This window comes from Paenibacillus sp. YYML68, from assembly GCF_027923405.1.
Taxonomy (GTDB): Bacteria; Bacillota; Bacilli; order Paenibacillales; family NBRC-103111; genus Paenibacillus_G.
Window position 1 is genome coordinate 2,553,604 of the sequence record NZ_BQYI01000001.1, and the last position, 115,343, is coordinate 2,668,946.

The 115,343-nt window shown below is 55.9% G+C and carries 106 protein-coding genes and 1 pseudogene (2 of these 107 only partly in view); 81 read left to right on the forward strand and 26 right to left on the reverse strand.

Translation table 11 applies throughout. From position 1 onward, the window contains the following. The 8 genes from PAE68_RS11725 to PAE68_RS11760 form a co-directional block, all read left to right on the forward strand. Window positions 1–147 carry the end of a type IV pilus twitching motility protein PilT gene (locus PAE68_RS11725; protein WP_281891035.1) on the forward strand. The gene continues 885 nt to the left of window position 1, outside the view, so 147 of the gene's 1,032 nt are visible here — the last part of the coding sequence; its start codon lies off the left edge, out of view; it ends in the stop codon at window positions 145–147. 38 nt (window positions 148–185) lie between these two features. Further along, window positions 186–1,400, forward strand: coding sequence for a type II secretion system F family protein (locus tag PAE68_RS11730; RefSeq protein ID WP_281887208.1), 1,215 nt, complete (start codon window positions 186–188; stop codon window positions 1,398–1,400). A gap of 160 nt (window positions 1,401–1,560) precedes the next feature. After that, complete coding sequence (locus tag PAE68_RS11735; RefSeq protein ID WP_281887210.1) at window positions 1,561–1,911, forward strand: competence type IV pilus major pilin ComGC; 351 nt, start codon at window positions 1,561–1,563, stop codon at window positions 1,909–1,911. Between the two features lie 99 nt (window positions 1,912–2,010). Beyond that, window positions 2,011–2,835: a prepilin peptidase gene (locus tag PAE68_RS11740; protein WP_281887212.1), complete on the forward strand. Its 825-nt coding sequence runs from the start codon at window positions 2,011–2,013 to the stop codon at window positions 2,833–2,835. Between the two features lie 177 nt (window positions 2,836–3,012). Further along, on the forward strand, window positions 3,013–4,221 hold the full coding sequence (gene pilM, locus PAE68_RS11745; RefSeq protein WP_281887215.1) for a type IV pilus biogenesis protein PilM: 1,209 nt from the start codon (window positions 3,013–3,015) through the stop codon (window positions 4,219–4,221). After that, complete coding sequence (locus PAE68_RS11750) at window positions 4,218–5,246, forward strand: hypothetical protein (protein WP_281887218.1); 1,029 nt, start codon at window positions 4,218–4,220, stop codon at window positions 5,244–5,246. The genes pilM and PAE68_RS11750 overlap by 4 nt, the downstream gene beginning before the upstream one ends. A gap of 64 nt (window positions 5,247–5,310) precedes the next feature. Beyond that, window positions 5,311–6,141 (forward strand): hypothetical protein, encoded by an 831-nt coding sequence (locus PAE68_RS11755; protein ID WP_281887220.1) that lies wholly within the window; start codon window positions 5,311–5,313, stop codon window positions 6,139–6,141. Window positions 6,142–6,157: 16 nt separating this feature from the next. Beyond that, window positions 6,158–6,826: a stalk domain-containing protein gene (locus PAE68_RS11760; protein ID WP_281887223.1), complete on the forward strand. Its 669-nt coding sequence runs from the start codon at window positions 6,158–6,160 to the stop codon at window positions 6,824–6,826. Between the two features lie 89 nt (window positions 6,827–6,915). On the opposite strand, the gene PAE68_RS11765 is transcribed toward PAE68_RS11760, so the two are convergent. Both PAE68_RS11765 and PAE68_RS11770 read right to left on the reverse strand, forming a co-directional pair. Beyond that, complete coding sequence (locus PAE68_RS11765) at window positions 6,916–7,401, reverse strand: type IV pilus modification PilV family protein (protein WP_281887226.1); 486 nt, start codon at window positions 7,399–7,401, stop codon at window positions 6,916–6,918. Further along, a complete protein-coding gene (locus tag PAE68_RS11770; RefSeq protein ID WP_397379460.1) occupies window positions 7,398–7,925 on the reverse strand; it encodes a type IV pilus modification PilV family protein in 528 nt (175 codons plus the stop codon). The genes PAE68_RS11765 and PAE68_RS11770 overlap by 4 nt, the downstream gene beginning before the upstream one ends. Window positions 7,926–8,017: 92 nt before the next feature. On the opposite strand from PAE68_RS11770, the gene PAE68_RS11775 reads away from it, so the two are divergent. Further along, window positions 8,018–9,844 carry a hypothetical protein gene (locus tag PAE68_RS11775; RefSeq protein WP_281887231.1) on the forward strand — a complete coding sequence of 609 codons (1,827 nt, stop codon included), beginning with the start codon at window positions 8,018–8,020 and terminating at the stop codon, window positions 9,842–9,844. Between the two features lie 46 nt (window positions 9,845–9,890). Here PAE68_RS11775 and PAE68_RS11780 read toward each other — a convergent pair whose 3' ends face one another. After that, complete coding sequence (locus PAE68_RS11780) at window positions 9,891–10,100, reverse strand: hypothetical protein (protein WP_281887233.1); 210 nt, start codon at window positions 10,098–10,100, stop codon at window positions 9,891–9,893. Window positions 10,101–10,350: 250 nt separating this feature from the next. Further along, window positions 10,351–11,367, reverse strand: coding sequence for a hypothetical protein (locus PAE68_RS11785; protein WP_281887236.1), 1,017 nt, complete (start codon window positions 11,365–11,367; stop codon window positions 10,351–10,353). A gap of 262 nt (window positions 11,368–11,629) precedes the next feature. On the opposite strand from PAE68_RS11785, the gene PAE68_RS11790 reads away from it, so the two are divergent. Continuing rightward, window positions 11,630–11,836, forward strand: coding sequence for a hypothetical protein (locus PAE68_RS11790; protein WP_281887238.1), 207 nt, complete (start codon window positions 11,630–11,632; stop codon window positions 11,834–11,836). 116 nt (window positions 11,837–11,952) lie between these two features. Here PAE68_RS11790 and PAE68_RS11795 read toward each other — a convergent pair whose 3' ends face one another. From PAE68_RS11795 to PAE68_RS11815, 5 genes are read right to left on the reverse strand one after another with little or no spacing between them, the layout of a single operon-like run. After that, a complete protein-coding gene (locus PAE68_RS11795) occupies window positions 11,953–13,554 on the reverse strand; it encodes a phytoene desaturase family protein (RefSeq protein WP_281887240.1) in 1,602 nt (533 codons plus the stop codon). Beyond that, on the reverse strand, window positions 13,551–14,774 hold the full coding sequence (locus PAE68_RS11800; RefSeq protein WP_281887242.1) for a glycosyltransferase family 2 protein: 1,224 nt from the start codon (window positions 14,772–14,774) through the stop codon (window positions 13,551–13,553). The genes PAE68_RS11795 and PAE68_RS11800 overlap by 4 nt, the downstream gene beginning before the upstream one ends. Window positions 14,775–14,820: 46 nt before the next feature. Next, window positions 14,821–15,546, reverse strand: coding sequence for a lysophospholipid acyltransferase family protein (locus PAE68_RS11805; protein WP_281887244.1), 726 nt, complete (start codon window positions 15,544–15,546; stop codon window positions 14,821–14,823). Beyond that, the gene (locus PAE68_RS11810; protein WP_281887246.1) at window positions 15,543–16,415 is read right to left on the reverse strand and encodes a carotenoid biosynthesis protein; all 873 of its coding nucleotides are present in this window, start codon (window positions 16,413–16,415) and stop codon (window positions 15,543–15,545) included. The genes PAE68_RS11805 and PAE68_RS11810 overlap by 4 nt, the downstream gene beginning before the upstream one ends. Beyond that, window positions 16,409–17,323, reverse strand: coding sequence for a phytoene/squalene synthase family protein (locus tag PAE68_RS11815; RefSeq protein WP_281887249.1), 915 nt, complete (start codon window positions 17,321–17,323; stop codon window positions 16,409–16,411). Before PAE68_RS11815 ends, PAE68_RS11810 begins: the two co-directional genes overlap by 7 nt. Window positions 17,324–17,512: 189 nt before the next feature. On the opposite strand from PAE68_RS11815, the gene PAE68_RS11820 reads away from it, so the two are divergent. The 4 genes from PAE68_RS11820 (at window position 17,513) to PAE68_RS11835 (ending at window position 25,070) form a co-directional block, all read left to right on the forward strand. Beyond that, a complete protein-coding gene (locus PAE68_RS11820) occupies window positions 17,513–19,150 on the forward strand; it encodes a phytoene desaturase family protein (RefSeq protein ID WP_281887251.1) in 1,638 nt (545 codons plus the stop codon). Window positions 19,151–19,226: 76 nt separating this feature from the next. Beyond that, on the forward strand, window positions 19,227–20,687 hold the full coding sequence (locus PAE68_RS11825; RefSeq protein WP_281891037.1) for a phytoene desaturase family protein: 1,461 nt from the start codon (window positions 19,227–19,229) through the stop codon (window positions 20,685–20,687). Window positions 20,688–21,005: 318 nt separating this feature from the next. After that, the gene (locus tag PAE68_RS11830) at window positions 21,006–22,208 is read left to right on the forward strand and encodes an S-layer homology domain-containing protein (RefSeq protein WP_281887253.1); all 1,203 of its coding nucleotides are present in this window, start codon (window positions 21,006–21,008) and stop codon (window positions 22,206–22,208) included. A gap of 15 nt (window positions 22,209–22,223) precedes the next feature. Then, the gene (locus tag PAE68_RS11835) at window positions 22,224–25,070 is read left to right on the forward strand and encodes a hypothetical protein (RefSeq protein WP_281887255.1); all 2,847 of its coding nucleotides are present in this window, start codon (window positions 22,224–22,226) and stop codon (window positions 25,068–25,070) included. A gap of 143 nt (window positions 25,071–25,213) precedes the next feature. Here PAE68_RS11835 and PAE68_RS11840 read toward each other — a convergent pair. Beyond that, window positions 25,214–26,565: pseudogene (locus tag PAE68_RS11840) on the reverse strand (IS1380 family transposase). 1,556 nt (window positions 26,566–28,121) lie between these two features. Here PAE68_RS11840 and PAE68_RS11845 point away from each other — a divergent pair. The 24 genes from PAE68_RS11845 (at window position 28,122) to PAE68_RS11960 (ending at window position 55,164) form a co-directional block, all read left to right on the forward strand. Continuing rightward, window positions 28,122–30,440, forward strand: a complete 2,319-nt coding sequence (locus PAE68_RS11845; protein WP_281887257.1) for a glycoside hydrolase family 78 protein — start codon at window positions 28,122–28,124, stop codon at window positions 30,438–30,440. A 149-nt stretch (window positions 30,441–30,589) separates the two neighbouring features. Further along, window positions 30,590–32,878, forward strand: a complete 2,289-nt coding sequence (locus PAE68_RS11850; protein ID WP_281891039.1) for a DEAD/DEAH box helicase — start codon at window positions 30,590–30,592, stop codon at window positions 32,876–32,878. Continuing rightward, window positions 32,875–34,377: a ribonuclease H-like domain-containing protein gene (locus PAE68_RS11855; protein WP_281887259.1), complete on the forward strand. Its 1,503-nt coding sequence runs from the start codon at window positions 32,875–32,877 to the stop codon at window positions 34,375–34,377. The genes PAE68_RS11850 and PAE68_RS11855 overlap by 4 nt, the downstream gene beginning before the upstream one ends. An 86-nt stretch (window positions 34,378–34,463) precedes the next feature. After that, a complete protein-coding gene (locus tag PAE68_RS11860; RefSeq protein ID WP_281887261.1) occupies window positions 34,464–35,273 on the forward strand; it encodes an Fpg/Nei family DNA glycosylase in 810 nt (269 codons plus the stop codon). A 22-nt stretch (window positions 35,274–35,295) separates the two neighbouring features. Next, window positions 35,296–36,144 (forward strand): deoxyribonuclease IV, encoded by an 849-nt coding sequence (locus tag PAE68_RS11865; RefSeq protein ID WP_281887263.1) that lies wholly within the window; start codon window positions 35,296–35,298, stop codon window positions 36,142–36,144. After that, entirely contained in the window at window positions 36,141–36,479 is a 339-nt protein-coding gene (locus PAE68_RS11870; protein WP_281887265.1) for a cyclic-phosphate processing receiver domain-containing protein, read from the forward strand. Before PAE68_RS11865 ends, PAE68_RS11870 begins: the two co-directional genes overlap by 4 nt. A 93-nt stretch (window positions 36,480–36,572) precedes the next feature. Beyond that, a complete protein-coding gene (locus PAE68_RS11875; protein ID WP_281891041.1) occupies window positions 36,573–37,340 on the forward strand; it encodes an ABC transporter ATP-binding protein in 768 nt (255 codons plus the stop codon). After that, window positions 37,337–38,371 carry an SAM-dependent methyltransferase gene (locus PAE68_RS11880; protein ID WP_281887267.1) on the forward strand — a complete coding sequence of 345 codons (1,035 nt, stop codon included), beginning with the start codon at window positions 37,337–37,339 and terminating at the stop codon, window positions 38,369–38,371. The genes PAE68_RS11875 and PAE68_RS11880 overlap by 4 nt, the downstream gene beginning before the upstream one ends. A gap of 24 nt (window positions 38,372–38,395) precedes the next feature. Continuing rightward, a complete protein-coding gene (locus tag PAE68_RS11885) occupies window positions 38,396–39,025 on the forward strand; it encodes a class I SAM-dependent methyltransferase (RefSeq protein ID WP_281887269.1) in 630 nt (209 codons plus the stop codon). 60 nt (window positions 39,026–39,085) lie between these two features. Next, the gene (locus PAE68_RS11890; RefSeq protein ID WP_281887272.1) at window positions 39,086–39,556 is read left to right on the forward strand and encodes a DinB family protein; all 471 of its coding nucleotides are present in this window, start codon (window positions 39,086–39,088) and stop codon (window positions 39,554–39,556) included. Between the two features lies 1 nt (window position 39,557). After that, a complete protein-coding gene (locus PAE68_RS11895; protein ID WP_281887273.1) occupies window positions 39,558–40,952 on the forward strand; it encodes an NlpC/P60 family protein in 1,395 nt (464 codons plus the stop codon). A 158-nt stretch (window positions 40,953–41,110) separates the two neighbouring features. Next, window positions 41,111–42,256, forward strand: a complete 1,146-nt coding sequence (locus tag PAE68_RS11900) for a P-loop NTPase family protein (protein ID WP_281887275.1) — start codon at window positions 41,111–41,113, stop codon at window positions 42,254–42,256. Further along, window positions 42,256–43,485 carry a TadA family conjugal transfer-associated ATPase gene (locus PAE68_RS11905; RefSeq protein ID WP_281887277.1) on the forward strand — a complete coding sequence of 410 codons (1,230 nt, stop codon included), beginning with the start codon at window positions 42,256–42,258 and terminating at the stop codon, window positions 43,483–43,485. Before PAE68_RS11900 ends, PAE68_RS11905 begins: the two co-directional genes overlap by 1 nt. A gap of 120 nt (window positions 43,486–43,605) precedes the next feature. Beyond that, a complete protein-coding gene (locus PAE68_RS11910) occupies window positions 43,606–44,412 on the forward strand; it encodes a type II secretion system F family protein (protein ID WP_281887279.1) in 807 nt (268 codons plus the stop codon). 6 nt (window positions 44,413–44,418) lie between these two features. Further along, window positions 44,419–45,327 (forward strand): type II secretion system F family protein, encoded by a 909-nt coding sequence (locus PAE68_RS11915; RefSeq protein ID WP_281887281.1) that lies wholly within the window; start codon window positions 44,419–44,421, stop codon window positions 45,325–45,327. A gap of 48 nt (window positions 45,328–45,375) precedes the next feature. Next, a complete protein-coding gene (locus PAE68_RS11920; protein ID WP_281887283.1) occupies window positions 45,376–45,612 on the forward strand; it encodes a Flp1 family type IVb pilin in 237 nt (78 codons plus the stop codon). 28 nt (window positions 45,613–45,640) lie between these two features. Beyond that, window positions 45,641–46,735 carry a hypothetical protein gene (locus PAE68_RS11925; RefSeq protein WP_281887285.1) on the forward strand — a complete coding sequence of 365 codons (1,095 nt, stop codon included), beginning with the start codon at window positions 45,641–45,643 and terminating at the stop codon, window positions 46,733–46,735. A 40-nt stretch (window positions 46,736–46,775) separates the two neighbouring features. Then, complete coding sequence (locus PAE68_RS11930; protein WP_281887287.1) at window positions 46,776–49,079, forward strand: hypothetical protein; 2,304 nt, start codon at window positions 46,776–46,778, stop codon at window positions 49,077–49,079. Window positions 49,080–49,109: 30 nt separating this feature from the next. Beyond that, complete coding sequence (locus PAE68_RS11935; RefSeq protein WP_281887289.1) at window positions 49,110–49,766, forward strand: pilus assembly protein; 657 nt, start codon at window positions 49,110–49,112, stop codon at window positions 49,764–49,766. 10 nt (window positions 49,767–49,776) lie between these two features. Next, the gene (locus tag PAE68_RS11940) at window positions 49,777–50,403 is read left to right on the forward strand and encodes an A24 family peptidase (protein ID WP_281887291.1); all 627 of its coding nucleotides are present in this window, start codon (window positions 49,777–49,779) and stop codon (window positions 50,401–50,403) included. Window positions 50,404–50,433: 30 nt separating this feature from the next. Further along, window positions 50,434–52,221 (forward strand): DUF6382 domain-containing protein, encoded by a 1,788-nt coding sequence (locus tag PAE68_RS11945; protein WP_281887293.1) that lies wholly within the window; start codon window positions 50,434–50,436, stop codon window positions 52,219–52,221. Between the two features lie 7 nt (window positions 52,222–52,228). Further along, a complete protein-coding gene (locus PAE68_RS11950) occupies window positions 52,229–53,119 on the forward strand; it encodes a PP2C family protein-serine/threonine phosphatase (protein WP_281887295.1) in 891 nt (296 codons plus the stop codon). Window positions 53,120–53,231: 112 nt separating this feature from the next. Continuing rightward, window positions 53,232–54,794, forward strand: a complete 1,563-nt coding sequence (locus tag PAE68_RS11955) for an ABC-F family ATP-binding cassette domain-containing protein (RefSeq protein ID WP_281887297.1) — start codon at window positions 53,232–53,234, stop codon at window positions 54,792–54,794. Between the two features lie 79 nt (window positions 54,795–54,873). After that, on the forward strand, window positions 54,874–55,164 hold the full coding sequence (locus PAE68_RS11960) for a Dabb family protein (RefSeq protein WP_281887299.1): 291 nt from the start codon (window positions 54,874–54,876) through the stop codon (window positions 55,162–55,164). 100 nt (window positions 55,165–55,264) lie between these two features. Here PAE68_RS11960 and PAE68_RS11965 read toward each other — a convergent pair whose 3' ends face one another. Both PAE68_RS11965 and PAE68_RS11970 read right to left on the reverse strand, forming a co-directional pair. After that, window positions 55,265–55,696 carry a DUF2269 family protein gene (locus tag PAE68_RS11965; protein ID WP_281887301.1) on the reverse strand — a complete coding sequence of 144 codons (432 nt, stop codon included), beginning with the start codon at window positions 55,694–55,696 and terminating at the stop codon, window positions 55,265–55,267. Window positions 55,697–55,919: 223 nt separating this feature from the next. Further along, window positions 55,920–56,252, reverse strand: coding sequence for an ASCH domain-containing protein (locus PAE68_RS11970; RefSeq protein ID WP_281887303.1), 333 nt, complete (start codon window positions 56,250–56,252; stop codon window positions 55,920–55,922). A gap of 94 nt (window positions 56,253–56,346) precedes the next feature. Here PAE68_RS11970 and PAE68_RS11975 point away from each other — a divergent pair, with 94 nt between their 5' ends. The 3 genes from PAE68_RS11975 to abc-f all read left to right on the forward strand — a co-directional run bounded on the left by PAE68_RS11975 (window position 56,347) and on the right by abc-f (window position 61,134). Continuing rightward, window positions 56,347–57,402, forward strand: coding sequence for a M42 family metallopeptidase (locus PAE68_RS11975; protein WP_281887305.1), 1,056 nt, complete (start codon window positions 56,347–56,349; stop codon window positions 57,400–57,402). 48 nt (window positions 57,403–57,450) lie between these two features. Beyond that, on the forward strand, window positions 57,451–59,385 hold the full coding sequence (locus PAE68_RS11980) for an ABC-F family ATP-binding cassette domain-containing protein (RefSeq protein ID WP_281887308.1): 1,935 nt from the start codon (window positions 57,451–57,453) through the stop codon (window positions 59,383–59,385). A gap of 129 nt (window positions 59,386–59,514) precedes the next feature. Then, window positions 59,515–61,134, forward strand: a complete 1,620-nt coding sequence (gene abc-f / locus PAE68_RS11985) for a ribosomal protection-like ABC-F family protein (RefSeq protein ID WP_281887310.1) — start codon at window positions 59,515–59,517, stop codon at window positions 61,132–61,134. Between the two features lie 104 nt (window positions 61,135–61,238). Here the strand turns inward: abc-f and PAE68_RS11990 are convergent, their stop codons facing one another. Beyond that, complete coding sequence (locus PAE68_RS11990; protein ID WP_281891043.1) at window positions 61,239–61,433, reverse strand: hypothetical protein; 195 nt, start codon at window positions 61,431–61,433, stop codon at window positions 61,239–61,241. Between the two features lie 169 nt (window positions 61,434–61,602). On the opposite strand from PAE68_RS11990, the gene PAE68_RS11995 reads away from it, so the two are divergent. The 8 genes from PAE68_RS11995 (at window position 61,603) to PAE68_RS12030 (ending at window position 67,600) form a co-directional block, all read left to right on the forward strand. Continuing rightward, window positions 61,603–61,980 carry a thioredoxin family protein gene (locus PAE68_RS11995; protein ID WP_281887312.1) on the forward strand — a complete coding sequence of 126 codons (378 nt, stop codon included), beginning with the start codon at window positions 61,603–61,605 and terminating at the stop codon, window positions 61,978–61,980. 13 nt (window positions 61,981–61,993) lie between these two features. Then, window positions 61,994–62,380, forward strand: coding sequence for a kinase-associated lipoprotein KapB (gene kapB, locus PAE68_RS12000; RefSeq protein ID WP_281887314.1), 387 nt, complete (start codon window positions 61,994–61,996; stop codon window positions 62,378–62,380). 18 nt (window positions 62,381–62,398) lie between these two features. Next, window positions 62,399–63,781 (forward strand): sensor histidine kinase, encoded by a 1,383-nt coding sequence (locus tag PAE68_RS12005; protein WP_281887317.1) that lies wholly within the window; start codon window positions 62,399–62,401, stop codon window positions 63,779–63,781. Between the two features lie 17 nt (window positions 63,782–63,798). Beyond that, window positions 63,799–64,464, forward strand: a complete 666-nt coding sequence (locus PAE68_RS12010; protein WP_397378657.1) for a response regulator — start codon at window positions 63,799–63,801, stop codon at window positions 64,462–64,464. A gap of 15 nt (window positions 64,465–64,479) precedes the next feature. Beyond that, window positions 64,480–65,556 (forward strand): Gfo/Idh/MocA family protein, encoded by a 1,077-nt coding sequence (locus tag PAE68_RS12015; RefSeq protein ID WP_281887319.1) that lies wholly within the window; start codon window positions 64,480–64,482, stop codon window positions 65,554–65,556. Between the two features lie 4 nt (window positions 65,557–65,560). Further along, window positions 65,561–66,208, forward strand: coding sequence for a trimeric intracellular cation channel family protein (locus PAE68_RS12020; protein ID WP_281887321.1), 648 nt, complete (start codon window positions 65,561–65,563; stop codon window positions 66,206–66,208). A 68-nt stretch (window positions 66,209–66,276) separates the two neighbouring features. Then, on the forward strand, window positions 66,277–66,777 hold the full coding sequence (locus tag PAE68_RS12025; protein ID WP_281887323.1) for a hypothetical protein: 501 nt from the start codon (window positions 66,277–66,279) through the stop codon (window positions 66,775–66,777). Between the two features lie 82 nt (window positions 66,778–66,859). Further along, window positions 66,860–67,600, forward strand: a complete 741-nt coding sequence (locus PAE68_RS12030; RefSeq protein ID WP_281887325.1) for a YhcN/YlaJ family sporulation lipoprotein — start codon at window positions 66,860–66,862, stop codon at window positions 67,598–67,600. A 105-nt stretch (window positions 67,601–67,705) separates the two neighbouring features. Here PAE68_RS12030 and PAE68_RS12035 read toward each other — a convergent pair whose 3' ends face one another. Beyond that, window positions 67,706–68,407, reverse strand: a complete 702-nt coding sequence (locus PAE68_RS12035) for a response regulator transcription factor (protein WP_281887328.1) — start codon at window positions 68,405–68,407, stop codon at window positions 67,706–67,708. Window positions 68,408–68,685: 278 nt separating this feature from the next. On the opposite strand from PAE68_RS12035, the gene PAE68_RS12040 reads away from it, so the two are divergent. Beyond that, window positions 68,686–68,871, forward strand: a complete 186-nt coding sequence (locus PAE68_RS12040; RefSeq protein ID WP_281887330.1) for an aspartyl-phosphate phosphatase Spo0E family protein — start codon at window positions 68,686–68,688, stop codon at window positions 68,869–68,871. 78 nt (window positions 68,872–68,949) lie between these two features. On the opposite strand, the gene PAE68_RS12045 is transcribed toward PAE68_RS12040, so the two are convergent. After that, window positions 68,950–69,267 carry a winged helix-turn-helix transcriptional regulator gene (locus PAE68_RS12045; protein WP_281887331.1) on the reverse strand — a complete coding sequence of 106 codons (318 nt, stop codon included), beginning with the start codon at window positions 69,265–69,267 and terminating at the stop codon, window positions 68,950–68,952. A 249-nt stretch (window positions 69,268–69,516) separates the two neighbouring features. Here PAE68_RS12045 and purT point away from each other — a divergent pair, with 249 nt between their 5' ends. The 6 genes from purT to PAE68_RS12075 all read left to right on the forward strand — a co-directional run bounded on the left by purT (window position 69,517) and on the right by PAE68_RS12075 (window position 73,870). Further along, entirely contained in the window at window positions 69,517–70,704 is a 1,188-nt protein-coding gene (purT, locus tag PAE68_RS12050; RefSeq protein ID WP_281887334.1) for a formate-dependent phosphoribosylglycinamide formyltransferase, read from the forward strand. Between the two features lie 115 nt (window positions 70,705–70,819). Beyond that, complete coding sequence (locus PAE68_RS12055) at window positions 70,820–71,599, forward strand: TIGR00266 family protein (RefSeq protein ID WP_281887336.1); 780 nt, start codon at window positions 70,820–70,822, stop codon at window positions 71,597–71,599. A gap of 77 nt (window positions 71,600–71,676) precedes the next feature. Further along, a complete protein-coding gene (locus PAE68_RS12060) occupies window positions 71,677–71,952 on the forward strand; it encodes a hypothetical protein (protein WP_281887339.1) in 276 nt (91 codons plus the stop codon). 178 nt (window positions 71,953–72,130) lie between these two features. Beyond that, window positions 72,131–72,640, forward strand: a complete 510-nt coding sequence (locus tag PAE68_RS12065; RefSeq protein WP_281887341.1) for a metallophosphoesterase family protein — start codon at window positions 72,131–72,133, stop codon at window positions 72,638–72,640. Between the two features lie 32 nt (window positions 72,641–72,672). After that, window positions 72,673–73,014: a bacillithiol system redox-active protein YtxJ gene (ytxJ, locus tag PAE68_RS12070; protein WP_281887343.1), complete on the forward strand. Its 342-nt coding sequence runs from the start codon at window positions 72,673–72,675 to the stop codon at window positions 73,012–73,014. A gap of 34 nt (window positions 73,015–73,048) precedes the next feature. Continuing rightward, window positions 73,049–73,870: an alpha/beta hydrolase gene (locus tag PAE68_RS12075; protein WP_281887346.1), complete on the forward strand. Its 822-nt coding sequence runs from the start codon at window positions 73,049–73,051 to the stop codon at window positions 73,868–73,870. Between the two features lie 96 nt (window positions 73,871–73,966). On the opposite strand, the gene PAE68_RS12080 is transcribed toward PAE68_RS12075, so the two are convergent. Further along, window positions 73,967–77,650, reverse strand: coding sequence for an ATP-binding protein (locus PAE68_RS12080; protein ID WP_397379465.1), 3,684 nt, complete (start codon window positions 77,648–77,650; stop codon window positions 73,967–73,969). Between the two features lie 458 nt (window positions 77,651–78,108). Here PAE68_RS12080 and PAE68_RS12085 point away from each other — a divergent pair, with 458 nt between their 5' ends. Both PAE68_RS12085 and PAE68_RS12090 read left to right on the forward strand, forming a co-directional pair. Next, complete coding sequence (locus PAE68_RS12085) at window positions 78,109–79,035, forward strand: TIGR01777 family oxidoreductase (protein WP_281887350.1); 927 nt, start codon at window positions 78,109–78,111, stop codon at window positions 79,033–79,035. Next, entirely contained in the window at window positions 79,032–79,334 is a 303-nt protein-coding gene (locus PAE68_RS12090) for a hypothetical protein (protein WP_281887352.1), read from the forward strand. Before PAE68_RS12085 ends, PAE68_RS12090 begins: the two co-directional genes overlap by 4 nt. Window positions 79,335–79,400: 66 nt before the next feature. On the opposite strand, the gene PAE68_RS12095 is transcribed toward PAE68_RS12090, so the two are convergent. Then, window positions 79,401–81,560, reverse strand: coding sequence for a DNA topoisomerase III (locus tag PAE68_RS12095; protein ID WP_281887353.1), 2,160 nt, complete (start codon window positions 81,558–81,560; stop codon window positions 79,401–79,403). Between the two features lie 198 nt (window positions 81,561–81,758). Here PAE68_RS12095 and PAE68_RS12100 point away from each other — a divergent pair, with 198 nt between their 5' ends. Beyond that, window positions 81,759–82,739, forward strand: coding sequence for a helix-turn-helix transcriptional regulator (locus PAE68_RS12100; protein WP_281887354.1), 981 nt, complete (start codon window positions 81,759–81,761; stop codon window positions 82,737–82,739). Window positions 82,740–82,744: 5 nt separating this feature from the next. On the opposite strand, the gene PAE68_RS12105 is transcribed toward PAE68_RS12100, so the two are convergent. Further along, window positions 82,745–83,236, reverse strand: coding sequence for a GyrI-like domain-containing protein (locus PAE68_RS12105; RefSeq protein ID WP_281887355.1), 492 nt, complete (start codon window positions 83,234–83,236; stop codon window positions 82,745–82,747). A gap of 192 nt (window positions 83,237–83,428) precedes the next feature. On the opposite strand from PAE68_RS12105, the gene PAE68_RS12110 reads away from it, so the two are divergent. From PAE68_RS12110 to PAE68_RS12150, 9 genes are all read left to right on the forward strand, one after another. Further along, a complete protein-coding gene (locus PAE68_RS12110; protein WP_281887356.1) occupies window positions 83,429–84,136 on the forward strand; it encodes a class I SAM-dependent methyltransferase in 708 nt (235 codons plus the stop codon). Next, window positions 84,126–84,989 (forward strand): carbon-nitrogen hydrolase family protein, encoded by an 864-nt coding sequence (locus PAE68_RS12115; protein ID WP_281887357.1) that lies wholly within the window; start codon window positions 84,126–84,128, stop codon window positions 84,987–84,989. Before PAE68_RS12110 ends, PAE68_RS12115 begins: the two co-directional genes overlap by 11 nt. 82 nt (window positions 84,990–85,071) lie before the next feature. Continuing rightward, window positions 85,072–85,746, forward strand: coding sequence for a GNAT family N-acetyltransferase (locus PAE68_RS12120; protein ID WP_281887358.1), 675 nt, complete (start codon window positions 85,072–85,074; stop codon window positions 85,744–85,746). Between the two features lie 95 nt (window positions 85,747–85,841). Next, window positions 85,842–86,612 (forward strand): superoxide dismutase family protein, encoded by a 771-nt coding sequence (locus PAE68_RS12125; RefSeq protein ID WP_281887359.1) that lies wholly within the window; start codon window positions 85,842–85,844, stop codon window positions 86,610–86,612. A 150-nt stretch (window positions 86,613–86,762) separates the two neighbouring features. After that, window positions 86,763–87,860 (forward strand): DUF3900 domain-containing protein, encoded by a 1,098-nt coding sequence (locus PAE68_RS12130; RefSeq protein ID WP_281887360.1) that lies wholly within the window; start codon window positions 86,763–86,765, stop codon window positions 87,858–87,860. 180 nt (window positions 87,861–88,040) lie between these two features. Further along, entirely contained in the window at window positions 88,041–89,549 is a 1,509-nt protein-coding gene (locus tag PAE68_RS12135) for a spore germination protein (protein ID WP_281887361.1), read from the forward strand. Continuing rightward, on the forward strand, window positions 89,546–90,709 hold the full coding sequence (locus tag PAE68_RS12140) for a Ger(x)C family spore germination protein (RefSeq protein ID WP_281887362.1): 1,164 nt from the start codon (window positions 89,546–89,548) through the stop codon (window positions 90,707–90,709). The genes PAE68_RS12135 and PAE68_RS12140 overlap by 4 nt, the downstream gene beginning before the upstream one ends. A gap of 1 nt (window position 90,710) precedes the next feature. Continuing rightward, a complete protein-coding gene (locus PAE68_RS12145; protein ID WP_281887363.1) occupies window positions 90,711–90,950 on the forward strand; it encodes a hypothetical protein in 240 nt (79 codons plus the stop codon). 63 nt (window positions 90,951–91,013) lie between these two features. Continuing rightward, window positions 91,014–92,126, forward strand: a complete 1,113-nt coding sequence (locus PAE68_RS12150; RefSeq protein WP_281887364.1) for a GerAB/ArcD/ProY family transporter — start codon at window positions 91,014–91,016, stop codon at window positions 92,124–92,126. Window positions 92,127–92,229: 103 nt separating this feature from the next. Here PAE68_RS12150 and PAE68_RS12155 read toward each other — a convergent pair whose 3' ends face one another. Continuing rightward, entirely contained in the window at window positions 92,230–93,990 is a 1,761-nt protein-coding gene (locus tag PAE68_RS12155; protein WP_281887365.1) for a vWA domain-containing protein, read from the reverse strand. Window positions 93,991–94,006: 16 nt separating this feature from the next. Beyond that, complete coding sequence (locus PAE68_RS12160) at window positions 94,007–95,308, reverse strand: AAA family ATPase (protein ID WP_281887366.1); 1,302 nt, start codon at window positions 95,306–95,308, stop codon at window positions 94,007–94,009. A gap of 201 nt (window positions 95,309–95,509) precedes the next feature. Here PAE68_RS12160 and PAE68_RS12165 point away from each other — a divergent pair, with 201 nt between their 5' ends. The 3 genes from PAE68_RS12165 to PAE68_RS12175 all read left to right on the forward strand — a co-directional run bounded on the left by PAE68_RS12165 (window position 95,510) and on the right by PAE68_RS12175 (window position 99,209). Then, complete coding sequence (locus PAE68_RS12165) at window positions 95,510–97,195, forward strand: putative bifunctional diguanylate cyclase/phosphodiesterase (RefSeq protein ID WP_281887367.1); 1,686 nt, start codon at window positions 95,510–95,512, stop codon at window positions 97,193–97,195. 153 nt (window positions 97,196–97,348) lie between these two features. Then, window positions 97,349–98,206, forward strand: coding sequence for an ATP-dependent sacrificial sulfur transferase LarE (gene larE, locus PAE68_RS12170; RefSeq protein ID WP_281887368.1), 858 nt, complete (start codon window positions 97,349–97,351; stop codon window positions 98,204–98,206). Between the two features lie 13 nt (window positions 98,207–98,219). Continuing rightward, window positions 98,220–99,209 (forward strand): 2-hydroxyacid dehydrogenase, encoded by a 990-nt coding sequence (locus PAE68_RS12175; RefSeq protein WP_281887369.1) that lies wholly within the window; start codon window positions 98,220–98,222, stop codon window positions 99,207–99,209. Window positions 99,210–99,330: 121 nt separating this feature from the next. Here the strand turns inward: PAE68_RS12175 and PAE68_RS12180 are convergent, their stop codons facing one another. The 6 genes from PAE68_RS12180 to PAE68_RS12205 form a co-directional block, all read right to left on the reverse strand. Next, window positions 99,331–99,465 carry a hypothetical protein gene (locus PAE68_RS12180; RefSeq protein WP_281887370.1) on the reverse strand — a complete coding sequence of 45 codons (135 nt, stop codon included), beginning with the start codon at window positions 99,463–99,465 and terminating at the stop codon, window positions 99,331–99,333. A gap of 85 nt (window positions 99,466–99,550) precedes the next feature. Beyond that, window positions 99,551–101,698, reverse strand: a complete 2,148-nt coding sequence (locus tag PAE68_RS12185) for a HelD family protein (RefSeq protein WP_281887371.1) — start codon at window positions 101,696–101,698, stop codon at window positions 99,551–99,553. A 200-nt stretch (window positions 101,699–101,898) separates the two neighbouring features. Next, window positions 101,899–102,045 (reverse strand): DUF4023 domain-containing protein, encoded by a 147-nt coding sequence (locus PAE68_RS12190; RefSeq protein ID WP_281887372.1) that lies wholly within the window; start codon window positions 102,043–102,045, stop codon window positions 101,899–101,901. A gap of 67 nt (window positions 102,046–102,112) precedes the next feature. Beyond that, window positions 102,113–102,463 (reverse strand): hypothetical protein, encoded by a 351-nt coding sequence (locus PAE68_RS12195; RefSeq protein WP_281887373.1) that lies wholly within the window; start codon window positions 102,461–102,463, stop codon window positions 102,113–102,115. 205 nt (window positions 102,464–102,668) lie between these two features. After that, a complete protein-coding gene (locus PAE68_RS12200; protein ID WP_397378669.1) occupies window positions 102,669–103,637 on the reverse strand; it encodes a metal ABC transporter solute-binding protein, Zn/Mn family in 969 nt (322 codons plus the stop codon). Between the two features lie 194 nt (window positions 103,638–103,831). Next, window positions 103,832–104,569, reverse strand: coding sequence for a ZIP family metal transporter (locus tag PAE68_RS12205; protein ID WP_281887374.1), 738 nt, complete (start codon window positions 104,567–104,569; stop codon window positions 103,832–103,834). Window positions 104,570–104,821: 252 nt separating this feature from the next. On the opposite strand from PAE68_RS12205, the gene nikA reads away from it, so the two are divergent. The 10 genes from nikA to PAE68_RS12255 form a co-directional block, all read left to right on the forward strand. Then, window positions 104,822–106,411, forward strand: a complete 1,590-nt coding sequence (gene nikA, locus PAE68_RS12210) for a nickel ABC transporter substrate-binding protein (protein WP_281887375.1) — start codon at window positions 104,822–104,824, stop codon at window positions 106,409–106,411. Window positions 106,412–106,415: 4 nt separating this feature from the next. Further along, entirely contained in the window at window positions 106,416–107,357 is a 942-nt protein-coding gene (gene nikB, locus PAE68_RS12215; protein ID WP_397379468.1) for a nickel ABC transporter permease, read from the forward strand. Next, window positions 107,354–108,238, forward strand: a complete 885-nt coding sequence (gene nikC / locus PAE68_RS12220; RefSeq protein WP_281887377.1) for a nickel transporter permease — start codon at window positions 107,354–107,356, stop codon at window positions 108,236–108,238. Before nikB ends, nikC begins: the two co-directional genes overlap by 4 nt. A 26-nt stretch (window positions 108,239–108,264) precedes the next feature. Beyond that, complete coding sequence (locus PAE68_RS12225; RefSeq protein WP_281887378.1) at window positions 108,265–109,230, forward strand: ABC transporter ATP-binding protein; 966 nt, start codon at window positions 108,265–108,267, stop codon at window positions 109,228–109,230. Then, complete coding sequence (locus PAE68_RS12230) at window positions 109,227–110,033, forward strand: ABC transporter ATP-binding protein (protein WP_281887379.1); 807 nt, start codon at window positions 109,227–109,229, stop codon at window positions 110,031–110,033. Before PAE68_RS12225 ends, PAE68_RS12230 begins: the two co-directional genes overlap by 4 nt. Before the next feature lie 259 nt (window positions 110,034–110,292). Then, window positions 110,293–111,057 (forward strand): ABC transporter ATP-binding protein, encoded by a 765-nt coding sequence (locus tag PAE68_RS12235; RefSeq protein ID WP_281887380.1) that lies wholly within the window; start codon window positions 110,293–110,295, stop codon window positions 111,055–111,057. Further along, window positions 111,044–111,820: an ABC transporter permease gene (locus PAE68_RS12240; RefSeq protein ID WP_281887381.1), complete on the forward strand. Its 777-nt coding sequence runs from the start codon at window positions 111,044–111,046 to the stop codon at window positions 111,818–111,820. The genes PAE68_RS12235 and PAE68_RS12240 overlap by 14 nt, the downstream gene beginning before the upstream one ends. After that, window positions 111,820–112,872 carry an ABC transporter substrate-binding protein gene (locus tag PAE68_RS12245; RefSeq protein WP_281887382.1) on the forward strand — a complete coding sequence of 351 codons (1,053 nt, stop codon included), beginning with the start codon at window positions 111,820–111,822 and terminating at the stop codon, window positions 112,870–112,872. Before PAE68_RS12240 ends, PAE68_RS12245 begins: the two co-directional genes overlap by 1 nt. 149 nt (window positions 112,873–113,021) lie before the next feature. Beyond that, a complete protein-coding gene (locus PAE68_RS12250; RefSeq protein WP_281887383.1) occupies window positions 113,022–114,203 on the forward strand; it encodes a LuxE/PaaK family acyltransferase in 1,182 nt (393 codons plus the stop codon). A gap of 27 nt (window positions 114,204–114,230) precedes the next feature. Continuing rightward, a protein-coding gene (locus tag PAE68_RS12255) for an acyl-CoA reductase (protein WP_281887384.1) crosses the window boundary here: on the forward strand, window positions 114,231–115,343 show its 5' portion. It continues 351 nt past the right edge of the window; the window shows 1,113 of its 1,464 coding nt (coding positions 1–1,113); its start codon is at window positions 114,231–114,233; its stop codon lies off the right edge, out of view.

Sequence of the window (115,343 nt, forward strand, 5' to 3'; positions counted from 1 at the left end):
AAGGTGCACCAGATTCGATCGACGATGCAGACCGGCAAGGCGCAAGGGATGCAGACGATGGAGATGGCGCTTCGCGAGCTGCTGCAGAACCGTGTCATAACGGTCGATAGCGCGAAGGAAGCGATGTTCGGATTTGCTGACCTGTAGACTACACATCCCGATCAAGACGGAGCTGAGCAACGATCATGCCTAAGTTCGTATACACCGCTGTTGACGATTATGGCCGCTACTACAAAGGCTCCATAGATGCCCAGTCGTTTCAATCCGCGATGGATGAGCTGAGAGGCAAGGGGCTGTGGATACTCGATCTACTGGATCAGAGCACGAGCATTCTGCACAAGGAGCTGAAGTTCGGCGCGCCGCAGGTGAAGAGCGAGCACTTCACCGTATTCTGCCGGCAGCTGGCGACGCTGTACAAGTCTGGCATCAGCATGGTGGAAGCGGTCCGGGTGCTAAGTGAGCAGTCGGAGAGCAAGGAGTTCCGCAAAATATTAAGCGACATCTCCGACGAGATGTCGCGGGGGATGCAGTTCTCCGATGCGGCGGCCAGCTACCCGAGCGTCTTCTCTGGCATCTTCATTAATATGGTGCGTGCTGGTGAAGCGAGCGGTAATCTCGACGAGATGCTGACGCGTCTTGCGATCTTCTACGAGAAAGAGTATTACACCAAGCAAAAGGTGAAATCGGCGATGGTATACCCGGCCATAATGGCGGTCGTAACGATCATCGTCGTGATCATATTAATGACCTTCGTCGTGCCGAGGCTCGTGAGCAACTTTGAGGTGATGGGTCTTGAGCTTCCGCTGCCGACCCTCATCGTCATCGCGATCAGCGACTGGATGAAGCAGTTCTGGTATATCGTGCTTATCTCGTTATGCATCCCGCCGATTGCGCTGAAGGTGATCAAGAGCAATCCGAAGGGTGTCTATGCGCTCGATTACATCAAGCTGAAGCTTCCGGTGTTCGGCAAGCTGTGGCACAAGCAGGCGCTCTCGCGCTTCAGCCGCACGTTCTGCTCGCTGTTCGCTGCGGCGATCCCGATGCTGCAGATGATGACGATCGTATCGACCGTCGTCGGCAACGAGGTCGTCGCCAAGCTCATTCGCGACTCCCGCGAAGGCTTGCGCTCCGGTAACTCGATCGCCGAGCCATTCCGCAATTCGTGGCTGTTCCCGCCGATGGTCGTACAGATGCTGCAGGTCGGGGAACGAACAGGGGCGCTCGATACGATGCTGGAGAAGGTGGCTGACTTCTACGAGGCGGATGTCGATGCGATGGCAGACCGACTGAAGTCGCTGCTGGAGCCGATCATGATCCTGATTCTCGCCGTTATCGTCGGAGGGATCGTGCTCGCCGTCATGCTGCCGTCGTTCAAGCTGATGGAGAACATGGGAGGATAAGAGGGTTAAGGCGTAAGGCAAGAACTCCTGAGCTTCTAGCGACCCCATCCTCATGCTGCAAGCGACCGACGCTCCAACGATTCGAAGGTCAACGTTGTCTGTCCCTACGGTCCAAGTCTTCTAATCAGGAAGAACCTTAAATGTGAGAGGGGAAATTTCTATGACGAAATTCATGAACACACGCTTCAGACTGACAAAAAATCAAAAGGGTATGACGTTGATCGAGCTTATGGCGGTAGTCGTTATTCTCGGTATTCTGGCAGCAGTTGCCGGAGCAGCGGTGACAGGAAGCTTCTCGAAGTCTAAGTCGGGTACTGATGCAGCTTCGGTCAGAATTATTACTGATGCAGCTCAGCGTTATGTCATGGAAACAAATGCGACAGAAGCTCCTACTTTGGCGACATTAGTTTCGGATGGTTACCTTTCTTCCACGCCAACGGTGCAGTCGGATTCTACGAAGGCGTTCGTCATTTCGATTAACAATGGTGTCGTATCTGTAGCTATTGAGTAAACTTGATCATCACGATCAAGTAGGAATCAACAAAGGTAACCCCTCATCGGGTTACCTTTGTTACCCTTTATCTCACGCTTACGTAAAGGAGTTAGCCTGATGAGTCTGTTGCACGAGACGGTTAAGCTGTACGCATATGTCTTCCATACCTATCCGTATGCGCTTCCAGTCGTCTGCGGTCTGTTCGGCCTGCTCATCGGCAGCTTCCTGAACGTGCTAGCTCTGCGTCTTCCGACCGGCGACTCGTTCATCTACCCGCCCTCGCACTGCGTTTATTGCAAGCATCGTCTAGGAGCGCTCGATCTTGTGCCTGTGTTGAGCTATGTGGTGCTTGGCGGCAAGTGCAGATATTGCCGGACGCCGATCTCCTGGATCTACCCGTTCGGTGAGCTCATGACGGCTGTACTGTTCGCTCTGATGGCCTGGCAGCTGGGGCCAACGCCTGAGCTCCTCGTCGGTCTGTTCCTCGCGGCGGTGCTGTCGGCGATTACGGTAACGGATCTGAAGTATATGCTCATCCCTGATAAAATCATCGCCTTCGCGCTATTGCTCGGCCTCATTCTTCGTGCGTTCATCCATACGCAGCCGTTCTGGTATTATGTCGTATCGGCCTTCGCAGGAGGTGCGCTGCTGTATGCCATTGCTTGGGCTTCCGAGCGCTGGCTGCGCAAGGAAGGCATGGGAGGAGGCGACATCAAGCTGTTCGTCTTCATCGGTCTTATGTTAGGCTTCAAGCTCACCCTGCTCACGTTGTTCGCCGCATCCTTGTTCGGCTTGATTGGCGGTCTCGTCCTGCTGAGGCTCAGTAAGCAGAATCAAGAAGCCCACATTCCGTTCGGACCGTTCATTGCGCTGGGAGCGGTATTCAGCTACTTATGGGGCGAAGCTAGTATTGCGCTGTATATTCAATTCATTCTTAACTAAGGCCTCACCGCCTATCGATGAGATGAGCATTGCAATTGGCAATAGTTAAGCTACTACTTCACGTTCCTAATATGGTAGACTAGTAGTAGTTTCGCTAAAACTCGACATGATCGCATACGTTACTGTTACGGTCGGATGATGCGATTCAGGATTTGAAGAGGAAGGAGGATGTCGTTCATGCTCAACCTGTTAACAAGTGTTACTGGAATGCTCTCACCCGTCACATCCTCCTTAGGTCTTGAGATCACTGACAGTGCCATCAAGCTGACTGAGCTTCGTCTCAGTCGGACGAGGAAGCCGCTGATTGCGGCGTATCATGTAGAGAAGCTGCCAGAACGTGCGGTGGATGATGGTCGGATCGTCGATGCGTCAGCAGTCGTCAGAGCGCTCCAGACGTTAAGCGCCCGGCTGAACAAGCGGCCTCAATATGTACATATGGTGCTGCCCAGCCAGCTTATTATGGTGCGCTTCTTGAAGTTCCCGGACATTCCTCCTAAGGACCTGGCCAAATTAGTCGACTTCGAGCTGAAGCACCACATTCACTTGCCCTTCGACAAGCCGATCTATGATTTCGTGAAGCTGAATGGCGAACCCGAGCAGGAAGGCATCCGCGCCAAGCTGCGAGTTATGCGGAGCAGGCCGCTGAAGAACAAGCTGCCAGAGGTAGCCGAAGAAGACGTATTCGCGCAGGTCGCGGCTGGCAAAGAGAGCGGGGCAGCGGAGCCTCGCGGGGTTGATGCGCTGTTCAAGGAGGAGCAGCTACAGCCCGAGGAGGAGAAGCTGCAATGTGACGTGATGCTCGTGGCGGCGCCTTCCGAGCTAGTGGATTCGTATATGAGCGTCGCCCAGCAGGCAGGCTTGAAGGTGTCGAGTCTCGAGATTAAGGCGTTCTCGCTGTACCGTGTTATCGAGGAGACCCAATTTACCGATAAGCTCGGGACACTGCTTGTGCTTGATGTGAACGAGAGGATGGCGGATGTCAGCATTTTCTACAACGGGATGTTAAAAATTACGCGGACGATTCCTGTCTCGTTCGTTCAGAAGAACACGCAGGCTACGACAGAGATCGATCAGCTGTTCTCCACCTTCTCGAATCCGGATGCCGAGTTCCGCAATTCGTGCAACGATCTCGGACATGAGCTGGAGCGGTTAATGAACTTCTACAAGTATACGCTCAATAATCGCAGTCAGGAATTTACTCGGCTCGTGCTGGCAGGCGATGTCAGCCGTCTCAACGATATTGCGCACATGCTGCAGGAGCGTCTTCAGCTTCAGATTGAGCGGTTCTATTCCGATCAGCTGCAAGTCAAGAACATGTTCTTCCCTGAGCTGTTCCCTACCTATGCGGTGCCAATCGGACTCGCGCTGCGGGGGAAGTCGCTATGATGAGAAATATTAATCTTGTACCTAAGATTCCGACGATTAAACGACTGTTCGTCCCGCTGCTCGTGCTTGCGGGCTCGGTCACTGCACTGCTGGCCGCGCTCCTGCTGACGCTTCATATGTACGTTCAGAGCGGGTTGACTGATAAAGCGGCCCAGATCGATCAGCTGACGGCTAACGTTCGGGTGATGATGCAGCAGCGAACGATCGACTCGGTGACACTGGAGTATAACAAGCTGCAGAAGGAGGTTCAGCAGCTGAGTCATGATCGCTTCAACTGGATGCCCGTGATCGATCTTCTGACCTCGGAGCTTCCAGAGACGGCAAGGCTGTTATCGGTGAAAAATAAGGCGTCCGAGGAGAGCGATGCCTCTCTCGCGCAGCCGCCTGCGAATACGAAGGCAGCAGCGGGCGAGCAGCAGGTGGAGACAGTGGAGCTATTAGGCGACTTCGCAAGTCTGGAGCAGACGATGGAATACGTCGTCCGACTACAGCAGTCGGGACTCGTGAAGCGAGTCGATATCTCGACCGTTGCGAGATCAGTCGTTAATGCAGCCGGACAGCTGGTGCCTGTCGATTCCTTCAACCAATCCGGCAGCGTCGGGGGGGCTACCTCATCTAGCGGTATGGACGCCTATATTCAGTCGATGTCCAGCGCGCTGAAGCCTGCCGAGACACCGGGGGATGCGCTGCTGAACGAGCTGCGCTGGATGGTTACCAGTGAGATGGCGAAGCAGCAGCACGATGTAGAGCTTCCAGACCACCCGGTTCCGTCTGGAGCAGGCAGCACGGAGCTGCAGCGACGCATGCTGATGTCCGGGCAGTCGGCGATTACACTTGACGATATTCGCAAGGCTCAGGAGCAGCTGAATCAATTCAAGAGTCAGGCTCCTGTGATTGGTCAGACCGGACAGTCTTCGACCGGTCAGACAGGGGCGGGAGGCGCTGCACAATCTGGAGCGGTCAGTGCAAAGCCGGTATATAAATATGCGGTCACACTAATCTTGTCTGTGAGCAGTCAGAACTGACGCCATGAGCTGGCGCAGCATAGCAGAGGGCGTCAAGATCGCTTAAGCATAGGGGTATGAGCGGATGGACATGACGAGAAAGTATTTAACATATTTGAAGTCACCTTACGCAATCGTCGCTTCAACGGTAGCAGGCGGATTGCTGCTCAATTCGTATTTGGCTGCATTTCTGCTATCACCTGTATTAACGGAGCAGGCGCAGCTGAATAGTCAGCTCGATTCGCTGAACCAGCAGCAGACGATGCTACAGGCACGGCCAATTCCGGCCAAGGTGACGGATGAAGAGAAGCTGACCTTGCTCGAGCAGGTGCCCACTACTGAGGAATGGGTACGGTTCTACCTGCAGCTGCGGGATATAGAGCGAAGCTCGGGCGCCGTGATGGAGCAGATTCGATCGGGGACAGACGGCTCCGATACGAGCTCCTTGAGTGCCTTGAATGAAGCCCTGAAGTCATCTCCCGGCTCTGCGCAGAGCGGCAACCCGTCTGCAGGAGCAGGGAATGGTGCGAATGCTCCGATGGGCAGCGGCATTGCCCTGGAAGCACACAAGGTTACATTGTCGCTCGTAGGTACCTATAAGCAGAGTGTGGACTTCGTCAATGGGCTCTATCAGCTCAATCGGCTCGTTGCGTTGAACAACTGGACGCTATCCTCCGGTATATCCGAGCAAGGGGGAAGTACAACGAGTGTTGCGTCTACTCAGTCGATGCCGAATACGAAGGCAACGAGGGAGAAGGTACGTCTCACGCTGGACCTGACGGTCTACTCGGCTGGTGCTTACAAGGATAAGCTGAAGGAGCTGCCACCGCTGCAGCCGGTTCCGGTCGATAAGAGAATGGACCCGACATGGTCGGAGGAGCATTATCGAGCACTGCTCGAGACGCTGAAGCCTTAAGTAGGGAGGGAATGCCATGCGTTCGATGAGGAAACGAAAGCGCAAGCTAACCGGCATGCGGCGGGCTGCCATACTAACCGTAATATTGCTCTCATGCTCGACCGCTGCAGTATGGGCCGCAGGCGGCTTGCAGACGATTCAAGTCATGTTCGAGCGGGTACATATTGCGGTCAACGGTCAGCAGGCGAGCTTATCCAAGGATTCCATCCTGTATAACGGCTCGATCTTCGTGCCGCTTCGCAGTCTGGGTGAGATGCTGGGCGCTGAGGTGAGCTGGGACAATCTGAAGCGTACGATCAATCTGGACTTTATCGGCGCTCAGTCCGATGAGCTGAAGCAATCGTCCGAGCTTGGGATGTATCAATATGTAGCGATTACGAACACGTACATTCTACAGGACCTGATTCAAGCGATGAAGAAGACGGATACAGCCGCTATGGGCGAAATTCGTGATCGGTATGCGGTGCTTGAGCAGACGGTGCGAGATGTCGGTGATGAGGAGCTCGCCAAGAGCTTCGCGAAGATGTCGGCAGCAGTTGAGCTGCTGCGCGGCGGCTGGGCGAGCAAAAGCTTCGAGGACTACAGCATCGCCTGGACGATATTCAATACGAATGCGGAGAAGGTGAATGCGGTGCTGAAGGCGAAGCTGGACGCAGCGGCAGCGAGTACAAGTACGGGCGGATAATGTGGCAGAACGCGAAAGAGAGGCTAAGTGAGACTTAGCCTCTGTTTGCAATTATAGGGGAATTCGTTCAATCGTGCTGCCTGCTGAAACTAAGGTGTGAGCCAGGTCGGCACACGGATCGTCGTGTCGTAGTCAAGGCTCTGGCTGCGCGGCAGCTCGAAGCGGAGCTGCAGTGTCAGACTCTTGACGGGTCGTTCGGTGCCAAGATTCACGGAGGCGGCCGTGACATTCGAGATGATATAAGGGGAACCGCCTGCGCTACTCTCAATCTGCAGCTGGCGCGAAGCTGCGACATAGCGGTAACGAATCGTCTCTGTGCCTGAGGTTAAGGACAAAATAACGCCGGAGTTCGGAGACTCCTGTGCGATGATGAGGGCGTTGGAACGGATACGGTTAATCATATGATCGCTAACGTAGCGCGCCTTCTCTTGAGCCGCTTGCCGGCTCGTAATTGTGTTGAAGCTTTCGCTGCTCTGGTAGATGAGGGTGCCGATCAAGCCGAGCAGCATGGAACTGATGGTAATCGCTGCCAGTAATTCGATGATCGAGACGCCCTTTTCATTCATTTTGCTCATGGCCGCGCCTCATTTCGTTCGATATAGCTTTGCAGCGTATACGATTCACCTGTCGAAGTCAGACCGTCAACCTGCACCTGAATATGGGAGAAGTAATCGCGTACGTTGAACTGGAACGTGTTTGCCGGCTTGAGCTTGTCCTGAACCTGAAAGGATTGGCTAGCTGGAATGACGAGGTCGGTAATTGTAATACGATACTGACGGTCGGCTGCAGATGGATAGTAAATGACGGCCGGTGCAGTCGCCGCGTTGTTGTCTCGCAGGGAGGCAAGCAGCACCTGCTGACCGAAAATATTCGCGTTGCCAGTTGTCGGCAGCACGGGCTTCAGCTCCTCGATGACCGTACGTGCGACGGTCAGAGCAGCGTTCCGGTTCTCCTCGCGGTGGGAGAACTCGACATTTTTACTGAACAGCATTGTGAATGACAGCACCGCAATGGACAAGATGACAACGGCGGCCATCACTTCAATTAACGTTAAGCCGTTCTGGTTCGTTCGCTTGATCCGCTTGTAAAGCTTTAGCACCTTGTTCAATGTCGACACACCCTTTAACGATTAGGCCGTTAGTAGTATACTTCTACTATAGAATAAAATAGCCGCAGAGGGAATGGTTATTTATGAAAATGATTCGTGATCAAAAGGGCTCAGCCTTAATGCTTGTATTGTTCGTTGTGCTGGTCATCGGGTTGATGGCGACGCCGCTGCTGCTCAGCACGAACCAAGGGCTGCAGCAGTCAGTACGCAGCGAGAAGAGTGAGCATGCCAATTATGCGGCTGAATCCGGTGCGATGATTATGCGCAGAGCGCTAATCGAATCGATCGGCGTACGGGATATTGCAATGGATCAGCAGCAGATCAATCAGGTGATCCAGTCGACGAACGGTCTCAATGTGACGGTGAATGGGACGCGGCCGCAATTGAACCCGCTTGCGAATGTCACACCGGGTAAGAATCAGATTCTGTTCTCTCAGACGACGACCGCGGCGGCAGGCGAAGGGCAGCTTCGCAGAGAGAAGCAGGTGACGCTTAGCTTCCAGGTGGTCACCGCGGCAGGCAGAGCTTACGGTCCGGCGGACGGTGGAACAGGTACAGGTACTGGCATATTCGGCAAGGACGCCGTTGCGCAGAACGTCGGCAGTCAGCTTGTTTATTACGAGAAGTCCAATGGCGATGAGATTGAATATTACGCCAAGAAGGATGAGATCCCGAAGCCGGATTATACGAAGGCGTACACTATATTCTATAACAGTGTAATGAGCAAGCAGCCGAATCCATTAACAGCGCCTCTGCCGCTGGACGTATCGAAGAATGGGGTGCTCATCGAGGTGAAGGATCCTGTGACCAACGTGACCACCTCGTATGCGAGAAGTCTATTCACCTACGATAAATCGAAAGTCAAGATCATCGGCGATCTTATCGTGGATGGCAAGCTAGAGTTCGACAAGTGGATCGATGACGTAGAGATTACGGGCAATCTGATCGTCAATGGCGATATTGTGTTCAAGGAATCGATTAATAAGTTCAAGGTGGGCAAAAGCATGATCGCCTCCGGCAGCATCACGATGTCTAAAAGCGTGGCATCCTGGACGATCGGCGAGCAAATGAGCAGTGAGAAAGGAATCGCGTTCAATGATGCGCTCGATACAGCTAGTATTGGCGGTTCGATACGTGCAGGTGAAGGCGATATCAGCTTCAAATATATCAAAAGCTTGACGTTGGAGAACGGAAATATATCATCCTCGAAAGGCAATATCAAGTTTGAAGGCGATGTGACTAGTCTCAACTTGAAGAACGGCTCGATTATCGCGGAAGACAGCATTAAGTTCGAGAATATTACATCAGCCTCCATCAAGGGCAGCATCAGTGCGATGCAGACGGTAACGTTCGCCAAGCAGGTCGGCAATCTGACGCTAACGGGTTCCGGCTCGATCATCGGGAAGAAGCTGGACATTCCGGGGTATATTACGAAGATTGATATGAGCGGTAGTATGTCTAGTAATACGGAGATTAAATTCGACGGTATTGGCAATCTGAAGGTCGGTGGTTCGATGTATGCTGATGATAAGATCAGCTTCGGTGAATATATAACGAATGTTCAGGTTGGCGGTAATGTGATCTCAGACAAGATCGATTTCAATAAGACGATCGGAACCTTGAACGTTGGCGACGGTCTCTACGCGCAGGAGAAGATAGACTTCCCCTACTTGCATTCGTTGACGGTGAAGAGCTTCGTCGGCTCTAATGATAAAATTACGTTCGATGGCAACTTCGGAACGAATCCGAAGCTGGGTGGGATCACGACAGCAGATCACGTGTTCTTCAAAGGCTACTACGCGCCGGAGCAGAGCTTCGTTGAGATCGACTACTGGCCACCGGGTACGGTAGGCAGTGAGACCGGCGGAACGGGTCCTTCGATCACGATAACGGGCTGGACCGCCAAGTAGTTGAGAGGTCTGGCGGTCAGCTCGCAGCTTGTCGTAGACACGGGACCTACTCAGGAAGCTGAATCTCAACTAGTGGCGACAGCTGCTCGGCGAAGTATAAGGCTACGACCATGAGACTGGTGCCGAGCAGGCCGCCCATGACGAGGTAGAAGCCCATGCTTGTGATCCATGGCATCCTCTGCTGCGCCCACGGCGCATAAGACAGCAGGACGAGCAGCATCGAGCTGCCGAACAGAATCAGTACGAGGGGCAGCATGTACGATATCGGAAGCCAGGTAACGGCTTGAAGCAGTTCAGCGATAGCAAGTCACCTCTTCGCATATTCGATCTATAGGATAGCTTCCGTTGCGACGAGGGGCATGTCACATCAGCTGCGCTCTAGCCTCTATTGTACCTTGAATATGGGAGTACGGGAACGGGGTAATCGAAATAATGAGGGGAGCAACAAGCTCGCTTCCCTCTCATGCGATCGTCACCATCCGCTACAACCATTCGCATCTAGTTAATCAATGTTCATTTTTTATTAAATCCTCATATACTTGACTTAAACATCGGACGTCCTCGTCTATGACTGAATCCCAGCCTTCAACAATTTTAGCTAGAATCGTGTAGTTGTTCGTAATTCGTAGCTTGATCATAAGATTTCGAGTAGTCAACATTCTTTTTTCCAAGCTTTCCATTTCCATGGTGCTTGTCTCGCTAATCTCAATTCCTTGTTGCTGGAAATATCTCAATCGTTCTACCCATAACTTTTTATGCTCCCATAATAAATGTATAGGTCTAACATCTACTTTCTTCGTGCGATCCAGCATCTTCTCCAAATATTGCTTGACTATATTATAGCACTCCAGCCCAACAACTAGAGGCTCACATGAAGCAGCACTTCGACTAGGGTATATCGTCCCGTCTGATGCCATATATGATTCAAGAGATCTTCTGATATATGGAAGGTCTAATTCATCCTTAACATGGGGAACATACTTGAATAGCTTGATCATCGTCTTGTAGACTGGGGAATCATCGTTATATTCAAAAGCCAGTTCAACATCTGAGAATGAAATGGTTTTCGCACTATAATGACCGTCTGCGTACCCGAGAATATGAAATATGCGTTCCGTTTCATTGAAGCCATATACTAAAAATGCAGCCCAATAGTGGTACTTCTGATAAGACGGCTCAAAAGGACAATAGAAATGATTGAGAAAAACGTTCGGATAGTAGCCTTGTTGAACGGACTCAATTAAGAACGGAACAATACCTCGATTAAAGTGTTTAACATATGTACTGCTCATTCGGAGATAATCCAAATGAGGGCAGTTGAAATAAATATGTTTATTGTGTAGAAAATTAAAGCCGACATCACCCTTAACCGGATATTGGATCTCGCATTCCAATTGTACGAAGTTCGAATATAGCCAAGTCGAATACGCATTGCTTTGTGAGATGACGGTTAATGGTGAAGCGTGATGTTCGTAGGACATGATAGGTGCTGCCCCAATAGGTAAAAGGTGTTCGTGGTTCACAAGCTTCCTCTCCTTTGTGGTCTGGTTTGCCTAAGCCTCAGTGCTTGTCCGTCACCTCCACTCCAAAATACGTATACATGCGATTCGTACTACGATGGTATGAATGGTTGCACTTGCAAGTAAAATGATTACATTATTGTTGGTTGTCTGTCAAGACTGCACAACATAGTTGAGAAATCTGTGTATGTTTCCATGGGGAACAGGAGACAATAGATGCAGTAAAAAAACAGAACAAAATTAAGCTGTGGGGGGGAGTTGCGGCATGGACTTTACGAGCCAAGATATTGCCGTTATCGAACAAGCCTTGCAATTCGCGATTAAGTCCCAACATGATGCGAATAAAGTGCAGTCGTATCAGGAAGTGTTGACGAAGCTGAGAACGAATGCAAGCGAAGCGATGAAGTCGGCGGCTTATTCGTTGCAGGATGGCTTCCGATTCGATTACGATGACTCGTCGGATTTGCAATAAGAGCAACTCGTTTTCTTCATGTTCAAAAAGACCTGGTTCAAGCACGCTCGTCAGGAAGCGTTGCTGGAATCAGGTCTTTTTTTTCGCTTGCGGGCGTGTGGGAGGGAGTGTTCAGGCTACAAGGAGCCTGCTCGGTGACGCCTTGCGATCAGCTCCGCGGCCCGCAAGCCGCTGATCGTCACCATCGGCGTACCGCCTCCCGGATGTACGGTGCCTCCGGCGTAATACAAGCCGCTTAGCTGCCGATCCTTCAGGCTAGGGCGCATGAACGCGGACCGCGCATCATGTGAGGCGGCGCCGTACAGCGCCCCGGCGTAGGAGCCGCTTAACCGCTCGAGATATTCTGGACCGTAGCTCGCTTCGGCTTCGATGCGAGAGGACAGGTCGGGCGAGCCCCATAGCGTGGACAGTCGGGCAACCAGCTTGTCACGATACGCAGCATGCCGATCCAGAATCGACTTGCCATAGACCGGGTCTGCGGCGAGCAGCGACGAGGCGGAGCGTTCGCCGCGGAGCACAGCAGGCTGAGCCGCGGGGACGTTCACGAGTGCGTAGATGTTGCGGTATGCGCCATTGCCTGCTCGCTCCGGTTCGGTAACAGCCGAGCAGCAGATGTAGATGGCTGGATCAGTAGGCCATTCGTGGTGCTCGAATATATCGGTAAATTCTGATCCGTAGGAGTCAGGGTAATACAGAGTGTGGTGGTCAAGACCCGGGATGTCACCCTTCACTGAGAGCAGTGACAGGAAGCCAGAGCTCGATAGAGCGGCTGGCCTTGGCGCTGGCTTGCTTGCCGACCTCGTGAGCTTGCGCAGTACATGGGCATCGTTCGAGTCGGTCTTGTCGAGGCTGTCAGCTAGTAGCGTCTGCGTCGTGTAATAATCACAGTTCGAGACGACGATGTCGGCTTCCCAGAGCTCGCCTTGCGCGACTACGCCTCGAATGCGCTTGCCATCATGTACGATACGCTCCACCGCTGCACCCGTAACGACCCGAACACCGAGCTCACCAGCCAGCCGCTCCAGCGCCTCGATCAGCTTGCTATTGCCGCCGCGAATGTAGTAGACGCCTCGCACGAGTTCGAGGTACGCGATCATCGACAGCGTAGCCGGAGCACGGAACGGAGACGAGCCGACATAGGTCGCGTATCGATTCATCATCGCCAGCAGTCGCGGGTCGCGGAAGTAGCGTCGATGGAAGGCATCCATCCGAGTAAGCGGATGAACGCGCAGCATGGACAGCCCGAGAGAAGGCGAGTGGAATTCCGACAGCTCGGCGAACGATCGGGTGAAGAACTCGCGCTCTGAGATCTTGTACATCTTCTCGACCTCGCCTAAGAATCGCTTGAAGCCGAGCTGATCGTCACGGGAGAACGACGCGAGCTGCTCCTCCATACGATCCGGGTCGGCGCTTAGGTTGATCGTCGTGCCGTCTGCGAATACGTTGCGGCTATTCACAGGCAGCTGGATGAATTCAAGACCGGAGGACGTTCCCGCCTTGCGGAACACCTCCTCGAATATCCACGGCATCGTAATTGTCGATGGTCCGAAGTCGAACGTGCTCGAGCCGAGCTGGACGGCATGCAGCTTACCGCCAAGCGTATGATGCTGCTCCAGGATCGTAACGCGGAAGCCATACACGGCGAGCATGCAAGCTGTTGTCAGTCCGCCGATGCCGCCGCCTATGACAAGGATGTGTTTGTTCGATTGTTCGCTCATAGCTTAATGTTTCTTCCTTTCCACATGTAGCCTTGGCCGCTTACGGAGCCGTACCAGGAGCGGATAGCGAGCATCGCGAGCAGCAAGAAGCTGACAGGCGCGAGCAGCCACCAGCCGCCTCGGACGCCGAAGCGTCGATCTGTCATGAAGCGCTGTGCAGCTGCGAGCAGCCAGGCTAGCAGGGCGAGCGCGACTGCAGCCGCACCGCTGCCGTACGCCGCAGGAGCGGCGAGCGCGTAAGCGAGCAGCAGCGGCGGACTCATGTAGCAGAGCGCGTAGAAGCTCAGCAGTATGATCAGGAGCACGGTCGAGCGTCCGAGACCGGCGTAGATGTTCTTGGCGAAGCCGCTCCAGACGTCGGCGGGCTTCGTATACATTTCGCAGGCCACATGGTTCGTAATGTCGACCAGCAGCGGCCTATGGCGAGCCGCCTTCACGGCCTTGGCCATCTCCATATCCTCGATGATCGAGTCACGGAAGCGGGCATGACCACCGATCGCAGCATACGCCTCGCGGTGATACAGCATGAACGCTCCGTGCGCGGCCATGAAGCGCGGATCGGACGATCTGCGGACGAGCGCCAGCGGAAGGTGCAGGGCAATGACGAAGAACAGCATCGGCAGCACGAGCATGCCCATCGCATGGCTAGCGATGACGCGAGGGAAGCCGGTCACGAGTCCCGCTTGAGTCCGCATTCCTTCTTGGACCAGGCTGCGCAGCATGTCCGGCTGATGGACGGTGTCCGCATCGGTGAACAGCAGCCATTCGCCGCGCGCCTCCTGCGAGAGCTGGTGGCAGGCGAAGCACTTGCCGACCCAGTCGTCTGGTAAGGGTGACCCGTGAAGGAGCCGTAGCCGCGGGTACCGCATGCGCAAGCACTCCAGCAGCTCTAGGGTACGGTCATCAGATCGGTCATCGAGGCAGATGACCTCGTAGTGCGGATATTGCTGCTGCAGTAAGCTCTCGAGGCAGCGCTCGATGTTGGTCTCCTCGTTGCGGGCTGGAACGAGCACGGAGACGAACGGCAGACTGCTGTCTAGTTCTGCGGCGTCTCTATGCGGACGCGGCCAGAAGCGTAGGTTCACGAGCACCCATAGCGTGAGCACCCCGAGCACGAGCACCTGCATGAGCTGGAGGGCGAGGAGGAGTGTGGCGAATTCATCTCCGTTCTCTCCAGACGGACTCGATAGCGATGGCAGCTCCTTCATTACTAGCAGCATGAGCGGTTACTTCCTTTCATTCATACATGATTGGTACGGTGTGAGCTTATTGTGACCTTGAACGGTTGAAGATGCGGGTGAACTGCTCGGATATGGAGCTGGCGCCGCCAGCAAGCCTCGTGAATCCCGTCAGTTGTCCGTCGATGATAGACCGCTTAAGCTGGTCGAGCTGGCAGGTGACCGCTGCCTCGATTGCAGCCGTCCGTTCGTTACGGGTGAGCGGCAGAGCATCGAGCTTCAGCGGCGCACCGAATTCGACGAATACGTGCGGCCGCTGATCGAGCAGGAAGTCGTAGGATATCGTGATTGGAACGAGCTGCACGGCGGGAAGCCGATCGAGCAGGAAGCCGACGCCAGGGAGGAAGCCGAGCGGCCGTACGTCCTGATGACGAATGTCTCCTTGGGGGAACAGCCATAGCGCGGCCTTCGGGCGTCGTAGCAGCTCCTCACAATAAGCGAGGGAAGTACGGACACCAGAGGCCGAGCTACGATCAATCGAGAATGCGCCGAGCTTGCGGAAAAAACGAAACTGACGCAGCCCCTGCTCCGACATCATGACGTAGGCATCTTGATGAATGAGACATCGATTCGCTTGAAAGGCGATTAATCCATCCCACCAGCTGCTGTGGTTGGCCACATACAGCGTCGGAAGCTCGGTGTGCACCTCTGGATGCAGCCTCACGCTCACTTCACTGAAGGAACGGCGCAGCAGCAGCCTGTTGTATGTGGAGAAGAGCGCTTCGAAGGAAGCGCTCTTGTTCGCCTGAATCATGCGAACGCCTCCTTATCCCAGCGCCGCCATATGAATAAGATGCCGAGCAGACCGATATTAATGGCAACGGCCCACCATAGTCCACTTTGCGCTGCGAGTGTTAAGAAGAGCGACTCCAGCGTCAGCAGCAGCATGAGCGGGACGAATGGTCCGGATTGGCTTGGCTGCTCTCGATGATCCACATACTCATCATGCAAGTAGTTAACGATATTAATGATCAGCAGGGCGGTGAGCCACCAGCAGATGAAGTTGCTGAGCGGAATGTCGTAGAACGTCACATTCCACGGGGCGAGCTGATCGCCGCTCCAGCTCCAGTACCGCTGCTGCGCCGCCACTGGATCGAGCAGCAGATCGATTGCTGTCACCATACTGGCTGTCCAGAGTGCTGGCAGCCAGAAGCTGCGCCGCTTTTGCCTCGCGCGCTGACGCTTCATGGTAGACAGCTCTGGTGACATTTTCTCCGATAATCGCAGACCTCGACGGGCCTCCTTCGATTGCGGGACAGGCGCGAACGCCTTCGCTATGATGAGCAGCATGCACCAGGCGAACGGAATTGCGAGCGGCACCCCGAAGACGAGCGGGGCGAACGATGCTCCGTACTCATACGGACCGAACCAGTGGCCGGTATGGACGCCGATCCATTCGGCCGCATACGAGACGCTCGCACAGATGACGAACAGAAGGAGTGCCTGACGCGCTCCATATTTGCGGGTATACCAGACGAGCGCCGTTGCGCCGCCGATGATCAGATAGAAGCCATTCGCCCATGCCAGCCACTTCGGCAGCAGCCCTCCGCTTACGAGCACATATCCGCAAGCAAACCAGATTGCGTACAGCACCGACAGTCGGAACAGCCATTGATTTACCATGGGACCTCATTCCCGCACTTGCTGTTGATCATGCTAGCCATTGCCGGCTTGCGCCACGTATTCGCCTGCGTGAGCAGCGACAATAGAATGCTGACCTTCTTCAGGTTCGACACTCGTATGCGCTTCGAGAACACATCTCCGCCGCTCTCTTTGCTTTCCACTAATATTTGTCTATAAATGAGTCCAGCTGCTCCGAGCGAAAGTCTGCTGTCTCGTGGATAATACAGCTGCGCCGACAATCCGTCCTCATATTCACGCTCTGCCCACGCGGCCAAATGGTCGAAGAGCGGCTTCCAGCCAGGCGCCTTCATCCCAAGGGCAATGTCCGCCTCGCTGTAGCCGTACTGGCGCATGAGCTGCTGTGGAAGATAAACACGTCCCCGTTCGAAGTCTTCCTTCACATCCCGCAGTACGTTCGTAATTTGCATCGCAATGCCGAGGCGTTCCGCCTTGCGCACCATCTCTGGCGTACGGAACGGGGACAAGATCGGCAGCAGCATGAGGCCGACTGTTCCTGCCACGAGTCTGCAATATTGCTCCAGCTCTTCAACTGTTTCGTAGCGTACCTTTGTCAAATCTTGACGTTGACCGGCGATCATGTCGCGGAACGGCTGCTCCTCCATCGCATAAGTCTCGAACACATGCGCAAGCGCCAGCCAGTGGGGATGAGGGTCAGGCTGACCGGCCAGCATGCGATCGAACGCTTGCTCGAAGCCATCGACGAGCACATCGGAATGGGCATGGGAATTATCGACTAGATCGTCCACCGTACGGCAGAAGGCATAGACCGCCCAGACGGCGTTGCGCTTCGGCTCAGGCAGAACGGAGAACGCTCGATAGAAGCTGGAGGAATGTGTGATGACGACTTGCTCGCATATTTCATAAGCGGTCTGGAGCTTAGGATTCATGTTGGCTCACCTCGAATAAATAGTGTGATGCTGCATATCTGTGTACAAACATTATACAATTTTAACGTACATCTATCTTTTTCGGCGGAATAAGTTTATACTAACATTATACAAGATCAAGTTGCAAGCGTTAATTATACGCTGTACATGTCATCGCTGTGATGCTTATAGGAAGAAAGGGTGATCGCCTTGCGTAGTTCACGTATTGTCATTATCGGCGCCGGTCCGGGCGGATTGTCCGCTGCGATGCTGCTTGCAGCCAAGGGGTATTCGGTCGACGTACTGGAGCAGCACCATGAGGTCGGGGGTCGTACGTCACCACTCCAGCTTGGCCCCTATACATTCGACCGAGGACCGACATTCCTCAATATGCCTCATATCTTGGAGGACGTATTTAAGGAGGCCGGGCGTTCGGTTCACGATTATGTCACCTTGAAGCAGCTTGACCCTATGTACCGTCTGTTATTCGATGACGCTCCCTTCTATATATATAAGGACCGTGGACAAATGATACGGGAAATTGGACAAATGTTTCCGGGCAATGAGGACGGCTATGTGAAGTTCATGGAACGCGAGGGCAAGAAGCTGGCCGCACTAACGCCTGTCCTGCAAAACAAGCATGACTCGCTCCTCGACTACTTGCGTCCGAAGTTTCTGAAGGCGCTGCCTCAGCTCACTGTAGGCCGTACGCTGTATGACTGCTTGTCTGACTACTTCGACGATGAGCGGCTTCGGCTTGCCTTCACGTTCCAGGCTAAATATCTCGGGATGTCGCCGTGGGATTGTCCGGGCGCGTTCTCGATTTTGTCGTATATGGAGCATGAATATGGGATTAGTCACCCGATCGGGGGCGTGCACAAAATTACAGAGGCGATGGCAGACGTGGTGCGCGAGTATGGCGGCCGCATTCATCTGGGCAGAGGCGTGAAGCAGCTTGTGCTCGCCGGGCGGAAGGTGAAGGGTGTTCTGACGAATGACGGAGACGTGATCGAGGCGGATGAGGTGATCGTGAATGCGGATTTCGCGCATGCGATCACGAAGCTGGTCGAGCCGGGCACACTTCGCCGCACTAGCAGCTGGACTGCTGAGCGGCTCGCCCGCAAGTCGTATTCGTGCTCAACCTTCATGCTGTATCTCGGCTTGAACCGGACGTACGACCAGCCTCATCATACGATCATGATGCCAGCTGACTACAAGCGCAATGTGGAAGAGATCTCAAGGCTGAAGGTGCTGTCCGACGATCCTTCGATCTATGTGCAGAACGCCTCGGTTACCGATCCGACGCTCGCACCACCTGGGCATTCAGCGCTCTATGTGCTCGCTCCAGTGCCGAATAACTTCAGCGGCATCGACTGGGAGCGTGAGAAGCACAGCTTCAGAGATAAGGTGCTCGACAAGGTAGAGCGATTGGCTGGGTTCGAGGGGCTGCGTCACCATATTGAAGCAGAGCATATGATCACACCGCTCGATTGGGAGCACAAGCATCGCATCTATCAAGGGGCAACGTTCAATCTGGCGCATAATCTGGGACAAATGCTGTATTTCCGCCCGCACAATCGGTTCGACGAGCTGGACGGCTGCTGGCTCGTAGGCGGCGGCACGCATCCGGGCAGCGGTCTGCCTACCATCATGGAGTCGGCGCGCATAACGGCTAGAGGCATCGCGGCGAAGTACGATGGCGAGCGTGTGCCGGTCGTAACAATGGCAAGCAGCGTGCAGCCCGCTAAGTCGGTCAGAACCGCCAGCAGCCAGCAGGTAGCCAAGTCTTCCTTCGCGGAATCCATCCAAACTGTTGAAGCGTCGAAGGAGGCGGGACTACGTGGCTAATCCGGATATAAGGCAGGCGGGAAGCCAAGAGGCGACCAAGTCGGGCTTCAGCTCTGCTGACGACGTAAAGAGGCGGATCGCCATTGTCGGCGGCGGTGTCGGGGGGCTGACGGCAGCGCTGCTGCTGACTAATCGTGGATATAAGGTCGATCTATTCGAGAAGCAGTCTCGCCTCGGCGGTCGTCTTGCTTATGAGGAGGAAGGTCCGTTTCGCATTGACCAGGGCCCGACAATCGTGCTGCTGCCGGACATGATCCGTGACGTACTCGGTGAGGCGGGTGTGGATGTATCCCGGCTGGAGCTACTGCCGTGCGACCCGCTGTATCGTATTCATTACCCGGACGGCACGCTGTTCGAGAAGCGGCGTGACCCGCTTGAGAATGCATATGAGGTCGAGCGGGTATTTCCCGGTGAAGGCAAGTCGTTCCTCATGTACATGGAGGCGATGAAGCACCGCTTCGAGCAGGGGAAGGCGAGGTTTCTGGAGCGAGATTTTGTCCGTAAGAGCGACTTCTGGAAGCCTGGCAACGTCAGCGCCCTGCTGCGTCTGAAGGCCTATCGCAGCGTATACGGCGACACCTCCGCGTTCTTCCGGTCGCCCCGTCTGCGCGAGGCGTATTCGTTCCAGACGCTGTATATTGGGGGCAGCCCGCTCGCTACGCCTGCTCTGTATTCGCTCATCCCTTACTCCGAGCATGCACATGGCATCTGGTATGTGAAGGGCGGCTATGCTGGACTCGTGCAGCTGCTGGAGGAGGAGCTGCTCGCACGAGGTGCGGTTATCCGTACGGGAACGGCGGTCGAGCGGATCGTGACGGATAATGGCACCTGCAAGGGGCTAGTGGTCGGTGGAGAGAGGCTTGCCTATGAGCATGTTGTGTTGAACGGAGATTTTCCGCTGAACCAATCGTTACTCGACTCGCACGTTGCTGTGGACCGCGGCCATTCCCGCAGCTATAAGCCGTCCTCGGGCTGCCTCTTGCTCTATCTCGGTCTCAATCGAACGTACCGGAGCGCGTCGGTGCACCAATTCTTCTTCGCCGATTCGTATCAGGAGCTGGCACAGGACGTATTCAGTCGGCAGCAGCTGCCTCGTGATCCGTATATGTACGTGTTCCACCCGTCGCTAGTTGATACTTCACTAGCGCCGGAGGGTCACAGTGTGATGTACGTGCTGGTGCCGGTTCCGTCGGGAGAGAGCATCGATTGGGCTGAGGCCAAAGCCGCCTTCGTCGACAAGGTGCTCCAGCGTCTAGAATCGAGAGGCTTCCCGGACCTGCGCTCCTCCATTGTGTGGCAGCGGGTTCGCACACCCGAGGATGCGGCAGTGGACGGTCTCTACGGCGGCGGCAGCTTCGGCATCGCCCCAACGCTCGGCCAATCTGGCGTCTTCCGCCCGCAGGTGGCGCCCTACGGCGTGAAGGGCTTGTACGCCGTCGGGGCGTCGGTGCATCCGGGCGGCGGCGTGCCGATCGTCATGCAGGGTGCGAAGCTGCTTGCCGATTATATCGAGCGGGCCAGCGGTGCCTCGGCTTAGAGTGGGTGAAGGGCTGAAGTGGAAGCAAAGCTTACAGCTTTGAGAATAGTTGCCATGAGTCGCGTTTTATGAGAAAATAGAAGCAATATGTTGAATCGCGTGTGTGAACTGTCGGAGGAAGCACCTCCCTAAGCACTGTAGCTTATTTGCTACGGTGATTAGGGAGGTTTTTGTTTTTCGTGATAGGAAGGATTAGGAATTGGAAGAAAACAATTGAAGGTAATTGGGGGATCTACTAAAATATTGTCGATGGTTGTTGTTCGATATTGAGAAGATGAATGTAGGTTAGCGATGACTATACATGAGGAGCGATACGAGATGAATAGGATGAACGTGTTGAAATGTACAGCTGCCTTGATGATCTGTTGCGCGATGGGGATGGGGGGAAGTGTATCGCAGCCTGTCCATTCGGCTACGGCACTGTTCGGAGATGTGAGTGGTCATTGGGCGGAGTCAGGTATACGGAATGCACTCGAGCTTCGCATCGTCGACGGCTACCCGGACGGATCGTTCCGCCCAGATGCGTCGGTGACACGTGCGGAGTTCATTAAGATGGCAGCGCAGGCGCTGAAGCTGCCGATTGGGAAGGCTGGCGAAGGTGCGGATTGGTATAAGGCGTATGTAGCCGCAACGGAGGAGGCCGGGATTAGCCACAGCAGCGACTTCAACGGCGGGGACTTGAATGCGCCGATTAGTCGCTTGGAGATGGCGCGGATCGCGGCGAGGTCGGTGGAAAGCGGGCTCCAGGTGAAGGAGTACAACCCTGAGGATCATCTCATTATGTATCTTGCGACGAAGACCGGGTTGATTCAAGGGATGGCAAGGGGCGACCTGGCGCTGGAGGCCGCGACGACGCGTGCGCAATCTGTGACGATCATCGATCGGATTCTGCGAGTGAAGAACGGTGAGAAGCTCGAGGTCGATAAGTACGCGCTGGCTAATGCGGAGCTCGCTCATCTGAAGACGAATATATTTACGGTCATGCCGGACATATTCGGAGGAATCCAGTACAACAAGTGGGATACGTCGAAGATGGTGATGGAGACACCGGACGGCTTGTATAAAGGCTCGGTGGATCGGATTATTGCGATCGACTTCGAGGATCCGAATGATCCGAATTTGAATCTGCTGGGGGATGTTAATGAGCTGCTGTGGTGGGGGGCGGGGGATAGGTTTCATTATGTGAGGGACAATCGGAAGAGCTATGGAATCGTGTTTGAAAGGAGTTTGGAGTACAACAAAGATACGTCTAAATACGGAACCGGACATGGAGGTCCACCAATCATGTATGTGAGTGGTATTAATGCACCAGATGATACTGCGTTAAGTGAAGGTGTTTTAAACACACGTGCGAGGCTGTTTAAGCCAGACGGTACGTCTGCTAATGCAGTTATTATACCGAAAGATGGATTGAGTACACGACGATTAATGTCAATTGAAATTCACGCTCCTGCAATACCTCCTAATCGCACACATGCACAAGATATCGTTACCGTGATTTCACCCTTCTATGTGAAATAACAGGATGGAGCGAGCATGATGAATAACGTGCTGAGAAGAATCGTTGTCCATTTGTGCTTGACCTTGATGATCACGGGCCTGATCCCGTTAGATTACATTGTCGAGCGACTTATAAACTCTGCTCAAGCTGCTGGGGAAACAACAAAAGAATATGACCTCAATTATGGGGGAGTCGCCCAAGCCGGGTATCAAGGATATTATTCAGCTCAAGCTACGCTACAGGGCGACGCGAGGCCGATTGCAGATATACAGGGCATCAGTGGGATGAAAATTAAACAGGTAGAGCTCATACGGGATAACCAGCCGGCTGGTACTCTAACTACACCTATTGGATACGGCAGCTGGTGGGGGCCAGTCGATGTAAATAGTCTGATTATTGATGTTGCTTCTGAAGAAAACGATAAAACACCAACCTACTTTGCCTGGTATCGATACAGTCAATCCAGCCCGGAGAAGAGGTGGTATGCCAATGAAGGGAAGCCCACCGATCCGAAGCTATGCGGCTCTGCGACGAAGGACGAGTACAATATGCCCAAGGTTCCGGGCTGTTCTGCAATCGTGACATTCAACGTGTCGAGGACGCAGCCATATAAGACAGTAGTCGGAGATACGGAGATTAGTAGTACTGTTGTAGAGGTTACAGGCTTTAGCACGCCTAATGTTAGAAAAGACATTGATGTTAACGGACCTGAAGGAACAAAAGGAATCAGCGAAGGAACATCGGGCCCTAACCGCATCTACAACCCCCGCTTGAAAAAGAACGGGGACAGCACGGAATCGTTCACCATAGAATATGAGCAAGACTTTATGGCTTATCCAACAAGCGAACCCGGACCCAATCCAGCCATCAAAAATCTAGCTGCTTCTGGCGCGAAGCTCATGGTCTACTTTGGCAGCTTCGACTTCGATATTTACGGCAAGACGTACAAGTATCCGAACAGGGTCCGCGTTACCTATGAACCAGAGGTTAATCCAAAGCCGAACCTGGGCGGGATCTCGGTGGTGGAGAAGGTATGTGTGCCGAGGGGCGTTTCGCAGAGCTATTCGTTCTCGTTTACCAACGACGGGACGACGGATGTAACGACTCCGTTCAAGACGGAGGTTCGGATCGATGGATCTGTAATCAGAACGTTCAACTATAGCGGACTCGCGGTCGGCGCGAAGAAGACGGAATCGTTCTCGCATACGATCTACTCCGATCAATCCGTTACAATCAGCATCGATAAGCTTCCGAGCGAGACGAATCATGCCGATAATGTGATGACGTTCCATGTGAAGCCCCAAGCTACGTGCGAGCCTGGCGGCGGTGGCGGTAATCCTCCTCCCGGACCTGAGGTCATTACTGGCACATTAGAGGTCGAGAAGCCAACCGTTAAGTATGGCGAGCTGAACTACACGTGGCTGCGCAACGTGACCGTATCGGGCGGGAACAGCTGCAGCTTGGCGACAGGTACGATCATCTACTCGCAGAGCGGTCACAGCAAGTCGTACAAGCTGGACAAGTCTGGGACGTTCTCGAGTCAATTCGTTGCAAGTCCATATAACGGCGTCTCGACGGGTCAGGTGACGGTGCAGTATGACATCACCACGACCTGCGGCTCGAAGAAGACGTTCGGGCCGGGTAGCTTCGTCGTCGTCTCAGACCCAGACAACCATCCTCCGGAGTTCGAGCCTTCCTGGTTTTATTCCTACTATTACAACGGTTACGCAGACAAAGCGCAGGTCGTAACAGTTGGGGAAATGGTCAGTCTCGGACCGGTTACACGGCCGAAGATCGAGGCACTTGGTGATAACGGTACGCCCTATGACCCGGACGGTGATACGATTCAATATTACTGGGACTTTGCAGGAAGTAGCAGCTCGTGGATTCGTTGGCTGGGTGATGAGAGAGAGGGTAGAGGATTATATCCCTATGATACCTCCTTCAACGGCATTAGAGCGACCGAGCTCGGTACACATACGATCATGGTTACTGCCTTTGACGGTAGAGGAGGTACCTCTGGGCCCAAATCGGTCACCTTGGTCGTCAGAGAGGAGAACCCTGATCCAATCATTACGCTGCCGCCTAAGGTGGTGGAAGGACGTCCCTATACTCCCGACATTAGCTGTGCAAACAGCCAGAGCCCACATAGGGACAGGTGGATCGCCAGCTGCGATTGGCACGGGACGAAGCTACCCCTCTATCCGACAGCAGGGGACTACCCGATTAAGCTCGATGTGACAGATAACACGGGCTTGCGCTCGAAGGAGCCGGCTCACGCCATACTGAACGTTCTGCCGGATCTGCCTCCTGACATCTTGCTTGAGCAGCCGAATTACGGAATTCGGAACAAGGAGCTTTCATTCCGAGATCTATCCAAGAGCCCGGACGGTGATCCCATTAAGAAGCACACGATAACGCTCGCATATGATTCCAACAACAACGGCTCCTACGATGACGAAACGCCGCTAAGCATGCCGCTCAATGCGCAAGGGTACTTCAAGTACACGGCGACACAGGTGGGTAAGTATCGGATCAGGATTTATATGGAGGAAGCTACGCCTATGGCGAAGTGGGCACAGAAGGACTTCATCTTTGAGATCGTTAACGATGCGCCCGAAGCCTCCTTCTACATCGAGGGGGATAACTACAAACCACCTAAGATTGAAACAAAGCAAATTTCTTCGGCAGATTTACTTGGTGCGGCTTGGAAAAGCTCAAGCACTTACCAAATGTCCGAAATGAAAGGTTATGTATATAACCAGGCGGAAAATGCTATTGAAACTCCAACTCCTAATTATAGTCAGTACCGCGCCGTTACAGGAGATGACTTTAAAAAGATTGGCAAGTATTGGTACTGTAATAACTGCGTGAATCCGTGACAGCCCGCTCGTGACTGTAGGGAAATGGTAAAAGCATCAAGGTAATGAGCATTTCAATTGAACTTCCTCGCGTGGACAAAAAAAGCACATGTTGAAACACGCCTACGCGTGAAGGCGTATACACCCCTATTAAACATTGAGTCTCAAGTGGTTAGGATGGTGAGATACACACGTCGCAACGTTTGAAACCAAGGACTGTGCGTTCCAAATGCGAATTTGACTTGCCTAGCATGTCTTACGAGTCGTGAAGCATGGTAGATCATATTCTGAATGACCGTGCGAATCCGTCTGCGGCCAACATTGTTTCGAATCGGAGAGTCGGGAATCTGCAGACTGAGTTGCCCCATCAAGCGAAGCATATTGTATGCGAACACGCCCGCATGCAATATGAGATTGTTGGTTGCAAACTTGCCAGCGGGCAAGCGTTCCAGATCAAGGTCTGTCTTGATCTCACTGTGGTACTGTTCACTGGTGCCGTGATCGCGATACAGTTCAATGACCCGCCAAGCCGAGCAACGCAAGGAAGTCCAGTACACCTCGACCTCGATCTCAGGAACGAGGAAGATTTGACCTTCACGGCTTATGGTTCGTTCGATGACACGAAACACTTGACGCAGCGGCTCGTCAAATCCTTGTTCACGAATGAGCATCGACCCGATGTATACCTTCTTTCCTTCGCGTTCTTCGCAGCATATGCCCAGATCTTGTGCGAACAAGAGCCACGTCTCCTTTGGATCTCTTCGCAGATTTTTCTTGATGATGTAATCGGCACGAGTTTCTTGAGTGTGACAGACCTTCAGATTCGCCAAGCAGTCGTTGCCTGCATCCATTCGAACAAGGAGCGGACGGTCTGTGACTCGGCGTGCATATTGAATGCTGGCCTTCAAAAATTCATCCGTGTTCTTCTGGCAATGCACGCTGCCCTCACGCAGTTCCACATGGACGCCGTAGCCCTCTTTGCCCAAGTAAGAGAAGATCGGAGCAAAACCATCATGGCCTTTGTAGGTGCGAGATACGCCTTCTTTTTCGTGCGGGAGTTGTCAAAGGGAGACACATCGATATCGAGCGGCAACAACGTAGTCCGTTCCTTCTCGCCCAGGACAAGAAGATCAACACCCGTAAGCGGGGCGGCCACTCGGCGTAACAGGTCCGCCGACTCTTCCAGCACAATATCTTTCCATATCGACGAACCCGCCATATCTAAGCGCTGGCGCAAGGTTGGACTAGATGGAACATCGCGAATGTCAAGACTGATGCTGAACGCATCGTCTTGCCGGAATGGCTCAATATGATCAAAGTCGCTCTTGCCTTGGCAGAGCAGACCCAAGTAGCTTTTCATCACATCAGCATTCGAGATATCTGGATTCGGGTTCTCGGGCAATACCGTTTTATTCAAACGTGCACCGAGATTAGTCTTTGCTAGCAAAGCTCCAATAGCGGTTAACCCGGTATGTGTGGTTAAGTACTCATTAGATTGGACGAATTCGAACTTCAAGCCAATCACCCCATTGGTGAAAGTATTGGATCGTTATAATCCTTTAATTTCGACACAAAATCTTGGATTCCCTCTATTTTTCTCTTGTTTTCATATTCTTTTATCACGGATTCACGAACTGGTATTACGACTCTTGCTCTGATATTCGTAAAATGATTAACCCCGTTCTATTTAACAATGGACGTTCGACGTTCACTAATATTCTACGAGAAAGCATCAGCCCTATTTGGAATCGTGCTAGTGGTGGCGCTAATGAAAATCAATTCTTTATAGAGGGCATCGACAATGAGAACGATTTAATTTGGATTAGGGCGGATAACTTTTGTACTTGTAACAGTTCTAGTACTCCGATCGTTATAGACGATGTAGTCTTTCGAATCTCAGACCTTGAGCGAGATGCTCTAGAGGGGAAGTCTGCTTGGAGCGCTACAGCTAAGGCGATACCGGTTTACAGAAAACAACATCGCTTCGAGTACCCGGACAACTCCATATACAGCCCTAACTACAAGTACCCTGGACCACCCCCAGAACCTTATTGGTTTAATCCGCCTGAAAAGAAGAAAGCGTACGGACTAGAAATGGGCGCGATCCCTTACACAATAACGTATTGGGACAGCGACGATTATTCTTGGAGAACCCACTACAGTGAAACGAGTGGTATGTTAACAGACAGCTCCGGCAACGTGTTCAGTTATGTTGAGGATCGCCGTTCGGGGAGAAAAGTTCTAGAAAAGAAAACTGCAGATAGATCAAGTTTGATATGGGAATACAAGGGTGCGTTTGATCATGAGGGGAAGCTCTCTCTTAAGCCGATGCATGTGACACGAGACAATCAGAGGCTTGTGCTTTTTCCTAGATATTACTATACCAATCACGTGTCTTCTGGCATTAATATGCAGATAATTGATAACAACAGTGGGAAACATTTGCGTGATGTCCCAGTTCCTTCTGGTCGAGTTTATGTGACTGCTTTTGATAAGTTACTTGTATTTTCAGACACGGTTCAAGATGCTAACGTCGGGTATCAGAGATCTTTTTCGCAGTACCTTCTAATATACAATATAGATAAAAACAGCTGGCATAAAACCGAAGAGCCAATATCCACAGTACTAACTTCTGATTCTGATTTAGGTATTGGTGATTTTAGGGTAAGTCCTACTGTTACATTCAACGCAGACCGAAAAATAACTGTTATATCCCAAGGGTATCTTACTGTGCTTGATTTAGAGGCGAAGAAAATATTCTCTCCAAGCGAAAGAGTATTTATTCCTTATGGGAATAGCGGTACAACATTAGTTCCCTTCGGCGATGGTAAATTTTTAGTCCAACAAACCGATCAACGAGGAAGCTCAGATGATACAAGCTCTAGTACGTATATGCAGATCGTGAACTCAGCTCCAGACTCGAACTCCACTGGGTATACGTATGGTGATCTGTACAGTGACACCGAGAGTGTTGTTAATGGCGAACTGTCGATGTCACTAAAATTCAATTACAACAATTTCTCAGATATTGCATCCGCTGGTTTAATATTTCGCAGGCAAGATCACCGTAACATGTATCGAATGGAAGTTACTCCGAAAGTTACTCGGATCGTCAAGGTTGTCAATGGCAATCGAACGGTGTTGCAGGAGGTAGCCAATAGCCTTTCGTACCGCGTATATTACGATGTGAAGGTGAAGATGAACGGTACACGACTACGCGGCTATGTTGGAGGGGTTCCGCTCCTTGATGTGACAGACTCTGCATTTGCAAGCGGACAAGTCGGAATTTACTCGGAGGTTCCTTATTCGGTTCTGAAGAGTTTCACGATCAGTACATACTTAGGCACAAGCAGCCAGCTGCAAAATATCGGCGTCGTTGGGACGGCGCTTCGTTACTTGAAGCAATATACCGATCTCGAGAACGATCCGCCGATTGATAGCTTGACGAAATGGACGTATTCGCACACTGAGCCGAATAAGTTCCTCGATGCAGGGGACGGGTACTCAGGGCTGTCGTCCATGCATGGACAGACCGTCACGTCGCCGCATGCGGTGCTGGACAAGGTCGGGACGTACAAGATTGATTACCAGCTACCGGATGATCCGGCGCCACCGGGGTACAAATACTCGAACGACTTGTTCGCGTCATACCGTAAATACTCTGACCTGTCGACAACGTATGTGACGATTCATCGCCGCCCGATCTCGGAGTTTACACTAGCTGTTCGGGCGGACAAGACGATTGCTTGGACGGACGCGAGCCGTGACCCCGATCGATGGTTAAGCGCGACGAACTATTCGACGGAGTCTACTGGTATCAATTACCGTACGACAAGAGGGATTACGGAATACCAGCGTAACTACACGACGCCGAGCGGTATGACTGTAGAAGGGCAGCTGACGCGTCCGGGTGAATCGGGCTGGTATACGGTTCGTCAGGCGGTGAAGGACGAATACGGGGTCTGGAGCGAATGGTACGAGGTGCCGATCTGGGTGGAGCCTGCTCCGAACAATCCGCCAGCGGTGACGCTGACTTATCCGACAGGGACACTCGTCAATCCGACGCCGGTCAGCCTGAAGCCGACGATCCGCTGGAACCAGAGTGATCCAGATGCGGGGACGACGTTCAGTACGTTCAACCTCGAGATCAAGGATGAGTGGGGCGGCTGCGTCGAGTGTAAGACGGATCAGTCGATGAACACGACGAACGGTTCTTGGGCGTGGACGATGGACGGCTCGCTTACGATGGGGCGTAAGTACCAGGTACAAGTACAGGTGAAGGATGACGGAAATCTGGCTTCGCCGTGGAGCGGCATCGGCTGGATGGTCACGAATTCCCCGCCGACGGCGTATATGCAGCAGCCGAGCGGCACACATGCGAACCCGACCGTGTTCAACACGACGAGGCCGCAGCTTACCTTCGTACAAGCTGACCCGGATCCGGGGACGACGTTCATGTACATGCAGCTGCAGGTCCGAAATGAGGCGAATACGGTGATGCATCAGGATAGCGGTCAAATATGCCAAGCTGCAAGTGGAGGCGCTTGTGTCGGGACGACGAGCACGACGATGAGCTATACGTTTGGTCCGGAGCTGCCAGCTGGGCAGAAGCTACGCGTGCGGGTGAAGACGTGGGATCAGTACGGCTCGGAGTCGCCTTGGTCGCCGGATGCGTGGATGCTCATTAACCGCCCTCCAACGGGTCAGCTGCAGATCCCATCGCCGATCTATGAGTACGATTCACCGGAATTTACGGTGATGGTAACAGACCCGGACGGGGGCAAGCTGCGGGTCGTCGTGGAGAAGAGCGTTCGAGGCGGGGCGTACGCTCGACTGAAGGAGTGGACTGCTGTCGACTCGGGCAGCACTTTAACTTTCATCGATGGTCCATTGCCCGAGGGACCAGCTGTGCTCAGGCTGCACGTGACCGATGAGCACGGCAGTGTGTTCGAGCGGACGTACAGCTACGTCGTGCTGCCGCTGGAGCTAATCGGTGCGGTGCACCATACACCCGATTGGGAGAGCTACAGGCAATCGTGGAATGCCCGATTCCCGCAGCTGGAGCGAGCTTATTCAGACTTTTGGGCCGGAGAGGCGTTCGTGCTGACAGTGGATGTGACGCAAACAGGCAATAGTACGACGAAGCCACTAGCCGTTACTGCTGAGCTGCTGTCAACAGGCGAGGTGGTTGAGCTGTCTCGCAACGTCCATGCCCTTGTATCGTATGAGGGGCTGCTACTGAATACCGACCATACGAAGGTGTTGGAGCAGGGTAGACAGACGTTCCGCTTCACCGTCACTTGGTCGAATGGCTACGTTCAAGCTTACGATGTGCCGATTACGATACGGGATCATATTTTCGACGTGATCGTGAATCAGCTTCGGCATTAATCGTACCGCTCCCTGATGAGGCGGTTATTTAGTATCTAGAAACTTGTAAGTGATGGCCGCGAATTGGTCTTGCATAGCGGTTGTAAACCGAACATGCATTCGATATAATGAAGGAAACGTTGGATGAGAAGGAAGGGGCGATCTCCGCCGTGAACCGATTAACCGGCAAGGTAGCTTCCATGAACGAACTGCTCGAGCTTGTTCGAGCAACACCCGAAATGATGAGCCAGGTTACGTACTGGCATACGATACCCGCCCGTGAAGGGCGCTATGAGTGCTTTCCTGAACAGCTGCTGCCGCAGCTTGCGGATGCGCTGAGGGCGCGCGGCGTTAGCCAGCTGTACACGCATCAGGCGGAGGCGTTCCGACGGGTGCAGGAGGGACGGCACGTCGTGGCGGTGACGCCGACCGCGTCTGGCAAGACGCTATGCTATAACTTACCTGTCGTTCAAGGCATTCTGCAGGACGAGAGTGCGCGGGCGCTTTATTTATTCCCGACGAAGGCGCTCGCTCAGGATCAGGTGGCCGAGCTGCAGGAGCTAGCCACGACGATGGAGGCTGATCTGAAGACGCACACGTATGATGGCGATACACCGCCTACAGTGCGTCAGGCGATCCGCAATGCAGGTCACATCGTCGTGACGAACCCGGACATGCTGCATTCGGCGATTTTGCCGCATCATACGAAGTGGGTCAAGCTGTTCGAGAATATCAAGTATATTGTGATCGACGAGGTGCACGCCTATCGGGGTGTATTCGGCAGCCATGTGGCGAACGTCATCCGCAGGCTGAAGCGCATATGCCGCTTCTATGGCTCGAATCCGCAGTTCATATGTGCATCAGCGACGATAGATAATCCGAAGGAGCATGCGGAGCGATTGATCGGCGAGGAATGTGCGCTAGTGAATAACAACGGTGCACCGTCCGGTGAGAAGCACTTTGTCTTCTATAATCCGCCTGTTGTCAATGAGCAGCTCGGCATTCGGAAGAGCAGCGTACTCGAGACGCGCAAGCTCGCCGGTCTGCTGCTCAAGCAAGGCATTCAGACAATAGTATTCGCACGCAGTCGGGTACGCGTCGAGATCTTGCTCACCTACTTGCAGGAGCTGGTCGCGCATGAGCTTGGTCCGAAGACGATCCGCGGCTATCGGGGCGGTTATTTACCGCAGCTGCGTCGAGAGATTGAGCGGGGCTTGCGCAATGGTGAAATTCGCGGCGTCGTGAGCACGAATGCACTTGAGCTTGGCATCGACATCGGACAGCTGCAGGCGTGCGTACTGAACGGGTATCCTGGCACGATTGCGAGCACCTGGCAGCAGTCGGGCCGCGCGGGAAGGCGACAGGAGAGCTCAATTACGTTCATGGTTGCGAGCAGCAATCCGTTGGATCAATATGTGATCCAGAATCCGCAATTTTTTTTCGAGCGGCCGCCTGAGCGTGCGCTGATCGAGCCGGACAACCTGATCATATTGGTCGATCATGTGAAATGCGCAGCATACGAGCTCCCGTTCGAGGAGAACGAGCAGTTCGGTGGAGAGACGCTGAAGGATATATTGGAGTTTCTGGTGGAGGAGCGCATCCTTCATCGGGTGAAATCTCGCTGGCACTGGATGGAGCAGTCGTTCCCGGCGCATGACATTAGTCTTCGCTCCGCCGCTCAGGAGAACTTCATCATTATTGACAGGACGAACGGCTCGAGAGTGCTCGGTGAGGTCGACCGATTCAGTGCGCCGACGCTTATTCATGAGGAAGCGATCTACTTGCACGAGGGTGTGCAATTTCAGGTCGAGAAGCTCGATTATGAGGAGAAGAAGGCGTACGTTCGGCAGGTAGATGTCGATTACTTTACAGACGCCAATCTCGCCGTGCAGCTGAAGGTGCTTCATGTGATGCGTGAGGCGGACGGCTTCGGCTTGACCCGGCAATTCGGCGAGGTGACGGTGAACGCGAAGGCGACGATTTTTAAGAAAATCAAGCTCAATACGCACGAGAACATCGGTTCAGGTCCTATTCATCTGCCTGAGGAGGAGCTGCATACGAGCTCATACTGGTTCTCTATCCATGACGAGCTCGCGGCGACGATGTCGGTGAATGACATGCAGTTCGCCCTGCTCGGGCTGTCGAACGTGCTCGTGCACATTGCGCCGCTGTATCTCATGTGTGACCCTCTCGATATTCGTGTTGTGGCACAGGTGAAGGCGCTGCACAACAAGAAGCCGACGATCTTCTTCTATGATCGTTATCCGGGTGGAGTTGGTCTAAGTGAGCGGCTGTATGAGGTTCACGGTGAGCTGCTTGCAGAGGCACGGCGTCTCATCTCATCGTGTGGCTGCCTCAGCGGCTGTCCTGCTTGCGTCGGGCCGATCGAGGAGGTCGGATTGATGGGGAAGCAGCTCGCCATGCAGCTGCTCACCGCCTCTGACGGAGGTGTGCGATGAGCTCGCTGCGCGACCGATTGCAGCGTCATCTGAAGCCGAACGGGCGGACGGAGGAGCGAGAGAACAGCAGCACAGCGACAGAGGGTGAAGCGGATATTGTGCAGCAGGTGAATCTTGCTGATGCTTCCGATCCCGAAGCGCTAGGATGGGCGGCACTTGGCGCTGTGCTGCAGCCGGGTGAGCATGGCGACTTCGTCATGCGCCGTCTGCGGTTCCCGCTCGACCATCGGCACGGTGTGGCCGAGCTTGGGGAGCTTGCGGGGCGAGGGGATGCACTGCAGCGGCTTCTCTCAGCTCCGAAGCGGACAACAGCGCGCAGAACGAGCATCGCACCGCCTTCGAGCCGAGCCGCGGCCGCGAATACGACCGCTGCTACGCAAGGAGTAAGCGTCGAGCTGCGTCCTCCATCAGAAGACGTACAGACGCCGACGTATACGAATGTGAGTAAGCTGCTGTTCATCGATACCGAGACGACTGGGCTCGGTCAAGGTGCAGGCAATGTGCCGTTTATGGTCGGCATCGGTTTTTATGAGGAGGACCACTTTATGATCGAGCAGATGCTCATTCGCCATCCAGGGGAAGAGGCGTCTATGCTCGAATACCTCCAGACGAAGCTGGTGGAGCGCCCTGTTCTCATCTCCTATAACGGCAAGTCGTTCGACTGGCCGATTGTTCGCAATCGGTTCATCATGAATCGGGTGCCGTTGCCGGCTGAGCCACAGGGCCATATTGACTTCTTGTACCCGTCTCGCAGCTTGTGGAGACATACGCTGGCATCGTGCCGTCTCGGACAGGTGGAGTCAGATCGGCTCGGCGTCTTGCGTGAGGACGACGTGCCCGGCTCGATGGCCCCAGTGCTGTACTTTCAATATTTAGCTGAGAGAGACCCGAATGTGCTCGCGGGTGTGTTCCGCCATAACGAGTGGGATGTGCTGACGCTCGCGGGGCTGGCGATACATTTTGCGAAGCTGCTGGAGGGTGAGACGGATTGGCGGCACATTCAGTCGTTCGGGCGCGAGGAATGGTACCGATACGGATTGTGGCTCGATAAGATTGGTCTAGAGGATGCTGCCGTGTGGACGATGGAGGCGCTCAGCGAGGATTATATGGTGAATTCATATATGGACGAAGCCCGTGTGGCGACCGTGGATCAAGCTGGCGGTGTCGGTCATATGCTGCCGTTGGCTCGATTTTTTAAGAAAAGAAAACGTTATGACGTCGCCGTCCCTCTGTGGAAGCTCGCGATGGAGCGTGCTGCGCATTCCCGCACCGCCTCGCTCGAGCCGTACGTGGAGCTGTCGATCTATTACGAGCGGCAGATGAAGCAGCCTCATACTGCTCTAGAGTACGCCGAGCGCGCGCTCGACGTTCTGTGGAGACGTCAGTCGCTGCAACGGCTCGGTACGGCAAGGACGGCGGCTCCGACGAAGGAGCAGCAGGAGCTGGAGAAGCGGCTTGCCCGACTGCGACAGCGGGTATTTCAAGGCGAGAAGCAGTAGCTGAATGTCATGACTCACGAATCATTTGTATAATTGGCCTTCGATATGGAAATCTAGGGTAAGATCATATCGAAGGAGTGACGTTCATGCCGGAGCTTCCCGAAATGGAAAATTACCGTCAGCTGCTCAGCAGTCTCATCGTAAACCGACTCATTACCGGGACAGAGGTGACGCGGGCGAAGTCGATTAATGTGGAGCCGGATCGATTCGATCGGCTGCTTAGAGGGCAAACGGTGCGCAGTATGGGCCGAAGGGCGAAGCACCTGCTGTTCCATATGGCATCAGGCGATACGCTCGTGCTCCATCTGATGCTCGGCGGCGTCATGTTCTACGGGACTATGGAAGAGAAGCCTGACCGGACGGTGCAGGTGCGTATCAGCTACGGTGACTTTCATCTATTTTTCATCGGGCTGCGGCTCGGCTATTTGCACGTCGTGGAGCCTGGCCAGCTGCAGACTATGATGGCTAAGCTCGGACCGGAGCCGTTCGATCCTTCGCTCGATCAGCAGCGCTTCGGGGAGCTGCTCGGCGGGCGCCGCGGGACGCTGAAGAGCTGCCTTGTCGACCAAGGCTTCATCTCAGGCATCGGCAACTGCTATAGCGACGAAATCTGCTTCGACGCGGGGCTGCAGCCGGGCAGAGCGCCGCGCAGCTTGTCCATGGATGAGCGACAGAGGCTGTTCGACTCGATGCGGCGCGTACTGTCCGTGGCCACCGACGAGGGAGGATATATGGACATGCCGTTATATGCTGGCGATATGCTAACAGGAGGCTATGACAAGCAGTGCCGTGTCTACGACCGCGAGGGACAGCCATGCGTGAGATGCGGCGCGACAATTGTGAGAGCGGACGTCTCCTCGAAGAAATCGTTCTGCTGCATCCAGTGTCAGCATTGAGCATCGGAGGTGGAGGTCGCTCATGAACTTCGGCTGCCATATCAGTATTCGCAACGGCTACCTCGATGCAGCGAAGACAGCTGTCAGGCTTGGAGCTAAGGCGTATCAATATTTTCCGAAAAATCCGCGCAGCTTTTCCGTCAAGACGTTCCAGCGTGCTGACGCGGCAGCGTGCGCCGACTATTGCCGTAAGCAGGGCATCCGCTCGATCGGGCATACGCCGTATCCGACGAACATGGCGGCTGATCACGGAGAGCTGCGGGCTGCGACGGTTGCGTCGCTTCGCAACGATCTCGACATTGCCGATGCGTGCGGCTCGGTCGGGATTATTGTTCATTTTGGCAAATATCGAGGACAACACCCGTTACAAGGCTATCAAAATATTATACAATGCTTAAATGAGGTGCTGACCGGCTACGAGGGAGAAGCGAGGCTGCTGATCGAGAATCAGGCCGGAGAAGGGACCGTTATGGGGACGACGCTCGAGGAGCTTGTCCAGGTGAGACGTCTGTGCGAGCGTCCGGACAAGGTCGGATTCTGCTTCGATACGTGTCATGCCTTCGCCTGCGGCCTATGGCCTCAGCAGCCAGATGGCTGGCTCGAGCTGGAGCAACAGATGGTGGACACGCACTATTGGGACCATCTGCATGCGATTCACCTGAACGACTCCGTCTACCCGCGAGGTGCGGGCAAGGATCGGCATGCCTCCATCGGTAAAGGGGAGATGGGTGAGGCGCTCTTCGTTCCGCTGCTGCAATCCGAACGGCTGAAGGCGAAGGGGAATATACCTGTCGTACTGGAAACTCCTGTGCAGCGCGGCGCAACGCACGAGACTGAGATTCGTTACATATGGGAGCTGAGCGAGCGATGATTCACGTATATTTGGACGATTGGCGGAAGCCTCCAGCCAGCTTCACGTTGGCGAGCACAGCGGACGAATGTCTGCTGCTGCTGAACGAATGCGACGTAGACGTGCTGTCGCTGGATTACGACCTTGGGTGGAACGCTCCGAACGGGTTCGAGGTCGTACGCGGTATGCTCCTGTCGGGAAGGTTCGCAAGGCGAATCTACCTCCACACGTCCAGCGACGTGGGACGCCGTCGCATGTATGAAGCGCTGTACGCAGGCAAGCCGGAGCATGTCGAGCTGCATAACGGACCGACGCCTGACGAGCTGCTGCTTCAGCTTGCGAAGGGTCGCGTATAAGCGGTTAAGCGTCGTAACAGCTCTGAGCTCCCTCGGGGCCTGTTATCTTGAGAGAGGTTGTGTATACAGATGCCGGAACTGGCTGTAGATGAAATTGTATCGATGCGAAATATTCATTTTATAAGAGATCATCGTCATATCTTGAGTGAGGTTGAACTAGAGATTAAGCAAGGAGAGCATTGGATCATCTTGGGACGTAACGGCTCAGGTAAGACGACGCTGCTCGAGCTCATGAACGGCTACCAGTTCCCATCGCGGGGCAAGGTGCGGGTGCTCGGCAATCCGTACGGCGAGTGCGACGTGCGCGAGGTGCGCAAGAGGATCGGCTACATCAGCCAATCGCTGTATGAGAAGCTGAACCCGGCTGACCTCGTCTGGGAGGTCGTTGCGACAGGGGAGTTCGGCTTCCTCCGCTTCTACGAGTCGATACCGCCTGGCGTTCAGGAGCGGTCGCTCGATAAGCTTCGCGAGCTGCGGCTGTTGCATCTGGCGGATCAGCCGATCGGCAGCTTGTCTCAGGGAGAACGTAAGAAGGTGATGCTGGCGAGATCGCTGATGACGAATCCGTCGCTGCTTGTGATGGATGAGCCTTGCTCGGGGCTTGATATTCTCGAGCGCGAGCGGTTGCTTGAATTTATTCAGGAGCTGGCGGGGCAAGGCCGTACGATTGTGTATGTTACTCATCATCTCGAGGAAATTACGTCGCTGTTCACCCACGTCCTGCTTGTGGAGGAAGGTCGCATCGTGGCGGCAGGCCCGAAGCGTGACGTGCTGACAGCAGAGCATGTCTCTCAGGCGTTCCAGGTGCAGGTAAGTCTGGACTGGTTCCAGGACCGACCGTGGATGAAGGTGATTGGATGAGCAGGTCGTTGTTCGTCTGTACATCGAATCGAGGCTATGCACAGCAGGCGCAGGAGGAGCTTCGCAGACTCATTGGGGCTGACTGCCGGTTCGGTTGGTTAGCTCCGGGTGAGACGTTCACGCTTGAGACGGGAAGCGACCATGAGACTGTGCTACGTCTTGTCAATGACAATGAGCCGATCTTCCTGCGGCACCTGTTCCCTGCCACGGTTCACGTGGAATGGTCCGGTCGGGTGGAGGAGGCGGCGTCAGCTGTGAGGACGCTGCTCGCGCAAGGCGGCGCTTCACTCGTGGCTGGTGCGAATGTCGCTGTGCAGGCTCGCAAGCCGGAGGGTGAGAGCGGTCTGCCCGCGCCTTCCGAGCTGAAGGCTGAGCTCGATGCGCTGCTGGAGCGTGAGGCTGGCTCGGTGCCAGTCGTGCGTAATGCCGATTGGGTGCTGTCTATCTATATGACCGGGCAATCGCTCTATACCGGGCTTGCCCGACCGGAGCAGCAGCTGTCCGATTGGCCGGGCGGAGCTGTTCGATACCGCAGGGAGGACGGACAGATCTCGCGCGCGAAGTTCAAGCTGCTGGAGGCGGAGCAGTCGTTCGGGCTGGATCTTGCCCAATACAGCTCGGCGCTTGATGTCGGTGCAGCTCCCGGAGGCTGGACGAGCCTCTTGCTGGAGCGTGGTCTTGCTGTGACAGCCGTAGACCCTGCGAAGCTCGATCCTTCGTTAGTCGGACATCCGAGACTTACGTATATCGGCAAGACTGCGGACGCCGTCCAGTTCGCGGACGGTCAATTCGATCTGTTCGTCTGCGACATGAGCTGGAGCCCGAGGCAAATGACGAAGCTCGTCAAGTCGCTGCTTCCATCGCTTCAAGCTGGTGGTACGGCCATTATTACGGTCAAGCTCATGCATAAGAAGGCGTTCCAGACGATCCGCGAGGTCGTCGAAGACTTATCTGAGGAGCTGGCGCTGCAGAAGGCGAAGCAGCTGTTCCATAATCGTGAGGAGCTTACGCTGTTTTTCATCCGTAAATAATCGGTGGAAGGGAGGCGCTAGGCCATGTCTGGAGCTTACTGGGATAGCATCTATGCGAAGCTGAAGCCTGAGGATGTGAAATACGACTTATGGCTTCAGCGTTATGCAGATCGTCTGCGTGCTACTGCGTCAGATAGTAGACCAATTGTAGATCTGGGTTGTGGTGCTGGCAACAACACCTTGTACCTCACCGAGCTCGGGCTGCCTGTTATAGCGTGCGACATGTCGGTGGAGGCGCTAAAGCAGGTGAACGCCCGCATGCCGCACGTGCGGACAGTTCGGCTTAATTTGCTTGACCCGCTTCCCTTTGCGGACTGCTGTGCGTCTGCGGTCATTGCGGATCTGTGCTTGCATTATTTTCGCTGGACGGACACGATGGTTATGATGAAGGAGCTGCATCGTGTATTGCCTGCGGGCGGGCTGCTGGCGTTGAGAGTCAACTCCGTGCATGACAAGGCTTATGGCGCTGGAGAAGGACTGGAGCTGGAGCCGCAGCTGTATGAACGCGATGGTATGATGAAGCGCTTCTTTGATCAGCGCCAGCTTGAAGCGTTGCTGGCGGACGGCTGGCGGGTGCTGACTATGGAGGAGCAGCAGCTCGATCGTTACGGCAAGCCGAAGCAGGTGTGGTTCGCAGCCGCGGAGCGTGTGTGACTCAAGCTTCACAACAACTGGCATAGGACTTCAAACCATGTGTAAGGGAGAGGGATCGGGATGATGGAGGAGCTCGTAAGGAGCTATGAAGACGGCTATAATAGGCTGCTGCAAGCGCTGGATGGCGTAAGTGAAGAGCTGCTGATGTATAAGCCTGCTCCTGACAAGTGGAGCATCAAAGAGGTCGTTATTCATGTATGTGATGCAGAGGTCGTAGCGGTTGATCGGATGAAACGAGTGATATCTGAGCCGAACCAGCTCTTCTTCAAGTTCGACCCTGACGCTTGGGCGGTTAAGCTTCGCTACCAGGAGCTCGACATGCAGCCATACTTGACGCTGCTGCAATCGCTCCGCAGTATGATGACAGCTGTGCTCGAAGGATTGTCCGAGGAGGACTGGGCACGGACGGGTGTTCACAATATCGCGGGCAAGGTGACGCTGAAGGACCTTGTGACGATGTTCGCGAACCATATCGACGTCCATGTGCGCCAAATTGAGCGGAACAAGCAATCGTTCGCGAGCTGCGGATAAGATGGAGCATGTACGAACGAATTTCATGCGAGTGATCGTACCGATGGCGCTGCTGGCAGCGGTGATGACGCTCGGATTGCTGTTCGTCAGCAGGCCCATAGCATCGCCGCAGATGGCCATGGAGGGACACGTTGAAGCTCGAGCAGCGTCTGTTGACATGACGCATGACGCAGTGTCGCCGCAGCTTCATACGTCGGGCATCATGAGCAGCGGGGGAGCTGCTGGTGCGGAGCTGTCGGTAAGCACGGGAGCTACTACAGCAAAGTCTACAAGCACGGAAGGTTCTTCAGCGACGTCCGCAACTGTCACTGTCACTGCTAATGATGACATGATATGTGAGGTGCGCGAATACCGCTCGCCTGATCCGAGACGCAGAGTCATCGATGTGCCTGTGGCAACGCTGTGGACGAAGCCTGGTCTGGCAAGACCGATGGACGCACCGACAACTGGTGAGCAGCCGAATGTACGGAGCTGGATTGAGTCGATGCGCATACCTGAGAAGCTGTGGCTAGTTGGCAAGCTGGAGACGCAGGCCTTGCTCGGCTCGGAGGTCATGCTGCTGGAGGAGCGCGAAGAATGGTCGCGTGTGCAGCTGCCAGACCAGCCGACCTCGCGCTGGAAGGATGGCTACATCGGCTGGCTGTCCAGCGAACAGCTGGCGACGCCGTTCTATGATTACTCGGCATGTCCGGTCGCCTCCGTCGTGAAGCGCTCGGTCGTCCTGACGGAGGTACCCGTCGCTAAGCAGCCGAGCTCTAGCACAGGCTCAAGCTCTAGCTCTAGTTCTAGTTCCAACTCTAACTCTAACTCTAACTCTAACTCTAACTCTAACTTGTCCGACTTGCCCACTGGACTAGAGATCAGCTTCAATACAAGGCTTCCAGTCGTGCGCGAGCAAGGTGGTCGTCTCCAGCTCGCCCTGCCGGACGGCTCCACTCGATGGGTGCAGCGTGACGAGGTAGTCCTTCTTACAAGCAAGCTTGAGCCCGCTTCGGCAACCGTGGAGCTGGAGGAGCGTCGTAACAAGCTAATGGAGACAGCCAAGCAGTTCGTGGGCCTTCCTTATGTGTGGAGCGGCACCTCTGGGTTCGGCTTTGACTGCTCGGGCTTCACGTACTCGATGTATCGCGCTCTAGGCATCTCGATCCCCCGCGACGCGAAGGATCAGGCGACGTCTGGTCAGCCAGTTGACCTCAAGAGGCTTGAGCCCGGCGATCTGCTGTTCTTCGCCTACGAGAATGGCAAGGGGCGTGTGCACCACGTCGGGATGTATATCGGCAATGGGCAGATGATTCACTCGCCTAGAAGCGAGCGTCCACTTGAGATCATCTCGATCAAGCAGCCTGAGTATGCGAAGGAGCTTGCAGGTGCGCGAAGGTTTTTAACGGAATCGTAAGCAGGGGCTTGCGTCTTCCAACGATTATGATATAATACGATTAATTGGATACACGATTCGTTAACGGAAGCACCGTTGTTTGGAGATAACACTCCTTGCAGCGCGTGCTTTTTTTGTTGTCCAATCGCACTTCTGAATGGAAGAGGAGGACGAGCATCTTGGCCCAAGTGCCTTTATTGCTGATGGAGAAGGATGTGTATTTCGGGGAAAAGCTCGCCGCCTATCTGCGAACGTCCGAGTTCGCCGACAGGCTGGCGCTGCACTGGCATACGTCGGAGCAGGAGGGCTGGCGCTGGATCGAGGAGATGAAGTCACCGTTCATCGCAGTCGTGCACGAATCGATCCCGCTGCCTGAGCCATTGCCTGAGGCTTGTCGGGCGCAGCTATGGCTGCTGTGCGAGTCTGAGCGTGGCTCAAGCACAGCAGGTACTGCAGGTACTGCAGGAGCAGACGGGCAGCCCTTGCGCATCTTGGCGAAATACCAGCCGCTGAATCGTCTGCTCTCGTCACTTATAGCAGGCTATAACGACACAGAGACACACGCGCCGATCCGCGGCACGCGGTATGCAGCAACGACTGTTGTATATTCCCCGATCGGTGGCAGCGGCAAGACGGTGACAGCTGTGCATACTGCTGCGCAGCTAACGGCTGCGGGTGAGCGAGTGCTCCTGCTCTGCTTCGAGCGCTTACCTTCACGAGTCTGGTACACCTCTGCGAGCGAGCAGGGTCAAGGGGATGCGGACACTTTCTCCAAGCTGCTCTACTATGCGAAGACGCGTCCGGCGAAAATTGCAGCCCAGCTCGAGCAGCTCAAGCTGAGGCATGTGCAGGGCCGCTTCGATTATATCCCACCGCTCACATATGCGCAGGAATGGGACGAGCTTGGCGCTGCAGAGGTGCAGGCTCTGCTTGCGGGTGCGGCTGACAGCGGAGTATATGACCATGTCATCGTCGACGCTGACAGTGCCGATACGCCTGCGGCCGCGGCGCTGCTGGAGGCGGCTGATCACATTTTGTGGCCAGTAGCCGACGACTGTATACAGCTGCAGAAGATTACCGAGTGGTTCGATGCCCGCCGGGCGGTGGATGCGCAGAAGACGGAGCAGCTGCGGCGCAACGTTATTTTTATACATAATCGTGCGATGGGTTCGCAGACTGTCAATACGTTCTCGGATTACTCGATCATCGTCCGTGGTCGGCTGCCGTATGTACCGGAGTGGAAGGCGCTTGGTCGAGCGGATGTCCAGCTGCTCAGAGGCTTCGCGGACGAAGCAGTAGCGGCGCTGCGGGGAGGGAAGCGCTAATGGTGGACGAGCAGCAGTGGCAGCAGCTGAAGCTGGAGCTGAAGCAAGCGGTGAAGGAGCGCATCGACTACGGCCACATGATGTCGGACGAGGAGCTGCTGGAGGTGATCGAGGAGGAGGTGTTCGCCCGGTCTGCACAGCGGTTCATTCCAGCAGGCCGCAAGCGCAGCATCGTGCTCGACGTCTACCATTCGTTCCGGGGACTCGATGTCTTGCAGCCGCTCGTCGACGACGAACGCATTACGGAAATTATGATCAATGCCCATGACCGCATCTTCATCGAGAAGGACGGTATCGTCACCATGACAGATACCGCATTCGAGAGTCGCGAGCGGCTGGAGGATACGATTCAAGCGATCGTCGGTCGGGTGAACCGGATTGTTAATGAGTCCAACCCGGTCGTAGACGCCAGGCTGCCCGACGGGTCCCGCGTGAACGTTGTGCTGCCACCGGTCGCTCTGAATGGCCCGACGATGACGATCCGTAAGTTCCCTGCCCAGCCGCTGACACTGGACGATCTCATTGACCGGGAGGCAGTTTCACGGGAGGCGGCGGAGCTGCTGACACGCTTGGTGCGTGCCAAGTACAACCTGTTCATCAGCGGGGGCACGGGCTCTGGCAAGACGACGCTGCTGAACGCTCTATCCCAGCATATTCCACCTGATGAGCGCATCATTACGATCGAGGATTCGGCAGAGCTGCAAATTCGCGGCGTTCCGAACGTGGTCCGACTGGAAACACGCAACGCGAGCACAGAGGGGAAGGGTGAGATCAGCATCCGTCATCTCATTCGCGCGTCACTCCGGATGCGTCCGAACCGGATTATCGTCGGCGAGGTGCGGGGCGCCGAGGCGCTCGATATGCTGCAAGCGATGAATACGGGCCACGACGGCTCGCTGTCCACCGGTCACGCCAATTCGCCAATCGACATGGTGAGTCGCTTGGAGACGATGGTGCTGAGCGGCGCGCAGCTTCCGCTTGACGTCGTGCGCAAGCAGATTGCGGGCGCGATCGATTTTTTCGTCCATATACAGCGTCTGAGAGACCGATCCCGCCGCATTACGGAAATTAGCGAGGTCATCGGAATGAACGAAGGGGAGGTGGTGCTGCAGCCGATCTATACGTTTCAAGAAAATGGTGAACGGAACGGCCGCATCGTCGGCGAGCTGCGTTCGACCGGCCATGCCCAGGCGCATACGTACAAGCTGCAGATGTATGGTCTGACGTGACGGTGAGGTACGGGGATAATGTAGGCTCACCCATATGAAGGGGGCTTACTAGGAAAGGGGAGATGGCCTATTCACATCGAGCTAACTGGCGTGAAGGCGGCTCTGCGCCGAGCTGGCGCAATGAGGGAGCGATGGAGTGCAGGAGGTCGACCGAAGCAGCCTGAAGGCCAGCGGGATTCGAGGTTGATCGATTACGACGTACTCGAGCTCAGCTCGCGGCAGTGGCTCGCCGCCGCTCTATTCGGTGCGCTGCTCATGTCGATCGTGGCGTGGGTATTTTATCGGGAGCTGCTCGCGATTATCCTGTTCGCGCCGCTGGGCTTGCTGTTCCCTGGCATGTGGCGCAAGCGGCTGATCGCAAGGCGGAAGGCACAGCTGAAGCTGCAGTTCAAGCAGCTGCTGTCGACTGTATCGTCTGCGCTTGGGGCAGGCCGCTCGATTGAGAGTGCGATTCGGGAGTCACTTAGCGACCTCAGACTGTTGTATCCCGACGGGAAAAGCCCGATTCTCCAGGAGCTCGCGATGATCATCCATCGGATGGATAACGGAGAGAGCGTCGAATCCGCGCTGTTCGAATTCGCAGGTCGAGCCAAGCTGGAGGAGCTGAGCCAATTCGCACAGGTGTTCGTCATCTGTAAACGAACGGGAGGCAATCTCGTGCAGGTCGTCCGCCGAACGTCGCTGCTCATTCAGGAGAAGCTGGAGATCGAGCTCGATCTTCAAGTGACGCTGGCGCAAAAGCGGTTCGAGTCCAAGCTGCTCTCAGCCGCCCCGATCGTGTTCGTCGCCATTATGGCCTGGAGCGCCCCAGATTATATGGAGCCCTTGTACGGCTCGCTAGTGGGCGTCTTCGTGATGACGGGGGCGATTGGCGTCATGGCGCTGTGCCAATATTGGATTCAACACATTATGAACATAAAGGTGTGAGCTGGAATGTCTTGGATGCTGCTCGTGTTCGCGCTTCAGCTTGTCGTTGCTGCCGTCTGGCTACCACAGCACCATAAATATGCGCATTGGCTGTTCGAGCAGAAAGGGATTCAGCCGCGAACGGCTGCCTATTGGGCTGGAGCAGGAGCACTCGCGGTAAGTGAGCGTCTCCGATTGACAGAGCGCTTCGGCGAGCCGCTGCTCAAGGTGCACCAGATTATGGTCGGCTTGTACGGTGCGAAGCCCGCGCTGACGCATACGACATGGTTCGTCGTGCGAGGGGTGTGGGCCGTGTGGGGCTGCCTTGCTGGCTTCACTCTGCTCGGGGCACTGGCGGAGGACAATGCAGAGATGCTTGTATACGGACTGCTGGCGGCGCTCGTCTCGCCGGTCGCACTGTTCCTGCAGGAGCAGACGAAGCTGAAGCAGAAGCGTCGACTCATGCTGATGGAGCTGCCGGAGGTGCTGAACCAGCTCATGCTGCTGGTCGGTGCCGGAGAGTCGCTGCAGAAGGCAATCGTTCGACTTGGGGAGCAGGATGCAGAAGGCGGCACGGCTCATAGTGGCGGAGGTAAGAACAGAAGCCGTAATCCGCTGCGGGTAGAGCTTGCCGAGACGGCACGCGCGCTTGCGATGAATGTCTCCTTCTCGAAGGCGATGGAGGACTTCAGCAAGCGCTGCGCGATTCAGGAGACGACGCTGTTCACGACGACGCTGCTGCTCAACTACAAGCGAGGCGGCGATGAGCTGTTCGTGTCGCTGCGCGAGCTGTCGATGACGCTGTGGGATAAGCGTAAGGCGCTGGCGAGAACGCTCGGCGAGGAGGCGGCGTCGAAGCTTGTTTTTCCGATGGTGGTGCTATTCATGATGATTATGATCATCGTCGCGGTGCCGGCGCTGCTGATGGCGGGATAAGGTTCGATTAAGCTAGTTCAATCTAACAATCTAAGGGAGGAAACGAATATGTTGAGCACGATGAAGGATGCTTGGGTACAATTCTGGGACGATGAGGAAGGACTCGGTACGCTGGAAATATTGCTGATCGTTGCGGTGCTGCTTATTATTGCGGTGGCGTTCCGTAAGTGGATTATGCAGTGGATGAGGCAGTTGTTCGAATCTGCTGATAAACAGATTAATAATGAAATTAAAGATGTTGGATCAAGTAAAATTGACCCGCCAGCGCTGCCAACGAATAACTAGTATGACATGGAGTAGGACAACTGCGGCTATGAAGAGCAAGGTTAGCTCGGCTTGGTTGAGGAAGCGTCAGAATTGTCTAGTGCTTGGGAATGAATCTCGCTCCACAAGACAAGCCCGGTACTTGCACATTTACCTAAAGCGCCTCACACGCTCCACATCCGGTCAGATCACGCTGGAAGCGTCGCTGACGATGCCGCTGATCTTCCTATCCACCGCTGCGCTGCTCGGTCTCGGACTGCTCTTCTACTTCGAATCGAGCCTGTATCATAAGGCGGGGGAGGCGGCTGAGCGCACCGCTTACATATGGGATAACAGCAGCAAGGAGCTGGTGACCGGATCGGTGCATCCGACGGCGAGCGACGGTCTGTATTGGCGTCTTACCTCGGACGGCTTGTCCCAGTGGTTCAATCTAGCTTCGCCGATGAGTCCTGTCGCCGTTGCGCTGCCTGCTTCCGCGGATTCCACAGCAGGCGGAGCAGTCGGGAAGCTGGCGCGTACGGCTGACACATTGCCTGATGCATGGCGGGGGCAGCTGTCGTTCTCGCACTATGGCGTGCTGCGCATCGTTCGGGCTTCGCTCGAGCGGTCGACCGGGCTATCCGCCCTTGCCCCGCAATGGCTGCGCAAGGAGCAGCTCGACGGCGACGTGAAATCTTACGTCGTCGAGCCGGTCGAGACGATCCGCATGGTCGACTTGACGCGGACGTTCATCGCCGAAATTCAAGGACGGATCAGGCCGCAGGCTGCACTTGCGGCGCTCAAGCAGCCGGGTACAACCCCGAAGGAGCCGACGCGCGTAGCCTCACACGCACAGGCGGCGCAATATTTGCGGCTGCTCGTAGGTGGGAAGGAGACGCAGCTGGAGGTGAAGCCGGGCACGCTGCGGCAGGTCGATGCGCTCGACGCGACTGGCGTCGCGCATCAAGCCTATTATACGTTCAATGAGAAGAACCTTCGCGAGGTGCAGCTGATGAAGGATGCCGAGCTGCTGAAGCAAGGGACACAGGTGAAGGGAGTGGTCTGGCACTTCTTCAAGCTATCGAAGAACGACAAGGTGAAGCTGACACAGACGTTGAAGAGCGAGATTGAACGGCATGGTATTGTCTTAGTATTTCATGAGTGACGCATGCATGGTCCGCTTGGCCTGAAGGGAGGTTACTAGGTTGAAATTAGGCTCGAGGTGGAGGAGAGATGAGGAGGGCGCGGTGTCGGTATACTTCATGCTCGCCCTGCTGCCCCTGCTGCTGTTCTTCGGTCTCTTGATCGATGTGATGCGGTGGAGAGCAGCCGAGCAGGAGACGGAGCAGGCGGTGAAGGCCGGTGTTCGCTCGGTCATGTCCGCCTTCTCCAAGGACCTGCACGCATATGGGCTGTTCGCGCTCGATCCGGCGACCGCCAAGTCCTCGGAGGTGTTCGTCAAGACTGTGGAGGGCAGCTTGTCCTCGGCAGCGGGCGCCTCCCGGTTCGCCTGGATCAGTCCGACGCTGGACAAAAGCAGTGCGAAGGTGACGCCGATGTTTCCGCTGTCCAACCACGATATATTGAAGCAGCAAATTTTAGAGGAGATGAAGGTTCGGGCTCCGCTTAATTTTACGCTGGAGCTGACAGATAAATGGAAGAAAAATGGTGTAGCTGCCGGAGTCGGTCAAGCGGCCCAGTTCGGTCAAAGTGCGCAAAAAATCGAGAAGCTGATCGAGGAACGGGACAAGCAGCTAGGCGATGCGTGGGACGCATTCATCCGTATTCGGACGCATGCGGGGGACGTCACGCCGTTCTACCAGACGCAGCTTCGCGACCTGAACGAGCTGAGTGCGCTGATCGGTGTGCATACGCTCGAGGATACTCAGAGAGCACTGCAACAAGCGAAGCAGTCGGTGACCTCCATTCAAGAGCAGCTGCGCGCAATAGATGGCTCGATCGCGTCTCTCGCCCGTGCTGGAGCTGGGGCTGCTATGGCGATCCAGCAGCTGGCGATGGCCAAGCAACAGCTAATCGTTCAATATAACGAAGCGACACAGCGCGTGACTCAGTACGAGCAGCTGATGAATCACTTCATCAAGTACGGTGAGCTGCTGCTCGTCATCCAGCGGAAGTCGAGCGTCGATCTGTCCGACGTTCAGCCGAAGCTGAAGACGTTCCAGACGGCGTTCAAGGAAGCGCTCAAGGCGAACGATACGTTGAATGAGGAGCTGCAGAAGGTTAATGCGGCTAGCGGAGGTACTCCTGCTGGAACGGGCACAGGTACGGCTCAGGCGCAGCAATCGTTCGCCTCGGTCAAGGTGTTCGATCGGGAGGAGCTGCAGCGCTGGGAGGCAGAGGTCGGCGGTGCGGTGGCACAGTTTGCCGGCTTTCACGCACAGATGAACGACGGCATCTGGTTCACGCAGCAGAAGTATGCGACGACGCTTGCCAGCGTAGAAGGCTACAGGAGCAAGCTGAATACGGCGCACAGCAGGATGGCGCCTCATATCGATACGCATCAGCAGAGCGTCCGGCAGGTGCAGGCTGCGAAGCGGGAGCAACGTACCAAGGCGATGGCAGTGCTCGACCAAGTTCGTCGAGGTCTTGGCACCTGCAGCCTGATCAGTGATGTTGACCCTTATGAGCCGTTGTATCACGAGCTGCAGGGCAACCCGAATACGCCGGGTGTCGTCGGATTTTATCAAGTGTATATGAGCATGAACGCCCAGCAGGATCCGCTCACTGCGCCGCCTGCTGTACCGATGGATAACGTTGATGAGGCTGGCTTAGGAGCTCTGAAGCTCCTCTCGGGTCTTGAGAGCTTATTAACCGACGTTCGAGATGAATTCTATATCGATGAGTACGCGATCAGCAAGTTCAGCTACCGTACGCTTGGTCTGGAGAAGGATGCATTCGGCCGCCCTCGCACGTCGAAGGAGCTGTCGGCCCCTGAGCAGCATCCGCTCACGAATCAGGAGGTCGAATATTTAATATACGGCGGAGGCTCCTGTGCAAGCAATTATTCGCTCGCCTATGCCGAGATGTTCGCGTTCCGCTTCGCCGTTGGCATCACAGAAGCGCTCATGAGGCCAGAGACGAAGGCGCTCGCTGCCGGGTCGCCATGGCTCGTTGTGCTGACAGCGATCGCCGAGGGAGCATGGAAGGCGCAGCAGGATATGACCGAGCTCGTGCAGGGTGACGCGGTGCCGGTATCGAGCAAGCTGAGTCCGCTTATAACGATGACGTATAAAGATTACTTGCGACTGTTCCTGCTGCTGCACAGCCGGGAGCAGGTGCTGCTGTCGCGTATTCAGGCGTTGGTTCAGCTGAATACGAATATTGATCTTGCGGCTACGTCGACCTATGTATCGGGGAACGCCTCAACGGCGCACCGTCATTGGTTCATGGGTGGCATTATGCGTGCGCTTGGCGAGTCCTCGTTCGGAGGCTGCAGCAAGGACAGTGCGCATTGCTTGCTCACGCGAACGGCAGATTATCGTTATTAGAGAATGAAGGCGTATGAGAGGGGGAGCAGTATGAAGCTGCTGAAGGAACGTCAGGGCGGCATCGTGCTGGAGGCCGCGCTCGTGCTTCCATTATTCGCGACGATCTCGATGCTGTTCGTGTCGATGATTCGAATGTCGCAGGCGGAGATGGCGCTGCACAGTATGGTGAGCGAGTCCGCGAAGGTGATGGCCGCGAACCTGTATCCGGTGGAGCAGCTATACGTGGGAGCAAGGCAGCAATTGGCAGCGAGCGCCCCGGTGATGTGGCTAGAGCAGGTCGTCTCCCAGGCGAATGCGGCTCGATCGCAAGTGGTGGAGGCGGAGAAGTTCGTTGAGGATCATAGCCGATTCATCCCGGAGCCGATCGTCCGTCTCGTCGCGTGGGAGAAGGAGCACCGCACGCAGCTGGAGGCAGCCGGGGGAGAGAAGACGGCTGAGCTGAAGGCTTCCATAAGGAAGAAGGCGGCAGCCGCAGCGACGCCCTTGATCGCTTCCTTCGGCGATACGAAGACGCTGGACCCGAAGAAGCTGAAGGTGACGGATTTGCAGCTTCCGGACTTTGAGCAGGGGCAGTCCGCATACGTCGTCGTCGAGGCGGAATATGCTTATAAGCTGACGCTGCCTTTTTATACGAGAACCGTGATATTACGCAAAAAAGCGACCGAACGGGCATGGATCGGAGGGTAAGAGGAGTCTTATGGTATGGATGTGGGGAGCATTCGGATTGTATATATGTACAGCCTTCGCGACGGATATTCGCAAGCAGGTCATTCCGAATTGGCTGACGATTGGCGGTATGATCGCTGGATTAATCGGCTATTTGGTGGCGCTCGGCTGGGAGGGGCTGACTTACTCAGCTGCAGGTCTAGCCTGCGGGTTCGTTCCGATGCTGCTGCTATACTTGCTGCGCGGCGTCGGTGCTGGCGATGTGAAGCTGTTCGGTGCGATTGGCGCAATGACCGGCGCTGCCTTCGCCTTGCATGCAATGGCGGCTGCCCTATGTATGGCGGGGGTGATCGCCGTCATCGTGCTAGCCGTTCGCAGTGACCGAGCGCAGCGCTTCGCGAGGCTGAATGGGCTGCTGCTTCGAGTATGGCTATTGCGTGATTGGAGCTGGCTGCGACAGCTCTTCAGGTGGAAGCTCGCCGAACGGGAGCACCGTCCACAGGTACGGGAGCAGCAGAAGAGTGAGCCTCAGCGCAGACATGGGAGTGAAGCGGCGATAGATGCAGGTCCGATCGACAGTAGGCTGCGATTTCCCTTCATGTGGGCCGTTGTGCCAGGAGTGCTCTACACGTATGCCGTGTGGATGGATTGGCTTTGATGACGAAGACAGAAGGAGGGCTACGGCTCTATGCAAGCTTTATATTCGCTTCAGGTCGACTTCGTGAATGAGCGTAGTTATGAGATGGCGGTCTCAGCCTCTCGCGGGCTTCAGGCGGAGGAGCTGTCTGAATTTCAGCTGCGAATGCTGACGTCTAACCGGATGCCTCGTCTGCTAGAGCTGCATACGGAGGCGAGAGACGGGTGCACGACGCTGTATTATACGATTACTGGCAAGCGTATGCTGTCCCAGGGGCTGCGCGCTCAACGGATCGGGATGAAGCAGTATTACACCTTGCTGCTCCAGATTGTCGAGCTGCTAGAGGATAGCTTGAATTATATGCTGGATAGCGAGCGCTTTGTGCTGAAGGAAGAATATATATTTTATGGACATAGCCTGGACGACCTGTATTTTACGTACTTACCGATCCAGCATGTGGAGGGGAAACCTAGCGTTCAGGCCGAGCTGCGGGACCTGGCGTCCAGATGGATGCAGCGGGTCGACGATCTGCAAGGGGGCGGCTTCCAGGAGCTGATGCGCTGCCTGGAGCACGATACGTTCCATATCTCAGAGCTGAAGCGAGTTCTGCTCAAGAGGCTGGAGGTATCGGCTACATCCTCTGGGATCTGCATAAGTGACATGCGTAGCTTCTCGCCGAGTGATGACCAATTAAGGACAGGTCAGGCGCAACCAGCATCCTTCGAATGGCCGTACTCGACGGCTAGTGGTGGAGCTTCATCCGCGTCAATAGAGGGGGCTCGGCCTTCCGAGCCTTGGCTTGGGCCATCAGCAGACGACGGTTATCGAGTCGGCTTCCGTGCTCAAGACGAAGCAGCTGCCGCTTACGGATATAAGCGTGGCGTTGGGAGCTCTGCAGCGGCTGCTCGAGACGATGGGTTGGCCGCTTCTATACATAGTGGCGTAGGCCCTGCGCCATCGACTCAGGCGACTGCAGGTGCCGATTCCGCGACATCGACTGCGGCGAGTACAGGCAAGAAGCCGCTTCCTTTCATTCTCGGTGCTGTGCTTGCGATTGCATTCCTATGGAAGCTGTACGCGGACCAGCAGGAGGAGTCGATGCTGCTGATCGCTTGTGCGGGGACGGCTGCTGCGCTGATCGCGCTGTATGCCGTCCTTCGTTCGACGAGAAGGGGGAAGGCGGCGTCATCTCCTAAGGCGACAGTAGGCGGACAAGTCGCTGGAGTGAGGCTGGCGGAGTCGCCGCCTGTGGGCGGGACGCCTTCTTTTCTACACCAAGCCGGCTTGTTCGATTCACCTTCTGCAACCTCATACAGTGGCGGAGAACTGGCAAGTGCTGAACAAGGTGTCAAGAGCAGCCTTGCTTACCAGGAGCTCTCGGTTAGTCTAGAGCGAGATGTGCGGCTGCAGGCCGATCAACTGGAAGGGGAGGGGCGTGGAGTACTAGCTACTCCCGAGGCTGATGGTCGAACGACGACGTTGACACCCAATGATGCAACCGTATGGCTAGGCAGCTCTTCGCAGCATGCAGCCAAAGCTATAACTGTGCTGGAGACCGTTCGTAGCGGTGTGAAGGAGACTATAGCACTTGATAAGTCGACCTTCACGATTGGCAGGCAACAGACGGAGTCCGATTACTTGCTGGACGAGGTAGGCGTATCAAGGCTGCACGCAGAGCTGGTTAAGGATGAGGACGGCTACAGCATCAAGGATCTCGGCTCGCGCAACGGTACGGTTGTGAACGGTGAAGCGCTCGTCCCTTATCGCATGCACAAGCTGCGCGAAGGTGATATGATTACGATTGTGAATTGCGACTTCATCTACAAGATGGGATGCTGATGCAAGCTTGAACAACAAGACACGGAATCATTGGCAGTATGGCTCGTCTACTGATATAGGGTGTACAAGGCTAGTGAACGGCGACCGCATCTGGCATCACTTCGGCACGACGGCCGATGGGGTGCGCTACGCGGTCGCTGTGCTGGCTGACGGTATGGGCGGACTGGAGGGCGGCGTGCAGGCGGCTGAGCTGGCTGTGCGACGGATGAGCAGCTGGGTAGAGAAGAGGCTTCCCCTTGTGCTTGGCCATAGGGGGAGCTGGTGCTCGCTGCAGAGAGAGCTGCACGAGCGAATCGAGCTCGTCCATCGTGAGCTGAGAGAGCTGAGGGCGAAGGACGGCAGACGGTATGGCACGACGCTGACCGTTCTTCTATTGGTAGATTCCGTATACTGGGTGTTCCATGTCGGTGACTGTCGTGTGTACCGGCTTGCTCCGAATGGAGTGATGCCTCTGCGCCGACTGACGTACGACCACACGTGGGTAGATCGTCAAGCAAGACTTGGGCTGATGTCCGCCGATACGGCGAGAAGACACCCTAGACGCCATGTGCTGCTCCGTTATTTGGGCATGAGCCGAAGACTTGTCATTGATATGTATTGCGGAGCTTACAAGCCCGGTACTCTGTTCATGCTGTCGAGCGATGGCTTCCATAGCTGCTTCAGTGATGGTCAGCTCGAGCGTATGCTGCGCATCGCAGCAGCGAAGGGCTGCACGGTACAGGCAAGCAGCGAGGAGCTGGTCAAGCGGGCGCTTGAAGCGGGTTCCAGCGATAATATTAGCGTGATGTTATTGAGACCCGGCGGACGTGGTCCCTCTAGCTGGACTAGATTGGGGCTGTCGCTCATGCTGCTTCCTTATCAAATCCGACATGCAAGATGGCTGGCTTATTTTCGCTGAGGATAGTGCTAGATTCCCTGTCAAGGATGATGATATAATAAGATGTCTATTTCAGGACACGTTCATGCCTTACAGGCGTCTAATTTAAACATGACAGGGGAATATTTCGTTCATGAGCTTGTTAACCGTAGAAGATTTGAGTCATAGCTTTGGAGGCCGTGTACTCTTCAAAAATGTATCGTTCCGCCTGCTGCCAGGCGAGCATGTCGGTCTTGTCGGCGCGAACGGCGTCGGTAAGTCGACGCTGATGAATATTTTGACCGGACAGCTGCTGAAGGATGACGGCAAGGTGGAGTGGACGCCGAAGGTGCGTTACGGCTACCTCGACCAGCATACGAAGCTGACGCCGGGTAAGACGATCCGCGAGGTGCTGCGCGACGCGTTCCTGCCGCTGTTCGAGCTGGAGCGGGAGATGAACAGCATTGCCGAGCAGATGGCCGATGCCGATCCGGACAAGCTGGAGCAGCTGCTGGAGGAGATGGGCGAGATTCAGGAGCGGCTCGAGAACAGCGGCTTCTACTTGCTCGATGTGAAGATCGAGGAGATGGCGAACGGTCTAGGCTTGAACGCGATCGGACTGGACCGCGACGTCGCCCAGCTGTCAGGCGGGCAGCGGACGAAGGTGCTGCTGACGAAGCTGCTGCTCGAGCAGCCGACTGTCCTGCTGCTTGACGAGCCGACGAACTATCTTGACGTGGAGCATATCGACTGGCTGACGAATTATTTGCAGAGCTACCCGTACGCGTTCATGCTCATTTCTCACGATACGGAGTTCATGAATAAGGTCGTTGGTGTTATCTACCACCTGGAGTTCGCGAAGCTAACGCGCTATACGGCGAACTATGAGAAGTTCCTGCAGATGGCGGATATGAACAAGCAGCAGCATCTGGACGCCTACGAGAAGCAGCAGGAGTTCATTAAGCAGCAAGAGGACTTCATCCAGCGCAATAAGGCGCGCTATTCGACATCCGGACGGGCGAAGAGCCGTCAGAAGCAGCTGGAGCGCATCGATCGGATTGATCGTCCGGAGGAGGCGGCGAAGCCGACGTTCTCCTTTAAGGAGTCTCGCGCGAGCGGACGTCTCGTCTTCGAGGGTAAGGATATCGAGATTGGCTACAATCACGCGCTGCTGCCGAAGATGAATATGACGGTGGAGCGGGGCGACAAGATTGCGGTAGTCGGCTGCAACGGCGTAGGTAAGTCGACGCTGCTGAAGACGATTCTCGGCATCATTCCGCCGTTCAGCGGCAAGACGTATCTCGGTGACTTCTTGTATCCGGCTTACTTCGAGCAAGAGGTGAAGGCGCCGAACTTGACGCCGATTGACGATGTGTGGAATGAATTCTCCCATTTGAATCAGCATGAGGTGCGTGCGGCGCTTGCTCGCTGCGGGCTGAAGAACGAGCACATTACGCGTCCGATGAGCAGTCTGAGCGGAGGCGAGCAGGCGAAGGTGCGTCTGTGCAAGCTGCAGATGCGCGAGAGCAACTGGATCGCATTCGACGAGCCGACGAACCACTTGGACGTTGCGGCGAAGGACGAGCTGAAGCGGGCGTTGAAGGAATTCAAGGGCACGGTCATTCTCGTATGTCACGAGCCTGACTTCTATGAGGACTGGGTAACGAAGGTGTGGAACGTCGAGGAATGGTCGGAGGCGGCTAAGGCTGGACGCTAAGCAAGTCGGCAGTACGAGGTGTTAGGTTCATCGTATGAGATCGTGATGAGATCGTGAATTCAAGGGAGATGTGAATGGAATGCTGACACATGTTGTGATGTTCAAGCTGAAGGACCGTAGTGCGGAGGCCGTGGAGGCGACAGCGAACGTGCTGCGCAATATGGAAGGTAACATTCCGGTGCTGCGTCATATCGAGGTCGGTCTCGATGTGCTGCACTCTGAGCGCTCCTACGATATCGTGCTGACTACGAAGTTCGATTCACTGGACGATCTGAAGGTGTACGATACGCATCCGGTGCATGAGGAAGTCAAGGCGCATATGAGACAGGTGCTGGACGGGACGAGCATCGTTGTAGATTACGAGAGCTAAGTCTGTAGGTCTGTGTATAGCACACGGTAACACTCGATCCGGCTGAGCCGCTTCAGACGTGTGAAGTCTCGAGCGGCTTAGCGAAGGGATCGATCGATTACTAGCTTGGCTTCATGACCATTAGACCGAGCATGATGAACAGGACGAGCAGGTACAGATAGAACGATCGGCTCAGCTTGGCGACCAGCGGAGCACGGTCGTGCTCAGGCTGTCTTAGCTTGCGCAGCGTGGGCGAGAATGCCCGTGCCATGAACAGCAGTGATGCGAACAAGACGACGAAGGTGGCGAAGATCCACGGTGTCGTCCACGGATAGCCGCCGGTCCACATCAGCGCAAGGCCGGAGAAGACGAGCACGTGGCCGGTATGCTTGGACAGCCAGACGACGAACTGGAATGAGTCCAAGTAGTGGCTCAGCGCCTCGCCCTCCGCTGTTCGAAGCTTCCGCAGCATCGGCATCAGCACGAAGAACGGACCGATGGCGATGACGGCGCTGATGACATGAATGAATAAGAGCCAGGCGTACCAGTTCATGGCAGTTGTAACCTCCGTTAGTCGAAATGGTAGTACAAGTGCAGAGAAAGCGGTCGACAGTCGTCCTGCGTCATGCAGAAATGCTGTCGGCCGCTCTCGCTGCCTAAGGGTGCTCCAGACCTGCTTTAGGCTGGGCCACAAGGTACAAGTACGGGCCGCAGCCTCGAGGCTGCGGCTTCGCTTGTGCGGACCCGACCATGAGGTCGGAACGTTCCACTCGTAACTAGATTGCGCGGAACTCGTGCACCCATACTCTCATTTGTGGAAGCCAAGGCATGCCTGCATGCATCGACATGATGTAGTTCTTGTACTCCTCAACAGAGGCGTACCCTTCGCTCTTGATATTCTCGTCTGTCAGCTCGCCGAGCGACTGGGAGTATACGTTCGTTACCTCGAAGCGCTTTCCTTCGAGCTCCATCACTTCGCCGATGTCAGCGTAGCGTCCGTTGCGGCGGGTTGCTGTTTTTTCACCGCTCAGCACCTTCTGGATGTCGGCGTCGACAGTAATCATGCGCTCGATCGAGCATGTTTTTGGTGGCAATGCTTCTGTAGTCATTTCGTTAAGCTCCTCCTCTAAGTTCGGTTGCAATTCAATTCAATCCACAGCTTACACGAAATATTAGGTGGAATCAAATGTCAGGGGGTCGCGTATGATCGGGGAAATGAATGAGGCGTATATGCTCCGCGTATTGCAGCTGCTGCTCACAACGCCGAGTCCGAGCGGTTATTGCCATGCCGTTATGGCGAAGCTGAAGCAGGAGGCGGACGAGCTTGGCTTCACTCTGCAGCTGACACCCAAAGGGAACGGCATTATTCGCGTGCCCGGCCGTGAGGAAGGTCGCGTGCTCGGGCTGTCCGCTCATGTCGATACGCTCGGCGCGATGGTGAGGGCGATCAAGCCGGACGGGAGACTGCGGTTCACCTTGATCGGCGGGTTCATGCTTGGCTCGGTCGAGAATGAATATTGCGTGGTCCATACACGGGACGGTCGCACCTATACGGGTACGATCTTGACGACGAAGCCCTCCTTACACGTGTACGCCGATGCTCGCGAGCTGAAGCGCGAGGAGTCGGTCATGGAGATTCGGCTCGATGAACGGGTACATAACGCGGACGACGTGCGCGGCCTCGGCATTGCGAATGGCGACTATATTTCATTCGATGCGCGTACAGTCATGCTGCCTAGTGGCTACATCAAATCAAGACATCTCGATGACAAGGCAGGCGTAGCCGCATTGTTCGGCATGCTCGAGTGGCTCCAACGTACAGGCCATAAGCCGGCCTATCCGCTACAGCTATTGATCAGCACCTATGAGGAGGTCGGTCACGGCGCAGCTTGGGTGCCAGAGGAGATGACCGAGCTCCTAGCTGTTGATATGGGGGCAATCGGCGACGATCTGAGCTGTACGGAGCACGACGTATCGATCTGCGCGAAGGATTCGTCTGGACCGTACGATTACTTGATGACGACTCGACTCAAGGAGCTGGCTGTTCGAGAGGGGCTGTCCCATGCGGTAGATATCTACCCGCATTACGGCTCAGATGCATCGGCTGCGCTGCGCGGAGGCGCCAACGTGAGGGCGGCACTGATCGGGCCGGGCGTACACGCCTCACACGGTATCGAGCGTACACACAGCCAAGCGATCTTACAGACAGCTGTGCTGCTGGCGGCTTATGTGCTGGAGCCTGCTGATACGTATGCATAACGTCACGATCGCGCATAAGGATCGGGTTCAAGAGAGGAGATAGACCGGATGAACATCTTGACGGTTGAAGATTTATACAAAAGCTACGGCGAGAAGGTGTTGTTCGATGGCATTGATTTCCAGATTAACGAGAGAGAGCACATCGGTCTTGTCGGAGTGAATGGAACCGGTAAATCAACGCTGCTGAAGGTGATGGCTGGCCTTGAGACGACAGAGCGCGGCAGGCTGACGCATGCGAACCATTTTCACGTCGAATATTTGCCGCAGCAGCCGGAATTCGACATGGAGCGTACGGTGCTCGATGAAGTGTTCCGCGGCGACACGCCTGTGATGCAGGCGTTGCGCGAGTATGAGCTTGCGCTAGCGGAGCTGCAGCTCGCGCCGGAGGACGAGAAGCGGCAGGCGAAGCTGTTCGCCGCCCAAGGCCGCATGGATGCGACGGGCGCATGGGATGCGCAGACGACGGCGAAGACGGTGCTGTCGAAGCTCGGCATCCGCGACTTCGCGCAGCGAGTTGGTACGCTGTCGGGCGGTCAGCGCAAGCGCGTCGCGATGGCGCGGGTGCTTATTCAGCCGGCGGACCTGCTCATCCTCGATGAGCCGACGAACCATATCGACCACGAGACGGTCGAGTGGCTGGAAGGCTTCCTATCCAGCTGGAAGGGTGCGCTGCTGCTCGTGACGCACGATCGTTACTTCCTTGACCGGGTGACGAACCGAATCTTCGAGCTGGACCGAGGCAAGCTGTTCAGCTATGAGGGCAACTATGCCGCTTTTCTGGAGAAAAAGGCCGAGCGTATGGAGCGCGAGGCAGCGATGGAGGACAAGCGGCAAAACCTGCTGCGCCACGAGCTCGCATGGCTCAGACGCGGCGCAAAGGCGCGCACGACGAAGCAGAAGGCGCGGATCGATCGCGTCGTTGAGCTGCGTGACCGCAAGGTTGACGGGCCGTCTGCCCAGCTGGACATGTCGCTCGGCGCGAGTCGTCTCGGTAAGAAAATTATGGAGCTGGAAAGCATCTCCAAAAGCTTCGGCGACAAGCAGCTCATCGACTCGCTCAGCTATATTGTCGTGCCCGAGGACCGCATCGGCATCATCGGCCCGAACGGCACCGGGAAGTCGACGCTCCTGAACATGCTGGCTGGAAGGCTTGCACCTGATGAGGGTGAGGTCATCGTCGGTCCGACAGTGAAGCTTGCTTATTACACGCAGGAAGCGGTCGAGATGGATGAGAAGCAGCGGGCCATCGATTATATCAAGGAGGCCGCAGAGGTCATCCGTACGACAGACGGCGAGGCCGTGACGGCCGCACAGATGATGGAGCGCTTCTTGTTCACACCTACGCAGCAATGGACGCCAATCGGCAGATTGTCCGGCGGGGAGCGGCGGCGACTCTACTTGCTCCGCACCTTGATGGGAGAGCCGAACGTGCTGCTGCTCGATGAGCCGACGAACGATCTCGACATCCAGACGCTGACGGTGCTGGAGGAATATTTGGACGATTTCCCTGGCGTCGTCATTACGGTGTCGCACGATCGCTACTTCCTCGATCGGACGGCCGATCACCTGTTCGTGCTGGAGGGCGGCGGAGCGGTGCGTAAGTTTTTCGGGAACTATACCGAGTATATGGAGCAGCTGAAGCAGGAACGTGCGGAGGACGCGCAGCAAGCCGCGTCGAGCAAGACGGCGACACGCATAGCGGACAGCCTGTCAGGTGGACGCTCCGACTCGCAGAGCAGCGCCAAGCCGAAGAAGCTGTCGTTCAAGGATCAGAAGGAATGGGACGAGATCGAGGACAAGATTGCCGCGATGGAGCAGCGGCTCGGCGAGCTGAAGCGCGAGATTGAGCAGGCGGGCAGCAACTACGGCAAGGTACAGGAGCTGTTCAGAGAAGAGCAGGAGATTACCGAGAAGCTTGAGCAGACGATGGAGCGCTGGACGGAGCTATCTGAGCTAGTAGAGGCCATCGCACAGAACAAGTAGTAGAGTCGTCGGATCGACAATTTAAACATTTTTTTGGGAAAATCGCAGCTGTTATGGTATAATATACGTTTGGAAGCGGTTGGAATACCAAGCGGCTTCAGTCTATAACCGAAAGTAGGTCATCCATTCATGATTACAGTAACGAATGTCACTTTACGATACGGCAAACGCGCCTTGTTCGAGGACGTTAACATCAAGTTCACACCGGGCAACTGCTACGGCTTGATCGGCGCGAACGGAGCGGGCAAGTCAACATTCCTGAAGATTCTGTCCGGCGAGATGGAGGCGAATAAGGGCGAGGTCAGCATCACACCGGGCGAGCGGATGGCGGTGCTGAAGCAGAACCACTTCGAATACGACGAGTTCGAGGTGCTGAAGACCGTTATTCAAGGGCATGCCCGCCTGTGGCAGATTATGTCCGAGAAGGATGCGCTGTATGCGAAGCCGGATTTCTCCGAGGATGATGGTATGCGCGCGGCGGAGCTCGAGGGCGAGTTCCAGGAGCTGGACGGCTGGCAAGCGGAGTCTGATGCGGCGGAGCTGCTCATCGGTCTTGGCATTCCGAAGGAGCTGCACGACGTGCAGATGAAGGAGCTCGACGGCAACCAGAAGGTACGCGTTCTCTTGGCGCAGGCGTTGTTCGGCAACCCGAACATCCTGCTGCTCGATGAGCCGACGAACCATTTGGACATTGAGTCTGTACGCTGGCTGGAAAATTTCTTGTCCCGCTTCGAGGGCACCGTCATCGTCGTATCCCATGACCGTCACTTCCTGAATCAGGTGTGTACGCACATTGCGGATATTGACTTCAGCAAAATTCAGCTGTACGTCGGTAACTACGACTTCTGGTACGAGTCCAGCCAGCTGGCACTCAAGCTCGTACGCGAGCAGAACAAGAAGGTCGAGGAGAAGCGCAAGGAGCTCGAGGAGTTCATTCGCCGCTTCAGCGCGAACGCTTCGAAGTCCAAGCAGGCGACGTCCCGTAAGAAGACGCTCGAGAAGCTTACGCTCGAGGACATTAAGCCTTCGACGCGTAAATATCCGTTCATCAAGTTCCAGCCGGAGCGCGAGGCGGGCAAGCAGCTGCTGACAGTTGAGCGACTGACTAAGACAATCGACGGTGAGATTGTACTGAACGACATCTCGTTCACGGTCAATAAGGGCGACAAGATTGCACTTGTTGGACCAAATGGTATTGCGAAGTCGACGCTGTTCCAGATTCTGATGGGTGAGGTCGAAGCGGATTCCGGCGAATATAGCTGGGGCATCACGACGACGCAGGCGTACTTCCCGAAGGACAACTCGGCCTACTTCGATACCGATATGAACCTGGTTGACTGGCTGCGTCAATATTCGAAGGAGCAGGATGAGTCGTACCTGCGCGGCTTCCTCGGTCGCATGCTGTTCTCCGGCGAAGAGGCTCTCAAGAAGGCGAGCGTTCTGTCTGGGGGCGAGAAGGTGCGCTGCATGCTGTCCAAGATGATGATGAGCGGCGCGAACGTGCTGCTGCTCGACGAGCCGACGAACCATCTCGACCTCGAGTCGATTACGGCGCTGAACAACGGGATGATCGATTTCGACGGGACGATGATGTTCGTCTCCCATGACCATCAGTTCGTGCAGACGGTCGCGAACCGGATCATCGAGCTGACGCCGACTGGCTTGATCGACAAGGTCATCTCCTATGACGAGTTCCTGGAGAGCGATGAGATCAAGAGACAGCGTGAGGCAGCGTACGCAGGTGTGTAGCGCAACGTAACGAACCGCAACCTCAACGCGGATTGTGGATCAAAAAAAGGATGAGCGGCCTCTCTTGTGAGAGGTTCTCATCCTTATTTGCCACCTAAGAGCGATTAGCTGCCCCCGGTACGTCTGCGCTGATTGTTCGGCTTCTTGTTATTCTGGCTGTGCATTACCGCGTCGCTGCCGGGGCGCAGCGGGCCGCTACCCTTCTCGGCCTGCGCTTGCTTCTTCTGCGCGAGCTTGTTCTTGATCGCATCAGCCAAGCTGATCTTGCGCGGTTCTTCATTGTGATTCGATTCGGTCATATTGAACACCTGCCTGTACGGATATGGTTTGGAGAATAGCTCCATCATAACGGATTTGTCCATCTATGTGCAATATCGGAATGAAAGGCTCGTGCTTGACACTAGTGTGGCATGCTCGATCAGCAACTATATATTGTGCTATTAGCACGACAAGAAAGAAGGCTAGCCTATGCCGATCATCGAGTGGACCGAGGCGGAGCTGCAGAGCTGGTGCGGGGACGCCGACGTGGCAAAGCCCCTCACACAGCAGACGGCTAGCTCACCTGTGCGCTATGCCTTGCTCGTATCGCCTCTGTGCGGGACGTGTCAGGCCGGATTGCGGATGCTCGAGGTGATCCAGACGATGCAGCCGCAGCTTCCGATTGGTCAAGTCAACGTGAACGTCTGCCGCGAGCTGCCGTACGTCTGGAAGGTGGAGAGCGTTCCCTGTCTTGTGGAGCTGCGCCGCGGGCATTCGATGCCGATTCGCAGACGCTACAAGCTTGAAGGAATAACGTCGCTGTATGCCTGGCTTCAGTCGGCTGCCGGCGCATCGATTCAATCATAAGGAGGCTTCACGCATGTCGATACATCCGATTCAACCCGGACAGCTCGTAAGAGCATCCTACAAGACGGGCGACTATATTGGCGAAGTAGTCGAAATATCACCGAGCGGCAAAGCAGCCGTGCAAATCAGAGCAGTCGTCAAGCATCCAGAGCAGGGCGACCTGCACAACCCGATGGACCCGGATGTGCCGTTCTTCCACGAGCGCCGCGCGCTCGCGCACCGCGAGATCGCGCTCATGCCGATGCATACGGTCAGTCCGTATCAAGGGGAAGTGCCTGAGTATAAGCAGTCGCTGGATGATGCCCTGCAACGCGAGATCGACCGGCTCGACCGGCTGCGTCGGTGGGCGGAGCGAGGGCTTACTGAGCTTGAGAAGCTGAGAAACGATTACAACAAGTAGGACGGAAGTGAATCGAACATGCTGTTCGTGCTTATCGGGCTCTGGACGATCGGCTTGCTACTGCTTCTCACCGACCCGAGGCGACTGTCTACACGGTGGATTAGCAGCATCGCCTTCACAGGCGGCTCAGGCGGACTGTCGGCGGTCATTGCCGACGATGTGCTCCCTTATGTGCGGGAGCGGGGCAGTCTTACGGAGGAGCTGCATACGACGTTGCTCGCCGCAGAGCTGGTCTCCTCGTATGTGTGCTATTACGGCTTACCGTACACGTTCCTCATGTTCGCAATTGTATACAGTCCCAGCTACACGCATTGGAGGAGGGGCTGGCTGCCTTGGGTGCTGCTTACTCCGCCGCTCGCCTCCTTGCTGCTCGTACCGAAGCCAGGTGACCCGATACCGTACTTGTACGTATGCGCTTGGGTGACGCCGTATATCGTGATCGGCATCGTGCTGCTGATCGCCGCCGTGCTGCAGGAGCGCAATTCGTTTCTTCGCCGCAGCCGCATCTTGGTTGCGACCGCGGCGGCGCCGACGCTATTATTCACCTTATTCACCTCCTACCTCATTCCGGCCTTCTTCGGCATCTATGAGCTGTGGCGATATAATGCGGTGCTGATTGCGTTCACGATAGCGGTCATTCTCATCTCCAGCTTCCGGTATAGCTTCATGGGGCTGCAGATCTCGATTCAGAATCAGAGGCTCGATTATACGCTGCGAGCGATTACGTCCGGTACGTCGATCCTGAATCATGCGATTAAGAATGATGTAGGTAAAATTCGGCTGTTCGGCGAGAAAATGAAAGCGGATGCCGAGGACGGCCTGCTCACTCCCGAGGAGCTGACACGCGATGTTGAGGTCATCCTGAAGGCTTCCCAGCACATCTACGATATGATCTATCGTATTCAAGGACAGACGCAGGAGGTCGAGCTACGTCTGGAGAAGGTCGATCCGATTCAGCTGATGCAAGAGTGTATCGAGATGATGGCGCCCGAGCAGCAAGGGGTAACGGTGCAGACGCATTATACATATAACGGGTCGCTGCTGGCAGATCGCGCACACTTGATTGAGGTGTGGACGAACGTCATGACGAACGCTTTGGAAGCGATGCCCAGCGGCGGCATGCTGACCGTGGCCATTAGCGAGACGAAGCGGAAGATTGTCGTCGAGGTGAAGGACAACGGCGAAGGGATGGAGCAGCAGCAGCTCAAGCGCGTATTCGATCCGTTCTATACGACGAAGTCGGGGAGACGGATGAATTTTGGCCTCGGGCTGTCGTATTGCTATGCCATTGTGCAGAAGCACAAAGGAACGATGAACATCCACAGCAAGCGCGGCGAAGGGACGAGCGTCTTCATGCAGTTTCCGAAGCCGCCCCGTGATGTACAGAGCACGCTTCGATAGAAAGGAGCAGCGTCAACATGGACGTGGGTGAGGCTCGTATTAAAGTGTTAATCGTCGAAGACGATGAGGACTGGCGAATCGGACTTCGCAGCTATTTACGTAAAGAATCGGATCTGACCGTCATCGGGACAGCCGCCAGCGGTACGGAAGCGCTGGAGCTGTTGGAGCGAATGGAGCCAGACGTCGTCCTGCTCGACATTATGATGTCGGACAGTCCCGAAGGGCTGTGGGCGGCCGCTGAGATCGTCAAGTGCAGCGGGGCACGCGTCATCATGCTCTCCTCGATGGAGGAGAAGGAATTCATCTTCGAGGCGTTCAAGGCGGGCGCCGTCGATTATATGGTGAAGTCCGACTTCGCGGACATCCCGAACGCGATTCGCAGTGCGTATGCGAACCGAAGTGCGATTCATCCGAGCGTGGCGCAGCAGATGCGCGACGAGTTCCGCCGCTTGAAGCAGCTTGAACAGGAGATGCGCGTGAAGGAGCTGCGAAGTCTGTTGACGCCGACAGAGCTTCAGGTGTTAAGCTTGATCGAGCAAGGGTATACACAGACACAGATCGCCGATACGCTGGTCGTCTCGATTCGTACGATCAAGGTGCATGTCGGCAGCATTCTGAAGAAGCTCGGCGGCAAGAGCAGTAAGGAAGCGGCGCAGAAGGCAAAGGATATAGGCATTATATAGAAGGAGAGAGCACGAATGGCTGAACAGCAAGGAATTAGACTTGGTATTATCGGAGCAGGCGGCATCGGTAACGAGCATATGAAGGGCTTCCGCGCTACAGAGGGCGTGCAGCTCACAGCTGTCACCGACGTGTTCCGACCGCTTGCGGAGCAGCGTGCGAAGGAATACGGCATCGAGCTCGTCTGTGACTCGTATCAGGAGCTGCTGGAGTCAGACGTCGATGCAGTCGTCGTCGCCGTGCCGAACGATCTGCACGCTCCGATCGCCATCGATGCGCTGCAGGCAGGTAAGCATGTGCTGCTGGAGAAGCCGATGGCGATCGATGCAGCGTCTGCCAAGGCGATCGTCAGGGCGCACCGCGCCTCGGGCAAGGTGCTCATGCTGTCGCACCAGCAGCGCTGGGAGGCGGTCTACCTGCAGGTGAAGGAGCAGATTGATAAGGGGGCGCTCGGGCACATCTATAACACGAAGACCGGCTGGGTGCGCCGTAAGGGTATTCCGGGCTGGGGAACGTGGTTCACGCAGAAGAGCAAGTCCGGCGGCGGTCCGCTCATCGATCTCGGCGTCCATATGCTTGACCTGTCGCTTCACTTCATGGGCAGTCCGAAGCCGGTATCGGTGTTCGGTACGACGTATGCCGAGTTCGGACCGAAGCAGCGGGGCATCGGCGACTGGGGGCGGCCGGACTGGAGTGGTCACTACGACGTCGAGGATTTGGCAACAGCCTTGATCAAGCTCGATAATGGCGCTACCCTTACACTGGATGTGAGCTGGGCGGCGCATACGTCGATCGAGAACAGCGGACCTTATATTTACTTAATGGGTACTGAGGGCGGCGCTTCGTTGAAGAACGGCGAAGGGATGCTGCATGCCGAGCTGTTCGATCGGACGACCGATGTTACACTGTCCAAGCCCGTCAGCGACGAGGGCGCTCGCTTGCGAATGAACCGGCATTTCGTCGAATGTATTCGTGAAGGGCGAGAGCCGCTAACGTCGGCCATGTCCGGTCTTGCCAACAGTCTCGTGCTTGAGGCCATCTACGAATCGTCACGGACAGGCAGCATGATTCAGCTAGATTGGAGCTTAGACTAGAGCGATGAGTGAACTGCTGCAGCTTAACTTATACTTATTCAGTATGATTGGCACCATCGCATTCGCCATATCGGGTGCTGTCGTTGCGATGGAGGAGGAATATGACATTCTCGGCGTATTCGTCCTCGCACTTGTTACCGCCTTCGGCGGTGGCGTCGTGCGCAACGTGCTGATCGGTATTCCGGTGACGACACTATGGGGCCAGGGCATGTACTTCAAGATTGCGCTCGCCGCGGCGTTCCTCGTATTCATCGTTCCTGTCGTCTGGATCAAAAAGTGGAAGACGTGGGAGTCACTATTCGATGCGATTGGTCTATCGGCCTTCGCAATTCAAGGCGCCCTGTACGCGGTACAGCTGAAGGTTCCACTATCCGCAGTTATCGTCGCGGCGATGCTGACCGGCATCGGCGGAGGAATGATCCGCGACGTACTGGCCGGCCGCAAGCCGCTCGTGCTGCGTGATGAAATCTATGCCGTATGGGCGATGCTGTCTGGCCTCTTGATTGGATTAGGCTGGGTGCAGGGCTCGTGGCAGCTGCTTGTTCTATTCGCAGGGATCGTCGTGCTGCGCATGCTGTCGGTTCAGCTGAAGTGGAGGCTGCCGCGGCGGGCGATTAACTTGAACGAGGATCCTTCTATGGAGAAAAGCTAAGCGATCACAGATAAGCCGCACTACGCACCGAATCGTATCCAGTATTGACATATAAGGGGGCATCGTCGGTGACCAAATTCGAAGCTATGCAATCGTGGACGGAATGGAAGCTCGTTCCCGTGTCCTCGATTCAGGGGCGGCTGCAATCGGTTCGGCCGCTTCGTGAGGAAGAGCATGAGCAGTATGAGCTAACGAAGGATCAAGCAACAGGGGAGCACTATGTGCATTACTCGTATATGCACCGGAACATAGGGGCGATCGGCACGAGCGGTCAGGATGAGATCTTCCATCAGCTGCTGCCAGTCAGCTCAGATGATGTGCTCGGCATTCTGTTCGGCGAGCAGCCGTATACGTATCCGGAGCATTGGCGTACCTCGTTCCTGCGCAACGGGCCGGAAGGGGAATACGTCTGGTTCGATCCGTCGTATGTCGAGGAGGAGCAGCAATATGAGGCGGTGGGCCGCACGATTGTAGATGAGCTCGCGAGGTTCAAGGAGCAGGGTGATCTATCCGAGGAGGCGCTGCAGCGGCTCTTGGACCGACTGCTACCGGGGGATGACAAGAAGTAGCGACTACCTTGCGCGCATAATTTCGGAGCTGGGATTCATCCTAACACCTAAGGCGATTGTAGCCGAAAGGGGGACATTTGAGATGAATCAACGAACGCTTCGAGGTGCAGCAGCGCTGCTCGCAGCGGCGAGCTGCAGTGTGCTGATGCTGTCAGGCTGCGCCGGCAATAAGCCGAGTGAGGGCAAGCCCGGCGCTGGGCTGAACGATTATCGACAGCAGGCGCTGTATGATCGGGACTCACGCAATAATGAGGACCCATCGCTAGGGGTGAAGTCGCGCTGGGTTGAGGAAGAGGAGCAGCGGAAGGCACCTGAATATATTGGACGCAAGCAGCTGGATATGACGAATCGACATTATGCCAAATCTATGGGCTTCGACCCGCAGATTGCCGCCAAGGTGAATCGCATCGCCGGTGTCAGCTCCTCGATGGTAATGCTGACGGAGGTGAACGCCTACGTGGCGGTCGTTCTGGACGGGCACAGACCAGACGAAGAGGCGAACCCGGATACGATGAAGCACAAGGTGACCGAGACGGGCGGCACCGGATTGTTCGGTACCGGACAAGGTACACCGAATCGGATCTCTTGGACAGAATCCGGCGGTCTTGGCTACAGCAAGGCGGACGAGATTCGCAAGCTCGTGCTGTCGGTAGCGCCGACGAACATACAGGAAGTATACGTCACGGCTAATCCGAATTTTGTTCAGCGGCTTCGCTTTTATGCACAAGAAGAGCAAGCGCAAGGCAAGCTGACACCGTACATGAACGAATTCAATACGATGATCCAACATGTATTCCCCGACAGCACGAACACAAGACAATAATAGCGCGCGGCTTCAAGCCGCAAAAAAAACTCCTGACCTTGCATCCCGCAGTTGTAACGCGGTGCAAGCATCAGGAGTTTTTTTTATAGTACAGCCGAAGTGGTCTCATGGCTCAAACTTGTAGCCGACGCCCCAGACGGTCTTAATGTGCTTCGGCTCCTTCGGATCGGCCTCGACCTTCTTACGCAGATTCGTAATGTGAACGTCAACCGAGCGTTCAGTCACGAACGAGTCGATGCCGCGTATGTTGTTGAGCAGCTCCTCGCGAGAGAACACCTTGCCAGGGTATTGGCAGAAGTTACGCATAATCTCGAATTCCGAGTATGTCGTCTCGACCTGCTGTTGATGTACATAAATGCAGCGCTTCTCGAGATCGACCGTTACGACTGCTCTGTTCGCATCTGCTTGCGGTCTGCTTGGACCTAGTCCTTGCAGCGGAGCATTCATTCCGCTTCGGCGCAGCAGTGCGTTGGTACGAGCTGCGAGCTCCCTCATGCTGAATGGCTTGCATAAATAGTCGTCGGCCCCGATCATCAGCGCATTGACGCGCTCGGACACCTCGCTCTTCGCCGAGACGATCATAATCGGAACTCCGGATCGCATGCGAAGAAGCTTGCACAGTTCCAGCCCGTTCGTGTCAGGCAGCATGAGATCGAGAATAACGACATCTGGCTTATGCTCCTGAAACAGCTCCATCCCTTGCTTGCCGTCTCCTGCGCAATAGACGTTGTAATGCTCTTCACTTAAGTAGATCGAGATCATATCCGCGATGCTTTGGTCATCTTCAACCAGCAATATTTTAGGCATGACAGGGCACCTCAATTCTGTTAGCTTGCCTGAATGTACGGGAACGATATTCGTCCCCGAAGCTGACGCTGTCGGTTCTTCCCTTCATGCGTCTCAAGCTCACCTATCAGCTGAAATCGTTAAGATAATGTTAGGAAATGGATTCATAAATTAAGCATCGCTGTAAAACTTTCTAAATATGTACCAACGATAATGAAAGTATGCAGCAAGCACAGTATAACAAGAGCTGTCTCAGCCAATGTTCTACATAAAGAATCATCGAACAGGGGGAACCATTCATGATCATTCATTCCAATCTTGAGCTGGAGCAATTCATCCAGTCATGTGTCGACGATCTGAACCGTATGGTGGCAGGTCAAGGCCTGGCTCTAACTCATCCGCATGTTGTGGAGAAGAGCATGGAGCTAGACCTTCTCATCCTGAAGGCGATGCGCTTCAGGCACCGCGGTGCCTGTCCGGTCTAAATGCAGCACGACTACGTCGGAAGGTAGCCTGAATGCGCAGGACAAGCCTAGAGACGGAAAGAAGAAACGCGGTCTGCTTTATAAGCACCACGTTTCTCCCCATTCCTGCACCGCATCCATGACAGGCTGCAGCGCCTTCCCTTTGTCCGTGAGCTGATACTCAATACGAACCGGCGTCTCCGGATATACATGACGGCTTATGATACCCGCGGCCTCGAGCTCCTTGAACCGTTCAGCGAGCATCCGATCGCTCATTCCGGGAATCATCTCGGATATATCCTTGAAGCGGCGTGGCCCCTGGACCAATGCACGGACGATCAAGCCCGTCCATCGCTTACCTAATATTTCGAATGCAGCCTCAAATCTCGGACACAGTGGTTGTAAATGATCTGACATGGCATTTCACCTCTTCGTATGTTTATTTTAACATAAGTAGCTTCGGTAAAGTAAGACATTTGTAAAGATAACGAGAACATTTTCAACATCATCGGGCGAAACGCACCATCGCTCGGTGGTTTTTTTACGTTCACCGTTGATTTTCGCCTCCATTCGACAGCTCTATTGTAAATTTTGGTTGAAAATTCGATACAAGTGAAGTATAACTGCGATAGGACATTCTTCGTATATGGAACAGGAGGAAGCGGATTGTATTCTTCATATGGATCCCCATTATCGGGTCAAGCTAAAAAAATGATGCTGCTCGGCTCTGGCGAGCTCGGCAAGGAGGTCGTGCTCGAGGCCCAGCGTCTAGGCGTGGAGACGATTGCTGTCGACCGATACGCCGATGCTCCAGCGATGCAGGTGGCGCACCGTTCCCATGTCATCAATATGCTGGATGGCGTCGCGCTGCGCGCGATCATCGAGCAGGAGAAGCCGGATCTCATCGTGCCGGAGATCGAGGCGATCGCTACACCGACGCTCGTTGAGCTCGAGGCAGAGGGCTATCGGGTCGTGCCGACGGCGAACGCTGCGAGATTGACGATGGACCGCGAGGGCATTCGCCGTTTGGCGGCAGAGACACTCGGCCTGCCTACAGCCAAGTATGCGTTCGCCGATAGTCTGGAGGAGCTGCACGCCGCCATAGCCGAGATTGGGACGCCGTGCGTCATTAAGCCGATCATGAGCTCCTCAGGCAAGGGACAGAGCGTGTGCCGCACACCGGATGATGTAGAGCAGTGCTGGAGCTATGCCGTTGAAGGCGGTCGAGCGAAGCTGACGCGTGTCATCGTGGAGCAATTCATCCACTTCGAATCTGAGATTACGCTGTTAACTGTGCGCTCTGTGAACGGTACGACATTCTGCGCCCCGATCGGACATATTCAGAAGGACGGCGACTATATCGAATCGTGGCAGCCGCACGCGATGTCAGACGAGCAGATCAAGCAGGCAGAGTCGATTGCACTTGCGATTACAGAGGCGCTCGGCGGCTGGGGACTGTATGGCGTAGAGCTGTTCCTCGCACCAGATCAGGTGTACTTCAGCGAGGTGAGCCCGCGTCCGCATGATACGGGTATGGTGACGATGGCGACTCAGGATCTGTCTGAATTCGCGCTGCACGTCAGGGCGATTCTAGGGCTGCCGATTCCGAACGTGCGCGTCTTGACGCCGGGAGCCTCGTACACGCTCAAGGCGGATCGGGACAGCACCAGCTTCCGTATCGCAGGTGTCGAGTTGGCGCTAGACCAGCCGAATACGCAGGTGCGGCTGTTCGGCAAGCCGGAGACGAAGCCAGGCAGACGGATGGCGGTCGCGCTCAGCTCCGGCGAGACGGTGGAGCAGGCACGCGAGCTTGCGAAGCAGGCGGCTCAGAAGCTGCATATCGAATATTTGTAGAAAAAGGGCTCGATGTGCGAAACGATTGACCTTCTGCCGCGTAGTAGGTTACGGACAACGATGATTCGGCCTGACACGACTAATGATATGGAGAGCAGAAAGGGAGAGGATCGCAATGAACGCCCACGAAATTGATTACCGTATTCAAGGCTCGGAGATGCAGTATGTCGAAATTGAGCTCGATCCTTCAGAGAGTGTTATCGCAGAGGCAGGCAGCCTCATGATGATGGATCAAAATATTCAGATGGAGACGATATTCGGAGATGGCAGCGACCAAGGCAAAGGGCTGATGGGCAAGCTGTTCGGTGCGGGTAAGCGGTTGTTGTCTGGAGAAAGCTTGTTCATGACGTTGTTCACGAACCGCGGCAGCGGCAAGGAGACAGTCAGCTTCGCTTCTCCGTATCCAGGCCGCATTATGGCGATGGACCTGTCCGAGCTGAACGGGAAGATCGTCTGCCAGAAGGATTCGTTCCTATGCGCCGCGAAGGGCGTCTCGATCGGGATCGACTTCCAGCGCAAGCTGGGGGCAGGCTTCTTCGGCGGCGAAGGCTTCATCATGCAGAAGATCGAGGGCGACGGGCTGGCCTTCGTGCATGCAGGCGGCACGATCTGTGAGAGAGAGCTGAAGCCGGGAGAGATGATTCGCGTAGACACCGGCTGCCTCGTCGCGATGACGAAGGATGTCAACTACGACATCGAATTCGTGAAGGGGATCAAGACGGCGTTGTTCGGCGGCGAAGGGTTGTTCTTCGCTACGCTGCGCGGACCTGGCCGTGTATGGATCCAGTCGCTGCCGTTCAGTCGCTTGGCGGATCGAGTCATCAGCGCAGCTGGACCGGCCGGACGCAAGGAAGAAGGCAGTCTGCTCGGCGGTCTGCTTGACGGCAATCGCTAACCGCGGTAAGATTTGATATACTGTAGTAACGCTGTACATACATGTAGCAGTTGACTATCTAGGAAAGGGTGCTGAGTATGTCATATAATCCGCAGGTCGTCGAAGCGAAAATCGTCAGCAGCAATCCGAACAACGGGCTGTACGAGATCGTCGCGCAGCTGAAGGATCGGACCGTATGCCGGATCACCTTCGAGAAGGACGAAGCCGGCAGCACCAGAGTGACGAACATTAACCGTCTCTTGAAGGAGCCTTGCCCGATCTGCCGCAAGGACTTCTTGTGTAACTGCATGACGCGGTTCAAGGAAACGATCTTCGATCAAGCGATTGAGAAGGTTGAGCTGCCTCAAGCTTAATGTAGTTCGTTCACAGCTAAACGTCAGTCATAAAGCGCTCGCAGTTGATGCGGGCGCTTTTGGCGTCCGTACAGCCAGTAGCTGTTCGGAGAGCCGCCCTCTGATGGGCGGCAATTGCGGTTGGTTCTCGGGCTGGCAGTATGGTAAAATAAAGAAAGGCTTAAGCGGAGGTGATGACTTGCGAATTGGAGTTGTAGCGGATACGCATCTCCGTGCAAGGCATAGCACGTTGCCGAAGGCGCTCGTTCACGTGCTCACTGGCGTAGATCTAATCGTTCATGCAGGAGATTGGATGGATCCTTCCATCGTTCGATTGTTTGAGTCGATCGCGCCGGTGGAAGCCGTCGCCGGCAATAACGACGGCGAAGAGCTGGCTGCGCGCTTCGGCTACAGGAAGGTGCTCGAACTTGCCGGCTTTCGAATTGGGCTTGTGCATGGTGACGGGGGACGCTCGACGCCGGACACGGCGTATGCGGCATTTTGCAGCAGCGATTCCGCTCACGATTCGATCGATGCGATTATATTCGGTCATTCACACATCCCTTATGAAGAGGTTCGTCATGGTGTTCTGTTGTTTAACCCCGGTTCGCCTACCGACAAGCGCCGACAGTCGCTCTATTCATTCGGTACTCTGGAGCTAGGGGACACCATTCAAGCACGGCATTACTACTATGAGGATAAGAGCTAATGCATATTTCAACAGAAGGAAGGAATAGACTAATGGCACAATGGAAGGAAATTACGACGACCGAGCAATGGACGGAAGCGTGGACGGCAAGCGGCGAGAAGCCGTTCGTTATTTTGAAGCATAGCACCGCATGTCCGGTCAGCTTCAGTGCTCTTGAAGAATTCGAGTCCTACCTTGGCAAGACTCCGAACGAGGATGTCGAGTATTTGCTCGTCAAGGTCATTGAGTCCCGTCCGGTGTCGAATCAGATCGCTGAGGAGACAGGCGTGAAGCACGCCTCGCCTCAAGTTTTGTACGTGAAGAACAAGGAGACGGTCTGGAACACGTCGCACTGGTCAATTACAGAAAAGCATATGACAGCTGTTCTAAACTAAAATCCGCATGCTGGATGGAAGGGAGCTGAAATTCATGGGAGTGAGATCTTTTTCCTTTTTTTCCGGGGCGCTATATAGAAGGAAGGTATGTCAGGTGTACGTGCCTGACAGCTATGAGCAGGATGAAGACCGTCGTTATCCGGTCGTGTACTTGCTGCACGGCTTATACGGTGATGCGACAAGCTGGACGGTGAAGGGGAACGCGGAAGCAACCTTGAATGCGATGATCGCCTCCAAGCAGCTGAGCGATTGTATCGTCGTCATGCCTGACGATGGCGGTTACGGTCATGGAACGTTCTACATTAACTGGTACGATGGCACAGGACGCTTTGAGGACTACATCCTGTACGATCTGATTCCTGCTGTCGATCGGGAATTCCGTACGATAGCGGACCGTGCGATGCGTTCGGTCGTTGGTCTATCGATGGGCGGCTACGGAGCGGTCGTGCTGTCGCTGCGTAATCCGGACACGTTCGGAGCGGCGGCCAGCATCTCCGGTGTACTCATGTCGGTATCGTTCATCTCCGACCAGGAGCTGCGAACGGAGGTGCCTCGCATGATCGGTCCGCTGCACGGTCCGCATGCGAAGGAGGTCGACGTGCACATGCTTGCTGCAAGAAGGGCGAGAGAAGAGCAGAAGCCTGCGCTTCATATGAATTGCGGTCGTTCAGACTTCCTGTATCCGGTTAATCTTGCATTCAAGGCGACACTCGAGCACCTTGGGTACGAGCATGAATATATGGAGTTTGATGGGGAGCACAATTGGGACTATTTCGGCACGCACCTCGTGGAAGCGTTAACGTTCATTGAGCGAACACAGCACCGTTCATGCGAGGGTGAGTCGCCGTCCTTCTAGATGATGACGATCAACCGTTGATGTACAAGACGAAATCCCGTCCTGCTTGCAAGCTGAGAAGCTTCAGGCAGGACGGGATTTCGTCGTTCTTCGTTCTTATCCACATTCACTGGACCTCTCGGGAGCGCCGCCTTGCTCCTTCGTCTGACTGATCAGAAAGGGATAGCTGGCCTCTAGCGCAGATATTTTCCGCCTCGCTCCCCAGCTGGCGTATAGTCGGTGCGCCTCGGTAAGCAGAGGTAAGGCCGCCTTGAAGTTGCCGAGCTGAATGTAATACTTCGCCGCACACTCATTGGCGGTCGCTTCATCGTGTAAGAACCGATTCATCTTGGCAACATCAATGGCTTTCATGTAGTACGTTGCAGCAGCATCCGTATGATGCTGGGCCCGGTGCCACTCTGCCTCAACGAGCAGGAGCAGATGCTTGAAGTTGTCGGGTGAATGCTTAGACCATTTGCTGAGGAAGCGTATTGTGAATTGGATCTTTGCTTTATATTGCTTGCGTTCGGCTGCGGACGCGTCTTGGAATAGGCCGCATAGCACCATGGCATATAAGTAATGATGATAATGGACCTGGATACAGCCGATCAGATGCTTCAGCATGAGCTCTGCCTTCTCCAGCAGCGCCTGCGCCTCCTTCAGATCATTCATGATGAAACAGGCACGACTGTGAAGCAAGTAATACAAATGAACGACGAAGTAATTGGTTAAGGATTCTATATGACTCGTCTCCTCCTCGGTGAGAAGGGAGCTTCGTCCGATGCTCTCCTTCTGACTGTAAGGAAATGTGCGGGACTGTGTTTGTCCCAAATAAAGCATGAAGCGCTGCATCATCGTAAGTGCCAGGCCAATATCCTTATCAGGCGTTCGTTGAATAAAGCTGGTATACTGCTCGCTCTCGTGCAGCACCACATCAAGCCGGTCCCCCTTCGTCAGCTGCAAAAAACAGCTTAGCACGATGGCATATCCAGCATAAATGAAGTTTCCGGAGGAGGACCCATCTCGATAAGCTTTCTTCAATCGCTCTACATTATGATCCAGATGCTCCTGTAGCTGGTGCGTGAAGGCGCCATATTTGAAATACAGCTTGCTCCTCACGGATTGCTTCGGGTACACTTCCTCCAGGCGAAGCGCAATTTGTCCGAATGCCTGACCAGTATTCAAGAGGCCGAACAGTGCGCTCATGATGACTCCGTACGAGGAATAGGACAGCGCGCTCCCTTCGGCATGCCCATGCTTAAGCGAATAATTGAACATGCGCAGCATGAGGTAGATGTACAGGTTGGAGTTGGTCAAGTAAGAGGGCGCGATCATGCTGACGAGAAACCGGATTATGGTCAGTTGTGCGGGATCGTGTATAGCCGGCAGCTCCAGTAAGTCATCCATGCTGCGGAAGCTTCTATGCCAGAACGATTGGACGAGCTCATACACGATGTGTGTACGGCTGATCGTTGAAGGTATATGGAAGCCGAGAAGCTGCAGCCCTTCAAGGCCGATGCGGAGCGCCTCGTTATGCTGACTCATATTCGTGTAGAGAACGATCATCCGGTTATAGGCATCGGCCTTCTCGAGCTTGGTCCGCGCTTGCTGCAGTACCGAAGCGAAGGTAAGCTTCGCCTCCTCGAATTGTCCGCACAAGTATTCCAGCTCTGCCTTCTCCAGTTGTAACGAGAAGGAGAGCTCGTACTGCTGGTCCCACGCATCAACGGGCAGCAGCTGTAAGCCGATCGCTGCGTAGCGCAGACCATTGCTGTAGTCGTGAAGCGACTTCGCCTCTAGGCACGCCCGGAGGTTAACTGCCGCAAGCCGGTATCGCTCGTGGGGGAGCTTAATGAGAGCTGCGGCATGGTTCAGCTGGTTCGCAATTTCGAAGGTGCGCTCACGGCAGGAGGGGACCAGACCCTCATTTTTTTCGTACAATTGGCCGATATGAAGATGAATTTCTTGCCTGCGGTCTTCCTGCAGCATAGAGTAGGCTGCCTGGTACACACGCTCCTGCAAAAACTTGTACGCCGGATTGACGCTGCCCGAGATCCGATCGCTCGTCAAGGCATGAAGCAGGCCCTCCTTCACGGCGAAATCGAGCTGCTCTATGAGATCTTCCCGACTGAGCTTCGTTAGCAGCATCAGCGTCTGTAAGGAGAATTGCTGTCCGATGCAGGCTGCATACATCAAGATGAGCTGCAGCTTCTTCGGCTGCCGTCCGATCTGGTTATACAGATTGTCCGTGACGTTGTCAGAAATATGCAGCTCCTGAATGATAGCCTCATCCCAAGCCCAGCAGCTGTTCGCATGATCGAACCATAGCAGCTGCTGATCGAACAGCGAGCGACATAGCTGCTTCGTGTAGAACGGGCTCCCCTTGGCCTTGTCCATGAACAGGCTGCTTAACGTGCTGATCGGCTTCTGTGCGGGGTAGAGCGCATCCTCGAGCAGGAGCTCTACATGGTGAGCCTTCAACGGCTCCAGTCGAAGATGCTTCACGGACAGGCACGACTCGTTCCGAAGCTGCAGCTTCTCCAGCAGCCCGCGGAGCGGATGAGAGGCGGTAATGTCGCGATCCCGGAACGTAAAGATGAAGACACAGCTGCGCAGCTCGTCTCGGCTTACGAAGTCAAGCATGAGCTGAATGAAGCCGCTGTCGGCCCATTGCAAATCGTCTATGAACACGACAAGCGGACGTTCCCGCTTCGTAAAGACAGAGATGTATTGCTGTAGCGTCATCATGAAACGTTCATGAGCTTCGGCTCGCCCAAGCTCAGCGAGCGGAGGCTGTGTGCCGAGAACCTGCTCCAGACCTGGATTCAAGTCGAGCAATACTTGACCGTTCGGGCTAACAGCATCGGCAATGCGCTGCTTCAGCGCACTAAGCTCGTAGTCGTCAAGCAAGAGCATGTCAGCTAGCAGCTGTCGACCGACTTGATGAACGACGGCATACGTGTCGTTGCGCTGGAACGGATCGAAGTTACCGGATACGAACAGACATTCGCTCTGAACGCATTTGTGAAATTCATGAACGAGGTAAGATTTGCCGATCCCTGTATTGCCTGATATAAAAATAATTTCCTTGCTGCCATTGCCTGCACGGCTCAGGGCGCTGTGAAGGACGTTCAGCTCCGCCTCGCGTCCGTACATCGCCTCGGCGAAGATCAACTGGTCCGGTGCAGTGCCCGGGAGCTTGCTTGGCTCCAAGGGTCGATCGAAGAGCCGAGCCAGCACGTTGACCAGATCTCGATTCAGGGCAGCGGCACTCCAATAGCGCTGCTCGGGATGCTTCTCCAGACATTTCATAACGATGTCAGAGACCGGCCTCGGGATGCCCAACTCGGTTAACGGCTTAGGCTCTACCGCCATGTGGAGATAGGCAAGCTTCGTGGCGTCTTGTCCCTCCAGCGGGTATGCGCCGCTCAGCATGCGATACAGCAGCACGCCAATCGCGTATAGATCGATGCGGGCATCGGCGCTGCTGTACAGCTGCCCGGCCAGCTCGGGTGCCAAGTAATGCATCAGCTCCAGCTCGGCAGCGGAGAGCGCGCGCTCGCGAGCGAGCCGCTGTACCGGTGTAGCGAACGGTGCAGCACGGAATAAGCTTAAGAGGAGGCAGTCCCTGCCTCTTGCTTCAAGAAAGAACGCGTTTGGCGATATCGCCAAATGAACATGCTTATGAAGATGTAGCCGCTCAATCGCTTGCACAAGACGAATAGCAACTCTTAATGTCTTCTCAAGAGAAGGCTTGAGATCACTATCTCGAATATATTCAGATAAGGGAGTACCGTCCACAGGGCTGTAGAGGAGGGCAGGGCCATCTTTCCATGTGAATTGCTGCTCGGGCATCCATGCTCCAGCTTGGGCAAGCTGCAGCGACTGTTCCCATTCACGACTTAGACGGCTCACAGCCTTGTTCAAGTCGCGTTCCTTGACACAAGCGCTGAAGTAACGAAGCTGCCCGGAAGCGGATTCGGTGCCGCGGTATAGCTGAATAGCGCCTTGATCGTGTAAGAGCTCCACGGTTGCTTCGATTAGAGTAGGGTACAATTGGAACAACCTCCGTGGTAAGGACTGCTATGCTTACCATTATTGTACTTCCCCGATTATGGATATTCAACCTTAAACATGAAGTGCTCAGAGCCGAATGTAAGAGCGAGCTGTTCTCGTAGGTGTGGAGCATTTTTCATTCGCTCTCATTTCGTATATAATGGACATCACATCAGTCTATGAGGAACAGCGGGGGCATGTACATGAAGGTAGCGATTACGGGCGGAACTGGCTTTATCGGCAAGCACTTGATTCAACATTTTTTGCAGCAAAAAATATCGGTTGTCGTCGTCTCGAGGCAAAAGCAAAAATCGGAGCATCCACTCATTCGATATACGACTTATGCTGAGCTGGAGGAGCGCGTGCAGCCGCTAGATGGCGTAGATGCGATCGTCAACCTGGCCGGTGAGTCGATTAATCAGCGGTGGACCTCAGAGGCCAAGAAGCGCATTCTGCAGTCCCGATTAGACGCGGTGGCCGCCGTCAGCTCGTGGATCGAGCGCTTAGAACATAAACCGGTTCTTATTAATGCATCGGGGATTGCCATCTACGGCACCTCCGACGACGATACATTCATTGAGGAGAGCGAGTGGAAGAAGGATGACTTCTTGTCCTCGGTCGTCGATCAGTGGGAGGCTGCAGCTGAAATTATTGCAGACACACGCGTCGTGCTGCTTCGTCTTGGACTTGTGCTCGGTAAGGACGGGGGCGCTTTCCCGCGCATGGTCACTCCATTCAAGCTTGGTCTTGGCGGGCGAGTAGGGACCGGTAAGCAAATTATATCGTGGATTCACATTACCGACCTATGTCGGTTGATCCAGTTCTGTATCGAGCAGGAGGATCTGGAGGGGCCTGTCAATGCGACAAGTCCGGTAAGTGTGACGAACGAGGAATTCGGCCGCAAGGTCGCTAGTAAGCTTGGTAAGCCGTTCATGGTGCCGGCGCCGGCGTTCTTGATGAAGCTGATGTTCGGGGATATGTCCGAGCTGCTGCTGAAGGGTCAACGCGTGTTCCCTGCGGTAGCCATCCAGCGGAATTTTCAGTACAATTATCCGATTCTGGAGCTTGCGCTGGACGAGCTACTCCCTGAGAAGAAGAGCAGCAAGGCGCTGAAGGAGGGCTCGTCATGATGACATATGGCAGTGTCGATGTAGTCGAACTTACCTTGACTATCCTTGGACACCGAATGGAGCGCCGAGACGAGCATTGGTACGATGTCGAGCTGCAGCTGCAGGCGGCTGACCCGGCGCTCGTGCCGGAGTCGATTACGGAGCTGGGTGCGCTACTGGTCTGTACAGCGGATGGGCTGCTCGTCGACATAGCTGCTCAGGATGAAGGGCGCGACTGCGAATATCAGTTCACCGAGTCGGAGAAGGAGCAGCTGCGGCTCTACTTCCGCGAGCATGTGCAGCTTGAGCTTACACCATAGCGTATATTTGTACAAAAACAAGCCCCAGACTGGATCCTACGGATCTCTACTGGGGCTTTCTTCCATTTAATCCTTCTTGTTCATCGCTGCTCGCAGCGCCTCTTCTAAGGAAGAGCCGAGCGACACATTGTCGCTGTAATGCTTGGCTAGCTCGGCCTGCTGGCGCTGACCGGCGCGTCCGCCTCGTCCTTCGGACTTCTCGCCGAGCATCTCGATCACATTGCAGGGACGGCACTGGGCGTACTTACCTGCCTTGCCGGTATGAATCTCCATCTTCTTGCGGCATTGCGGACACCGCTTGTTGGACAGGGGTGCCTCGGCCGCTCGCTTGTAGCTGCACTCACGGCTGCTGCACACGAGTCGCTTCCCGTGCTTGCCCTTGATCTCCTGCAGCGGACTGCTGCATTCCGGACAGCGGGAGCTCGTCAAGTTATGCGGCTTGTATTCGACATCGCTGTTCTTCACCTCGCGCACGATCGATTCGGTCTGTTTGCGAATGCGGCTCATGAAGGCGTCGGCGTCGCCTTGACCCGTAGCAATGCGCTGCAGCTCCTGCTCCCATGCCGCGGTCAGCTCAGGCTTGCGCAGCTCCGGCGAGACGAGCTCGATCAGCTGAGCACCCTTGCCCGTCGGTTGCATCGTATTCATGCGGCGCTCGATCGTGTCGGTTGCGAGCAGCTTCTCGATGATATCCGCGCGCGTGGCAGGCGTTCCGAGCGAATGCTTCTCCATGATGGAGAGCAGCGCAGCCTCCGTGTACCGTGAAGGCGGCTTCGTCAGCTGCTTCTGCAGCGCCAGCTTGAAGCTCTTCAGCGCTTGCCCTTGCTGTAAGGGCGGCAGGGTCTGCCCCGGTTCCGTCTCCTCCTCTCGGACGGCTTCCTCGTCCTCGTCGTCACTTCGCGAGCTCCAAGCTGCATCGGCATACAGCGCTCGCCAGCCCTTATCGGTGACGATGCGGCCCTTGGCATGGAACAGCTCACCGCCGATGCTCACGGTAACGGCCGTCTCGTCGTACCGATAGGCCGGATAGAACAATGAGATGAACCGCCTGACGATGAGATCGTACAGCTTGCGTTCGTCGGCGGTTAAGATGTGCATCGACGGACGCTCCTCCGTCGGGATGATCGCGTGATGGTCGGTTACCTTGCTGTCGTCCGCAAGACGCTTCGTGACCGGAAGCGGCTTCGTCAGCAGTGGCTTAATATATTCGTTGTACGGCTGAACCTGTAACGCCTTAAGACGAACACCGAGCGTCGGTACGATATCCGAGGATAAATATCGGGAATCGGTGCGCGGGTACGTCACAAGCTTGTGCTGCTCATACAGCTTCTGCAGCACGTTGGACGTATGCTTGGCGCTGAAGCCGTACCGCTTGTTGGCATCACGCTGCAGCTCGGTCAAGTCGTAGGCGAGCGGATGGGGCTCCTGCTTCTCCGTCTTCTTCAATTGCTCGACCTTCGCATCTGAGCGCGACGCAAGCCGCTCCAGCAGCTTCTCGGCTTGCGTCTTATCGAATAGCCGCCCGTCCGGCGTCTCCTTGCCGCGCCATTGTGCCTGGAACGAGCCGAGGTCTGCCCGCAGCAGCCAATAGTCCTGCGATTGGAATGACTTAATCTGCCGTTCGCGCTCCATCAACAGGGCGAGCGTCGGCGTCTGGACGCGGCCTGCGGCGAGCTGGGCGCCGTGCTTGCACGTCAGCGCCCGCGTCAGATTCAGGCCGATCAGCCAGTCAGCCTCGGCCCGACAGACGGCGGAGCGGTAGAGCGCGTTGTACGCGGTGCCTGGCTTGAGCGAGGCGAAGCCGTCGCGGATCGCCTTGTCGGTCTGCGACGATATCCACAGTCGCTTGAACGGCTTGCTCCACCGAATCTGCTCCATAATCCAGCGGGCGACCAGCTCGCCCTCGCGTCCAGCATCGGTGGCAATGATGAGCTGGCTCAGATCGCTCCGCTTGGCGAGCGCCGCAATCGCCTTGAACTGCGGCGTCGTCTCGCGTATGAGCTTCAGCTTCATCCGCTGCGGGATGAGAGGTAGATCCTCGAGTCGCCATTCTTTATAATTCGCGTCGTAATCCTCCGGCTCAGCTAGCGTGACCAGGTGACCGAGTGCCCAGGTGACGACGTAGGATGGTCCTTCGTAGTAAGACTTCTGCTTCTGATTGGCTCCTAGCACACGGGCGATTTCCTTCGCGACGCTAGGCTTCTCTGCCAGTACGAGTGATTTCAAGGGGAATAGCGCTCCTTCCAGCACATGCTAATGCTTCGGCTTAACCTATTCATACGGTTCTATTTGTTGTACCACATTTTGCCCCATGCTGCCACAACATAACGGTTCGCTAGGTCAGCATTTATGGCAGCGAACTAACTACGACAGATCTTGTCATAGATATCCGGTATAATGATGAATAAGAAGGAGGCGCTGCGCATGTCCAAGTCGAAGCGACTAATGGAGCTGATGATTGTCGTCAATAAGAAGCGGAGATTCACGGTGCGTGAGCTGGCGGAGGAATTCGGGGTATCTACCCGAACGATTATGCGTGACCTGCAGGTGCTCGATGAGCTGGGCTTACCGCTGTATGCAGAGTACGGTCCGAACGGAGGCTATCGAGTATTGAACGAACGGCTGCTGCCACCGATCATGTTCTCCGAGCAGGAGGCGGTGGCGATGTTTTTCGCGTATCAATCGCTACAGCATTACGGCGCTCTTCCATTCAACGAGGAGTCGACGAGCGCGTTGAACAAGTTTTACTATTACTTGCCCGACGATACGAAGCAGAAGATTGATCAGATGCGGCGAAGAGTCGTATTCTGGACGCCGAAGAGGCATGCAACTGTCCCGTACTTGAAGCTGCTGCTGGAGGCAGCACTGCGGAAGCGTCCGCTGCAGGTCGTCTACGATTCTCGGGACGGAGCGAAGGAGCGTGCTATTCAACCACTGGGTGTCTACTCCCAGAATGGATACTGGTATTGTCCGGCCTATTGCTTCGTGAAGCAGAAGTATCGGCTGTTTCGCGCGGATCGATTCGTGCAGGTGGAGTGGACACCGGATGATCACCCGACGATCAGCATTGACGAATTCCCTATTGAGCGTTGGCTTCAGCCGCCGAATGAGGAGGAGCTGCTGCAGGAGATTGGCGGCAATGGCACCCAGCTCATGGACGTAATGATTCGTATGACACCGGAGGGCGTTAGAAGGTGCCGCTGGGAGTCGCGGGTGAAGCAGGAGCTGGAGCTAGCTGAAGATGGGTCGGGGCTGCTCAAGCTGAGCATTAACGAGGAGCAGGCGGACTATTTCGTCTCATATTTCATCACGTTCGGTGCGGATGCCATCATCGAACAGCCTGCCGCACTCGTCGAGCGTATGCGGCAGGCGATTACGAGGCTGAAGGACGCCTACGGGATATAGAGGCGCTATTGCACAGCGCCTGTCGGCTGGACTGGGGAGTAGATGTCGAAGCTGGAGTCTACATGGTCGAAGCCCGTATAGCGCTCGTCATACCACTCGAAGGAGGGCGCGTTCACCTGCATGTACTCTCCGTTGGCAGCGAGCCAATGAAAAATATGACCGTACGTTGCAGTCAGTCCGCTTAATGGACCTTGATGCGTGAAGACAGCATACATCTGGGGTGCCAGCTCGGCGGCCTGCATCCCGTCCGGGATCGATTCCGGCATCGTCTCGACGAGAGCGCCTGCCACATAGTCGATGCAGCGGCTGTCCGCAACGTCCGAGAAGCAGGAGATGCCGAGCGATATGCCGTGGAACCCTTCGATCTCGGCTAAGCGGGGAGATAGAGTAGACCATTGCTCTCCGATGGTCGGGATCGGGCCGTTCTCGCTATGCTCATGCTGTTGACGTGTGCCGACGATAAGCAGGCGGTTCATCGATTTCAATATAGGCTTCATTAGGAACAAGCTCCTCTTCATAGGTTATCGCAATACTCTTATATCCTATCACATATTATTGACAGCTTCTGTCATAGTTCGTATAATGGGCTGCTTCAATCGCCCAGTCGTACCTTCCTCATGGAGTTCACGCGCCCGCGGTGGTATAATGATCGACAAAGCCAAGAGTTGGAAGCGAGTGAAGCGGGAAGCATGAATGTGAGAGAGCAGTTTGGCCCGATCGACATCTATTTATTTGATCAGCTGCTGAAGGGGCGGCTAGCTCCGGGTATGCGCATATTGGACGCGGGCTGCGGCGAGGGACGCAATCTCGTGTACTTCTTGCGGGAAGGCTACGAGGTATATGGAGTGGACCGTTCGCCTGAAGCGATCTCGGCGGTAAGAAGGCAGGCGGAGAAGCTGAGCGAGCGCGAGCGCGAGGAGCGGTTCCGGGTGGAGCCGCTCGACAAGCTGAGCTTCGCGAATGACAGGTTCGATGCGGTACTGGCGTGCGCAGTTCTGCACTTCGCTGAAGACGAAGCACACTTCCAGGCGATGGTATCGGAGCTGTGGCGCGTGCTGAAGCCGGGAGGACTACTGTTCGTACGGCTGGCGTCCACAATCGGGATCGAGGACCAGGTCGTGCCACAGGGCAGTCGCAGGTTCGCGCTGCCGGATGGGAGCGAGCGGTTCCTCGTCGATGCACCGATGCTGCATCGACTGACGGAACGGCTGCACGCGGTGCAGCTGGAGCCGCTGAAGACGGTGTATGTCGAGCGTATGCGCTCGATGACGACATGGTGCGTGAAGAAGCCGCACATCTTATTTTTTGACCCCATTGAAGAGACGTATTCAGAGGAAGCTAATATCGAGGAAGCGCACACCGATCAGAGGGAGAGTGGTTCAGGTCGTGAAGCTTAGAGTATCTGCCGTTCAATATCATCTGCACACGATCACATCGTTCGAGGAGTTCGCAGGTCAAGTTGAGCATTATGTGAAGACAGCCGCTGAGTTCGAGGCGGACTTCGTCTTGTTCCCGGAGCTGTTCACGACGCAGCTGCTGTCGATTGGACAGCCGGGTCATCCGCGTCAGGCGCTGCCGATTACGGAGCTGCCGAGCTTCACGGAGCGCTATGAGACGCTGTTCCGCACTCTCGCGCAGCAGACAGGCATGCATCTGATCGGCGGGACGCATATCGTCGAGGAGGGCGGGCGGTTGTACAATGCCGCGTACATGTTCTATCCCGATGGCCGAATTGTGACGCAGCGGAAGCTGCATATTACGCCGACTGAGGTGAAGGAGTGGAGCATGGGGGCGGGCGATTCCTTGCAGGTGTTCGACACGGACAAGGGCAAGGTGGCGCTGCTCATCTGCTATGATATCGAGTTCCCTGAGATCGTGCGGATGGCGAAGGCGCGCGGCGCCGATGTCATCTTCTGTCCTTCTTGTACGGATGACCGTCACGGCTTCTACCGCGTCCGGTATACGTGCCATGCGCGGGCGATCGAGAACCAAGTATTCGTCGTGACGACGGGGACGGTCGGCTCGCTGCCGACGGTTGATTTCATGCGGGGCAATTACGGGCAGGCGGCGATTATTACGCCGAACGATGTGCCTTTTCCGCCTGCGGGGCTGATGACGGTAGGGGAGATCAATGATGACATGGTGATCACGGGAGACCTCGATCTGCAGCTGCTGTACGAGGTGAGGGAGAAGGGCTCGGTGACGACGTGGCGCGACCGCCGCGTTGATCTGTATACGGACTGGAGCTGAGTCGGGACGTGTAAACGCCGATCTGCCTGTGAGCTGTGAATAACGCTGTGGATGGTTACTAGTGTTGAGGGAGGGATACGACGTGTGTGCTTACCGTAAGGAGCTGTACGTCTTCGATCAGTCTCGTCCGGTGAAGGCGGTCATTCGCAATTATTCGGAGGCGGACTTCGATGCGCTCATCCGCATTCAGCAGGAGAGCTTCCCGCCGCCGTTCCCAGAGGAGCTGTGGTGGAATAAGGAGCAGCTGAGCGAGCATGTCGCGCGGTTCCCGCAAGGCGCACTGTGTGTGGAGATCGATGGGGAGGCGGTAGCGTCGATTACGAGTCTGCGTGTCCACTACGAGCCGGAGCACCCTGCACATACATGGGAGGAGATCACGGACTCTGGTTACATCCGCAACCATCGGGACGATGGCAACACGCTCTATGTCGTCGACATTAGCGTCAGACCAGCCTATCGCAAGCTTGGACTAGGCAAGTGGCTGATGCAGTCGCTCTACGAGGTCGTGGTCGAGCTGAAGCTGGATCGGCTGCTCGGAGGCGGACGCATGCCCGGCTACGCGGCTCACTCCGATAAGCTAACACCCGAGCAATATATGGAGAAGGTGCTTGCGGGCACCTTGAAGGACCCGGTCGTTACCTTCCTGCTGCGGTGCGGTAGAACGCCGGTGTGTCTGGTTGCGAATTATCTCGACGATGAAGAGTCGCGACACTATGCGATGCTGATGGAGTGGCGTAATCCGTTCAAGCGCGTTTAACCGTCTGGCTGGCCGTCTATACTGCTATTGGGATGCTGCTTCAAGCTATAGTCAGGTAGCATCTGTAGAGGAAGACGGAAGGCAGGCGAACGAGGATGAGGACTTATCGAGTGTACAGCTCTGCGATGGCTGTCATTGTCATGTTAGGTGTGCTAGGTGGCTGTGCGGGAGGAAGCAAGCTGCCGTGGAGTACAGAGAGCCGTATCGCCTCAAGCGAGCAGCATGGACATGAGGCGGAGCAGCTTGCTGAGAAGAAGGCGTTAGTCGCGGGTGCCACAGACGCCGCTGCTGACACGTCGAGGTCGGTGCAGGTGAAGCTGATTAATCAGCAAGGAGCCGAAGCGGGCCATGCGGTGCTGACGGAGACCGTGGAGGGCGTCCAGCTGCAGCTGAAGGTGAGCGGGCTCACCCCAGGCGCGCACGGTATTCATATCCATGAGAATGGCGTATGTGAGCCACCGCAATTCAAGTCTGCGGGCGGACACTTCAATCCGGATGGGCACGAGCACGGTCTTGAGAATCAGCAAGGGCATCATGCTGGAGACTTGCCGAATCTGATCGCGGATGCGAGGGGCGAAGCGACGATGGAGCTTGTCGCGAGGTCGCTTACGCTGACGGCAGACGAGCCGCGATCGCTGCAGAACCTAGGCGAGTCTCGGTCGCTGCAGAAGGCAGACGAGCCGCGGTCGCTGCAGAAAGCAGACGAGCCGCGATCGCTGCAGAACCCAAGCGAGTCGCGGTCGCTGCAGAAGCAAGGCGGCACGGCTATAGTCATCCATGAGCATGCGGACGATCATCGTACGTCCCCGTCTGGCAATTCCGGCGATCGCATCGTCTGCGGCGTCATTGCGGCTCCAGCGCCGTAGTTTCATATGCGTCACTTTCGCTCTGTTTACCACTAGGCTATCCGCTGTTCGATGATGTATACTAGAGTTCGGTTTATATTCATAGATCGGCATGCTAGATAGATCGAACGGATGATCGCGTGGATTAACGGGACGGAAGGGGCGCACCGGATGAAGTTTGACGTGGATTACGTATCGTTTTTTGTTATACAGGTGGATGGGGAGGAAGGAACCAGCGGGAAGCGGAGCAAGCATTTCCAGACGATGGACGGGGAAGATTACGCGGACAGCGAGCTGCACGCCTTCCTGGAGGGCGAATTCGCGCGAACGGCGAAGCGGAAGGCTGAGCGTCATCCGAAGGCGGAGCAGGTGCCGACGAAGATCGGACGCTTCATCGTCGAACCGGGCTACGACCTCGATTCGAATCCGAATTACAACCTGCTGGCGAGATTACGTATTGCGGAATCGGCCGATGCCTTCATGGGTCACGCAGATGAGCTGGTGACGGCTTATATGGAGGCGAGCGCGATTCGCGGCGGCGCGATGTTCATCGTGCGGGCAAGACTCAATGAGCTGTTCGACGAGCCGTTCCTATTCGTGTTCAAGTGCGACTTCGAGCAGAAGATTGCTCGAATTACGGATGAGCGCAGCTTGCTGAATCAGGTGGAGATGGCGATCAGCGCGAAGAACCTGAAGTCGATCATGTACCCGCATATGCCGGAGCCGGGCATGCTGGAGAACTGGGAGCTGAAGATTCATCAGTCGTCGCATGCGCGATACTTCGAGGACTTCCTGAAGTTCGTCGAGTATGAGAAGTCAGTGCCCGAGCTGATGAACGAGCAGGTGCTCGGCTTCGTGCAGCAATATGTGGAACAGGTGTACGAGGACGATGCGGTAGCGAAGGAACGCGAGCTCGAGGAGATCGAGCTATGGGCGCATAGTGAGAAGCGGGAGCTGCAGGAGAAGTGGGAGCAGGCCCAGGTCGTTGAGGCTACGTCGATCATGGTGGAGCAGAAGCCGGATCTGGAGATGAAAATCAATCTCGGCGGCAGCCTATCCGTCCGTGCGCTGCTCGCTGACTACGGTGACCGCCTCCATATCGCGAAGCTGGGAGGCCGATACGTCGTCCTAATGGAGGCCGATGCGCTCCAGTTCGACAAGGGCATCTCGCCGATTGAGCTGCTGATGCCGGAGTCGCTGCAATCGCTCGTCGACCGTCTGCAGCAGAAGGTGCGCGAGGAGGAGAAGGAGCCCGCGCTGCCTTATTAGACGCACTGCCTTATTAGAATAGAGAGAAGCCTGCGATTCGTTGATCGAACGAATCACAGGCTTATTTGTGCTGCCCCTCCAGCTCCAGCTGCGCTTATATCGATTTCGTCTGCGGCTCACTTACATAATTATTGCGTATATCGCCAATAATGTGAAAACATACCACAAGGCCGCGAAGGGATGGCGAAGCATAAGATGATATCCGCTCAGCTTGCGTTCAATAAGAAGAAGCTGGAGGAGCTATTTGCCGATTGTGCAGATTTGACATTGAAGTCGTGGCGATTCGGGTCTGACATGTCTTGCTCGGCAATATCCGCAGGCTTCGAGACGCTGGCTCCTAAGAACCAACCGAATTATATGAAGGAAACGCTGAAGAGCTTAATTCCGCACGAGCTTGGACCCGCAGAGGATGTAACGGTTGAGGAGCTCATTCGATTCTACGAGCATTCGGGAGTATCCGAGAGGACTGTCGAGGTGCTAGATAGCTTCGATACAGCGGTTGAACATATATTGAAGGGAAGCCTCGTCATCTTCGTCGATGGATGGAAGGCTGCGATCAGCTACGATGCCAATTCGATGGAGAACAGGTCGATCAGCGAGCCAATTAATGAGCCGAGCGTCAGCGGTCCCAGAGAAGGAACCGTTGAGAACCTGGAGACGAATATCGGCCTGCTCCGGTCACGTCTCAAAAATTCGGATTTCAAGCTAGTGCGCCATAAAGCTGGAGATGCGACTAAGGTAATGGTAGCTTATGGATACTTGAAGGGAACGGTCCAGCCAGACGTATTGGCTGAATTCCAAGCAAGACTCAAGAAGGCGCTTGACTATGAAATTACCGATCCTAGCTATATTGAGGAGCTGCTAGAGGACTCGACGTATTCTCCCTTTCCACAATTTCGCTATACCGAACGGCCGGATGCAGCTGTCGCTGCTCTACTTGACGGCAAAATTATTGTGATGACAGAAGGATCGCCTTCCATCCTCATCGCACCTGGTCTATTCGTCGAATTCCTCACGACGTCCGAGGACTACTATCAGCGTACAATTCATGCTTCGCTCGTGCGGCTGCTCCGAATCGTTGCTTTCTATATTGCGTTGATGTTACCGAGTACGTATATCGCCTTCTCGACGTTCCATCCGGAGCTGCTGCCAACGGTGCTCATGCTGGCTATCTTGGACGCGAGAGAAGGGATTCCGTTTCCTGCGATTGTGGAGGCGCTGGTGATGGAGTTTTTTTTCGAGCTGCTGCGTGAGGCGGGGATTCGACTGCCGAAGCCGATCGGATCGGCTGTTAGTATCGTAGGAGCACTCGTCATTGGACAAGCCGCGATTGAAGCGAAGATTGCTTCGCCGATCATGGTGATCGTGGTTGCAGCTACCGGCATCGCATCCTTCGCCTTGCCACAATACAACCTGGCCGTGACGCTACGCATCTTACGATTCCCGCTCATGATCTTGTCGGCGATGCTAGGGGGGTTCGGCTTGATGATCGGCTCCCTGTTGATCTTACTTCACTTGACCTGTCTGTGCAGCCTAGGCCAGCCGTACTTGACGGGGATGGCACCGCTGGAGCTTCGACAATTTCGCGATGTCTTCATCCGATATCCGCTGAAGCTGCTGCTCCGCTCTCCCCGGAATCGGAACGTGCGTCGATATGCGAGCCGTTACAGCGAGGAGGGGCCAACGTGATTCGAATATGGGCCGTCGTGCTGCTCGTCTGCATGCTCCCAGGCTGCTGGAGCAAATTTGAGCTGACCGAGCGCGGCTTCGCACAAGCCTTGGCGATAGACGTGAACGAGAAGGGGATCGTAGAGCTTGTCACCCACTTCTATAATCCATCCGGCGGCGGCCAGACGAACGAAGGGAGGCCGGGCGGCTCATCGATCAATATTCGCACTACCGGGCAATCCGTATTCGAGGCGGTACGGGACATCCCGATCCATCTGGGCCGTAAGGCGCAATGGAGCCATCTGCGAGTTGTGATGATCGGAGAAGAGGCCGCTAAGCGGATACATGTTGGCAATCTGCTCGACTTTCTCCTCAGAGATCATGAGCCGCGTAGTACGATATCGATCCTCGTGACTCAAGGATTAGCGCGTGACAGTCTTGAGGTGAAGCCGATTATCGAGAATACGATGGGCCAGCAGCTGAAGGAAATTAACGAAACAGCCTATCGCTACACTGGCAAAACGTTAGAGAGCACCTTGCTTGAGGTGCTCATTCAGCTGAAGAGTGCCTCCCAAACAGCGAAGGTGCCCTATATGTACATTTCAGCTCAGAAGCCGAGTACGACGGTACTGGCAGGCGTTGCCTTGCTGAAGGATGGGTTGCTGGTGGAGCCGATCATGAAGCCCTCGGAGACGGAGCTGCTGCTGCTGCTCACGAACAAATATCGGAGCGGAATTGTTCATTTACCATGCTCGAGTGCAGGAAAGCCTGAGGAGTCGTTTGAAATACGTCAATCCACATCTCGGATGAAGCCTAGCTTTGGAGGGGACCGACTTGAGGTTAAGCTGCAAGTCAAGATAAGAGGCTCCTTGGGCGAGCTTCATTGCTCAAGCGCCCTTACCTCCGAGGAAGAGATGCAGATCTCACAGAAGGTCAACAAGACGCTGCAGCGGAACGCGAACAGGCTGCTCACCCGACTGCAGCAACAGCAGATCGATGCGATCGAGCTCGGCAACTTCATTGCTGCCCATGACCCGAACCAGTGGAAGAAGCTGAAGGACGAGTGGGGTCAGCATTTTGCCAAGGCTGTGTTCGACATTGAGGTAGAGACAGAAGTGACAGGCACTGGGATGCTCAAGGGCGCTCCTTCGTTCAAGGCAACGAAGAGGGAGGAGGACTAGCTTGATTGAACAGATCATCGTCGTCATTCTATGCGTTGTTGTTCCTGTCATTAGCGATTACAAGCTGCTCAAGCAGTCGTCGCTGCGGGATCGTCTTGTGTATGGAGCGATCACAACGCTATTCCTATATCTAAGTATTATCTATGTAGGGGATCTGGACTGGCCGCAGTTCCAGGAGCTGCTGGACCTTACGGTTAGCGGACCGTCCGAACCTATCGTGGAGTGGCTGAAGCGGAAGTGAATGTGTTCGCAGTCATCGATAAGGCTGTTATGCTCGAATCGAATTGGAATAGGAGGCATCCACATGAGGAATAAGATCAGCTCCAAGCAGCTCGCCGCGCTGCTGCTTGCCTTCCTGACCGGGTCAGCCATTATGAACGTTCCGGGCCCGCTGATCGGGTTCGCCAAGAACGGAGCGTGGCTGTCCCTGCTCCTTTCAAGCTTATGTGGGCTGCTTCTGCTTCTGCTCATCCTGTTCATGATCCGAAGGAATCCTGGCAAGACGTGGATTGAAGTGTGCAGGTACCGGGCTGGGACGGTTACAGCCTCGCTGCTTGCCATTCCTTTTGTCATCTACGTCTTCATCATGCTCACTTGGATCGTGCTGGACATCGGAGCGTTCTTCACGAAGACGATGATGCCGGAGACACCACTCTTTGTCTTCAACGGTCTCATCCTGCTGACTGCGGCGCTGACCGCTCGGGCTGGACTTGAAGTCATCGGCCGAATGTTTGTGTTGTTGGTGTTTCTGATGATGTTTTTTAGCTTTGCCGTTCTCATCCTGACCATTCCTCATTACCATCCGTCGTACTTGCTCCCAGTGCTGGAGGATGGCTGGAAGCCAGTGCTGCATGGCGCGTACTTCACATTCGGCTTCCCTTATGCGGAGATCACGATCTTCTCGATGCTGCTGCCGCTTGCCGACAGTGGCCGATCCATGAAGCTCGCGCCATATGTGCTCACGGTGTTCGCTATTAACGTGTTCAGCCTGTTGGCTTCAACGGTCTGCACCATCATGAGCTTCGGGCCGCTTGCCGGAGAGCTTCAATATTCGGTCTTCGAAATCGCCCGATTAATCAGCATTCAGGAATTCGTGGATCGCGTTGAGTCCGTGATCGGCATCTCTCTTGTTATCGGCTCCTATATGAAGGTAACCATTGCCTTATATGTGTTGAACCTCGCTTGCAGCCAGCTGACGGGTGTTCGCGACGGACGGCTCCTGGTGATGCCCATTACGATAAGCAGCTTCATACTCAGCCTGACGATGTTCAGTAACGAAGCGCAGTTTGCCGAGAAGGTGACAACCGTCTGGCCGTTTGTGAACTTGATAGGTGGTGTTATCCCAGTCGTCTTCGTAGCAGGCCTGTCGTTGATGAAGGTGGGGGCTTCCGAGAAGGCTTCACGGAGATCGACCTAGCAGTTAGTATAGAAAAAAGCCGCACAGCTCGCTCAGCTTCAGTAGAAGCGAAGCACAGCCTGCGGCTTGCTTGTCGTTGCTAGTGTTCCGCGAGCTCGGGGCGTCAGTGTTCCTCGCGCTTGCCGCCCTTCTGCTGTCGCCCATCGATGGACACGCGTGTGCGTGTCTTGAACACATCGAGCAGCAGCTCATGCTGCTGCTGCGTCTCCCAAGTCGCGGCGAACCGCACTTGATGGGACACGCCCAGAATGTCGTAGCGCTGTGCGAGATGCTGTCTGGCCGTGCCGATGATGAGCGAGTGGAGCCGCACCTGCTTCTTCTCCCCGAGCACGGCAAGTGCCTCGCGCACTGGCGGCGAGATGGCGCCGACGCCGTCGGTCACCATGACGAAGTCGGCGTCACGGTAAGCGGGCTGCGAGCCGACGAGCTCGATGCCGCGGCGAATCGGCGCGTCGAAGTGCGTGCCGCCGCCGAAGGCGAGCTGGGTCAGCGCGTAGAAGGAGGTCCAGTTCGGCTTGCGCCAATAGAGCGGCTGCTCGAGCAGCTCGCCCTTCGCGCCGAACAGGAGCAGCAGGAAGTCGCGCTTCTCCAGCAGGCTGAACGCCGCGAACGTGGCGATGAACAGCTGCGCCAGTCTGAGCTTCGAGCCGCGCATTGAATGCGACGTGTCGAGCATGCAGATGACAGGTCCCTTCTCCGGCTCCTCGGACGAGCCGGAGATGTTATAGCTGAGCAGCTTGCTCTCCAGCCAGCGAACCATGAAGTATGCTTCATAGTCGGGATCGGCCAGCAGACTCGCTTCGCTCGGCAGCATGTGCGCGATGTCTGCGGATTGCCGAAGATCGTCGTAGCTCTCCGGAATGCGAGTGGAGCGCACCTTACGCCTGACGGCCTTCAGCTGCTGTACGTTCCGGCCGACCTCCTGCAGGAAGGCGAGCAGGTCGGGGTATCGCTTCAGCTTCTCTACCCATAACATGAAGTCAGCGAACTGCTGCCGCTGGAGCCGGCCGAGATCGCTGCCCCAGCGCCTGTTCGCCACGCGCTGGCTCGCCTGCATCAGCTCCGCCAGCTCGAGCGCGTCGTGCTCCTCGCGCTTGAGCGAATGGCGCAGCGCCTCATTCAGCCAGCCTCCGAGTTGCTCCTCGAGCTGGGCAATGACGTCCTGCTCCTTCTTGCGTATCCGCTCCAGCTGCTTCTCGCGCTCCTTGAGCTCCTGCTCGGCCTTAGCCAGCTTCTGACGCAGCTTATCACGGCGCATGAAGTCGGTGCGCATCTCCTCCTGCAGCGTGCGGACGCGTTCCTTGAGCGACTGCACCTCTGCGGCGACGAGAGGTCTAGCATCGAGAGCAGCTTGCTTATCCTCCACATTCTTCTTCCCGAGCTGCAGCGTGTACCCGACAAGCCGCAGCTTCTCCAGCTGCTTGTCCGACAGCTGCTCCTGCACCTGCGTCGATTCTAGACCCTGCTGCGCCTTACGGTCGCTCAGCCCGATCGTGCGAAGCTGCTCTTCTTCCTTCCGCCGCCGCTTGATCTCCTCCTCGAACGTGGTGGTCAGCCACATGAGCGCCTTGAGCGCCGTTCGGAACGACGCGTTCACTTGACCGATCGTCACCGGGTGTACATTGCGGTAAAAAAGCTGCTTCCTCAGCTCGCGCACAAGCCACCGATGGAACGGCGTCGCTTCCGCGTGTGCATCCTCCTCAGGCTTGGCGAGGAAGAAGCAGAAATAGAAATCGGCGAACAGCTCGATGCTGAACCAGGCGGTGCGCGTCTTCGTCTGGCGAATCCATTCCTGGGCGGATCGGGAGGAGGTGACATAGCCGTCGAATACGTAGCGATCGACCCGTGTTGAGCGAATGATCATAGGAGTGACCTCATTCCTACAAGGTGTAATCGTAGTCGATGCCAGGCAGCTCGCGGTCGAACAGCGTCCGGTACAGACCTTGCAGCGTCTGTAGCGTGCGCTCGCCTTGAATACGCAGCTGCGAATATTTCACCGCGTAATGCGCGCTATGCAGCACGAGGAAGTTACGATTCCGAATATAGCCAGGCAAGTCCTTCTCACGCTGCAGCCACTGAATGAGCTTGCCCTGCAGCTCGCGTGCCGTCTCCTCCAGCTCCAGCTTGCAGGACTCGAGATTGTCCTTCGCCTTCGTCTGCTCCTCCTGGGTCAGTCGTGCGCCGACCTCCTTCTTGAACTGGAACGCATGCAGCTCATCCTGCTTCGCGAGCCAATGGGAAGCGATCCGATCATAACGGCGAAGCGGCAGCTCCCGTTCGTTCTCCGCCTTCAGCGTCTCCTGGAAGCATTGCTGGAATAGCTCGTTCATAACGCTGTAATCCTCTGGCAAGTCCCACAGCAGGTGAGGCGTGAAGACGGTGTCCCAGACGTTCGCTTCCGAACGTCCGTTCAAGGCGGCGGACGTCTTCCAGATGTGGCCGATTTTGCGCCAGCGCCGATCCGATAGCTTGTACTCCTTCTCCTCAAGAGCGGTCTTGAGCTGGTACAGCATATAGATGAGCGTCTCGGGCAGGTGAACGTGCTGGGCGGCACTGCGCACCGTCTCGACCTGCTCCAGTGACAGCAGCGGCTGAAGCGGTTCCTCTGGCAACTGGAACATCTGTTCGTAGCTCGATAGCTGCTTCAGATAGTCCACCTCATACCGGATCAGGAACCGATCGTACAGCGCGGCTAGCTGCTCGTTCTCCTCTGGCAGCTCGTTCGAGGCGGCGATTAGGAAGCGAAGTGGGGTCTTCTCTTTCTCCTGACCGTTAAAAAATATACGTTCATTCAAGATGGACAGCAGTGCATTAAGGATGGCGCTGTTCGCCTTGAAAATTTCATCGAGGAAAGCAAAATCGACTGACGGCAAATAGCCCTCCGTCTTGCGTACATATTGATCCTGCTTCAGCATCTGTAACGAAACGGGTCCGAACATTTCGTCAGGAGTCGTGAACCGGGTCAGCAAATAATCGAACCAGCGTCCGTTGCCGAACAGCTGGGCCACTGCGCGGGCGAGCTGAGATTTGGCCGTGCCCGGCGGGCCGACCAGCAGTGCATTCTCTCCGGACATTACGCCTAGCAGCAAGAGACGGATTAGCTGCTCCCGTTCCAGGAACCGTGCCTCCAGCTGCTCGATCGCTTGCTCTAGCCTGCTCTGAATCAACGCTATATTGTTCATACACCCATCCCCTTATGTCCATTTCGTATTCGGTTACGCAGGTACTTGTCATATTGTAGCAGACCCGTACTCATTTCTCTAATTTCGATGAAAGCTTAAAAAAATTTACAAAAGACGACGTAAACCTACATTTTTCTATGCTATAATTAGCTTGCTTCAAGAGAGCCTTAGCAGATAGAAAGAGTGGGAGAGAAAATAGGTATGGGACAAAGGGGAGAATTGACGAGCCGCAATGAGTTTGCGTTATTCGAAGCCTATCTGGATCCGATGTTCATTATAGATTCTGATGGTGATATTGTTCGTTATAACGGCGCCATGCTTGAGCGAATGGGCGTGCAGCAGCGAGCCGGGTTCAATCTGTATACATATGTGCCCGAAACAAGCTGCTCGGAGCTGCGAGTGTTGCTGAGCCGATCGCTTGAAGGACAGACATGTGAGCTGGAGACGAGCTTTCGGTTTGACCAAGAGTCTTATACGACCGTCGACATGAAGCTAATTCCGTTTGACGATTACAAGAAGCGTTACATATATGTTGTCCTTCGAGACAAAACGGAGCTGAAGCGTGCCGAAGTGCTCGTTCGTCATGTGACCTATTATGACACACTCACGAATCTTCCGAACCGGATGATGTTTCAGATCGAGCTTACACGGGAGCTGTCTGAATGTCAGAGCCGAAGCGGCTCGTTCGCGCTTGTGCTCGTGCAGGTGGATCGGTTCAGGCACATTACCGATTCGCTTGGCTACAATGCCGCCGACCTGCTGCTGAAGGAAGCGGCGGACCGGCTTCGCGGCTGCTTGAAGGAGACCGATCATCTAAGCCGGATCGGCACCTGCGAGTTCGCTGTTATTCTCAAGCGCGGCCCGGGTCTTGAGGAGGTCAGGCAGCTGATCGAGCGCATCCGCTCAAGGCTGCTGCTGCCTCTGCGCATCGATCAGATGGAGACGGTGATGACAGCGAGCATCGGCTCCTCGGTGTATCCAGAGGATGGCTCCGATGTCGACTCGCTGCTGCGGTATGCCTCGATGATCCAATCGTCGTCCAGCGATCTGCCTGAACGTGTCGGGCAGCAGGAGCGCGATCAATACACTTACTTGGCTCAGCGCCGAATGATGCTGGACAATGACTTGCGCAAGGCGCTGACTGTGGGCGAGCTGGAATTGCATTACCAGCCGCAATACGACATCCGCAGCAATCGGCTGATCGGTGTGGAGGCGCTGCTGCGCTGGCGACATCCACAGCACGGCTTGATTCCACCGTGCGACTTCATCCCGTTAGCGGAGGAGACAGGACTGATCGTGCCGATCGGGGAGTGGGTGCTGCGGACGGCCTGCATCCAGGCGCAGCAGTGGCGTGAGGCAGGCTGCCCGGATTTAACGATCTCGGTCAATTTGTCCGTGAAGCAGCTGCAGGCGACGAACTTGATCGGCAGCGTATATGGCATCTTGAAGGAGACGGGCCTCGACCCGAGTGCGCTGGAGCTTGAGATTACGGAGAGCATCGCCATGCACGATGTACAGCGTATGATCCGCAAGCTGCATGAGCTCAAAAATCTAGGCATCCGTATCTCGATGGACGACTTCGGCACCGGCTACAGCTCGCTGCACTATTTGACGAAGTTTCCGCTGCATAAGCTCAAGATCGATCAATCATTCGTCCGTGGCATATCGGCAGACAGCGATAATGCAGTGATCGTGCAAACGATTGTGTCGATGGCCCGACATCTGAACCTCGACGTGCTTGCTGAAGGGGTGGAGACGTCAGAGGACTTGAGCTATTTGCAAGGTCTGAGCTGCACGAGCGCGCAAGGCTATTACTTCAGTAAGCCGATTACGGCCGAGCAATTCGAGCTGCTTCTGTGCGATCAGAGGACCTGTGTGACCGTCTAGCCTGGCGTTCTCGGAAGAAAACGTTTCTTCTTGAGACAAAACCGTCTATAATAAGCTTCAGCGGACAATTTAAAGCGAATCCGCATCACGGAAAACGTGTGCAATACACCATGGACAGTGCTTGGTGCACACGGAATGGAGGCTGAATGATAGATGCAGGCAAATGGTGTGATGGAGCTCAAATATGAAACGCTTCAAAATATACTTAAGCAAATGGGCAAGGTCGTCGTTGCCTTCTCAGGAGGCGTAGACAGCACGTATTTGCTCAAGGCGGCGCTCGATACGCTCGGACCGGAGCACGTGCTTGCCATTACCGCAGACTCGGAGACTTATCCGGCACGCGAGCTGGAGGAAGCCGTCAAGCTGGCTCAATCGATGGCGGCGCCGCATGAGGTTATACATACGAGCGAGCTGAACATTCCAGGCTATGCCGAGAACCCGACGAATCGATGCTACTTCTGCAAAAACTCGCTGTTCGAGCATCTCATTCCGATCGCGGAGGCAAAGGGCTTCCCATATGTGATCTTCGGTGCGATTGCCGACGATCTGGGTGAACATCGGCCAGGCTTGCAGGCTGCACATGAACGTGGTGTGAGAGCGCCGCTGCTCGAGGCGGGCATTCTGAAGTCCGAGATTCGTCACTTGTCTCGACTTGCCGGACTGACGACGTGGGATAAGCCATCCTTCGCTTGCTTGTCGTCGCGCATCCCATATGGAGAAGCGATCACGGCAGAGAAGCTGTCGATGATTGATCGCGCTGAAGATTTCATCATGCAGCTCGGCTTCCGTCAAGTGCGCGTCAGACAGCATGAGAACTTGGCGCGTATCGAGGTGCCGGCATCTGACATCGCCCAGCTCGCCTCTGTAGCCGATACGGTGCAGGCGAAGCTTCGTGAGATCGGCTATGCCTATGTGACGATTGACCTGAAGGGCTATCGCTCAGGCAGCCTGAACGAGGTGCTGCCAACTGAGCAGCAGTCGATAGGTGCGACTGGCATGACCATATCGTAGGGAGGGCGACTGAATGTCGAAAGCAAAGGTATATATTTCAAAGGCGATTCCGAAGCCAGCTGCGGATTATTTAGAGGAGCGGTTCGATTGTCGCACCTGGGACGGTCAAGGCGCTGCATCGCGTGAGCGGCTGCTGGAGGAGCTTGCTGAGGTGGAAGGGCTGTTGACGGCTAGCTCCGTCATTAATCAGGAGCTATTGGATCGCGCGCCGAAGCTGCGGGCAGTCAGCACGGTGTCGGTCGGATACAACCACTTCGATGTGCAAGCGATGAAGGAGCGGGGAGTGATCGGCACGCATACTCCCTATGTGCTGGACGACACGGTAGCCGATCTGGTGCTCGGCATGATGCTGTCCGTATCGCGGAGACTGCCTGAGCTGGATCAGTTCGTGAAGCAGGGTCGATGGCAGCGTGGAGTCGGCTTGAAGGAAGAGCATTTCTTTGGCTTCGACGTGCATCATCGTACGATCGGCATTATCGGGATGGGGCGGATCGGTGAGGCGATCGCTCAGCGTGCAGTGCACGGCTTCGGGATGAAGCTGCTGTATACGTCCCGTTCAGCGAAGCCTGAGGTGGAGCAGCGCTTCGGGGGCGAGCGACGGGAGCTCGACGCGCTGCTCGCGCAGTCCGATTACGTCGTGCTGATGACGCCGCTCACCGCCGAGACGAAGCATATGCTGCGCGAGGAGCACTTCCGACGGATGAAGCCGACGGCCTTCTTCATTAATGCATCGCGCGGACAGACGATTGAGGAGTCGGCGCTTGTGAAGGCGCTGCAGAACGGCTGGATCGCCGGAGCTGCGCTCGATGTGTTCGATCCGGAGCCGCCAAGCCCCGATAATCCGTTGCTCGCGATGACGAACGTCGTCACGCTGCCGCATATCGGCTCGGCGACGGCTGCTACCCGCGATGATATGGTCATGCTCGCGGCACGGAACCTTGCAGCAGCGCTGCTCGGGGAGAAGCCGCCGAACGTCGTGCCGGAGCTGGCGCACCTTGTGTAGCGTCTGTACTTTTGCCATCGCCGAGTGAGAGGTGTAAATGAAATAGCCGTCCAGCTGACTGGACGGCTATTCGACGTATGCACGCTAACGAGAGGCAGGAGGGAGTGAAGTGTATTCGTCGTTACAGAAGCTCCTTCAGCCCATTCCAGAAGACGTTGACCGCGAAGTAGAGGAACAGGGCGGCTGATGCATAGGACAGCCACTTGACGATGGAGGCGCCCATCAGCTTGCCTGAGCGAGCGCTGATCAAGGCCATGGCCAGCGACCAGACGAGCCCAGCTGCGAAGAAGCCTGCGCAGAGAATAGAAACCCTTGCCCGAATAAAAAGAGGTCTGTCATGCTCATGAAATCAGCTCCGATCGAGCCCCCTCATACCATAGCTCCAGCTCGTGCAGCGCACGGGTGCAGCCAACGTACAGCAGCCGAGCATCCCACATCGTCCGCTCATAGCTGGCAGCATCCGCATCGACGATCAGCACAGCATCGAACTCGAGCCCCTTGGACAAGTAGACCGGCAGTACCGATACGCCGCCCTCGTAATGCTGCTGACCGGCGCTGATCCGGTGCACGTCCGGGCAGCCCGCTGCGGCCAGCGCCTCGTGCAGCATGCTGCTGCGCTCCTCCGTTCGCGTCAGCACAGCGAATGTCCCTTCGCCGCCGCGCTCTCGGAAGGTGCGGATGTGCGCGATGAGCCGCTCGAGCAGCTCATGCTCTGCGACCTCATGTACCGCGACCTCGCGGCCGCTGCGAAATACAGGCACAGCCAGCGCGGGCGGCGGCTCGGGTGCGCGCTCCAGTACACCGTTCGCGAACTCGATAATTTCCATCGTGGAGCGGTAGCTGCGGTTCAGCGTGAAGAAGCCCCGCTCGTCCTCCGGAAATAGATGCAGCAGCTCCTCCCAGCGGTGTACACCCTGATACGCATGAATGCCCTGTGACAGATCGCCCAGTATCGTGAAGGAACCGTTCTTCGTATGCAGCTGCAGCAGCGCGACCTGGAACGGGGAGAAATCTTGCGCCTCGTCAATGACCGTATGATCGAAGCGATCGTCGCTGTGGATACTATAGAAGCGATGATGGATAAGCAGCATCGGCGCCAAGTCCTCGGGCTGTACCTTCTTCTTCTTGGCCAGCTTCAGACTGTCGGCGCGTACGGACTCAGATAGCAGCTCGCCGTCGTGCTTGTGCACGGCTGTCTGCACGAAGTCAGGCAGCTTATCGTCTGGCAGCAGCAGCTCCTTGTAGAAGGTGAACGGCGTGTAAGGTGTCCACAGCTTGCCATATTCGCGCAAGGAAGCGGACACCTTCTTCTTATACTCCTTCCGCAGATGCACCTCCCACACCTTCTCCAGCTCCAGCTCGGACCATCGCTTGATGCGGGCGAGAATGCGCTCGCGCCGCTTCATGACCGGCTCATGCTTATATTCGACGTCATACCACTGCTGGATGACCGCAGCGGGCAGCTTCTTGCCCGGCCAAGGCGAATAATCCTTCTTCGGCACCGCTTGACGCTCATATTCGTCCAGGACGGCCTGCAGCAGCTCCATGAACGCAAGAGAGCCCTTCATGCGTCCCGGAGCGCTATCATCGGCCATGGGCCGTGTCTTGCCAGTACGGAACCATAGCTCTAGTCGGTCCGCTGCAGCTGACAGCTCGATCTCGTCCTCTAGCAGCCCGAGCGCCCAATCAGCGAACGTCGTCTGCTGAATGTGACCAACCCCGAGCTCAGGCAGCACGCCCGATATATAATCGAGGAACATTCGGTTCGGTGCAAAAATAATCATGCGCTCTGCGTTCACCTGACCCCGATATTGATACAGCAGGAAGGCAAGCCGGTGAAGCGCAACCGTCGTCTTCCCGCTGCCTGCGACGCCTTGAATAACGAGCGCATCGTTCTTCGCTGAACGGATGATCGCATCCTGCTCTGCCTGAATCGTGGATACAATGTCGCGTAGCTTGTTATCCTTGTTCTCGCCGAGTCGGTACAGCAGGAACTCATCGGTAACCGCACCATCGGCTTGGCTCCGATCGAACGTATCGACGACACGCTGCAGCAGCTGCTTGCGGATGACGAGGTTACGCTTCAGATAGACGAGTCCTTCGATCGTACCCTCGGGCGATTCGTAGCTGGTAGCCTCCGTGCCGCCTGTGAATGAGTAGAAGAGGCTGGCTACAGGAGCGCGCCAATCGATGACGAGCAGGTCCGGCGACTCGGCCTTCTCGACGCCGAATTTGCCAATATAGAGCGGCGTCGGCGACGTCTTGCCGGACTCCTGAAAGTCCAAGCGACCGAAGTACGGCTCTGACTTCGCGTGGGTTAAGGCATGGCGCTTGTTCTCACGGATCGATTCGAGCACTTGCTCGGACACATCATGTCCCGTGTAGCGAGGCGTTGCTTCCAGCCTCGCCAGCTGCTCGTCCATATCTTGAATCGTTCGGTTCAAGTAGTCCAGCTCCTGCTGGTAAGCTTGCTCTAAAGCGGTATCCATCGATCGTTCCTCCCAACAGATGCATCGTCCTAGCGATGTGATGCAAATTCCAGATGATGACAATAAGGTGAAAATTATAACATAGTGCTGAACAAGTGACAATACACGGCTCCATGGCTCATTAGACGAAAAAAAACCGCAAGCCGCTCGTACGAACGGCCTGCGGTCACATATAGGGGCAATTGCGGCTGCGATGCTCGTTAGTTGCCCTTCAAGTGCTGCTTATGCGGCAGCTTCTTCTCCGGATGACCGTCGCCATGCAGCTTACGGTTGTGCTCATCCTTCTGCTGGGTGTCATGGAGCTTGTCTACGAATTGCTCGGTGGTGCCCTTCAAATCGTCTCTCATCGCCATTCCCTCCCTTCGTGCAACAGTTAGTATGCCCGAGGGAGCGGGCACGATTCTTTGAATTCGATCAAGCCTTCCACTTCATAATGATGTAACCCGCCACGACGACTGCAAGCCCGGTGTACGTGCGCCACGTCGGGATCTCCTTCAGGAAGATGTAGCCCATCAGCACGCAGATGAAAATTTCGATGCCCTTGGCAATGCTGAGTGAGAAGGTGAGATTGTTCGTGGACTTGTAGCTGAGCTTGACGCCGTAGCCGACCATGACATTCGCAACGAAGAAGAGGGGCACCAGCTTCAGCTGGTACCAGAGTGTTGGCCATAGCGCTGGATCGATGTGCTTGCTCTGGTAGGAGAAGATGCTGTTGATGATGAGCAGGCCTGCTAACAGCAGGCCCATTCCATATAGCAGTAGCATAGGCTGCGTACTCCTTATCGAGTTGAGATAGGGTGGAACAGGAGTAATGTTTCCTGTACGCAACAATTTTAACCGTATGAAGATTCGACAGTCTGTCTAGTACAGGATGCACCCAAAAAACGGCATTCGCCTCTCGCGCCAGCCAGAGGCTGTAACGATCGACGAATGCCGCTGCATAAAAATAGGAAATCAGTTCAATGGCAGCTTACTTCAAAGCTTCTACTATTGTATGCACGTTATGCTTCACCATGCCGATGTAGGTGCCTTCTGGCGTACCTTCTTCACCCATTGCGTCGGAGAACAGCTCGCCGCCAACCTTGATCTCATGGCCCTTCTGCTTCGCACCTTCAATGACGGCATCGATTGCCTTGCGTGATACGCTCGACTCGATGAATACAGCCTTGATCTTGTTCTCCACGAGGAAGTCGCGCAGGTCGGTAACATCCTTCGTTCCAGCCTCGGAAGCGGTGCTGATGCCTTGCAGACCCATCACCTTAATATCGTAGGCTTCGCCGAAATAGCCGAACGCATCATGTGCGGTAATGAGCACGCGGCTCTGCTGTGGAATGGTGGCGATCTGCTGCTTCACTTCGGTATGGAGCTTGTCGAGCTCCTTCAAATAATGGTCGGCATTCATCTTGTATGACTCAGCATTCTTCGCATCGGCCTTCATCAGCGTATCGCGGATGACCTCAGTTGCGCTCATCCAGTATTGCACGTTGAACCAGATGTGCGGGTCGTGCTCGGTGCCTTCTACCGGATCGCCTGCAAGCAGCTTGCCTTGCTCCAGCTTGCTCGTAACGGCGACAGTCGGCTTCTCCTTGGCGATGCGCTCGAAGATGTCGAGCATCTTGCCCTCAAGATGCAGACCGTTATAGAAGATGACATCGGCCTTATCCAGCTTCGCGAGGTCGCCTTGGGAAGCCTTATACATGTGCGGATCGACGCCAGCCTGCATTAACCCTTCAACTTGCACATGCTCGCCGCCGACCTGCTTGACGACATCTGTAATCATGCCGATCGTCGTCGTGACCTTCAGCTTGCCCTCAGCGCCTTGGAATGCTGCGCCAGAGCCGCACGCGCTAATGGCGAGCACGAGGGCCATGCAGGTGAGCATCAGCGTCCAGCGGTGCATCGTGGACTTCATTCTTTTCGTTCGAGCAGAAATCAACATCCGTTTTCTCTCCTCCCATTTCCATTGCGCAATTGTTTTGTCCTTGTGCAACATTCGGCTCAAAAAAAATATGCCTTAAGTAGTCTGCTTCTGTACAGGTGCCTAGCGTTACTTTATTATCCTACTACAAAATAATTGCTTGTACAACACTATTTTTACTTGGGGCAAAAAAATAAACATAAATTAACAACTGCTTATCCGTCGAAGCAGACAAGCAGTATCAGCATAAGCAGCAGTCCGATAATAAAGGAGAAGGTCGCTGCCCGCTCATGACCGTGACCGTGCGTCTCTGGAATAAGCTCCTTGTACACGATGAACAGCATTGCTCCTGCGGCGAAGGACAGACCATAAGGGACAAGGTGCGAAGAGAGCGCGCTCAAGTACCAGCCGCTTAAGCTCGCGGCCAGCTCGATCGTGCCAGTCAGGAAGGCGATGGCGATCGCATGTCGTCTGAGTATGCGTTGGTTGACGAGGAACAGGGCGATCAGCAGTCCTTCGGGCGCATTCTGTAATCCAATCGACAGGGCGACAGTCGTCCCGAGACTCTCCTCCTGACTTGCGTAGCTGACTCCGACGGACAGTCCCTCCGGAATGTTGTGCAGCGCCATCGCTGCGAGCAGCATAATCGACTTCGCATTGAGTCCGGTATCGAGACGCGAATGAACAGGATCGGTGTGCGGCAAGTAATCCTCCAGCAGACTAAGCACGAGCGCGCCGAGCAGGAGGCCAGTGCTGAGCACGAACAGATTCCCGAGCTTCAGGGCAGACGGAATGAGGCCGAAGGTGGTAGCTGCGACCATGACGCCCGCGGTAAGCGCAAGCAGTACGTCCATGCGGCGATGGGATACTTTATTGAGGAAGATGACGGGAATTGCGCCAAGTCCGGTCGACAGTGCGGATAAGCCTCCGCCGATCAGCATATCGTTAAGCATGGGATAGCCTCCGCTGTTAGGATAGATAGACTGGACTCAACTCAGTAGCTGAACGTTATCATGATTCATCCGTATACGTGCTAGGCGCCAGGGATGATCGTTCAATTATGTATATGTGCTGCTTGTCTCTTCATGACTGGAAGTTAAATCGTAATATATACTATTTACAACAATCGGAAGATGGGGTAAACTAACATTCAAATCGTAATCGTTACACCTATTATTGAGCGAAGTAGAAGGGATGAAGATCACTTGAACACGTTGTTACAATCTATAACTCGCCCGCTGCGGCGAATGAAGCTTATTCCGGTTATGATGCTCGGCTTGTCAGCCGCTATCGCGATCTCAGGATGCAGCAGTACGCCAGGAGCTTCGACAGCGCCTCAAGAGTCGGCTGCACCGAAGAAGCTGACATTGTTGCACCACTTCAAGAGTGGGAGCCTTGATCCGCATAACGATTGGACGCCGGTGAGAGCGGGCGTAACAGAGACGCTGATGCGACTAGATGCAGAGCTTCGCATCCAGCCTTGGCTCGCGGAGAAATGGGAATCCGTCGACGAGCGGACGTGGCGCTTCACGCTGCGCGAAGGCGTTACGTTCCACGATGGAACGAAGCTCGATGCAGCAGCAGCGAAGGCATCGCTAGAGCGCGGTGCTGCCGTCAGCAAGGCGATTGCTAGCTCGCTCAAGATCGCTTCTATGGAAGCGAGCGGTCAGACGTTGACAATCGTGACGACGGAGCCGCATCCGGGCTTGCTGTCGGAGCTTGTGAACCCGTACTCCTCGATCATTAGCGTTGAGGCGGAGAAGAAGGCTGGACGCGAGGCGTTCAACTTGGCCCCAGTCGGTACAGGTCCGTTCAAGGTGAAGTCGTTCAAGCCGAATATTGAGGTTCAGCTGGAGCGCAACGATACATATTGGGATGGTAAGGCCAAGCTTCAGGAGGTGACGTACCGCTTCAATGAAGATGGCAATGTGCGGGCATTAGCGCTGCAAGCGAAGGAGGCGGATATCGCCACTCAGCTGCCTGCAGAGACAGTCGATACCATTAAGGGCAATTCGGCGCTCGAGGTGCACTCTGTACCTAGTCTGCGCGTCCACTTCGTGCTGTACAACCAGAAGAAGCCGCATTTACAGGATATAAGGGTACGTAAGGCGCTAGACCTGCTGTTGAATCGTGAGAGCGTCGCGAAGGACGTGATGCTCGGCCATGCTACGCCTGCGAACGGACCCTTCAACACGAGACTGCCGTTCGCGAGCCAGGAGAAGGTACAGCCTCTCGATATCGAGAAGGCGAAGCAGCTGCTGGTGGAGGCGGGCTACACGCCGGGTACGGATGGCAAGCTGGCGAAGGACGGCAAGCCGCTCACGCTGGAGCTGATTACGTATAAGGCGCGTCCTGAGCTGCCGCTGATTGCTCAGCTGCTGCAATCCGACGCTGCGAAGGCAGGCGTAACGATTCAGATTAAGACGGTAGAGAATGCCGACGTTCACTTGCGAGAGAACAAGGAATGGGATCTGGCTACTTACTCGAACTTGACTGCACCGCGCGGAGATGGAGCCTACTTCCTGAATACAGCGATGATGCCGGGCGGCTCGCTTAATGCGGGTAGCATTAACAGCGAGAAGCTGAGCGAAATCGTCGGTCGACTGAACCGCGCCAGCGCTCCGGACGAACGAATCGGACTGACACGTGAAGCGACAGCCGTCATTCATGAAGAGACTCCGCATTCGTATGCCGTGTTCCCGAATCTGATCGTCGGTACGAACAAGCGGGTCGTCGACTGGAAGCCAGGAGCGGAGGAGTACTATATCATTACGAAGCAAATGGATGTGAAGTAACGTGTTGAAGCTAATCGGCTCGCGCATGCTGCAGCTGGTCTATGTGCTCGCACTCTTATCGATCGTGACGTTCGCGCTCATGAAGCTGGCACCGGGAGACCCGGTGCTCAGCATGCTTCGGGTCGACGAGGTGACGGTAACGGAGGCCGATGAGGCTGCGCTCCGCGAGGAGCTCGGCCTGGATCGGCCCCTTGTGCTGCAATACGCCGAATGGGTGTGGCGGCTCGTCCAGCTCGATCTGGGCGATTCTTATTTCAAAGGCAAGCCGGTGCTTGAAGTGCTCGCCGAGCGACTGCCGGCCACATTACAGCTGACGGCAGGCTCACTGCTCGTCATGCTTGCAACTGCACTGCCACTCGGAGCGCTGTCCGCCGCATACGCCGGACGACTGCCAGATCATCTGAGCCGCATCTTGGCGCTAATTGGCTCGTCGATGCCGACGTTCTGGGTCGGACTGCTCTTCATCTATTTATTCGGCTATAAGCTGTCGTGGCTGCCGACGATGGGGATGGGAACGCCTCAGCACTTGATCTTGCCCTGCTTGACGTTCGGACTTGGACTTGCGACGATCTATGCACGCTTGCTGCGGGCAGGACTGCTTGAGGTGCTGTCTCAGGAGTATATTCGAGCGGCCCGGGCGCGTGGTCTGTCGGAATGGCGCGTGATGACCCGTTATGCGATGCGGGCGGCGCTTGCCCCGGTGCTGACGATCTTCGGCATGAGCATCGGCAGTCTGCTGGCAGGCTCGGTCGTCGTCGAGACATTGTTCTCATGGCCGGGCATCGGGAACATGGCGGTGGAGGCGATCTTCCATCGGGATTATCCATTGATTCAAGGCTATGTGCTGCTGACCGGTATGTTCGTCGTCGTCGTGAATCTTGCCGTCGATCTGCTATATGGTCTCTTGGACCCGCGTGTTCGGCATGCAAGGGGGGAGCTGCAATGAGAACGGACCAATCAATAGAAGGGGCTGTGGTTGCGGCCCCGAATGATCGCTGGATCGTAAGAATGCTTCGACGTATATTCGGGCAAAAGCTGCTGAGCATCGGCCTCGTGCTGCTTGTACTCGTTGCTCTGTTCGCGCTCGTTGCTCCGCTCGCGGTGCAGAACGACCCGTACACGGTCCATATGGCCGATCGGTTGAAGCCGCCGAGCTGGACGTATCCGCTAGGCACCGACTCGATGGGCAGGTGCATGCTTACTAGACTCGCCTATGGCGCCCAGTCGACGCTAGGCGTTGCAGCGCTGGCGGTCGCGATTGTATGTCTTGTTGGCGTGCCTGTTGGCCTTCTAGCGGGATACGCTCGCGGGCGGATCGATGCGATCTTTATGCGGCTGGCGGACGGTGTGGGAGCGCTGCCTGAATTTCTATGGGCGATTGCGATTGCGGGCTTCCTCGGACCGAGTCTGTTTCACCTGCTGATCGCTATTATTATTGTAAACTGGATTAGCTATGCACGCGTTGTGCGAGGCATCGTGCTGAGCGAGCGCGAAAAGGAATATGTGCTGGCTGCCCGTGCGGCAGGTGCGGGAGGGGCGACGATCATTCGTCGTCATCTGCTCCCTCAGGTCGTGTCTCCGGTCGTGGTGATGGCGGCGCTCGACGTAGGGTCAACGATCTTGATTATATCCTCGATGTCTTATCTCGGTCTTGGGGCACAGCCGCCGATTCCGGAATGGGGCGCGATGCTGAATGATGGACGTCCGTACTTCCAGTCGGCGGCTCAGCTGATGATTATACCAGGTGTAGCGATTATGACGGTCGTCATCGCCTTCCAGCTCACAGCAGAAGGGCTGCGGGATCGCTGGGATGTACGAGGTAAATGAGTAGTGGGGGAATAGGAGGGGCATGGATGAACGTATTACAGCTGTCGGATTTACGTATTGAAGCGAAGACGGATAGCGACAGACGCACGCTTGTTGAGCAGGTGTCGCTAGTGGTGCAGCGTGGAGAAATGGTGGCGCTCGTCGGTGAATCCGGCAGCGGTAAGAGCGTTACGGCCTCAGCTATATTGGGACTATTACCTCGTTCACTTCAGGCCGTACACGGTCGAATCGAGCTCGAGGGCGTCGACCTGCTCCAGCTGTCCGCATCTGATATGAGGAAAAGGAGAGGCGTCGAAATCGGATACATTTTCCAGGATTACAATGGAAGCTTCTCGCCCTTCCGTACGATCGGCAGTCAGATGACCGAGACGCTGCGCGTTCATCGGCCGTGCTCGAAGGCGGAGGCGAAGCAGCATGTGCTTCGCTGGCTCGAGCGAGTACAGCTGCCCGCCGAACGCGTGTTCCGGAGCTATCCGTTCCAGCTCAGCGGCGGTCAGAAGCAGCGGGCCGCGCTCGCGGCTGCGCTGCAGCTGGAGCCGAAGCTGCTGATCGCCGACGAACCGACGACTGCGCTCGACGTGTTGAACGGCGAGCTCGTAATGGAGCTCCTGCACGAGCTGCGGCGTGATACCGGCTGCGCCGTGCTGCTCATCTCGCACGACCTGCGCCTCGTGCTGAAGCGGGCCGACCGTATCGCTGTCATGCGCGAGGGACGGCTGCTGGAGCAAGGCAGCGCCGCGGACATTCGCGAGCGTGCGGCACATCCGTACACGCAGCGGCTGCTGATGGCGAGGCCGCTGCTGCCAAGACCTGCAGCTGTGCGAGAGGAGGCTGGCGCTGCCGGCCACATGACCTTAGCTGCTGTCGAGCCTTCTGTGGCAGAGCTCACCGGAGCAGCTGGACAGCGTGCGGGAGCGGTCCCAAGCGACGAGAAGAAGCAAGGCTCCGAGGTCGCCGATGAGAATGTTGAGCTGGAGGCGGTGGCCCGATGAATACGATGTCGATGAACGATGATGCACGTGTGCTGCTGCGTGTTCAATGCTTATCCAAGAGCTATAGCAGCAAAGGGGAAGTGCTGCACGCGCTCCGGGACGTCAGCTTCGAGCTTCGTGAGGGCGAATGCCTCGGTGTCGTCGGCGAGAGCGGCAGCGGCAAGAGTACGCTGACACGTCTGCTGCTCGCGCTGGAGCAGCCGGATCGCGGGGAGATCCAATTCAATGGAGCCTCGATGACGCAATTGCAATCTCGTGAGCTTCGTCAGCTGCGGCGAAGCATACAGGTCGTGTTCCAGGACCCGACAGCGGCGCTCAATCCGCGTATGCGCGTATGGCAGGCAGCCGTAGAGCCGCTTGATTACTTCCCAGACGTGAGTCCACCGTTCCTCAGCTTGGAGCCGCGCTCGCGTAAGGAGACGGCGGCGGCGCTCTTCGAGCGGGTCGGTCTGGAGTCTCGCTTGCTCGAATGCTACCCGCACGAGCTGAGCGGCGGCCAGCGGCAGCGGGTCGCGATTGCTCGCGGCATCGCGCTCGGGCCGAAGCTGCTCATCTGCGATGAACCGACGTCCAGCCTGGACGTCTCCGTGCAAGCGCACGTGCTGGAGCTGCTGCTGGAGTTGAAGCGGACGCTCGGCATGTCGTATTTGTTCATATCCCATGATATAGCAGCTGTGCATCAGATGAGCGATCGGATACTCGTGCTGCAGCGTGGGGAGGTCGTCGACAGCTTCGAGACAGGGCAGCTTATGGAACCAGAGCGGCATCCGTATACGCGTACACTTGTCGAGGCGGTTAGCTAGCCGGGTCGGCTTGTAGGTGTTATGACTTATCTTGTCGACAAGAGTTGACCCGTTTCGATGTGTCGGTTATGATAGGAAACGAATCCATATTGACATGGGAGTCTGATGAATCAGGCTGAGAGTTCGGCTGTGACGGCCGTTGACCATTAGAACCTGTTGGGTCATGCCAGCGTAGGGAGAAGTGAGCGGAATTTGACACACTTTGCTATGTGCGATGGCAAGGTGTTTTTTTGTATGCTCGCACAAACGGGGGAATTCGATGTCGGAGCTGCAATTTGATCATATACGTCTTACGTATGGGCGCGACCGGACGGTAATCGACGATGTGAGCCTGCGTGTTGCGGAGGGAGAGTTCGTCGCGCTCGTCGGGCGAAGCGGCTGCGGCAAGACGACGCTGCTGAAGCTGGCCGCTGGGCTGCTACAGCCCGACAGCGGTCGTGTGCTGCTCGCAGGACAGCAGGTGCACAAGCCGCAGGGCGACGTCGGGATTGTCTTCCAGTCGCCGACGCTGCTCGAGTGGCTGACGGTCGAGGACAACGTGCTGCTGCCGCTGTCGCTGGGCGGCAAGGTGACGAAGGCCGACCGACAGCTGGCGCGGGATTACCTCTCGCGTATGGGACTGGCCGATTACGCGCAGTCGTATCCGCGACAGCTGTCCGGCGGACAGCAGAGCCGGGTCGCGATCGCAAGAGCGCTCATACGCGAGCCGTCCTTGCTGCTGATGGACGAGCCATTCGCCGCGCTCGATGCGCTGACGCGGGAGTCGTTGCAGGCAGATCTGCTGAAGCTGTGTGCCTCCCGCAGGATGACAGTGGTGTTCATCACACACGACATCCAGGAAGCCGTCTTCCTGTCCAATCGTGTCGTGCTGCTACAGGCAGGTGTCATCGAACGGGAGTTCGCAGTGACGCTGCCTTCGCTTGACAGGCGGGATGTCCAGCTGCGCTACGCGCCGCAATTCAACCAGCTGTGCCTCGCGATTCGGCAGGCGATGGAAGGGGGCGGAGTTCTTGAGACGACTTAACTCGTTCCCGTGGCTGTCGATTGGCTTCATCGCGCTGCTGTTAGTCCTGTGGGAGATGTATGTCGCGATCAGCGGCATCTCGAAGCTCGTGCTGCCTGCGCCGAGCGTAATTGCTGCAACGCTGTGGGATGGCTTAGCCTCGGGCTTCTTCACGAAGCATATCATACAGACGCTCGTTGAGATTGTCGCTGGTCTTGCGCTCGGCGGTCTGCTAGGTGTTGCACTCGGCGTTCTGATGGGCGAATGGGAGCCGCTGCGCAGGCTGCTGTATCCGCTTGTCGTCGCTAGCCAAGCGGTGCCGAAGCTCGCGCTCGCGCCGCTGTTCATGCTATGGTTCGGCTTCGATACGACACCGAAGATCGTCATTACGGCGCTGATCACGTTCTTCCCGCTGCTCGAGAGCACGGTGGCAGCGATACAGTATGTCGATCCGCTCAAGCTGGAGCTGTTCCGCTCGCTGGGAGCGACGCGGCTGCAGACGCTGCTGCGGCTGAAGCTGCCTGCGGGGCTGCCTGGCCTATTGGCCGGGCTGCGGGTCGCCGTCGTGCTCGCCGTCGTCGGTGCGGTCGTCGGCGAATTCATCGGGGCGAGCGTTGGACTCGGGGCGCTGATCGTCGCCTCGCAAGGAATGATGGATACGCCGCTGATGTTCGCGGTGATGGTGCTTTTGACCCTTATGGGTATGACGCTGTATCAGGCAGTGCTGCTGCTTGAACGGCTGTTCGTATATCGATATGATACAGAGAAGAAGGGGAATGAATGATGAAGAAACGTGCAATGACATCCTTACTATTGGCTGGAGCGCTGCTGCTCATGAGTGCATGCGGCGCGAAGACGCCGGAAGCGCCCCAAGGCGGACAAGGTCAGGCGCATCCGGATGGACAAGCGGCGAAGGCGCCCGCTGCGCTGGAGACGGTGACGATGGCAAGCTGGAGCAAGCCGATCACAGAGCAGACACATCTGCTCGTAGCTGAGGATAAGGGCTGGTTCAAGGAGAAGGGGATCGAGTTCAAGTTCGTGCCTGGCGCGGGCGGCGGCGATGCGATCAAGAACATTCTGACAAAGCAGGCTGACATTGCCTTCACTGATCCGGGCTCGCTGTACTTCGCACTGGACAAGGGCGAGAAGCTGCGCGTCATCTACAACATCTACCCGCAGAACGTGTTCAACGTCGTATCGCTGAAGAGCGCGAACATTAAGGAGCCGAAGGACCTGAAGGGCAAGAAGATCGGAGTATATAGCCTCGCCAGCGGCACCCGTCACAACCTGCTCGTCCTGTTAAGTCAGGCGGGCTTGACGGAGAAGGATGTTACGATCGTGGAGACTGGGGTATCGAACTTCGCGCCGCTCATGCAGGGGCAGGTCGATGCAACAGCTGCTACGGATACAGGACTGTTCGATGCGAAGCTGAAGGGGCTTGGCGATGTGGACGTGCTGGAGGTGAAGCAATCGCTGAACGTGCCAAGTGACGTGTTCGTCGTGACGGAGGAGACGTTCCAGCAGAAGAAGGAGCTGCTGAAGCGGTTCCTCGAGGCTTACCGTCAGAGCGCGGATTGGATGCTGAAGAACCCTGCCGAAGCGGCAGAAGCTGCTGTGACAAAGGCGATTGACGGTAAGGATAAGGCGCGCAACGAAGGGATCATCAAGCTGCGCAACGATTCGACTGTATCGCCGGAGACAGATAAGAACGGCCTCGGCTGGCTTGATGCGGCGGTGCTGCAGAACGGCGCTGACCTGTACAAGAAGCTTGGATTGATTCAGAACGACCTGAAGGTGAGCGAGCTCGTGACGAACGAGCTTGTACCGAAGAAGTAACCATAATATAGACTTGATGTGTGAATGAAGAGTATGAGCCGGCGATGGGAGATCCGCTGGCTTATCTCGTTTCAGTGGAGTGGCTGGAGTAATCTGGAATCGAAGGGCATCTGGACGTGGAACGATTCGAGCGAGGGAGCTGGACAGCAATGAAGGAAGCTACATTACAATTGGTGGATCGCATACTGAGCTATATCGACCGTTATCCGCCCGGCGAGGCATCCGCTGACATGACGGAGGAGGCGTTCGGCGAGCTGGCGCTACAGCTGTTCGAGCATCAGTTCCGCAGCAATCCCGCGGTCAAAAAGTACGCGCAAGCACGCCGCCGTACGCCGCTGACGATCCGCACTTGGCGCGACATCCCGCCGATGCCGATTCAGGCGTTCAAGGAGCTGACGCTCTCGTGCGAGCCGATCGAGGAGGCGGAGGCTGTCTTCATGACGAGCGGTACGACGAATGCGGACAAGCGCGGGCGTCATTACCACCCAACGCTGCGCGTATGGGATGCGTCGATGGCTTCGCCGTTCAAGCGGTTCGTGCTGCCGGATACGGACCGAATGCGGATGCTCGTCTTATCGCCGGGGGCAGAGCTTAATGCCCATTCGTCGCTGTCACGCTACTTGACGCGTGCGGTCGAGCTGTATGGGGCGGCGGGGAGCCGTAACTATTTCAGAGCGGATAACGGCCTCGAGATGAGCGCAGTGCTGTCGGATCTCCGCGCGGTTGCTGAGAGTGGTGAGCCGGTGCTGCTGCTCGGGGCGACGTTCGCCTACGTGCATCTGCTAGACTTCGCTGCCGAGCAAGGATTTACCGTGAAGCTACCCGCTGGCAGCCGTATTCTCGATACGGGCGGCCTGAAGGGGCAGGCGCGGGAGATTAGCGCGGAGGAGCTGTACAGTCAGTTCCATGCAGTGTTCGGTGTAGAGCGTAGCGCTTGCGTCAACATGTATGGCATGACGGAGCTGAGCTCGCAGCTGTATGATCAGTCGATTGGACATTCAGCCGTTAGCTTCATGGACAACGCAGCTGACAACTCAATCGACAACGCAGCCAACAGCTCTGCTGCTGCGCTGCAGGCGAAGGTCAGCCCGCCATGGCTGCGGACGCTCGTGCTGCACCCCGACACGCTCGAGCCTGTCGCCGATGGTCAGACGGGCGTTCTTGCCCACTATGATCTGTGCAGCTTCAACTCAGCTGTCGCGATCTTGACCGAAGACATCGGCTACAAGTCGGACAGCGGTCTTGTGCTGCTCGGCAGACTCAAGGGGTCGGAGGCACGGGGCTGCTCGATCGCACTCGATCAGCTCCTCCGTGCAGCACGTAACGGATGATCTCAGCATAGAAGGGGGCTGGAGCCGATGGCGGACTCCGTCATTAGACCCGCATATTATGTCCCACGAGGGATTAAGCTTGAAGCAACGATAGAGAAGCATGTGGAGGGGCCGCGAGGCTCCTCTCTTGTGCTCCAATACCCTGTGTTATCTCCGGCAAGTATGCGAGAGCTGATCGCGGAAGTGACCGAGCGCAGGCGAGCCTGCCTTGATTCGCTGCGCACCGAACGCATCGTTGCCTCGATTGATGCCGCAGTTCAGCGGTGGCTCGATCCGACGTACGAGCGCAGACAGCTGGCGGAGATGTGGCTGCCGATACTGACTGGCTACGACGCGGAGACGGTGCGGCTGGAGCTGAAGCGGTTCATGCGCTTGTTCCGTCGCAAGGAGCTGCTGCGCTTTCTCGATGAGGAGCTGGATGCGGCTTCCATGCTCGACGAGTTTCGTCCGCGCAAGAGCGGCGGCTTCAGCCGAGCATACGGGCCTGAGCTTATTTTCCACGTATTCTCGGGTAATGTTCCTGCGCTGCCGATCTGGAGTCTGGTCATGGGGCTGCTGCTGAAGTCAGCGGGCTTCGGCAAGACGTCGTCCAGCGAGCCGCTGATGGCGGTGCTGTTCGTCGAGACGCTGTCCGAGGTCGACCCCGAGCTCGCTGATTGCCTCGTCATCCTGCCTTGGAAGGGTGGAGACGAGGAGCTGGAGCAGCCGCTACTTGAGGCGGCAGAGGCCGTCATCGTGTACGGCTCGATGAACACGGTGGAGCAGGTGCGCAGACGCACCCCAGTCACGAAGCGATTCCTTAGCTACGGGCACAAGATCAGCTTCGCGATGATGGGTCAGGAATCGCTGACGCCTGATCGGTTCCGGGCGACGCTGCGACGTGCGGCTGAGGACGCGGCGGTGTACGATCAACAGGGCTGTCTGTCGCCGCATACGCTATTCGTGGAGGAGGGCGGTGCGGTCAGTCCGCAGCAATGCGCACAGCTGCTCGCCGCCGAGCTGGCGCGATACGAGCGGAAGCGTCCGCGCGCGGCGCTAACGGACGAGGAGTCGATGGCGATTCATACGGTGAGGCGCACGTATGAGCTGCGGAGTCTGCAGCAGGAGCCTGTCGAGGTGTATGCGAGTCCGGGCGGTACG

Bases quoted from the DNA above. Each gene is read 5' to 3' on its own strand.
- pilM (WP_281887215.1), top strand. From the start codon at position 3,013: ATGCTCAACCTGTTAACAAGTGTTACTGGAATGCTCTCACCCGTCACA.
- PAE68_RS11780 (WP_281887233.1), bottom strand. From the start codon at position 10,100: ATGCTGCCCCTCGTACTGATTCTGTTCGGCAGCTCGATGCTGCTCGTC.
- PAE68_RS11955 (WP_281887297.1), top strand. From the start codon at position 53,232: ATGAGCTTGTTAACCGTAGAAGATTTGAGTCATAGCTTTGGAGGCCGT.
- PAE68_RS11960 (WP_281887299.1), top strand. From the start codon at position 54,874: ATGCTGACACATGTTGTGATGTTCAAGCTGAAGGACCGTAGTGCGGAG.
- PAE68_RS12175 (WP_281887369.1), top strand. From the start codon at position 98,220: ATGTCGAAAGCAAAGGTATATATTTCAAAGGCGATTCCGAAGCCAGCT.
- PAE68_RS11805 (WP_281887244.1), bottom strand. From the start codon at position 15,546: ATGATTCAGGCGAACAAGAGCGCTTCCTTCGAAGCGCTCTTCTCCACA.
- PAE68_RS12160 (WP_281887366.1), bottom strand. From the start codon at position 95,308: ATGAACAATATAGCGTTGATTCAGAGCAGGCTAGAGCAAGCGATCGAG.
- PAE68_RS11870 (WP_281887265.1), top strand. From the start codon at position 36,141: ATGATTCACGTATATTTGGACGATTGGCGGAAGCCTCCAGCCAGCTTC.
- PAE68_RS11845 (WP_281887257.1), top strand. From the start codon at position 28,122: ATGTATCGAATGGAAGTTACTCCGAAAGTTACTCGGATCGTCAAGGTT.
- PAE68_RS12250 (WP_281887383.1), top strand. From the start codon at position 113,022: ATGAAGGAAGCTACATTACAATTGGTGGATCGCATACTGAGCTATATC.
- PAE68_RS11735 (WP_281887210.1), top strand. From the start codon at position 1,561: ATGACGAAATTCATGAACACACGCTTCAGACTGACAAAAAATCAAAAG.
- PAE68_RS11890 (WP_281887272.1), top strand. From the start codon at position 39,086: ATGATGGAGGAGCTCGTAAGGAGCTATGAAGACGGCTATAATAGGCTG.
- PAE68_RS11865 (WP_281887263.1), top strand. From the start codon at position 35,296: ATGAACTTCGGCTGCCATATCAGTATTCGCAACGGCTACCTCGATGCA.
- PAE68_RS11860 (WP_281887261.1), top strand. From the start codon at position 34,464: ATGCCGGAGCTTCCCGAAATGGAAAATTACCGTCAGCTGCTCAGCAGT.
- PAE68_RS12165 (WP_281887367.1), top strand. From the start codon at position 95,510: ATGGGACAAAGGGGAGAATTGACGAGCCGCAATGAGTTTGCGTTATTC.
- PAE68_RS12130 (WP_281887360.1), top strand. From the start codon at position 86,763: ATGAAGTTTGACGTGGATTACGTATCGTTTTTTGTTATACAGGTGGAT.
- PAE68_RS12185 (WP_281887371.1), bottom strand. From the start codon at position 101,698: ATGGATACCGCTTTAGAGCAAGCTTACCAGCAGGAGCTGGACTACTTG.
- PAE68_RS12015 (WP_281887319.1), top strand. From the start codon at position 64,480: ATGGCTGAACAGCAAGGAATTAGACTTGGTATTATCGGAGCAGGCGGC.
- PAE68_RS11895 (WP_281887273.1), top strand. From the start codon at position 39,558: ATGGAGCATGTACGAACGAATTTCATGCGAGTGATCGTACCGATGGCG.
- PAE68_RS11765 (WP_281887226.1), bottom strand. From the start codon at position 7,401: ATGAGCAAAATGAATGAAAAGGGCGTCTCGATCATCGAATTACTGGCA.
- PAE68_RS11995 (WP_281887312.1), top strand. From the start codon at position 61,603: ATGCCGATCATCGAGTGGACCGAGGCGGAGCTGCAGAGCTGGTGCGGG.
- PAE68_RS12135 (WP_281887361.1), top strand. From the start codon at position 88,041: ATGGCGAAGCATAAGATGATATCCGCTCAGCTTGCGTTCAATAAGAAG.
- PAE68_RS11750 (WP_281887218.1), top strand. From the start codon at position 4,218: ATGATGAGAAATATTAATCTTGTACCTAAGATTCCGACGATTAAACGA.
- PAE68_RS11945 (WP_281887293.1), top strand. From the start codon at position 50,434: ATGCAAGCTTTATATTCGCTTCAGGTCGACTTCGTGAATGAGCGTAGT.
- nikC (WP_281887377.1), top strand. From the start codon at position 107,354: ATGAGAACGGACCAATCAATAGAAGGGGCTGTGGTTGCGGCCCCGAAT.
- PAE68_RS12030 (WP_281887325.1), top strand. From the start codon at position 66,860: ATGAATCAACGAACGCTTCGAGGTGCAGCAGCGCTGCTCGCAGCGGCG.
- PAE68_RS11935 (WP_281887289.1), top strand. From the start codon at position 49,110: ATGAAGCTGCTGAAGGAACGTCAGGGCGGCATCGTGCTGGAGGCCGCG.
- PAE68_RS12100 (WP_281887354.1), top strand. From the start codon at position 81,759: ATGTCCAAGTCGAAGCGACTAATGGAGCTGATGATTGTCGTCAATAAG.
- PAE68_RS11940 (WP_281887291.1), top strand. From the start codon at position 49,777: ATGGTATGGATGTGGGGAGCATTCGGATTGTATATATGTACAGCCTTC.
- PAE68_RS12200 (WP_397378669.1), bottom strand. From the start codon at position 103,637: ATGTTGATTTCTGCTCGAACGAAAAGAATGAAGTCCACGATGCACCGC.
- PAE68_RS12225 (WP_281887378.1), top strand. From the start codon at position 108,265: ATGAACGTATTACAGCTGTCGGATTTACGTATTGAAGCGAAGACGGAT.
- PAE68_RS11790 (WP_281887238.1), top strand. From the start codon at position 11,630: ATGGACTTTACGAGCCAAGATATTGCCGTTATCGAACAAGCCTTGCAA.
- PAE68_RS12005 (WP_281887317.1), top strand. From the start codon at position 62,399: ATGCTGTTCGTGCTTATCGGGCTCTGGACGATCGGCTTGCTACTGCTT.
- PAE68_RS11965 (WP_281887301.1), bottom strand. From the start codon at position 55,696: ATGAACTGGTACGCCTGGCTCTTATTCATTCATGTCATCAGCGCCGTC.
- PAE68_RS12150 (WP_281887364.1), top strand. From the start codon at position 91,014: ATGAGGAATAAGATCAGCTCCAAGCAGCTCGCCGCGCTGCTGCTTGCC.
- PAE68_RS11810 (WP_281887246.1), bottom strand. From the start codon at position 16,415: ATGGTAAATCAATGGCTGTTCCGACTGTCGGTGCTGTACGCAATCTGG.
- PAE68_RS11925 (WP_281887285.1), top strand. From the start codon at position 45,641: ATGAAGAGCAAGGTTAGCTCGGCTTGGTTGAGGAAGCGTCAGAATTGT.
- PAE68_RS12055 (WP_281887336.1), top strand. From the start codon at position 70,820: ATGAACGCCCACGAAATTGATTACCGTATTCAAGGCTCGGAGATGCAG.
- PAE68_RS11795 (WP_281887240.1), bottom strand. From the start codon at position 13,554: ATGAGCGAACAATCGAACAAACACATCCTTGTCATAGGCGGCGGCATC.
- PAE68_RS12195 (WP_281887373.1), bottom strand. From the start codon at position 102,463: ATGCTACTGCTATATGGAATGGGCCTGCTGTTAGCAGGCCTGCTCATC.
- PAE68_RS11775 (WP_281887231.1), top strand. From the start codon at position 8,018: ATGAAAATGATTCGTGATCAAAAGGGCTCAGCCTTAATGCTTGTATTG.
- PAE68_RS12060 (WP_281887339.1), top strand. From the start codon at position 71,677: ATGTCATATAATCCGCAGGTCGTCGAAGCGAAAATCGTCAGCAGCAAT.
- PAE68_RS12020 (WP_281887321.1), top strand. From the start codon at position 65,561: ATGAGTGAACTGCTGCAGCTTAACTTATACTTATTCAGTATGATTGGC.
- PAE68_RS11980 (WP_281887308.1), top strand. From the start codon at position 57,451: ATGAACATCTTGACGGTTGAAGATTTATACAAAAGCTACGGCGAGAAG.
- PAE68_RS12090 (WP_281887352.1), top strand. From the start codon at position 79,032: ATGATGACATATGGCAGTGTCGATGTAGTCGAACTTACCTTGACTATC.
- PAE68_RS12125 (WP_281887359.1), top strand. From the start codon at position 85,842: ATGAGGACTTATCGAGTGTACAGCTCTGCGATGGCTGTCATTGTCATG.
- kapB (WP_281887314.1), top strand. From the start codon at position 61,994: ATGTCGATACATCCGATTCAACCCGGACAGCTCGTAAGAGCATCCTAC.
- ytxJ (WP_281887343.1), top strand. From the start codon at position 72,673: ATGGCACAATGGAAGGAAATTACGACGACCGAGCAATGGACGGAAGCG.
- PAE68_RS12075 (WP_281887346.1), top strand. From the start codon at position 73,049: ATGGGAGTGAGATCTTTTTCCTTTTTTTCCGGGGCGCTATATAGAAGG.
- PAE68_RS12205 (WP_281887374.1), bottom strand. From the start codon at position 104,569: ATGCTTAACGATATGCTGATCGGCGGAGGCTTATCCGCACTGTCGACC.
- PAE68_RS12035 (WP_281887328.1), bottom strand. From the start codon at position 68,407: ATGCCTAAAATATTGCTGGTTGAAGATGACCAAAGCATCGCGGATATG.
- PAE68_RS11920 (WP_281887283.1), top strand. From the start codon at position 45,376: ATGTTGAGCACGATGAAGGATGCTTGGGTACAATTCTGGGACGATGAG.
- PAE68_RS12235 (WP_281887380.1), top strand. From the start codon at position 110,293: ATGTCGGAGCTGCAATTTGATCATATACGTCTTACGTATGGGCGCGAC.
- PAE68_RS12040 (WP_281887330.1), top strand. From the start codon at position 68,686: ATGATCATTCATTCCAATCTTGAGCTGGAGCAATTCATCCAGTCATGT.
- PAE68_RS11905 (WP_281887277.1), top strand. From the start codon at position 42,256: ATGGTGGACGAGCAGCAGTGGCAGCAGCTGAAGCTGGAGCTGAAGCAA.
- PAE68_RS11975 (WP_281887305.1), top strand. From the start codon at position 56,347: ATGATCGGGGAAATGAATGAGGCGTATATGCTCCGCGTATTGCAGCTG.
- PAE68_RS11990 (WP_281891043.1), bottom strand. From the start codon at position 61,433: ATGACCGAATCGAATCACAATGAAGAACCGCGCAAGATCAGCTTGGCT.
- abc-f (WP_281887310.1), top strand. From the start codon at position 59,515: ATGATTACAGTAACGAATGTCACTTTACGATACGGCAAACGCGCCTTG.
- PAE68_RS11915 (WP_281887281.1), top strand. From the start codon at position 44,419: ATGTCTTGGATGCTGCTCGTGTTCGCGCTTCAGCTTGTCGTTGCTGCC.
- PAE68_RS12085 (WP_281887350.1), top strand. From the start codon at position 78,109: ATGAAGGTAGCGATTACGGGCGGAACTGGCTTTATCGGCAAGCACTTG.
- PAE68_RS11855 (WP_281887259.1), top strand. From the start codon at position 32,875: ATGAGCTCGCTGCGCGACCGATTGCAGCGTCATCTGAAGCCGAACGGG.
- PAE68_RS11815 (WP_281887249.1), bottom strand. From the start codon at position 17,323: ATGAATCCTAAGCTCCAGACCGCTTATGAAATATGCGAGCAAGTCGTC.
- PAE68_RS12230 (WP_281887379.1), top strand. From the start codon at position 109,227: ATGAATACGATGTCGATGAACGATGATGCACGTGTGCTGCTGCGTGTT.
- PAE68_RS12045 (WP_281887331.1), bottom strand. From the start codon at position 69,267: ATGTCAGATCATTTACAACCACTGTGTCCGAGATTTGAGGCTGCATTC.
- PAE68_RS12110 (WP_281887356.1), top strand. From the start codon at position 83,429: ATGAATGTGAGAGAGCAGTTTGGCCCGATCGACATCTATTTATTTGAT.
- PAE68_RS12105 (WP_281887355.1), bottom strand. From the start codon at position 83,236: ATGAAGCCTATATTGAAATCGATGAACCGCCTGCTTATCGTCGGCACA.
- PAE68_RS11970 (WP_281887303.1), bottom strand. From the start codon at position 56,252: ATGACTACAGAAGCATTGCCACCAAAAACATGCTCGATCGAGCGCATG.
- PAE68_RS12190 (WP_281887372.1), bottom strand. From the start codon at position 102,045: ATGAGAGACGATTTGAAGGGCACCACCGAGCAATTCGTAGACAAGCTC.
- PAE68_RS11760 (WP_281887223.1), top strand. From the start codon at position 6,158: ATGCGTTCGATGAGGAAACGAAAGCGCAAGCTAACCGGCATGCGGCGG.
- PAE68_RS11880 (WP_281887267.1), top strand. From the start codon at position 37,337: ATGAGCAGGTCGTTGTTCGTCTGTACATCGAATCGAGGCTATGCACAG.
- PAE68_RS12010 (WP_397378657.1), top strand. From the start codon at position 63,799: ATGGACGTGGGTGAGGCTCGTATTAAAGTGTTAATCGTCGAAGACGAT.
- PAE68_RS11835 (WP_281887255.1), top strand. From the start codon at position 22,224: ATGATGAATAACGTGCTGAGAAGAATCGTTGTCCATTTGTGCTTGACC.
- PAE68_RS12155 (WP_281887365.1), bottom strand. From the start codon at position 93,990: ATGATCATTCGCTCAACACGGGTCGATCGCTACGTATTCGACGGCTAT.
- PAE68_RS11755 (WP_281887220.1), top strand. From the start codon at position 5,311: ATGGACATGACGAGAAAGTATTTAACATATTTGAAGTCACCTTACGCA.
- PAE68_RS11800 (WP_281887242.1), bottom strand. From the start codon at position 14,774: ATGCTGCTAGTAATGAAGGAGCTGCCATCGCTATCGAGTCCGTCTGGA.
- PAE68_RS11730 (WP_281887208.1), top strand. From the start codon at position 186: ATGCCTAAGTTCGTATACACCGCTGTTGACGATTATGGCCGCTACTAC.
- PAE68_RS11910 (WP_281887279.1), top strand. From the start codon at position 43,606: ATGAGGGAGCGATGGAGTGCAGGAGGTCGACCGAAGCAGCCTGAAGGC.
- PAE68_RS12245 (WP_281887382.1), top strand. From the start codon at position 111,820: ATGAAGAAACGTGCAATGACATCCTTACTATTGGCTGGAGCGCTGCTG.
- PAE68_RS12180 (WP_281887370.1), bottom strand. From the start codon at position 99,465: ATGGCCTTGATCAGCGCTCGCTCAGGCAAGCTGATGGGCGCCTCCATC.
- PAE68_RS11740 (WP_281887212.1), top strand. From the start codon at position 2,011: ATGAGTCTGTTGCACGAGACGGTTAAGCTGTACGCATATGTCTTCCAT.
- PAE68_RS11885 (WP_281887269.1), top strand. From the start codon at position 38,396: ATGTCTGGAGCTTACTGGGATAGCATCTATGCGAAGCTGAAGCCTGAG.
- PAE68_RS11830 (WP_281887253.1), top strand. From the start codon at position 21,006: ATGAATAGGATGAACGTGTTGAAATGTACAGCTGCCTTGATGATCTGT.
- larE (WP_281887368.1), top strand. From the start codon at position 97,349: ATGCAGGCAAATGGTGTGATGGAGCTCAAATATGAAACGCTTCAAAAT.